The organism is Stenotrophomonas sp. Steno-Z4, from assembly GCF_056393145.1.
Genome location: NZ_JBWJPC010000004.1, coordinates 170,362 through 285,704 on the forward strand (window position 1 = coordinate 170,362; position 115,343 = coordinate 285,704).

At 65.5% G+C, this 115,343-nt stretch carries 96 protein-coding genes and 2 pseudogenes (2 of these 98 only partly in view); 37 read left to right on the forward strand and 61 right to left on the reverse strand.

All coding sequences use genetic code 11. From position 1 onward, the window contains the following. Both AC06E7_RS11580 and AC06E7_RS11585 read left to right on the forward strand, forming a co-directional pair. A protein-coding gene (locus AC06E7_RS11580; protein ID WP_478064798.1) for a sodium/sugar symporter crosses the window boundary here: on the forward strand, window positions 1-1,175 show its 3' portion. Its footprint begins 385 nt before the window's first position; only the last 1,175 of its 1,560 coding nucleotides appear in the window; its start codon lies off the left edge, out of view; its stop codon occupies window positions 1,173-1,175. Between the two features lie 71 nt (window positions 1,176-1,246). Further along, the gene (locus AC06E7_RS11585; protein WP_478064799.1) at window positions 1,247-2,230 is read left to right on the forward strand and encodes a sialidase family protein; all 984 of its coding nucleotides are present in this window, start codon (window positions 1,247-1,249) and stop codon (window positions 2,228-2,230) included. A gap of 58 nt (window positions 2,231-2,288) precedes the next feature. Here the strand turns inward: AC06E7_RS11585 and AC06E7_RS11590 are convergent, their stop codons facing one another. Continuing rightward, the gene (locus AC06E7_RS11590) at window positions 2,289-6,113 is read right to left on the reverse strand and encodes a M48 family metallopeptidase (protein WP_478064800.1); all 3,825 of its coding nucleotides are present in this window, start codon (window positions 6,111-6,113) and stop codon (window positions 2,289-2,291) included. 349 nt (window positions 6,114-6,462) lie between these two features. Further along, the gene (locus tag AC06E7_RS11595; RefSeq protein ID WP_478064801.1) at window positions 6,463-8,400 is read right to left on the reverse strand and encodes a hypothetical protein; all 1,938 of its coding nucleotides are present in this window, start codon (window positions 8,398-8,400) and stop codon (window positions 6,463-6,465) included. 162 nt (window positions 8,401-8,562) lie between these two features. On the opposite strand from AC06E7_RS11595, the gene AC06E7_RS11600 reads away from it, so the two are divergent. Beyond that, a complete protein-coding gene (locus AC06E7_RS11600) occupies window positions 8,563-9,090 on the forward strand; it encodes a DUF6622 family protein (RefSeq protein WP_478064802.1) in 528 nt (175 codons plus the stop codon). 178 nt (window positions 9,091-9,268) lie between these two features. Here the strand turns inward: AC06E7_RS11600 and AC06E7_RS11605 are convergent, their stop codons facing one another. The 7 genes and pseudogenes from AC06E7_RS11605 to AC06E7_RS11635 form a co-directional block, all read right to left on the reverse strand. Beyond that, window positions 9,269-10,099, reverse strand: a complete 831-nt coding sequence (locus AC06E7_RS11605) for an aldose epimerase family protein (protein ID WP_478064803.1) — start codon at window positions 10,097-10,099, stop codon at window positions 9,269-9,271. Beyond that, window positions 10,089-11,105, reverse strand: a complete 1,017-nt coding sequence (locus AC06E7_RS11610; RefSeq protein ID WP_478064946.1) for a glycoside hydrolase family 43 protein — start codon at window positions 11,103-11,105, stop codon at window positions 10,089-10,091. Before AC06E7_RS11610 ends, AC06E7_RS11605 begins: the two co-directional genes overlap by 11 nt. Continuing rightward, window positions 11,091-12,551, reverse strand: a pseudogene (locus AC06E7_RS11615) (MFS transporter); the annotation flags it as partial. The pseudogene AC06E7_RS11615 and the gene AC06E7_RS11610, both read right to left, overlap by 15 nt. Next, the gene (locus AC06E7_RS11620; RefSeq protein ID WP_478064804.1) at window positions 12,538-15,207 is read right to left on the reverse strand and encodes a glycoside hydrolase family 3 protein; all 2,670 of its coding nucleotides are present in this window, start codon (window positions 15,205-15,207) and stop codon (window positions 12,538-12,540) included. The gene AC06E7_RS11620 and the pseudogene AC06E7_RS11615, both read right to left, overlap by 14 nt. Further along, on the reverse strand, window positions 15,207-16,892 hold the full coding sequence (locus AC06E7_RS11625; RefSeq protein WP_478064805.1) for a glycoside hydrolase family 43 protein: 1,686 nt from the start codon (window positions 16,890-16,892) through the stop codon (window positions 15,207-15,209). Before AC06E7_RS11625 ends, AC06E7_RS11620 begins: the two co-directional genes overlap by 1 nt. Further along, window positions 16,892-18,847, reverse strand: coding sequence for a sialate O-acetylesterase (locus AC06E7_RS11630; protein WP_478064806.1), 1,956 nt, complete (start codon window positions 18,845-18,847; stop codon window positions 16,892-16,894). The genes AC06E7_RS11625 and AC06E7_RS11630 overlap by 1 nt, the downstream gene beginning before the upstream one ends. Window positions 18,848-18,870: 23 nt before the next feature. After that, window positions 18,871-20,985, reverse strand: a complete 2,115-nt coding sequence (locus AC06E7_RS11635) for an alpha-glucuronidase family glycosyl hydrolase (protein ID WP_478064807.1) — start codon at window positions 20,983-20,985, stop codon at window positions 18,871-18,873. Between the two features lie 111 nt (window positions 20,986-21,096). Here AC06E7_RS11635 and AC06E7_RS11640 point away from each other — a divergent pair, with 111 nt between their 5' ends. Further along, window positions 21,097-22,152: a LacI family DNA-binding transcriptional regulator gene (locus AC06E7_RS11640; RefSeq protein ID WP_478064808.1), complete on the forward strand. Its 1,056-nt coding sequence runs from the start codon at window positions 21,097-21,099 to the stop codon at window positions 22,150-22,152. Window positions 22,153-22,169: 17 nt separating this feature from the next. Here AC06E7_RS11640 and AC06E7_RS11645 read toward each other — a convergent pair whose 3' ends face one another. From AC06E7_RS11645 to AC06E7_RS11675, 7 genes are all read right to left on the reverse strand, one after another. Continuing rightward, window positions 22,170-24,734 carry a glycoside hydrolase family 3 protein gene (locus AC06E7_RS11645; protein ID WP_478064809.1) on the reverse strand — a complete coding sequence of 855 codons (2,565 nt, stop codon included), beginning with the start codon at window positions 24,732-24,734 and terminating at the stop codon, window positions 22,170-22,172. A 23-nt stretch (window positions 24,735-24,757) separates the two neighbouring features. After that, on the reverse strand, window positions 24,758-26,092 hold the full coding sequence (xylA, locus tag AC06E7_RS11650) for a xylose isomerase (protein ID WP_478064810.1): 1,335 nt from the start codon (window positions 26,090-26,092) through the stop codon (window positions 24,758-24,760). A gap of 41 nt (window positions 26,093-26,133) precedes the next feature. Then, a complete protein-coding gene (xylB, locus tag AC06E7_RS11655; protein ID WP_478064811.1) occupies window positions 26,134-27,627 on the reverse strand; it encodes a xylulokinase in 1,494 nt (497 codons plus the stop codon). Between the two features lie 65 nt (window positions 27,628-27,692). Next, window positions 27,693-29,222: a tryptophan halogenase family protein gene (locus tag AC06E7_RS11660; protein ID WP_478064812.1), complete on the reverse strand. Its 1,530-nt coding sequence runs from the start codon at window positions 29,220-29,222 to the stop codon at window positions 27,693-27,695. A gap of 13 nt (window positions 29,223-29,235) precedes the next feature. Then, the gene (locus AC06E7_RS11665) at window positions 29,236-30,255 is read right to left on the reverse strand and encodes a cupin-like domain-containing protein (protein ID WP_478064813.1); all 1,020 of its coding nucleotides are present in this window, start codon (window positions 30,253-30,255) and stop codon (window positions 29,236-29,238) included. Window positions 30,256-30,258: 3 nt separating this feature from the next. Continuing rightward, window positions 30,259-31,017 carry a SapC family protein gene (locus AC06E7_RS11670; protein ID WP_068852119.1) on the reverse strand — a complete coding sequence of 253 codons (759 nt, stop codon included), beginning with the start codon at window positions 31,015-31,017 and terminating at the stop codon, window positions 30,259-30,261. Window positions 31,018-31,084: 67 nt separating this feature from the next. After that, complete coding sequence (locus AC06E7_RS11675; protein WP_478064814.1) at window positions 31,085-34,222, reverse strand: TonB-dependent receptor; 3,138 nt, start codon at window positions 34,220-34,222, stop codon at window positions 31,085-31,087. A 323-nt stretch (window positions 34,223-34,545) separates the two neighbouring features. Between AC06E7_RS11675 and AC06E7_RS11680 the strand changes: the two genes are divergently transcribed. Further along, window positions 34,546-35,607, forward strand: a complete 1,062-nt coding sequence (locus tag AC06E7_RS11680; RefSeq protein ID WP_478064815.1) for a LacI family DNA-binding transcriptional regulator — start codon at window positions 34,546-34,548, stop codon at window positions 35,605-35,607. Between the two features lie 9 nt (window positions 35,608-35,616). On the opposite strand, the gene AC06E7_RS11685 is transcribed toward AC06E7_RS11680, so the two are convergent. The 12 genes from AC06E7_RS11685 to AC06E7_RS11740 form a co-directional block, all read right to left on the reverse strand. Next, entirely contained in the window at window positions 35,617-36,606 is a 990-nt protein-coding gene (locus tag AC06E7_RS11685; RefSeq protein ID WP_478064816.1) for a M23 family metallopeptidase, read from the reverse strand. Window positions 36,607-36,628: 22 nt separating this feature from the next. Further along, window positions 36,629-36,964, reverse strand: coding sequence for a winged helix-turn-helix domain-containing protein (locus AC06E7_RS11690; protein ID WP_478064817.1), 336 nt, complete (start codon window positions 36,962-36,964; stop codon window positions 36,629-36,631). Continuing rightward, entirely contained in the window at window positions 36,961-37,617 is a 657-nt protein-coding gene (locus AC06E7_RS11695; protein ID WP_478064818.1) for a hypothetical protein, read from the reverse strand. Before AC06E7_RS11695 ends, AC06E7_RS11690 begins: the two co-directional genes overlap by 4 nt. Before the next feature lie 95 nt (window positions 37,618-37,712). After that, a complete protein-coding gene (locus AC06E7_RS11700; RefSeq protein WP_210132808.1) occupies window positions 37,713-38,414 on the reverse strand; it encodes a L,D-transpeptidase in 702 nt (233 codons plus the stop codon). 153 nt (window positions 38,415-38,567) lie between these two features. After that, window positions 38,568-38,828 (reverse strand): hypothetical protein, encoded by a 261-nt coding sequence (locus AC06E7_RS11705; protein WP_184123495.1) that lies wholly within the window; start codon window positions 38,826-38,828, stop codon window positions 38,568-38,570. 126 nt (window positions 38,829-38,954) lie between these two features. Then, complete coding sequence (locus AC06E7_RS11710; protein ID WP_478064819.1) at window positions 38,955-39,989, reverse strand: aldo/keto reductase; 1,035 nt, start codon at window positions 39,987-39,989, stop codon at window positions 38,955-38,957. Window positions 39,990-40,178: 189 nt separating this feature from the next. Next, window positions 40,179-41,672: a DUF1254 domain-containing protein gene (locus AC06E7_RS11715; protein ID WP_478064820.1), complete on the reverse strand. Its 1,494-nt coding sequence runs from the start codon at window positions 41,670-41,672 to the stop codon at window positions 40,179-40,181. A gap of 120 nt (window positions 41,673-41,792) precedes the next feature. Beyond that, entirely contained in the window at window positions 41,793-42,803 is a 1,011-nt protein-coding gene (locus tag AC06E7_RS11720; protein WP_478064821.1) for a L,D-transpeptidase, read from the reverse strand. A 24-nt stretch (window positions 42,804-42,827) separates the two neighbouring features. Continuing rightward, window positions 42,828-43,196, reverse strand: a complete 369-nt coding sequence (locus AC06E7_RS11725) for a nuclear transport factor 2 family protein (protein ID WP_478064822.1) — start codon at window positions 43,194-43,196, stop codon at window positions 42,828-42,830. A gap of 25 nt (window positions 43,197-43,221) precedes the next feature. Then, window positions 43,222-43,908, reverse strand: a complete 687-nt coding sequence (locus AC06E7_RS11730; protein WP_478064823.1) for a hypothetical protein — start codon at window positions 43,906-43,908, stop codon at window positions 43,222-43,224. Next, window positions 43,905-44,759: an MBL fold metallo-hydrolase gene (locus tag AC06E7_RS11735; RefSeq protein WP_478064824.1), complete on the reverse strand. Its 855-nt coding sequence runs from the start codon at window positions 44,757-44,759 to the stop codon at window positions 43,905-43,907. Before AC06E7_RS11735 ends, AC06E7_RS11730 begins: the two co-directional genes overlap by 4 nt. Then, complete coding sequence (locus AC06E7_RS11740; RefSeq protein ID WP_184123490.1) at window positions 44,756-44,905, reverse strand: hypothetical protein; 150 nt, start codon at window positions 44,903-44,905, stop codon at window positions 44,756-44,758. The genes AC06E7_RS11735 and AC06E7_RS11740 overlap by 4 nt, the downstream gene beginning before the upstream one ends. 130 nt (window positions 44,906-45,035) lie before the next feature. Between AC06E7_RS11740 and gcvA the strand changes: the two genes are divergently transcribed. Together gcvA and AC06E7_RS11750 are read left to right on the forward strand one after the other, a co-directional pair. Then, window positions 45,036-45,959, forward strand: a complete 924-nt coding sequence (gene gcvA / locus AC06E7_RS11745) for a transcriptional regulator GcvA (RefSeq protein ID WP_478064825.1) — start codon at window positions 45,036-45,038, stop codon at window positions 45,957-45,959. Next, window positions 45,956-46,288: a hypothetical protein gene (locus AC06E7_RS11750; protein WP_478064826.1), complete on the forward strand. Its 333-nt coding sequence runs from the start codon at window positions 45,956-45,958 to the stop codon at window positions 46,286-46,288. The genes gcvA and AC06E7_RS11750 overlap by 4 nt, the downstream gene beginning before the upstream one ends. 568 nt (window positions 46,289-46,856) lie before the next feature. Here the strand turns inward: AC06E7_RS11750 and AC06E7_RS11755 are convergent. Both AC06E7_RS11755 and AC06E7_RS11760 read right to left on the reverse strand, forming a co-directional pair. After that, complete coding sequence (locus tag AC06E7_RS11755; protein ID WP_447785435.1) at window positions 46,857-47,849, reverse strand: aldo/keto reductase; 993 nt, start codon at window positions 47,847-47,849, stop codon at window positions 46,857-46,859. Between the two features lie 10 nt (window positions 47,850-47,859). Continuing rightward, window positions 47,860-48,453, reverse strand: a complete 594-nt coding sequence (locus AC06E7_RS11760; protein WP_478064827.1) for a flavodoxin — start codon at window positions 48,451-48,453, stop codon at window positions 47,860-47,862. Window positions 48,454-48,527: 74 nt separating this feature from the next. Here AC06E7_RS11760 and AC06E7_RS11765 point away from each other — a divergent pair, with 74 nt between their 5' ends. Further along, window positions 48,528-49,421, forward strand: a complete 894-nt coding sequence (locus AC06E7_RS11765; protein ID WP_478064828.1) for a LysR family transcriptional regulator — start codon at window positions 48,528-48,530, stop codon at window positions 49,419-49,421. Window positions 49,422-49,424: 3 nt separating this feature from the next. Here AC06E7_RS11765 and AC06E7_RS11770 read toward each other — a convergent pair whose 3' ends face one another. The 5 genes and pseudogenes from AC06E7_RS11770 to AC06E7_RS11790 all read right to left on the reverse strand — a co-directional run bounded on the left by AC06E7_RS11770 (window position 49,425) and on the right by AC06E7_RS11790 (window position 54,062). Then, window positions 49,425-50,438, reverse strand: coding sequence for an aldo/keto reductase (locus AC06E7_RS11770; RefSeq protein ID WP_478064829.1), 1,014 nt, complete (start codon window positions 50,436-50,438; stop codon window positions 49,425-49,427). Window positions 50,439-50,623: 185 nt separating this feature from the next. Further along, window positions 50,624-51,115 carry a carboxymuconolactone decarboxylase family protein gene (locus AC06E7_RS11775; protein ID WP_478064947.1) on the reverse strand — a complete coding sequence of 164 codons (492 nt, stop codon included), beginning with the start codon at window positions 51,113-51,115 and terminating at the stop codon, window positions 50,624-50,626. A gap of 174 nt (window positions 51,116-51,289) precedes the next feature. Next, window positions 51,290-51,778: pseudogene (locus AC06E7_RS11780) on the reverse strand ((R)-mandelonitrile lyase); the annotation flags it as partial. Next, window positions 51,775-52,833, reverse strand: coding sequence for an alpha/beta hydrolase (locus AC06E7_RS11785; protein ID WP_478064830.1), 1,059 nt, complete (start codon window positions 52,831-52,833; stop codon window positions 51,775-51,777). The pseudogene AC06E7_RS11780 and the gene AC06E7_RS11785, both read right to left, overlap by 4 nt. Further along, entirely contained in the window at window positions 52,830-54,062 is a 1,233-nt protein-coding gene (locus AC06E7_RS11790) for an alpha/beta hydrolase (protein WP_478064831.1), read from the reverse strand. Before AC06E7_RS11790 ends, AC06E7_RS11785 begins: the two co-directional genes overlap by 4 nt. Window positions 54,063-54,118: 56 nt before the next feature. On the opposite strand from AC06E7_RS11790, the gene AC06E7_RS11795 reads away from it, so the two are divergent. From AC06E7_RS11795 to AC06E7_RS11805, 3 genes are all read left to right on the forward strand, one after another. Then, window positions 54,119-62,830, forward strand: coding sequence for a glycoside hydrolase family 94 protein (locus AC06E7_RS11795; RefSeq protein WP_478064832.1), 8,712 nt, complete (start codon window positions 54,119-54,121; stop codon window positions 62,828-62,830). After that, the gene (locus tag AC06E7_RS11800) at window positions 62,827-63,078 is read left to right on the forward strand and encodes a hypothetical protein (protein ID WP_426803890.1); all 252 of its coding nucleotides are present in this window, start codon (window positions 62,827-62,829) and stop codon (window positions 63,076-63,078) included. Before AC06E7_RS11795 ends, AC06E7_RS11800 begins: the two co-directional genes overlap by 4 nt. Window positions 63,079-63,180: 102 nt before the next feature. Further along, entirely contained in the window at window positions 63,181-63,678 is a 498-nt protein-coding gene (locus AC06E7_RS11805; protein WP_095364086.1) for a YciE/YciF ferroxidase family protein, read from the forward strand. Between the two features lie 206 nt (window positions 63,679-63,884). Here the strand turns inward: AC06E7_RS11805 and AC06E7_RS11810 are convergent, their stop codons facing one another. The 3 genes from AC06E7_RS11810 to AC06E7_RS11820 form a co-directional block, all read right to left on the reverse strand. Further along, the gene (locus AC06E7_RS11810; protein WP_478064833.1) at window positions 63,885-64,298 is read right to left on the reverse strand and encodes a hypothetical protein; all 414 of its coding nucleotides are present in this window, start codon (window positions 64,296-64,298) and stop codon (window positions 63,885-63,887) included. Between the two features lie 45 nt (window positions 64,299-64,343). Further along, entirely contained in the window at window positions 64,344-64,679 is a 336-nt protein-coding gene (locus AC06E7_RS11815; protein ID WP_478064834.1) for a hypothetical protein, read from the reverse strand. A gap of 470 nt (window positions 64,680-65,149) precedes the next feature. Beyond that, window positions 65,150-65,509 (reverse strand): hypothetical protein, encoded by a 360-nt coding sequence (locus AC06E7_RS11820; RefSeq protein ID WP_254622225.1) that lies wholly within the window; start codon window positions 65,507-65,509, stop codon window positions 65,150-65,152. A gap of 216 nt (window positions 65,510-65,725) precedes the next feature. Between AC06E7_RS11820 and AC06E7_RS11825 the strand changes: the two genes are divergently transcribed. Next, entirely contained in the window at window positions 65,726-66,301 is a 576-nt protein-coding gene (locus tag AC06E7_RS11825; protein ID WP_478064835.1) for a metal-dependent hydrolase, read from the forward strand. A gap of 114 nt (window positions 66,302-66,415) precedes the next feature. Further along, window positions 66,416-66,868 carry a helix-turn-helix domain-containing protein gene (locus AC06E7_RS11830; RefSeq protein ID WP_478064836.1) on the forward strand — a complete coding sequence of 151 codons (453 nt, stop codon included), beginning with the start codon at window positions 66,416-66,418 and terminating at the stop codon, window positions 66,866-66,868. Between the two features lie 26 nt (window positions 66,869-66,894). Here the strand turns inward: AC06E7_RS11830 and AC06E7_RS11835 are convergent, their stop codons facing one another. The 8 genes from AC06E7_RS11835 to AC06E7_RS11870 form a co-directional block, all read right to left on the reverse strand. After that, a complete protein-coding gene (locus tag AC06E7_RS11835) occupies window positions 66,895-67,356 on the reverse strand; it encodes a hypothetical protein (protein WP_478064837.1) in 462 nt (153 codons plus the stop codon). A gap of 603 nt (window positions 67,357-67,959) precedes the next feature. Further along, the gene (locus AC06E7_RS11840) at window positions 67,960-68,277 is read right to left on the reverse strand and encodes a SymE family type I addiction module toxin (protein WP_478064838.1); all 318 of its coding nucleotides are present in this window, start codon (window positions 68,275-68,277) and stop codon (window positions 67,960-67,962) included. Between the two features lie 398 nt (window positions 68,278-68,675). Next, complete coding sequence (locus tag AC06E7_RS11845; protein ID WP_447785456.1) at window positions 68,676-68,966, reverse strand: hypothetical protein; 291 nt, start codon at window positions 68,964-68,966, stop codon at window positions 68,676-68,678. Window positions 68,967-69,085: 119 nt separating this feature from the next. Further along, entirely contained in the window at window positions 69,086-69,580 is a 495-nt protein-coding gene (locus AC06E7_RS11850; protein ID WP_157771735.1) for a hypothetical protein, read from the reverse strand. Between the two features lie 246 nt (window positions 69,581-69,826). Continuing rightward, complete coding sequence (locus tag AC06E7_RS11855; protein WP_478064839.1) at window positions 69,827-71,209, reverse strand: aldehyde dehydrogenase family protein; 1,383 nt, start codon at window positions 71,207-71,209, stop codon at window positions 69,827-69,829. A gap of 36 nt (window positions 71,210-71,245) precedes the next feature. Further along, entirely contained in the window at window positions 71,246-72,901 is a 1,656-nt protein-coding gene (locus tag AC06E7_RS11860) for an acetolactate synthase large subunit (protein ID WP_478064840.1), read from the reverse strand. Between the two features lie 216 nt (window positions 72,902-73,117). Beyond that, entirely contained in the window at window positions 73,118-73,792 is a 675-nt protein-coding gene (locus AC06E7_RS11865; RefSeq protein WP_478064841.1) for a nucleotidyl transferase AbiEii/AbiGii toxin family protein, read from the reverse strand. Continuing rightward, a complete protein-coding gene (locus tag AC06E7_RS11870; protein WP_478064842.1) occupies window positions 73,789-74,286 on the reverse strand; it encodes a helix-turn-helix transcriptional regulator in 498 nt (165 codons plus the stop codon). The genes AC06E7_RS11865 and AC06E7_RS11870 overlap by 4 nt, the downstream gene beginning before the upstream one ends. A gap of 282 nt (window positions 74,287-74,568) precedes the next feature. Between AC06E7_RS11870 and AC06E7_RS11875 the strand changes: the two genes are divergently transcribed. Beyond that, window positions 74,569-75,120 (forward strand): hypothetical protein, encoded by a 552-nt coding sequence (locus AC06E7_RS11875; protein WP_478064843.1) that lies wholly within the window; start codon window positions 74,569-74,571, stop codon window positions 75,118-75,120. A gap of 187 nt (window positions 75,121-75,307) precedes the next feature. On the opposite strand, the gene AC06E7_RS11880 is transcribed toward AC06E7_RS11875, so the two are convergent. Beyond that, window positions 75,308-76,249, reverse strand: coding sequence for an alpha/beta hydrolase (locus tag AC06E7_RS11880; RefSeq protein WP_478064844.1), 942 nt, complete (start codon window positions 76,247-76,249; stop codon window positions 75,308-75,310). Between the two features lie 66 nt (window positions 76,250-76,315). Beyond that, window positions 76,316-76,768, reverse strand: a complete 453-nt coding sequence (locus tag AC06E7_RS11885; protein ID WP_478064845.1) for a DUF4275 family protein — start codon at window positions 76,766-76,768, stop codon at window positions 76,316-76,318. Between the two features lie 50 nt (window positions 76,769-76,818). Here AC06E7_RS11885 and AC06E7_RS11890 point away from each other — a divergent pair, with 50 nt between their 5' ends. Then, window positions 76,819-78,240 carry an FAD-containing oxidoreductase gene (locus AC06E7_RS11890; protein WP_478064846.1) on the forward strand — a complete coding sequence of 474 codons (1,422 nt, stop codon included), beginning with the start codon at window positions 76,819-76,821 and terminating at the stop codon, window positions 78,238-78,240. 5 nt (window positions 78,241-78,245) lie between these two features. After that, entirely contained in the window at window positions 78,246-79,373 is a 1,128-nt protein-coding gene (locus tag AC06E7_RS11895) for an alpha/beta hydrolase family protein (RefSeq protein ID WP_478064847.1), read from the forward strand. Here AC06E7_RS11895 and AC06E7_RS11900 read toward each other — a convergent pair. The 4 genes from AC06E7_RS11900 to AC06E7_RS11915 form a co-directional block, all read right to left on the reverse strand. Beyond that, a complete protein-coding gene (locus AC06E7_RS11900; protein ID WP_320458982.1) occupies window positions 79,288-79,620 on the reverse strand; it encodes a hypothetical protein in 333 nt (110 codons plus the stop codon). The two genes, AC06E7_RS11895 and AC06E7_RS11900, sit on opposite strands and share 86 nt — an antisense overlap. 98 nt (window positions 79,621-79,718) lie before the next feature. Further along, window positions 79,719-79,886, reverse strand: coding sequence for a hypothetical protein (locus tag AC06E7_RS11905; protein ID WP_320458983.1), 168 nt, complete (start codon window positions 79,884-79,886; stop codon window positions 79,719-79,721). Between the two features lie 31 nt (window positions 79,887-79,917). Next, complete coding sequence (locus tag AC06E7_RS11910) at window positions 79,918-80,745, reverse strand: transporter (protein WP_478064848.1); 828 nt, start codon at window positions 80,743-80,745, stop codon at window positions 79,918-79,920. A gap of 9 nt (window positions 80,746-80,754) precedes the next feature. Beyond that, window positions 80,755-81,561, reverse strand: coding sequence for a bestrophin-like domain (locus tag AC06E7_RS11915; RefSeq protein WP_478064849.1), 807 nt, complete (start codon window positions 81,559-81,561; stop codon window positions 80,755-80,757). 169 nt (window positions 81,562-81,730) lie between these two features. Here AC06E7_RS11915 and AC06E7_RS11920 point away from each other — a divergent pair, with 169 nt between their 5' ends. Beyond that, window positions 81,731-82,855, forward strand: a complete 1,125-nt coding sequence (locus tag AC06E7_RS11920) for a DUF3667 domain-containing protein (RefSeq protein WP_478064850.1) — start codon at window positions 81,731-81,733, stop codon at window positions 82,853-82,855. 105 nt (window positions 82,856-82,960) lie between these two features. Next, on the forward strand, window positions 82,961-84,472 hold the full coding sequence (locus AC06E7_RS11925) for a DUF1254 domain-containing protein (RefSeq protein ID WP_478064851.1): 1,512 nt from the start codon (window positions 82,961-82,963) through the stop codon (window positions 84,470-84,472). Here the strand turns inward: AC06E7_RS11925 and AC06E7_RS11930 are convergent. Then, window positions 84,469-85,410, reverse strand: a complete 942-nt coding sequence (locus AC06E7_RS11930) for a LysR family transcriptional regulator (RefSeq protein ID WP_478064852.1) — start codon at window positions 85,408-85,410, stop codon at window positions 84,469-84,471. The genes AC06E7_RS11925 and AC06E7_RS11930 overlap by 4 nt on opposite strands. Before the next feature lie 181 nt (window positions 85,411-85,591). Between AC06E7_RS11930 and AC06E7_RS11935 the strand changes: the two genes are divergently transcribed. The 5 genes from AC06E7_RS11935 (at window position 85,592) to AC06E7_RS11955 (ending at window position 93,536) form a co-directional block, all read left to right on the forward strand. Continuing rightward, a complete protein-coding gene (locus AC06E7_RS11935) occupies window positions 85,592-86,320 on the forward strand; it encodes a gluconate 2-dehydrogenase subunit 3 family protein (RefSeq protein ID WP_478064853.1) in 729 nt (242 codons plus the stop codon). 3 nt (window positions 86,321-86,323) lie between these two features. After that, window positions 86,324-88,099 (forward strand): GMC family oxidoreductase, encoded by a 1,776-nt coding sequence (locus AC06E7_RS11940; RefSeq protein WP_093536449.1) that lies wholly within the window; start codon window positions 86,324-86,326, stop codon window positions 88,097-88,099. A 10-nt stretch (window positions 88,100-88,109) separates the two neighbouring features. Then, window positions 88,110-89,495, forward strand: coding sequence for a cytochrome c (locus tag AC06E7_RS11945; RefSeq protein ID WP_478064854.1), 1,386 nt, complete (start codon window positions 88,110-88,112; stop codon window positions 89,493-89,495). 149 nt (window positions 89,496-89,644) lie between these two features. After that, window positions 89,645-91,243 carry an SDR family NAD(P)-dependent oxidoreductase gene (locus AC06E7_RS11950; RefSeq protein WP_478064855.1) on the forward strand — a complete coding sequence of 533 codons (1,599 nt, stop codon included), beginning with the start codon at window positions 89,645-89,647 and terminating at the stop codon, window positions 91,241-91,243. A gap of 244 nt (window positions 91,244-91,487) precedes the next feature. Next, window positions 91,488-93,536 (forward strand): TonB-dependent receptor domain-containing protein, encoded by a 2,049-nt coding sequence (locus AC06E7_RS11955; protein ID WP_478064856.1) that lies wholly within the window; start codon window positions 91,488-91,490, stop codon window positions 93,534-93,536. A gap of 439 nt (window positions 93,537-93,975) precedes the next feature. On the opposite strand, the gene AC06E7_RS11960 is transcribed toward AC06E7_RS11955, so the two are convergent. Further along, window positions 93,976-96,021: a TonB-dependent receptor gene (locus AC06E7_RS11960; RefSeq protein WP_478064857.1), complete on the reverse strand. Its 2,046-nt coding sequence runs from the start codon at window positions 96,019-96,021 to the stop codon at window positions 93,976-93,978. Between the two features lie 156 nt (window positions 96,022-96,177). Here AC06E7_RS11960 and AC06E7_RS11965 point away from each other — a divergent pair, with 156 nt between their 5' ends. Further along, the gene (locus tag AC06E7_RS11965) at window positions 96,178-97,389 is read left to right on the forward strand and encodes a sensor domain-containing diguanylate cyclase (RefSeq protein WP_478064858.1); all 1,212 of its coding nucleotides are present in this window, start codon (window positions 96,178-96,180) and stop codon (window positions 97,387-97,389) included. Here the strand turns inward: AC06E7_RS11965 and AC06E7_RS11970 are convergent. Further along, the gene (locus AC06E7_RS11970) at window positions 97,356-97,670 is read right to left on the reverse strand and encodes a hypothetical protein (protein WP_478064859.1); all 315 of its coding nucleotides are present in this window, start codon (window positions 97,668-97,670) and stop codon (window positions 97,356-97,358) included. The genes AC06E7_RS11965 and AC06E7_RS11970 overlap by 34 nt on opposite strands. Window positions 97,671-97,820: 150 nt before the next feature. Between AC06E7_RS11970 and AC06E7_RS11975 the strand changes: the two genes are divergently transcribed. Further along, the gene (locus AC06E7_RS11975) at window positions 97,821-98,096 is read left to right on the forward strand and encodes a hypothetical protein (RefSeq protein ID WP_478064860.1); all 276 of its coding nucleotides are present in this window, start codon (window positions 97,821-97,823) and stop codon (window positions 98,094-98,096) included. 136 nt (window positions 98,097-98,232) lie between these two features. On the opposite strand, the gene AC06E7_RS11980 is transcribed toward AC06E7_RS11975, so the two are convergent. The 6 genes from AC06E7_RS11980 to AC06E7_RS12005 form a co-directional block, all read right to left on the reverse strand. After that, a complete protein-coding gene (locus AC06E7_RS11980; protein ID WP_141236262.1) occupies window positions 98,233-98,424 on the reverse strand; it encodes a hypothetical protein in 192 nt (63 codons plus the stop codon). An 85-nt stretch (window positions 98,425-98,509) separates the two neighbouring features. Continuing rightward, the gene (locus tag AC06E7_RS11985) at window positions 98,510-99,022 is read right to left on the reverse strand and encodes a hypothetical protein (protein WP_478064861.1); all 513 of its coding nucleotides are present in this window, start codon (window positions 99,020-99,022) and stop codon (window positions 98,510-98,512) included. A 215-nt stretch (window positions 99,023-99,237) separates the two neighbouring features. Then, on the reverse strand, window positions 99,238-99,498 hold the full coding sequence (locus AC06E7_RS11990) for a hypothetical protein (RefSeq protein WP_478064862.1): 261 nt from the start codon (window positions 99,496-99,498) through the stop codon (window positions 99,238-99,240). Between the two features lie 708 nt (window positions 99,499-100,206). Continuing rightward, entirely contained in the window at window positions 100,207-100,620 is a 414-nt protein-coding gene (locus tag AC06E7_RS11995) for a hypothetical protein (protein WP_478064863.1), read from the reverse strand. A gap of 749 nt (window positions 100,621-101,369) precedes the next feature. Next, window positions 101,370-101,720: a hypothetical protein gene (locus AC06E7_RS12000; protein WP_478064864.1), complete on the reverse strand. Its 351-nt coding sequence runs from the start codon at window positions 101,718-101,720 to the stop codon at window positions 101,370-101,372. Between the two features lie 168 nt (window positions 101,721-101,888). Continuing rightward, entirely contained in the window at window positions 101,889-102,470 is a 582-nt protein-coding gene (locus AC06E7_RS12005) for a hypothetical protein (protein WP_478064865.1), read from the reverse strand. A 245-nt stretch (window positions 102,471-102,715) separates the two neighbouring features. On the opposite strand from AC06E7_RS12005, the gene AC06E7_RS12010 reads away from it, so the two are divergent. The 12 genes from AC06E7_RS12010 to moaA all read left to right on the forward strand — a co-directional run. Beyond that, entirely contained in the window at window positions 102,716-103,864 is a 1,149-nt protein-coding gene (locus AC06E7_RS12010; protein WP_478064866.1) for an SPFH domain-containing protein, read from the forward strand. An 18-nt stretch (window positions 103,865-103,882) separates the two neighbouring features. Then, window positions 103,883-105,217, forward strand: a complete 1,335-nt coding sequence (locus AC06E7_RS12015; protein WP_217538479.1) for a TFIIB-type zinc ribbon-containing protein — start codon at window positions 103,883-103,885, stop codon at window positions 105,215-105,217. Continuing rightward, on the forward strand, window positions 105,214-105,465 hold the full coding sequence (locus AC06E7_RS12020; protein ID WP_093535649.1) for a hypothetical protein: 252 nt from the start codon (window positions 105,214-105,216) through the stop codon (window positions 105,463-105,465). The genes AC06E7_RS12015 and AC06E7_RS12020 overlap by 4 nt, the downstream gene beginning before the upstream one ends. A gap of 43 nt (window positions 105,466-105,508) precedes the next feature. Next, window positions 105,509-105,901, forward strand: a complete 393-nt coding sequence (locus AC06E7_RS12025; protein WP_478064867.1) for a hypothetical protein — start codon at window positions 105,509-105,511, stop codon at window positions 105,899-105,901. Window positions 105,902-105,976: 75 nt separating this feature from the next. After that, window positions 105,977-107,089, forward strand: coding sequence for a type 1 glutamine amidotransferase domain-containing protein (locus AC06E7_RS12030; RefSeq protein WP_478064868.1), 1,113 nt, complete (start codon window positions 105,977-105,979; stop codon window positions 107,087-107,089). A gap of 1 nt (window position 107,090) precedes the next feature. After that, window positions 107,091-107,783 (forward strand): response regulator transcription factor, encoded by a 693-nt coding sequence (locus tag AC06E7_RS12035; protein WP_478064869.1) that lies wholly within the window; start codon window positions 107,091-107,093, stop codon window positions 107,781-107,783. 71 nt (window positions 107,784-107,854) lie between these two features. Beyond that, window positions 107,855-109,060, forward strand: a complete 1,206-nt coding sequence (locus tag AC06E7_RS12040; protein ID WP_478064870.1) for a sensor histidine kinase — start codon at window positions 107,855-107,857, stop codon at window positions 109,058-109,060. 162 nt (window positions 109,061-109,222) lie between these two features. Then, a complete protein-coding gene (locus tag AC06E7_RS12045) occupies window positions 109,223-109,807 on the forward strand; it encodes a (2Fe-2S)-binding protein (RefSeq protein WP_478064871.1) in 585 nt (194 codons plus the stop codon). Continuing rightward, on the forward strand, window positions 109,780-110,850 hold the full coding sequence (locus tag AC06E7_RS12050) for an FAD binding domain-containing protein (protein ID WP_478064872.1): 1,071 nt from the start codon (window positions 109,780-109,782) through the stop codon (window positions 110,848-110,850). Before AC06E7_RS12045 ends, AC06E7_RS12050 begins: the two co-directional genes overlap by 28 nt. Beyond that, window positions 110,847-113,123 (forward strand): xanthine dehydrogenase family protein molybdopterin-binding subunit, encoded by a 2,277-nt coding sequence (locus tag AC06E7_RS12055; RefSeq protein ID WP_478064873.1) that lies wholly within the window; start codon window positions 110,847-110,849, stop codon window positions 113,121-113,123. The genes AC06E7_RS12050 and AC06E7_RS12055 overlap by 4 nt, the downstream gene beginning before the upstream one ends. A 63-nt stretch (window positions 113,124-113,186) precedes the next feature. Then, window positions 113,187-114,383, forward strand: a complete 1,197-nt coding sequence (locus tag AC06E7_RS12060; RefSeq protein WP_478064874.1) for a molybdopterin molybdotransferase MoeA — start codon at window positions 113,187-113,189, stop codon at window positions 114,381-114,383. A gap of 1 nt (window position 114,384) precedes the next feature. Beyond that, on the forward strand, window positions 114,385-115,343 hold the 5' portion of the coding sequence (gene moaA / locus AC06E7_RS12065; protein WP_478064875.1) for a GTP 3',8-cyclase MoaA. The gene runs 67 nt beyond the window's last position; only the first 959 of its 1,026 coding nucleotides appear in the window; the start codon lies at window positions 114,385-114,387; its stop codon lies beyond the right edge, outside the window.

Here is a 115,343-nt window from a genome sequence, read left to right on the forward strand (position 1 = left end):
GGCTGGGCCTGTACGTGTTCGTCAACCTCACCTCGATCCTGTGGCTGGGTTCGATCGCCATTGCCGGCGTGGCCGGGCTGAACCAGGATGTGGCGCTGGTGCTGCTGGGCGCCTTCGCGCTGGCCTACCAGCTGTACGGCGGCCTGAAGGCGGTAGCGCTGACCGATATCGTGCAGGTGTGCCTGCTGGTGCTGGGTGGCCTGCTGGTCACCGTGATCACCCTGAGCAAAATCGGCGACGGCAGCGTCAGCGATGGCTTCATGCAGCTCTGGCAGCAGCATCCGGAGCGGTTCGAGATGATCCTCAGCAAGGACAACCCGTTCTACAAGGACCTGCCGGGCCTGTCGGTGCTGCTGGGCGGCATGTGGATCGCCAACCTCAGCTACTGGGGATTCAACCAGTACATCATCCAGCGGGCGCTGGCCGCGAAGAACCTGCGCGAGGCGCAGAAGGGCGTGGTGTTTGCCGCGTTCCTGAAGCTGTTGATTCCGGCCATCGTGGTGCTGCCCGGCATTGCCGCGGTGATGCTGGCGCCGGGCCTGGAGCGGCCGGATGCGGCCTACCCGACCATGCTGGCACTGCTGCCCAGCGGCATCCTGGGGCTGGTGTTCGCGGCGCTGGTGGCGGCGATCGTGGCGTCGCTGGCCTCGAAGATCAATTCGGTGGCGACCATCTTCACCCTGGATTTCTACGCCAAGCGCGCGCCCGATGCATCGCAGGCCCGGCTGGTCCGCGTGGGCCGGATCGCGGCGTCGGTGGCCATCATCGTGGCGGTGCTGACCGCCCGCCCGCTGCTGGGTGGATTCGACCAGGGCTTCCAGTACATCCAGGAGTTCACCGGCTTCTTCACTCCGGGCATCGTGGTGATCTTCCTGCTGGGCCTGTTCTGGAAGCGCTCCAATGAAGCCGGTGCGCTGGCCGCAGCAGTGGGCTCGTTCGTGCTCTCGCTGGCGTTCAAGCTGCTGTGGCCGTCGTTGCCGTTCATGGACCGGATGGGGGTGGTCTTCCTGGCGACGTTGGCGCTGGCGGTGGGGATCTCGCTGGCCACCCGTGCCACCGGAGACCGTGACCGCATCCGTACCGATGATGTGGTGTATGCCACCGCACCGTCGTTCAACGCGGCTTCGCTGGCCGTGGTGGCGATCCTGGTGGCTCTGTACGCAACCTACTGGTGATGACCATGCAGCCGACCCTTTCCCTCCGTGCGGTTACGCTGGCGCTCCTGCTCGCCACTGCGGCTCCCGCCATGGCCACTGACGTCACCTGGACGGGCACCGCCACCGTGGATGCGGCCAAGGCCGGCTGGGGCCGGTTGGCACGCCTGCCAGACGGCCGCTGGCTGGCGGTGACCACGCGCTATCCCGGCGGCGACACCACCACGTTGCAGTTGTCGATGAGCAGCGACAACGCCCGGACCTGGGCGCCGTTGTCGCGCGTGGCAGAGCCCAAGCGCAAACTCGACAACGGCGAACTGTTCGTCCTGCCCGATGGGCGCGTGCTGCTGGCGATGCGCTCTCTCATCGATGGGGTGTCCTACCGGCTGAACGTGTATGCCAGTGACGACCAGGGGGCGAACTGGCGCTTCCTGAGCACCATCACGCGTAACGAAAAGCCGGCCGGGCGCAAGGACCGCGGCATGTGGGAGCCGGTGTTCACCCGTCTGGATGATGGCACGTTGTCGGTGGTGTACGCCGATGAAACCCGGGCCGACGAGACGCCTTCCTTCAACCAGGTGGTATCGCAGCAGCTTTCCAGCGACGGGGGCCAGACGTGGAGCCCTGCGGTGACCATCGCCAGCCAACCCGGTGGGGGGAAGCTGCGCCCGGGCATGCCGGTGATGGCGCGGCGCCCGGATGGCGGCTTCCTGATGGTGCTGGAAACGTGCGGCGAGGATCCGCAGTGTCCTGTCTCCTACAAGACCTCGCCGGATGGACGCACCTGGCCCGAGGGGCTGGGCACGCCGATGGCGGACCAGCGCTGCGGGCCCCACGTGATGACTACCCGCAGCGGCACGATGTTCGCGACGTCCTGCTTCAACGAGGTGAGCGCAAGCGAGGACGGCGGCAACACGTGGACCACCGTCAAGCCGCCCGCGTGGCCGCTCGGCTTCCGCCACTCCTGGCCGGCCGTCGTGGAGTTTGGGCCCAACGAAATCGGCGTGGTCAATGTGGTCGATGGCAGTGTCCAGATACGCTTTGGTGCGTATGGCCAAGGCGCCAATCAACGCTGAGCGGATCGCCCTTGGTCGCTTTGGCACGGCGAGACGCGCTCTCGCCGTGCCAAGTACCTCAGATCAGGTGCGGGCGCTCGCTGCCAAACAGCAACCGCTTGGCCCCCTCGCGCCAAACCGCTGGGCACGACTTGCCGCGTACCACGGCCGCAACCGTATACGCATAGCCACGATTGATCGGGCTGACCCGACCCAGCACTTCCTCGGCTTGCTGCACGCTCGCATTGGCGCGCACGGCGTAGACGAATGCAACCATGCGTGCCGCTTCCTCGGGATCGGTAGACAGCAGCACCGCCTTGCGCCAGGTTGCCTCGTCGCGGCCGTGCCGCAGCGCCAGCGCCCATGTGGCCCATACCGAATCCGGGTCGATCCCCTGGTCTGCCGTCATCGCCAGTGCCTGATCGGCGTACTCGCTCGACGCGCCGTCGGAAGCGGCGACCATGCGAATCATGCGCGGCAGCATGTCGGCGTATGGCTGTGCCAGCTTCAGTGCCACTTCGTACTGGGCCTCGCCGAGCATCAGATAGGCTGCGTAGGGTGAAGACACGGCTTCCTCGCTGTCGATGGCCAGCATGTTGGTCAGCAGTGACGACTGGCCAGCCAGCGCCCTGATCTCCGCATTGCTGGCGCCCAGCATGCGCTTGACGCGTGCCAGTTCCAGCGCCGCGTACTCCGACGTCGCCGGCGCGGTCGCCGCCCTCGACCAGGCTTCGCTGGCACCCGCCCAGTCGCTGCGTCCAGCGAGCACGTAGCCGGCAGCATGGGCGAACCAGGGCTCCTGCGGCCAGCGGCGTTGTCCGGCAAGGAAGGCCTCGTCCTGTTCCGGGCCATCAGCCATGCAACGCACGACAAGATAGGCCAGCGACGACGATTCGGGCTTGCTCGCCGCCATCTGCTTCTGGCGTTCGCACGCCGCGCCAAGGTCCTGGCCGATATGCAGGTCCTGCTCCAGTCGCAGCGCTGCAACGTCTTCGGGGTAGCGCTTCAGCCGCTCTTCGATGAGGCCTGGCAGGGAGTCCGGGCCGTGCGCCGCCATGCCGAGCCATGTGGTCAGATTCCGCGTGTTCGGCGCATCCCAGCGCGCATGTGCCAGAATCATGGCCTTCATCTGTTCGTCGTCGCCCACCATCTCGATCTGCCGGCGCGGCGCGCGGTCGCCCATCGCCGACACTACCGAGCGCGTGCTGCCATTCTCGTAGCTCTGGGTCTGGATGGTACTGGGCGGTTCCTCCAGTACGAAGTCGGCATCGGTGGCTGACCAGCGCTGCGTACCCAGCATGCGTTCCGGGTCGCCCTTTGCGCCGCCATATTCGGCCGTCCACTGGACCAGCGGCGCTGCACCGGCGACGTTGTAGGTGAAGTGGGAGCGACCGGTCATGCGTTCAGTGTCGAAGGACTCGATCAGCTCCCCGTCTGCGGTGTGGGCGGCCACCCTGTGCGCGGAACCGGGCTCCACGTCGATGCTGCCGCTCTGCAGCGGCTCCAGAGCGACGGTGTTGCCGTCGATGGTGACCCGCACTGGAATCGCCAGCCCGTTGTACATCGAGACGGTTGCGGCACCGGTGTGCATGCCGAACAGCAACACGCCCACGACGATCGCCGCCGCCGCAGTGGCGCGCATGGTGCTGGCGACCCAGCCGTCGGCGGTCTGGAATCGATCCCACCAGCCGAGCTGGGTCTGCAGCTTGCGCTCCTGGCCAGGAAGCAGCAGCGGATAGCCCCTGGGTACCTGCGAGGGCGTTGGCGCGGCGGGCGCCACTTCGCCCGACCCCAGTCGCGCTGCGACGGCGTCCTCGTTTGCCAGCAGGGCCTCGAGCGTCGCAGCGCGAAGCTGCGAGAGCGCACCGCAGGTCAGGTTGACCCAGCCGCCTGAATGCTGGATCCAGCTGTCGATGTTGGCCTGTGCAGGGGCGGTCAGGCGCAGGTCTCCCAGCGCCTGCGCCAGCGGTGTGCCACGGTGCTCGATCACCGTTTCGTCAACGACGCAGTTACGGGCGCTGTCGTAGATGAAAACCAGCGCCTGCTGCACCCTGCCGGCGGCACTGATCAGACGGCGCAGCTCGCTCTCGGAAACGCGCTTGTCGGCCGTCACCACGTGCAGCACGTTGACGAAGACCGCGTACGTGTCGCGCAGGTCGGCCTCGGTGTGTTCGCAGAAGTGCAACACGGCGACCTGCGCTTCCAGCAGCGCCTCCCACCCGTCCCCGTACCGCCGGGCGGCCAACCGATGCAGGCTGCGGCATTCCTGGTCGTGCTGGAACACGGCCTGCCGCAGGGGTGCGATTTCCGCATCCAGGGTGGCGATGGCCGGGCCGAGGCGCTTGACGTCCAGCACCTGGTCACGCCAATGCACGCACTTGCCGGACGCGCGCAGGTGCCCGGCGCGGGCGGCGTCCAGGGTGGCGCGCTCTTCCTCCAGCGCCCGAAGCTGCTGCAAAGCGGTGCCATGGGCCGGCGCGTACAGGGCGGCGATACGCTCGCGCAGCTGCTCGTCGTCCAGCGACGTGAGTGCAGGCAGGAACAGCTCGGCCGGCGTGGCGACACTGCGTACGAAGGAGCGGCGCAGGTAAGTGCCTTGGTAGCGCTGCTGCATGGAACGGATGTCGAACTCGGCGTCGAGGCGGCGCAGTGACTCCTCACCGTCCGCGAACGCCTCGGGCGTTTCGCGCAGCATGCTGCGGGACAGCTGGTGCTTCAGCGCGTCTGCGTCACGGAACAGCAGGATGGCCGGCCGCTCGTCAATGGCCGCTTCCACATAGCGGCGCTTGAGGTTGTTCTCGCGATCGGCATTGGCCGGGTGCGTGGACCACATCTGCGGCACGCGCACCATGGCGTTGCGGAACACGCGATGCAGCTCGCGCTCACGCTCGGGCAGTTGCGGTGGCTCGGCATACAGGGGGTCGGGCGATACTCGCCGCAGGTTGGCGAGCATGCGCGTCTGCACAGCGAACAGGTCAGCTACCGCATGGCCGGCTTCGAACTCATGCGAGGCAAAGGCGAGCGTCCTGTCCCAGGCATCGTCGGCCGCGCCCAGGCGATGCAAAGCGTGCACCAGGGCATGGCTGCCAGCCAGCGAGGCGGCCACCAGGTCGGCCTGGTATTCCATCTCACGCGACAAGGCGCGCTCGGACAGGGCGACCACGCTGAAGGCGGTATCCACCAGCGAACGGATGGCCCAGACAATGATCGACAGGGTCCAGCCAACCCAGGCGATACGGAAGTCCATGCGCGAGAGTCCGGCCAGGAGGCTGTCCAGCGCGTCGCGCCGCGCGACCAGCTGGCTGGCGATCTGGTGGGCCACGTACACCCAACGGCCGACGGCCATGGTGCGCTGCGCGAAGTGGCCGAATTCGTGGGCCAGTACGGCCTTGAACTCGCCCAGGTTTAGTGCGTTGATCAGCGGCAGGCCGATGTCCAGGTTCTTGCGCGAGGGAAACAGCAGGTTGAACAGCGACAGGTCGTAGAAGACGCTGGCATTGACCCGCGCCGACAGGTAGACCCGCTTGGGGCGCGGCGCGCCGGCTTCGTCAGCCAGGCGGTGCAGGAAGGCGAACAGCTCGGGCTGCTCGGCCTGCTTGAGCTCCAGCTCCCTGGAAGCCTGCCCACGCTTGAGGAACACCAGCCCCTTGGCCATGAAGACGGCCAGGAACAGCGCGAAGGTGCCGACGATGATGTTGAGCAGGGTGTTGCCGCCCTCCCCTGCCAGCAGGGTGCGGAATACGCGGTAGGCGGTCCAGCCGAACCAGCCCATCAGGGCGAAGTAGGCAGTGGCGAAACCGAGCAGGCCGGCCACGGCCAGCCATGCATGGCGGCGGTAGGCGGAACTGGGTGCGGTGAGCTGCGCGGGCACGGCCGAAGGCCCCGCCGGATAGAGCGAATCCATTATGTATATCCCCCTGTTGTCCTGCTCCGTGCCGTCCCCCCGGACGTGGCACGGAGCTTACCTGGCGTCATGCCCGGTCCCGGGGGGATTGTGCACATTATTGGGCGGGTGTGCATCTGCCGCTGCAAACGGTCCAGACCGCACTTCGGTAGGGTTGCATCCCAATCAACCGCCGGGGTGGTGATTACCCATTAGGGCATTATCTGGAACGCAGGCAGCGCGCTTCGATTTTGGGTCATGCGTTACCATGCCGATTATTGTTATCGACGGTCGTTTGGGAACCGACCCTACGGTGTCTCAGACGTTTCGGGGAAGCGCGATTCCATCGAGTTCCCTGTCATTCCGTTGGTCAATCGTTGGCGGTCGGCCTCATTGCAGCCCGGATGTCATCCGGGATCGTGCAATCAGTGCCCTGGCGTCGCGCTGACCCTGTGAGTGGTTCAATCACACCGCCATCGATCTCCCTTGAGCCGCGTTGGCAGTGGAGTGACAGGAACAGGGTACGGCCGTTGCGGTCTACCCATTGTTGACCGAGGTACTCCCCGTCCGCCCTTTCGAAGGTTGGGCCTATCAGCTCCGTAAGCGATCCTTGATTGGGTAGGCTTCGGAGGATGGGGCTGTCGTTCATCGAGGCATTGAGCCAGCTGGCGACGACCGGGCCGTCCATGCGATGCAGGGTCGTGATCCTGCCCGGCGCGTCATTGTCGAGGTAGCGCGACGTCCACAAGCGATCTTCGCCCCAAGGGGTGATCGCGGTGTAGCGTGCCGGCAGCCGCTCGACCCCATCAGCATCCATGAATCCGTAGTAGCCATCGCGCAGGACCACGACGCCGCCCGGCAGCAGCGCATGTGCAGATTCGATGGTGCCGCCCACGAAGCGGCCTTGCTTTACGTGATACATGCGGGACCCCTCCGCGTCGCTGCGTACGAGGAGCAATGCCCCATCAGCACTGACCTGGTCGATCCAGGTGCCGTTGGGCAGCAGGTGCTGGCCAAGCGCGGCGTCGAGCCACAGCCGGGGCTGGGATTCGCCGTCCAGCGTGCCGAAAAAGCCTGTGGCCTCTGCGCTAAGTTGGCTAAGCGGCGGTGTCTGGACCAGTAGCTTTCCCCTGCAGTCCACCAAGGTTTCCTGCCCGTCTTCCGCTACTGCCTGGCGAAGCTCGGGACGCCCCTCAACCTCCTTCCACGCGTAGGCGTTGAATGGCCCCAGAATCTGGCCATTCGCATCAACCAACTTGTCACCGGCGTCGCCCATGCGCGCGCGCCATATGCCTGGGCAGACCTCCTCGCCGGAAGTCGCCCCTGCGATCGCGAGAAAGCGTCCATCCGGGTACATGAGACCGCCCACGGCGTCGGCTTCGTTCGCGAAAATGCCTTCTGCGTCTTCGCGGATGACATGGTATTCGGTTGCCCAGCGCGGCCAGGTGCCCACGTCTTCAGAGGCGGGGCTACGCGACCGCGCCGATGAGTAGCCCACCACGTAGATGAGCGCGCGATCTCCGGTCAGTTGGCCGCCCGCATCCAGCCGGCGCCATGCCCTGCCCTGCAGTCCCAGCCAGCCGCCGTTGTTGAGCGGAATCAGGTTGTCGATGTGCTCGGTCCACAGCGTCTTTCCTGCCTCATCGCGCAGCGCGCAGGGTGTGCCCGGGTTGAGGTCGCAGACCAGATATTGAGTGCGTTCCGGGAACGGACCGGCAGCCCGGAGTTCACCCTTGGCCAGCTGCATGCGCAGCTGCCCACGTGCATCGAAGATGCGCTCGCCCGCTTCCCGCGAGCGCCAGCTGTAGCGTTGCGGGTGCGCCGTGATGGCCCACTCGCCGCTGCCGGGCTGCCAGTCGACGAAGGTGCTTCCATCGGCGCGCAACAGGGCGGTCCCTGCCCTGGACCATGTGCTGAACAGTGGGGTTGGATCCGGATCGTCCGGGTGACGATCGAATGCCGCATCGGACCGGAGCTCAACATACGGGCCCTTCAAGGAGACCCGGCCAGCGTCGTCGAACCACACGCTGCTGCTTCTCTCGAAATCCACGACGAGCCAGCGATCTGGGGCGATCTGCTGCGGCCGCCCTGGCCACTCTTGGATAAGGCGGCCCTGATCGTTGGCGACCAAGCCGCTTTCGAACCCGCTGGCCTGCAGGACGAATGTCTGGGGCGCCTCGGCCCATGCCGGCGCGATGCCCAGAGCGAGTGCCAGGAACGCCGGCTGGGCAATGCTCTGGATGCGTCTGGTGGGGCCGATGCCAGTGGCATCGAGTGGATCCGTGGCGTCCGTGTCGTGCTTTGTCATCCGTCCATCTTGAGCGTACTGGAAGGCGCCTATGGTAGCCGCCAACCTGTACTCCCCGATGGCTGACAGCTGTCACTTGTTCCGTTTCAGCCCAAAGCGAGAATTACCCCATTCCCGCACGGCGTTGCACGGCCGGCACCAACCCCAAGCCAAGGACCCTCCATGAACATCCTGCAGCAATTCGCTTCCCACACCCCGATCTGGGTCTGGGCGCTTCTGATCTTCCTGATCACGCGCGGTGTCGCCGCGATGAAGCCGGGGGAGATCACGCTGGGGCGGCTGGCGGTGGTGCCTGCCCTGTTCACCGCGTGGGGCCTGTGGTCGATCAGTGCGCGCTATGGCACGTCCTGGCAGGCGTGGGCGCTGTGGCTGGTCGGCATCGGCGCGGGGATGAGTATCGGCTGGATGATGCTTCGCCGTGCAGTGCTGACCGCGAACCGGGCAACCGGGAAGCTGTGGCGCAGCGCGGATTACAGCCTGCTGCCGCTGCTGCTGGTGACATTCGTGGTGAAGTACGGGTTTGAATCCGCGCTGGCGATGTCGCCGACGCTTGCGGGGGATGTTGGTTTCCGCGCTGCGTATCTGCTGCTGTCGGGCGGCTTCACTGGCATTTTCATCGGCAAGTACATCCGGTACGTGGCCGCCTGGCGCCGCGCCACGCCGGGCGATGACCTGCAGGTGACCGGCTGAGGCACCTGTCCGCCGGGATCTTGGATGCCGGCTGCCGGTAGGGTTGCATCCCAATCAACCGCCGGGGTGGTGATTACTCCTCTAGGGCATGACCTCGAACGCAGGCGGCGCGTTTTCGATGTTGGGTCATGCGTTACCGTGCCGATCACCGCTATCGGCGGTCGTTTGGGAAGCGACCCTACCAGCTCAGCTCAAAGCGTAGCTCGAGTTGCTGGCCTGGCTCCAGTGTCTTGGGTGCGAGGGTGAATGCGTCTGGTGGGCCGGTTTGGGGTTCTACGCAGGTGGCGTGCGGCGCGGCGTCGTAGACCACCCAGTGTTCGGTGTTGGCACGCAGCGTCAGGCGCTGGCCGCTGTACACCAGTGTTATGTCCTTCTGGTTGATGAAGCAGTCGTCCCATGGGCCGGAGGATGCGCTTGCCAGTGGCAACCTGGCGATGCCCTCCTCGTCGCGTGGGTACATGGCGTCGGGCGCGAACAGCAACGCATCCGGCTTGCGGAACCACGGGTGCCAGCCGATTACGGCCGGCATCGGTTGGGTGCCGGCCTGCACTGCCAGGCGCAGTTCCAAGCTGTTTGGCGTCAGGTGGATGACCTGCGTTGCGGTGCCACCGAAGGGCCAGTAGTCGTCCTCCGGAAGCTCCAGCGACAGCGTGGCGCTGTCCGCCGCGATACTGTCGATGCGCCAGGGAAGTGCGAACCCTACCCCGTGGATGGCGTGTTCGCCGAAGTTTGTTGGCAATGCATACGCCCTGCCATCGAAGTTGAAGCGCCCGTGCCGGATCCGGCCGGCCCACGGCACCATCGGGTAGCAGCCCCAGGCGATGGTGGCGGCCCCACTCTCCCGTTCGTCCACCAGCCACTCGACGCCTTCATGGCGGATGCGGGCGATACGTCCGCCGGCCTCAGGGGCAAGTGCCACCTCCAGCCTGCCCGCCCGCAACCAGTGCAGGTGCCCAGCAGGCAGTGGCGCCTGCGCGTCGTCGATGGGCAACGGGCTTTCAGTTGCCATAGGGATCAATGGTCCGGATGCTGCCGTCCGCTTCCATGTGCAGCCGGGTGCACTTGACCGAGCGCAGGTGGGTGACCCCGCCCGATAACAGGGAGTCGTGATAGAACAGGTACCACTGCCCTTCGACCTGGCAAATAGAGTGATGCGTAGTCCAGCCCACTACCGGCTTGAGGATCACGCCGCCATAGGTGAACGGGCCGTACGGGCTGTCGCCGATGGCGTAGCAGAGTAGATGGGTGTTGCCGGTGGAGTACGACAGGTAATACCTGCCTTGGTACTTGTGCAGCCACGGCCCCTCGAAGAACCGCCGCTCATGGTCGTCGGCGCGCAGTGGCTGGCCGTGCTCATCCAGGATGATGACTTCCCGCGTGGGCTCGGCCAGCTGGGTCATGCCTGCGTCCAGTCGGCCGACGCGCGGGCCCAGTGCCGGCGCATCACCGGTGGGCTCTTCGTGCGTGGCGTCGTAGCGGTTGTCGCGGTACTTCTGCAGCTGGCCGCCCCAGATGCCGCCGAAGTAGAGGTAGTGCGCGCCGTCCTCGTCCTCGTATACGGCGGGGTCGATGGAGTACGTGCCGGCCATCGGCTCCGGGTCGGCGGTGAACGGACCCTCCGGGCGATCGGCCACGGCGACGCCGATGCGGAACCGCCCCTCCCCGTCCTTGGCCGGGAAGTACAGGTAGTAGCGGCCGTCACGGTGGGCCGCGTCTGGAGCCCACATCTGCTTTGCGGCCCAGGGCACGTCACGCACATGCAGGGCCATGCCGCAGTCGGTGGCCTTGCCGGCGGGGCTGTCCATCCGCAGCACGTGGTAGTCCTCCATGCCGAAGTGCCCGCCGTCATCGTCGAACGGCGCGCCGGCGTCGATGTCGTGCGAGGGATAGATGTACAGCCGCCCCTCGAACACATGGGCCGACGGATCGGCCGTGTAGATGTGGGTCACCAGCGGCTGGGAGATGGCGTGTGCCGCCAGGTGCACAAGGTTGTTGCCGTCGCGGCGCTGCTGCAGGTCCTGCTCGATGCGGGTTTCCATGCGCTTGTCGATCTTGTAGAGGAACAGCATCGCCACGGCGATCAGGAACGGGAGGGAGCAGTACACGCTCACCGTCAGGCGGATGCCGTTGACCACGCCTTCCGGCTGCTGGTCTGCGCCGGCCTGGTAGCCGTAGTACGCCAGGATGCCCGCGACCAGTGCGCCACCAATGCTGAGGCCGATCTTCAGGCCGCACAGCATCGCCGAGAAGATGATCGCGGTGGCACGGCGGTTGTTCTTCCATTCGGAGTAGTCGGCGACGTCGGCGATCATCGCCCACAGCAACGGAATGGTGATGCCGTAGAAGAAGCCGTGCAGCATGAAGGAGACGAACGCCACGGCCACGGCGGTGGGCGGGAAGAAGTAGAACACCAGCAGGAACACGGTGGAGACCAGCAGCGCGCCACCGAATACATCGCGCTTGCCGAAACGATCGGCCAACCGGCGCGAGACCCCGATGCCCAGGATCATGCAGATGATGCCGCAGGCATTGAACAGGCTGAACGCCGAGGTTGCCGGATCCTCCGGCCACGCGAAGCCGGACAGCCCCATGCCATTGAGCGTGGCGTTCAATCCGCAGATGAAGCGGTTGAAGCCGGTGTTGTCGAGAAAGCCTGCGAGAGCGGGCTCGCTCATGTAGTACTGGAAGTAGTAGATGTAGGTGCCGCCCTTCAGGGCCAGGTTGATGAAGACCAGGATCGTCAGGGCCAGCATCACCTGCCACGGGCGGTTGCGCAGCAGGTCGGCCAGGTCCTGCAGCACGCCGCCGGTCTGTTCCTTGGCCGGCACGATGCGCTCGCGGGTGGTGGCGAAGGTGATCAGGAAGAACACGGTGCCCACCACCGCGAACACGGTCATGACCCGCTCGAAGCCCAGCACGCGGTCACCGTCACCGAGGATCAGCACCAGCGGCAACAGCAGCACCTGGATGATGAACTGGGCGATCATTACCGCCACGAAGCGGTAGGCCGAGAGGCTGTTGCGCTGGGCCATGCTGCCGGTGAGCACACCACTGAGCGCGGAATACGGCAGGTTGTTGGCTGCGTAGACCAGCATCAGCAGGCCGTAGGTGCCCAGGGCGTAGATGATCTTGCCCTGCGCTCCCAGCTGCGGGGTGCTGAAGGCCAGCAGCGAGAGCACGCCGAACGGTACCGCCGTCCACAGGATCCACGGCCGGAACTTGCCCCAGCGTGTTGCGGTGCGGTCCGCGGCGATGCCGATCAGCGGGGTGAACACGAAGGCGCCCAGCAGGCCGATCACGAAGATGATCGTCGCCGCCGTGGCAGGGGGCAGCCGGTACACATCGGTATAGAAGAACGCGAGGTAGGTGATCAGCGTCTGGAAGATCAGGTTCGCAGCAAGGTCGCCCAGGCTGTAGCCCAGCTTTTCCCGTACCGACAGGACGTGCTCAGTCACGGGCAGCCTCCACGGTGAAGCGGGCCTGCACGCGGGCGTCGGCACTGGAGCTGCCTACCCTGACCTCGTACGCGCCCGGCGGCACGACATAAGCCGCCCGCGCTTCGTCGTACTGGCGCAGGGCCTGCGTTGCATCCAGATCGAACGCCACGGTACGCCGCTCGCCCGGAGCCAGCTGCACGCGCTGGAAGCCGCGCAGCGCCTGCTGCGCATCACCCGGCGCGGCATCCACCCGGCGCACATACAGCTGCACCACTTCATCGCCTGCGCGCTTGCCGGTGTTGACCACGTCCACCTGCACCTTGAGTTGCCCGTCTGCGGGAATGCGGGGCGCATCCAGGCGCAGTTTTCCGTAGTCGAAGGTTGTGTAAGACAGGCCGTGCCCGAACGGGTACAGCGGCGTGCTCCGGAAGTAGCGGTAGGTGCGGCCTTCCATGGTGTAGTCGTCAAAGGCCGGCATCGCCTGGTCTGCCTTGTAGACCGTCACCGGCAGCCGCCCGCCGGGGTTGGTATCGCCGAACAGCGCCTGGCCCACGGCGGTGCCGCCGCGTTGCCCGGGGTACCAGCTCATCAGGATCGCCGGCAGGTTCGCCTGCGCCCATTCCACCGCCATGGCCGAGCCGCCGGTGAGCACCATCACCACCGGCTTGCCGGTGGCGTGCAGGGCTTCCAGCAGCGCACGCTGCGGCGCGGGCAGGCGCAGGTCGGTACGGTCGCCGCCGGCGAAGCCCGGGTAGTTCACCTTCATCTCCTCGCCTTCGACGTCGCCGGTCAAGCCGCCGACGAACACCACCACATCGGCATTGCGCGCGGCATCCAGAGCCTCCTCAAACGGCGGCTTGGCACCAGGCATGCGCCAGCCCAGCCGCACGCCGGCGTCGCGCTCGGCATCGAAGTATTCCAGCTTCACTTCGTACGCGCGCCCGGCCTCCAGGTCCAGGTCCACGCCATCTCCATGCAGGCGGTCGCTGCTGGTCCAATGGTCCAGGACGCGCTTGCCGTCCACGTACAGGCGATAGCCGTCGTCGGCGGCGGCCTCGATGCGGTAGCGACCCGACACCGGCGGGAGCAGCTGACCGCTCCAGCGGATGCTGAACCCGTCGTTGGGGATGCCCTGCCCCGGGGCGGCTTCGCCGCGGGCCAGCAGGTTGTCGGTTGGCGAGCCGCGGTCCCAGCGGAAGCCGATCTGGGCATCGGTGCGCACCAGGGCCGGCGTTCCGGAAAGATCGGCGGTGCGGAAATACTCACCACGCAGGCCGCGCTCGGGGGAATCCACGGAAGGCCGCAGGTAAGTGGCTTCGAGCAGGGGCGTAGCGCTGGGATCATCGCGCCCTTCCACCAGGTCCACACCGCGTGCGTAGCGCACCTCGACACCCTTCGCGGCATCGCGGATGCCCTGCAGGATCGTTACCGGTGCGGCCGGGGTACCGAAGTAGTTGCCCAGCAGCGCCATGGTGTCATCGGCGGTGGGGCCCACCACGGCGATACGCTTGAGATTGCGTGACAGCGGCAGCACGCCATCGTTCTTCAACAGCACCAGCGATTCCTGTGCCGCCTTGAGGGCCAGCGCGTCGTGTGCGGGGGCCTGGTTCACCGATGCCGGGATCTGTGCCCACTTCACGCGTTCCGGCGGATCGAACATGCCCAGCCGCATCCGCGCGGTGAACAGGTGGGTGACTGCGTCGTCGATCTCGGCTTCGCTGATCAGGCCCTGCTTCACTGCTGCGGGCAGCGTGGCGTATTCCTGGCCGCACTCGAGCTCGGTGCCGTTCTTCACCGCCAGCGCGGCGGCGGCTTCGCGGGTCGGCACGATTTTGTGATGCTTCCAGATATCGACGATGGCCCAGCAGTCCGAGACCACGTAGCCCTTGAAACCCCAGTCGCGCCGCAGCACGTCGCGCAGCAGGAAGTGGCTGGCGCTGGCGGATTCGCCGTAGACCCGGTTGTAGGCGCCCATCACGGCATCCACCTGGCCTTCCTTCACCAGCGCCTCGAACGCCGGCAGGTAGGTGTCGTACAGGTCGCGCTTGCTGGGCCGGGCGTCGAAGTGGTGGCGGTCGGCCTCGGGGCCGCTGTGCACGGCCAGGTGCTTGGCGGTGGCATCCAGCTTGCGGTACACCGGGTCATCGCCCTGCAGGCCGTGCACGAAGGCCACACCCATGCGCGCGGTGAGGTACGGGTCTTCGCCGTAGGTTTCCTGGCCGCGCCCCCAGCGCGGGTCGCGGAAGATGTTGATGTTGGGCGACCAGAAGGTCAGCCCCTGGTAGCGGCCATGCGAGCCCTCGCGGATGAACTGGTGGTGCTTGGCGCGCGCTTCATCGCTGATGGTGGTGGCCACCTGTCCCATCAGCGGTACGTCGAACGTGGCGGCCAGGCCGATGGCCTGTGGGAACACGGTGGCCTGCCCTGCCCGGGCCACGCCGTGCAGGCCTTCGTTCCACCAGTCGTACGCGGGAACGCCCAGCCGTTCAATGGCGGGCGCGGCGTTCTGCATCTGGGCGGCCTTTTCCTCCAGGGTCATCTGCGCGACCAGCGCGGCGGCGCGGGTCTCGAAGCTGGCCGAGGTATCGAGCCATGGCTGCGGCGCGGCGGCGTGGCCGACGGTGGCCAGGCTGATGGCGGCGCAGAGCGCCAGCGTGCGGAACAGGGGCCTTCGCGTCATCATTTGCTCCTCAGGGCGCGCTCGTCGCGCGCGAATGGTCCCAGCAGGGCGCCGACGAAGCCGCCTGCACGATCCGTACTCAATACCGTTCCGTCCACGTCATCGGCGAGGGTCTGCCAGCCTTGGCCGTCGCGTGTGTCGAAGGCGAAGGCATAACGTCCTCCGTCCCCTTTTATCTGCAGGCCCAGCGGGGCTGCCGCTGCGACCTCGCGCGATGCGAGTGTTTTTGTTGCGCCGCCGCCGTCGCGCGCTTCAAGGAAGATCACCGCGCGATCTTCGCCAACGCTGCGGACGCCGAGGAAGTACCAGTAGGCTTCGCTCTGGAAGGCGGCCAATCCTGCCGCGACGCCTTCCGCTGGCTGCGTCATCTGGGTGCTGGCCTCGAAGCGCAGATGCTGCTGGCGGCGGCCCAGGAACGCGGGGTTGCGCAGCGTGTCGAGGTCTTCCGGCAGCGGGTGCAACGCGAGAGAGCCGGGGCGCTCGCTCAGGTTCGCCCAGGCTTGTTTGGGTACCCGCACGCGCAGCCAATCGTTGCCGAGCGTGGGGGTGTCGAACTCGTTGCGCTCCATGAAATTACCGGTGGAAGGGGCTTGTGTTGCTTCGCCCTGCATCCACGATGGCGCTTCGACGACGTACGGGATGGTCTGGCCCGCCGGCAGGATCACCGGCCAGCCGTCACGCCATTCCACCGGCAGCAGGTAGGTTTCGCGCCCGGTGTTGTAGTGGCGTGTGTCGTAGTTGCGGCTGGCAAGGAATACCGCCCACCAGGAGCCATCAGGGCCTTCCACCAGGTCCGCGTGGCCGGCGTTGGTGATCGGCAGCGGCCTGTCCTGCGGCAGGTCGCGCTGGGTGAGAATGGGGTTGCCGGTGTACGGCACGTACGGCCCCCACACCTCGCGGCTGCGCAGGACCACCTGCGAATGCTGCGGGCCGGTGCCGCCTTCGGCGTCGGAGAGGTAGTACCAGCCATCGCGCTTGTAGAGGTGCGGCCCCTCGATCCAGATCGGGTTTTGGGCCGGCTCCACGCCACCGTCGATGAGCACCTTGCGCGGCCCCACCGGTTTGAACGCGGCCAGATCGAGCTGCTGCATCCAGATGGCGCGGTGGCCTTCGTAACGCGGCGGGCCGGGCGGCACGTCGTTGTTGAGCAGGTAGACCTTGCCGTCGTCGAAGAACAGCGATGGGTCGATGCCCTCGATGCCCGGCAGCCAGTGCGGGTCGGACCAGGGGCCGGCCGGATCGCGGGCGGTGGCGATGAAGTTGCCGCCACTGTCCACCGCCGTGGTGACCACGTAGAAGACGCCGTCGTGGTATGAGATGGCTGGCGCGAAGATGCCGCGTGACACGCTGAGGCCATCGAAGTCCAACTGCGACGGGCGGTCGATCACGTTGCCGATCTGCTTCCAGTGCACCAGGTCCACGCTCTCGAATACCGGGATCCCCGGGAAGTAGGTGAAGCTGGAATTGACCAGGTAGAACTTCCCGTTGGCGCGGGTGATGCTGGGGTCAGCGTGGAAACCGGCCAGGATCGGATTGCGGTAATGCCCGGCGGGCAGCGGCGGTTCAAACGCCACGTCATTGCCGGCGTATTCGAACCAGTCGAAGTAGACCGGGGCTGCGGGTGTGGCCGCCTGCACCCGAAACACAGCGGACAGCAGCAGTACCGTGGCAATCAGCAGGCGCATCAGGGCGTCCCTGAAGAGGTGAGGGAGAGCTCGAACGGACCGGCGGGCGCGCCGCTGCTGTCGCGCAGCGTGCAGACCGGGCCGTCTGCCCAGCAGTAGCGGACGCTGGCGGCGGTTCCTGCCTGCAGGCTGTTCAGCACTACGGTGTTGCCGTCCAGCGTGGCGTCGGCGTAGGTGCAGTGCTTGGCTTCGGCATCGCACAGTTCGAAGCCGATGGGGCCGTTCGCACCGGTCGCGACCAGCGTTCCGGTGACATCATCGAAACTGATGCGGACCTCAACCCGTGTGCGGGAAGCCCTGCTTGCCGTCGGGCCGGAGGCTGCCAGCGCCTGTTCGCCATGGACCACATGACGCGCCACGCGGGCCAGGCGCCGGCCCAGTTCCTGCTTGTTCGGCGGATGGATGTCGTAGGCATCGCCGATGTCGATGGCGAGTGCCAGCCCGGAATGCGGGTCCTCTGCGGCAACGCGCCGCTGCGCCTCGCGCACCTGCGCCCAGCCGCTTTCCACCGGGGCCACGGGCGGCTGCCCGTAGCCGGCCAGCTGCACCACCAGCAGCGGCATTTCCGCGCCGAACTGCCGGCGCCAGTCATCGCGCAACACGCGCAGCCTGTCCGCGTAGCCAGCGCCATCGCCGGTGTTGGATTCGCCCTGGTACCAGAGCATGCCGCGCAGGCCATAGCTGCCCAGCGGCGCGATCATGCCGTTGTACAGCGTCGAAAGGCCGCTGGCGGCATGCCAGGGGGCCAGTGGCGGTGTCGGGTCGCCGGGCGCTGCGCGGTACCACCAGGGAGCATCCAGAACGATCCGGGTGCCATCGTCCAGCTGCAGGGCGTGGGCCTCTGCGGGGCCCGCCAGCCCGCCGTCGCCCCAGGTGTCCAGCACGTTGACGACCACGCTGTTGGTGCCGGCTTTCAGCAGGCCGGGCGGTAGCGGATAGGATCGCGGTTCCCCCGGCGCGTTCTGGCTGCCCACGGCCACGCCATTGACCCAGGTCACGTCGGTTTCGTCGGCAGGCGCCAGCTCAAGGCGTGCGCCCTGCCCGGCCTGTGCGGCGCTCAGCTTCACCTGGGTGCGGTACCAGACCATGCCGTTGTACGCGGCAAGCGCCGGGACGCCCCAGCGCTCCCATGCGCCGAGCTGGGCCGGGGCCTGGCGCCATCCGGTGCGGTCGGCATCGGGCTGCCAGGGGGCATCGCCGGGTGTGGCGCCCTCGCGCTGCTCCCACCACTGCTGCCAGTGCTTGCCCCAGGCTGCGTTTGCCGCCACGGGGTCGCTGGCATACAACGCGAACACACCCAGGGCATCCTCCATGCCACCCTGCGCGCGCAGCGCATCGGCGCTGGTCCAGGCCTCTATCCGCGAACCGCCCCAGGCCGACTGGATCAGTCCCATCGGCACGTTGACGGTCTTCCGCAGCTCACGCGCGAAGAAGTAGCAGGCGGCGGAAAAGTCGCGCACGCTTTCCGGTGATGCAGGTTGCCATGACACGGGCCCGGAGAAGCCCTCCCGAGGCGTCACGGCCGGGGCCTTGGGCACGGTGAACAGGCGGATGTCCGGCTGCGCCGCCGAGGCGATTTCACTGTCGGCGTTGAGTGCGCGCCGCACCGGCAGCTCCATGTTCGATTGGCCGGAACACAGCCAGACGTCGCCCATCTGCACGTCGCTCACGGTCTGGACGTCCCGCCCTGCCCGTACGCGCATTTCGTAGGGGCCGCCAGCGGCAAGGGGCTTGAATGTGACGCGCCAGCGCCCCTCTGCATCCGCCTGTGCCGTGGCGGTCTGGCGTGCAAACGTCACCGATACGGTGGTGTCCGGCGCGGCATGGCCCCACACGGTAATCGGCTGGTCGCGCTGCAGGACGGCATGGTCCTGGAAGAGCGGGTGCAACAGTGGCGTCACGGATTCCTGCGCCATGGCCGGTGCGGCGAAGCACGCCAGAACGCTGCCCAACATCCATCCCATCCTCGGTTTACCGCTCATCGCCCATCTCCCGGTGCCGACGGAAACTGCAGCGCTTGGTAGTACGCCAGCGGGTGCAGTGGTGGCGCTTCACCCGCTGGTAATGGCCTGCCGCTGATCGACTGGAAGTAGGCAACGCTGGCATCGCGCCACCATTGCGCTTCGCGCCGCTGGATCTGGAGGAAGGCGGCGACCTGTTCGTGCCGGTCTGCATCCACCCTTCCACGCAGGCCCGCCCAGGTGTCCTGCAGGGCCTGGACCTGGCGTACACCCAACGAATAGCGACCCACCAGCTCGTCCCACAGCGGCCGCCCGGAGACCATGCGGTGGTCCCACGGCACATGGTGGAACCACAGCAGCAGCGCCTCTGGAACCTGGGTCAGGTCCGCATAGGTCGCGGCCACTTCCGGGGCGTACTGGGCCACGGCGTTGCTGCCCGTCGCGGTGCGGTCGAAGCCGATGCCGTTGCGGTCGGCACGGTGGTAATAGACCGAGGTCCAGTCCGCACGCGGGCCGCCGTCCACCCAGGGTCCGGGTCCGTAGTGGTGCCCGCGCGCCATCAGGTGGTGCAGGCCCAGCGGGGTCATGTAGTTCACTGCGGCCTCGCGTGAGGCCATCATCATGCCGACGATCGGCTGCACCACTGCGGGGTCTGGCGAGAAGGTCATCGCCGCCCAGTCCGCGGCGATGTCACGGGAGGACTGATCGGGATTCCAGGCAAGGCGACCGAACGCATACCAGTTGGCCTGATCGAAGTGCGAGCCACTCCAGGTGCGATCGGTACCAATGTTGGCAACGCCGGCGATGCCGCTCAGTGACTGCGCCACAGTGAAGCGCTTGCCGCCTGCGCGCGTGTCGGCATGCAGCACTTCTTCGAACAACGGCCCCAGGTACACCAGGTGCGTGGCGAAGCCCAGGTACTCCTTGGTGATCTGGAACTCCATCATCAGCGGCGTGCGCGGCATGGCACCGAACAGTGGATGGAAGGGTTCGCGCGGTTGGAAGTCGATGGGGCCGTTCTTCACCTGCAGCACCACGTTCGGGCGGAACGCACCGTCCAGCCCCGCGAACTCGGTGTAGGCCTGGGTGGCCCGGTCGGCGGGTACGTCGTGTGCATAGACGAAGGCACGCCACATCACCACGCCGCCGTGCGGTGCCAATGCATCGGCAAGCAGGTTGGCGCCGTCGGCATGGCTGCGGCCGTAGTCCTGTGGGCCGGGCTGTCCTTCGGAGTTGGCCTTGACCAGGAAGCCGCCGAAATCGGGAATGCGCTGGTTGATCTCGTCGGCCTTGTCGCGCCACCACCGCTGCACCGCCGGGTCAAGCGGATCGGCGGTCTTGAGCCCGCCCAGTTCGATGGGGGCGCTGAAGCGCGCGCTCAGGTACACGCGGATGCCGTAGGGCCGGAATACCTCCGCCAGCGCGGCCGCCTTGTCCAGGTACTGCGGCGCGAGGCTCTGTGCGTTGGCGTTGACGTTGTTCAGCACCGTGCCGTTGATGCCCAGCGAGGCATTGGCCCGTGCGTAATCGGTGTAGCGCGGGTCGCGCCATTCCGGCAGCGTCTGCCACTCCCACAGCGAGCGGCCGGCATAGCCGCGTTCGACATACCCGTCCAGGTTGTCCCAGTGGTCAAGCACCCGCAGCCGCACCCTGGGCGCCTCGTGCACCGCAAGTTCATCCAGAGCCGCGCCCGTCTGCAGCAACCTGAGCAGATGGAACGTGCCGTACAGCACGCCGATATCACTGCGCGATGCCACCAGCAGCATGTCGCGCCCATCACGCCGCGTGCGCTTCAGCAGGTAGCCCTCTTCCCCGAGCGATTCGAGCTCTTCGCGGAAAGGCGCGATCAACGCCGACGACTGGGGCGTACCAAGCGCAAGTACGTGACCAGCGGAACTTTCGTTTTGGATCCGCGGTGCGGTGCCCAACAGACCCATGAGCCCACGGGCCAGCTCGTCGCGCGCGGCACGCTGCGTGGGCGTCCTGTCAGGGGCGGCAACCTCGCCCAGTTGTGTGCGGTAGTGCGCTGCAAGCACGGGTTCCAGCGGTACGTAGCGCAGCCAGAGGTCGTAGCCATCCTCCGCGCGCGCACCCGCGCTGCAGGCCATCAATGCCAGCGCAGCAAGCAGCATCCGATGACACCGCTCGACACGCGTGCGGTGTGCCAGTGCGGCCGGCAAACCTTGTAAGCTCAGCCGGTGCTTTGTACGCCACAGCGTCACGAAGAAGAACGGGAGTGCGCATTGGACAAACCGAAGAAATCGGTCCGCCGCAAAGCCAGTGGCGTGACGATCGACGAGGTGGCGGCGCTGGCCGGGGTGTCGCCGATGACGGTGTCGCGGGCGATCAACCAGGGCAAGGTGCGCGATGACACCCGCGAGCGCGTGATGCGCGCGGTGCAGGCCCTGGGCTACACGCCCAACCTGGCCGCCAGTACGCTGGCCGCGGCGCAGCACACGCGCATTGCGCTGATCTACACCAACCCCAGCGGCGCCTACCTGCGCGAACTGCTGGTGGGCCTGCTGCGGGGCGCGTCCAACGCCGCCATCCAGCTGGTCATCCACTACTGGGACAACCTGGACCCCGTTGCCGAGCGCAGGGCCGCGCGCGCCCTGGCCGGCCGCGTGGACGGCGTGATTCTGCCGCCTCCGCTGTGCGAATCGCCGGTGGCCGTGACCGAGCTGGTCCAGGCGGGCATTCCGGTGGTTGCCATCGCATCGGGACACCTGCGTGACGATGTTTCCTGCGTGCGCATCGATGACTTCCACGCCGGCAAGGAAATGGCCGAACACCTGATCCAGCACGGCCACACCCGCATCGGCTTCATCCGCGGCCGCAGCGACCTGAGCGCGAGCGCGCGGCGCTACGACGGCTTCGCCACCGCCCTGCACGAGGCCGGGCTGGAGGTCGAGCCCCGCCTGGTCCAGGAGGGCGACTACACCTACCGCTCGGGGCTGGATGCCGCCGAAAAGCTGTTGTCCCAGTCCCAGCCGCCCACCGCGATCTTCGCCAGCAACGACGACATGGCGGCTGCCGCCATTTCCGTGGCGCACCGGCAGGGGCTCGAGGTTCCGCGTGACCTGTCGGTGGTGGGTTTCGATGACACCTCCGCCGCCACCACGGTGTGGCCCGAACTCACCACGCTGCACCAACCCATCGCCGCGATGGCCGACGCGGCCATCGACATCCTGCTGCGCACCATCCGCCAGCGCACCGATGACAGCCGCGTGCTGACCGACCACGTGCTGCCGCACCGCCTGGTGATGCGCGATTCGGTCGCGCACCCGCCCAAGCGGTGATGGCACCGAGCGCACAGTTATGCGCCTGGGCATGCGACGGTGGCGTCCGCTTCGTTCAGGGCGCCCAGCGCGACGCGTGACACCGAGAGCGTCATTGCGCCGGCGGTGCCGATCGACCAGGGCCGATCCAGCTTGCCCACGTCCGCCCCCGCGCCTGCAAGGCACTTCAACGGCACACCCACGCGCTTCCATTCGCCCACCGGCAACTTGGCCAGCGCAGGTGCGAGCGGCACGCGGGCGGTGCACCCGGCGCCACAACCAACCGACAGCCAGGCGTCGCCCTTGGGCGCAGCATCCACCCGCAGCGTAGTGATCAGCATCAGGTCGCCATTGCTCTCGCGCTGCAGGTCCAGCGGAACGTGCGACTGCACGGCAACCGTTGCCTCACCCTTGCCCGACCATGCCAGGCGGCGGCCATCTTCCTGCACCAGGTGGTCCACGCCGGTAACCTTGAGCAGGTCGCCATCGAGTGATTCCGGCACCTTGGTGACGGTGACGCCCTGCCCCGTGCTGCCTTCCAGGCGCAGCGCCATGCCGGAGCCGGCGTCCCCGCGTGCGAAGAACACACCGGCCGCCCCTTCGTTGCCGGTCACGCCGGAGACTTCCGGCAGCGGGGCCAGGTCGCCCTTGTCGGCGTAGGTCAGGCCGAAGCCGAAGGCGAACTGCGGGTCGTAGTCTTTCTGTCCCACGTTGTTGGCGTACTGGATCGCGGTGCGCGGCCAGCTGAAACTGAGCTTGCCCTTGAAGTCGTGCTGCACGCTGCCATCGGGCTTGCGCAGCAGCACATCGGCAATGCCGCCGCCTTCCGAACCGGGCAGCCACGCCGCCACGAACGCGTCGGACGCATTGATCTCGCGGTTCACCCACAGCGGGCGTCCGCTCAGGAACACCGCCACCACCGGGATGCCATCGGCCTTCAGCTTCCGGATCAGCTCAAGATCCGCGTCGTCGCCCGGCTTGTAGGCCAGGGTCGCCAGGTCGCCCTGGAACTCGGCATAGGGGTTTTCGCCGAACACCACCACGGCCACGTCCGGCTTGGCGGTGTACTTGCCATCCACCGCCAACAGCGCTTCGCCGCCTGCGGCCTTTGCCTGCTGGGCGATGCCTTCGAAGATGCTGTCCGCGTTCGGGAAGTCCTTGCGGGTGGTACCGGTGCCCTGCCAGTTCAGCGTCCAGCCGCCGGCCTGTTTGCCGACATCGTTGGCCCCATCACCGGCTACCAGGATGCGCTGCTTGGGCGCCAGCGGCAGCACGCCGCCCTGGTTCTTCAGCAGCACCAGCGATTCGCGCACGGCCTGGCGTGCCACCGCACGATGCTCCGGTGCGCCGATCAGCGCGAACTGGCCGCCGACCGCGCGCGATGACGGCTTGCCGGCTTCGAACAGGCCCAGCCGCATCTTCACCCGCAGGATCCGGCGCACCGCATCATCCAGGCGTTCCTGGGTGATGGTGCCGGCCTTCGCCGCCGCCAGCGTGGTCTCGTAGAACCCCTTCCAGCTGTCCGAGGCCATGGCCATGTCCAGGCCGGCATTGATGGTGGCCGGGCAATCGGTGGTGGTGCAGCCCTTGACCTGGCCGTGGCCGTTCCAGTCGCCCACCACGAAGCCGCCGAAGTTCATGCGGCCCTTCAGCGCGTCGGTGAGGTAGGCCTTGTGGCCATGCATCTTCTCGCCGTTGACGCTGTTGAACGATGCCATGACGGTCTGCGCGCCCGCCGCGATCGCGGTCGGGTAGCCGGCGGCGTGGATGCGCACCAGCTCGGCTTCGCTGATCCGGGTATCGCCCTGGTCCTTGCCATCGGTGGTGCCGCCGTCGCCGAGGAAGTGCTTGACCGAGGCGATCACGTGGCGGCCATCCAGGAAGTTGGGCGAACCCACCTTGCCCTGCAGGCCCTCGACCACGGCGCCGGCGTAGCTGGCCACGACTTCAGGCGATTCGGAATAGCCTTCGTAGGTGCGTCCCCAGCGGTCGTCCTGCGGGACCGCGACGGTGGGTGCGAACGCCCACTCCATGCCGGTGGCGCGGGTTTCCAGCGCAGTGATCTCGCCAATCCGCCGCACCAGGTCCGGGTTGCGTGCCGCGCCCAAGCCGATGTTGTGCGGGAACAACGTGGCGCCGACGATGTTGCTCTGGCCGTGCACCGCGTCGATGCCGAACAGCACCGGAATCGCCTTGCCGCCCTGCGCGGTGTCCATCGAGGCTTCGTAGAAGGCATCGGCCAGCGCCAGCCATTCGGCGGGCTTGGCGTCGTAGCGGCCGCCCGGATCGGAGTTGCCGCCAGCAAGGATGGAGCCCAATTGATACCTGCGCACGTCATCCGGCGTGATGCTGGCGATGTCGCCCTGCACCAGCTGGCCGACCTTTTCCTCGACCGTCATGCCGGCCATCAGCTCGGTGATCCGCTTTTCCATCGCGGGGTCGTCGGGCAACGGCCAGGTTACCTGGGGCCAGGGGTTGGCGTCGGTCTTTGCCTCGGCCTGCACGGGCGCTGCCGCCTTGTCGTCGCCCTTGCAGGCAGCGAGTGAAAGCAGCAGCGCGGCCAGCAGGAAGCCGGTGCGGCGGGTGGCGTGGTAGTGGGTCATGGTGCTCATCCTTGCCGGTGGGCTCAACGCAGGAGGTACTGGTTGATCAGGTTTTCGTAACGTTCCTGCTTGCCGCTGATCTGCTTCGGCTCGCCACCCTTCGCGCCCAAGGCCGCCAGCTCGGTGAGGCTGAGCGCGCCGCGCTCGAAGTCCTTGCCGGCGCCGCTGTCGAAGCTGGCGTAACGCTCCTTGCGCCACTGTTCCCACGGCGAATCGTTCAACAGCCCATGGGCCACTTCCAGCCCGCGCGCGAACGCGTCCATGCCGCCGATATGGGCAATGAACAGATCGTCCAGATCGGTGGATTCACGGCGCACCTTGGCGTCGAAATTGAGGCCGCCTTCCAGGCCGCCCTGGCGCAGCACCACCAGCATCGCGCCTACGGTGTCGTACAGGTCGCTCGGGAACTGGTCGGTATCCCAGCCGTTCTGGGCATTGCCGCGGTTGGCGTCGATGCTGCCCAGCAGGCCGTGGTCGGAGGCGACCTGCAGGTCGTGTTCGAAGGTGTGGCCGGACAGCGTGGCGTGGTTGGCTTCGATGTTGAGCTTGAAGTCCTTCTCCAGGCCGTGTTCCTTGAGGAAGCCGGCCACGGTGGCGCTGTCGAAGTCGTACTGGTGCTTCATCGGCTCCATCGGTTTGGGCTCGATCAGGAAGTTGCCCTTCAGGCCGATGCTGCGGCCGTAGTCGCGCGCCATGGTGAGGAAGCGCGCGAAGTGGTCCACCTCGCGCTTCATCTGGGTGTTCACCAGCGAGGCGTAGCCTTCGCGGCCGCCCCAGAACACGTAATGTTCGCCGCCCAGTTCAACGGTGGCTTCCAGCGCGGCCTTCACCTGCACGGCGGCGCGCGCCACCACGGCGAAATCCGGATTGGTCGATGCACCATTCATGTAACGCGGGTGCGAGAACAGGTTGGCGGTGCCCCACAGCAGCTTGATCCCGGTGGCGTCCTGGCGCGCCTTGGCCAGGCCGACCATGTGCTTGAGGTTCTTTTCGTACTCGTCCACATCGTCGGCATCCGGCGACAGGTCGATATCGTGGAAGCACCAGTACGGCACGCCCAGCTTGGTGAAGAATTCGAACGCGGCATCCACCTTCGCTTCGGCGCTGGCCAGCGGCGAGCCTGCTTCCCAGGGGAAATGGCGGGTGCCCGGGCCGAACGGGTCGTGCCCGGCGTTGCAGAAGGTGTGCCAGTAACAGACCGCGAAGCGCAGGTGCTCCTGCATGGTCTTGCCGCCGATCACCTTGTTGGCGTCATAGACCTTGAACGCAAGCGGGTTGTCCGAACCGCGGCCTTCGAAGGGGATACGGCCGATCCCGGGGAAGTATTCCCTGGCGCCAATGTAGGGTTGGGTGCTCATGGTGCAGTTCCTTTCGTTGTGCGAGGTGTCGCTTAGAGGAATCAGCCGCGCTGCAGCGGCGTGACGGCGTCGAGATAGCGCAGGAAGCGCGCATAGGCGGTGGCATAGGCAGGTGCGCGCGCCGGCTCCGGGCGCGCCGACAACTGCGGGTCGAGCGCCACGTGGCGCTCGGCGATATCGGCAATGCTGGCCTCATCGCCGCGTGCGTGGCGCAGCGCCCACAGCGCCTGCAGGGCCGCGCCGAACGCCGCGCCTTCGGACTGGGTCGGCACGTCCACCGGCAGGCCGAACACATCGGCCACCAGCTGCCGCCAGGCGGCGCTGTTGCTGCCGCCGCCGGTGAGCACGATGCGGTCGAACCGCATGCCGGCGCGGACGAAGGCGTCGTAGCCGTATTTCAGGCTGTAGGTCGCCCCTTCCATCGCCGCGCGGTACAGGTGGGCCGGGGTCATGTTGGTGGTGTCCAGGCCCGCCAGCACGCCTTTGCCGTGTGGGAGGTCGGGCGTGCGCTCGCCATTGAGGAACGGCAGCATCACCAGGCCATCGGCACCGGGTGGCGTGGTCCGCAGGTGGCCATCGCCAAAGCGGGTGCTGAAATCGAACGCGTCAGCGACCTGCTCGGTCACCACGGTGCAGTTCATGGTGCAGATCAACGGCAACCAGCCGCCGGTGGACGAGCAGAACGCGGCCCAGGCCCCGTCGGGGTCGACCACGGGGCTGTCGGAGTAGGCAAACAGCGTGCCCGAGGTGCCCAGGCTCATCGCCAGGCGACCGGGCACTACGCAGCCGGTACCGATGGCCGCCATCATGTTGTCGCCACCGCCGACGGCCACCTTCACGGTGGCAGGCAGGCCGAACGATTTCGCGGCTGCCGGTGCGATATCGAACAGCGCTTCCGGTGGCGCGATGGGCGGCAGGCAATCGGCCAGATCGCGTTCCGGATCGGTCGCGCGCAGCAGCTCGGGCGACCAGGTGCGGGTGCGCACGTCCAGCCAGCCGGTGCCCGAGGCATCGCCGTATTCGCAGAAACGCTCGCCGGTCAGCACGAAGTTGAGGTAGTCGTGCGGCAGCAGGATGGTGGCCAGGCGCGCGTACGCGTCGGGACGGTGCGTTCTGGTCCAAGGCAGCTTCGAGGCGGTGTAGCCGGTCAGGATGGGGTTGCCGGCCAGCGCAATGGTCTGCGCTGTTCCGCCGGCCGCGTCCATGATCTGCGTGCACTCGGCGGCGGTGCTGGTATCGCACCACAGCTTGGCCGGTGCCAGCACCTCCCCGGCTGCATCGAGCGGCACGAAGCCGTGCTGCTGGCCGGACACCGCCAGCGCAGCAATGCGCGAGCGCACCGACGGCGCGATCGCAGCGAAGCAGCTGTGCAATGCGGCCACCCAATCGGCCGGGCGCTGTTCGCGGCTGCCATCGGCGGCGCTGTCCAGTTCAAGCGCCGCGCTGGCGCTGGCCACCACGCTGCGCTTGGCGGGGTCGTAGACCAGCACCTTCAGGCTCTGCGTACCTGCATCGATTCCCGCAACCAGATCCATCCCATGTACCCCGAGTGTTCTTGAAAGGTAGCGCTACCAATTTCGTGCGGCAAAGCGTGGCCCCGCTAGGCGGTGACCAGGCTCCGCGGCCAGACTTCTGCCGGCGCCCTGCAGTAGCGCTCAATGAACTCTGCCTGCGAAGGCATGCTTGCCGCGGCCTGCTGTATCGGCTGCTGGATCCGCGCCAGCAGCGTGCGCAGGTCGGCATCGCTGAGCGCCCGCGCCAGCGGGTGCGGCGGCCCCGGCAGGATGCCCTGCCCCATCAGCACGCTGGTCCAGGAGTCCACGCGGAACAGTTCCCCGGGGTCCTGCCAGGCGTGTGCGCGTTCGCGCCAGGCGCGCAGCCGCACCGCCAACGATTCGGGCAACTCCATCTCGCGGCACGCCTTCCACATCGGCTCGTCGCGCTGGGTGGCGTGGTAATGCAGGATGATGAAGTCACGCACGTGCTCCATTTCCTGCCGGCTGACATCGTTGTACAGCGCAGTGAGCGTCGGGGTGATGCCATCGAACGGGAACAGCTGGATCAGCCGCACCACGGCGCTGATGGTGAGGTGGATGCTGGTCGATTCCAGCGGTTCTATGAAGCCGCTGGCCAGGCCCAGCGCCACCACATTCCTGTTCCAGGCTTTCAAGCGGCGCCCACTTCGGAACGGCACCAGCCAGGGATCACGCAGCGGCTGGCCTTCGATGTCACGCAGCAGCTTGGCCTGCGCCTCGTCATCGGACATATGGCGGCTGGAGAACACCAGCCCACACCCTACCCGGTGCTGCAGCGCGATGTGCCAGCGCCAGCCGGCCTCGTGCGCGATGGCGCGGGTATACGGCACCGGCGGCTTGACCGACTCGGTCTGCACGGCCACGGCGCGGTCACTGGGCAACCACTGGTTCCAGTCTTCGTAGCCGCTGTGCAGGGTCTGCTCGGTGAGCAGGCCGCGGAAACCGGTGCAATCGATGAACAGGTCACCTTCGATCACCTGCCCGTCTTCCAGTACCAGCGCCGCCACGGAGCCGTCGTGGGCGTGCTGCCGCACTTCGCGGATCTTGCCTTCCACCCGGCGCAGGCCCTGCGCTTCGGCCCGGCGGCGCAGGAATTTCGCGTACAGCCCGGCGTCGAAGTGATAGGCGTAGTTGACCTGCGGCTGGCTCTGCAGCGAGAACCGGTCACCGCGCGAGGCCACGCTCTCCAGGCAGAAGTCGCCCAGGTCCGAGGGCATGCCGCGGCGCTGGCTGTCCAGCCAGAAATGATGGAACGGGGTGGCCCAGGTGCTTTGCCCGATGCTGCCGAACGGGTGGATGAAGCGCTCACCCGGGCGGCGCCAGTTCTCGAACGAAATCGAAAGCTTGAAGGTACCGGCCACCGCCTTCAGGAACTCCTGCTCATCGATCTGCAGGTAGCGGTGGAAGGTGCGGATCGGCGGCACGGTGGATTCGCCCACGCCCACGGTGCCGATCTGCTCGGATTCCACCAGGGTGATGTCCAGCTGCTCGCGGAACTGGTGCGATAGTGCGCAGCCGGCCAGCCAGCCTGCGGTACCGCCGCCGGCGATGACCACCTTGCGGATTCGCCCTTCTGTTGTGTTCGCAGCGTTCAAAGGGATGCTCCCATCAGCGGTTCAGTCGACCGAGCAGCTGCGCGCGGGTGCGGCGCGCCTGCATCTCGTCGAACGGTGCAAGCTCTCCCCGGGCGGCGTCAGGCAGGTGCTGCCCTGCGCGCTCACCGGGACCGAACACGTAGTACTCGAAGATCTTTGCCCAGGCCTTCTTTTCGCGCGCCGGCAGGTCGCGCAGCGCCCACATCGCATGCTGCAGTGCCGGCAGCGGCGAGGACAGGAAGCTGGGCACGCTGCGCCACCAGTAGTTCACCAGCACGTTGAACGGTTCCAGGCTGCGCACGTGGTGCCACCACATGCTGGGAATGAAGATGGCATCGCCCGGTTCCAGCTCCGCGGTCTGCGCGCTGGCCAGCGCGTCACGGAAACGGGGATGCCGGTCGAAATCCGGGCGGTCGAAATCGACCACGCTGACCACCTGCCCACCCGGGGTGGGCTCCAGCGGGCCCGGGTAGAGGTTGTCGATCTGCTCCGGCGGGAACAGGGTGAACCGGCGCCGGCCCACGGCGCAGCAGGCCAGGTTGTCCGGCGTGTCGTAATGGCACGAGGCGGTAACGCGGTTGCCGATCCAGATGCTGGCCGAGGCCTCGATGCCCTGCCCGGCCAGGCCGGCATCATTGGCCTGCGCGAACCCGGGCAGCGCACGCTCGATCAGCAGCGAGGCCACGTAATAGGTAGGCGGCTTGGGGGCATCGAGGGTGTCGGCGATCTCGTCCAGCACCTGGGTCAGCAGTCCGCGCCGGACCTCGAAGTTCAACTGGGTGAAATCGTCGTTGTAGAACGGGCGCCCTTCGATCTCGGGGCCGCCAAAGGAGTACTGCACCGGCAGCCCGGCATCGAAACCGCGAAGGTAGGCCAGCGCCTGCTGGGGGGAACGTAACCCGGCCTGCACCAGTGCCCAGTCGCGCGCGATGCCGCGCAGCACCACCGGCTCGCCGGCGGCCACCAGCGCCGCCAACGGCAGCGCATCGGGCTGCAGGCCTTCCAGGGTGCGCATGGCAACGCCATCCGGCATCGGTCAGTTCCTGCCCGTCGCGGTGGCGGCATCCTGCGCGCGCAGGCGCCGCTGCTTTTCAGCGATCAGCCGGCGCATGTTGTGCAATGAAGCCAGCATCAGGTACGCGCCTTCCAGGTAACCGGCGCGGTTGAGTTCGGCCAGCGCGGCGCCGTCCAGCTGGGCCAGGCGGTCGCGGTCGATCGCGTGCAGACCGTTCACGCCCACCCGGTTCTGCGGGTCGATCTGCACGTCGAGCGTGATCGGTTGAATCAGGCCTTTCGTATCGAGCATGGCAAACATCTCGGCGCCAAAGGCATGGCCGTCGTGGATGCCGCGCAGCACGTTGGCAATGTGGTCCAGATAGGGGCTGTTGCCACCCTGTGGCAGGAACACCGGCTCGCCGGCGCTGCTGCTCACGCGCGGGTGGTCCAGGTCCACGTGCAGCACCGGTTCCCGGGTGAGCGCTCCGTCGATGCGGTTTTCCTGGAACCCGATCAGGAACGGCCCCTTGGCCGCAGCCCCCGGAAGGTAGGACGCATTCCAACGGCCGTCGTCCAGGTACAGATTCTCGTGCTGTTCAAAGCCCAGCAGAACCACCGACTGCCACTCCCCGGTGGCGGCGTCTTTGCGCAGGAAAATCGGGTATTCCCGCTGCAGTTCGGCGTACTCGCTCGGGTAGGCCGGCACCATGCCTACCGCGTCGCCAAATTCGGGCCCGAAACCGGTCGCGACACGCAGCTCCCGGTGGGCGATGTTGTTGAGCATTTCGTAACGCGGCATGTGTAGTCCAATCCCTGCAGGAGCCTGCACGGGTGCCGCTGCCGGAACAGCGGCACCCGTGGCCTGTTCAGAACCTGTAACGAACGCCAAGCATGTAACGCGGATCCTGGTCAGCCAGCTTCACCATCATCTGCGAGGTGCGCGAACGCCAACGCACGTCCTCACCGGTCAGGTTGATGGCTTCAAGGCTGAACGACCAGTTGTCATTCAGCGTGTAGCCCACGCTGAGATCCCACTGGTCGTACTCTTCCACATAGTACGGGTTTCGGCTGGAACCCTGGTTGGCCAGGATCAGGTACTGGTCGCGCCAGTTCCAGGCCAGGCGCACCGACCAGCCGTACTTTTCGTACATCAGCATGGCATTGGCGGTATCGCTGAGGCCAGTGAGCGAGAACTGGTCGACGTTCGGGTCGCCCGCGTCGTTGTAGCCCACGTCGCCGTTGACGATGGTGTAGTTGGCCAGCACGCCGAAGCCGGTGTCGCCGAAGAAGTACTGCCCGCCCAGCTCCCAGCCATGCAGCTTGGACTCGTTCTGGTTGATGGGGCGGTTGACGTTGAACTGGTACAGCGGGTCGGCCGCGGTGCCATACAGGTCGTAAGCCGCTTCCGTGGCCAGTACCTGCGCGCCGGTGCCGTCGTAGGCGCCAAGCCCGGCCGGATTGTTGCGCAGCAGCGCCAACGCGGTGAACAGCGAGGTGTCATTGGCCGAGCAGGCCGCCGCGTTGGCCGGGCCAACCTGGGCGATACAGGCCCCACTGGTCAGGAAGCCAAGCGCCGCCTGCGCGTCCGGTCCGGAGGTGGGGTCGCGCAGGCCGTACAGGTTTTCCTGCACGATGGTGTTGCCGATGAAGTTGGCGACCTGCTTGTTCCAGTACGTAACCGACACATAGCTGGCATCAGCGAAGTACCACTCCAGCGCCAGGTCCAGGTTGTCCGATTCCAGGGGCTTCAGGGCAGGGTTCTGGGCGGTGCCGCTGGCCCGCGAGGACGGGTCGATCAGCACCGAGCCGAACGGCTGCTGCGCGGTCGGGCCGGCGTACAGATTGCCGATCGGCGCGCGGGCAATGCTCTTGCCGAACGAGATGCGGCCCTTCAGGTCGTCCAACAGGTCGATGCTGAAGTCCAGGTTCGGCAGGATGTAGCTGTAGCTGGTCTTCTCGGTGAAGGGCTGCTGCTCGTCGGACAACAGCACGCGGAAGTCATTGTTCGCCTGCCACTGGATGCCTTCGGGAATGGCGATGATCGAGGTGGACACCACATCGGTGGTTTCGTAGCGGACGCCCAGTCGCGTATTGGTGCGGTGGCCGCCCAGGTCACCGTCCAGCTCGATCTGCATGTACGCCGAGTTCGTCTTCTCTTCCACCCGGTTGTCGGCGGCATTCTGCGGGCTCACGCCCAGGTTGGCGCCGTAGTACTGCCCCGCCCACTGCGCCAGCCGGCCGGCGTCGCCGCGCCAGGCGCTGAAGCTGTTGATGTTGAAATCGTCGAACATGCCGACGATGTTCACCGGCTGCAGCAGGTCCATCAGGCCGTTGGCCACATCGCCGTTGACATTGGCCACGCCCCAGTCGCCCAGGGTGTTGTAGTTTTCCGCGGCCTGGATGCGGTGGGTGGTCTGCTTGCTGGTGTCCACGCCGAACTGGAAGCGGCCTGCGTCAAAGGCCCACTCACCGTCGACACGGCCCTGCTTGATCTCGCTGATCTGGGTCTGCGAATTGATGCGCAGTACCTGCGAGCCGATCTCGCCCGGCACGAACCCGCCGTTGACCACGCCATTGGTCTTGGCGATGGCATCGGCAGCGGTCGGGTACCAGACCTGGGTGCCCACCGGCAGGCCGTTGTTCCAGACCATTTCCTGCACGTAGGTGCCACCGCACTGCGGCCCGGTGGTGCAGTTGTTGGTGCCGGCGATACTGGAGAAGATCGAGCCGCCGCCGGTGAGCGGATCATTCGGCCGGCTTTCGTTCTTCGAATCGTGGCCGTCGAAGCTCAGCTTGAAGCGGTCGGTGATGTTCCAGGTGGCATTGAAGCCCAGCGAACCCAGCTTGTACTTCTGCATGCTGCGCTGCTGTTCAAGCCCGAAGTCCTTGGTGCCGGCGATTTCGCGGATGTAGATCGGCGTGGCCACCGCACCGCTGGTGTCGAAGACCACATCGGTGTAGTTGCTGTTCTGCAGCCACATGCCCTGCTCGCCACGATTCTCTTCGATCTCGTTGGTCGAATAGGTGTAGTCCAGGGTCAGGGTCACCGCGTCGGTCGGGGCGAACTGCAGCACCGCCTGGCCATTGATGCGCTCGCGTTCGAAATCGGCGAAGGCATAGCGCAGGTCGTTCGGGCGCCCGTACAGCGCGCCGATCGCCGGTGCGTTGGTCACGGTCGGGTTGCCGGGCATGGTCCCGGTCCACGGCTGGATGTTCCAGTAGTTGTTGGTGGCCTGCACCGAGCCACCCTTGCGCTTCTGGTAGCTCGCGCTGACACCCACACCCCAGGTTTTTTCCGGGTTGGTGTAGCTGAAGATGCCGGAAAGCTCCGGGGTGATGTCGTTGTCGAACGGCTGGCTCTGGTCGGAGACGATCTTCGCCCCGGCACTGGCCACCGTGCCCTCATGGTCGAACGGACGCCCGGTGAGGATGTTGATGGTGGCGCCGATACCGCCGCTGGGCACGTTGGCCTGGCTGGTCTTGAAGACCTCGATGCCATTGACGGCTTCGGCCGCCAGCTGCGCGAAGTTGAACGCGCGGGTACCGCCGTCCACACCGCCGATGGCGACCTGCCCCGCCGCGCCGAACGCGTCGGCACCGGGCATCTGGCGGCCGTTGAGGGTCACCATGTTGAACTGCGGGCCAAAGCCACGCGCGGTGACCTGCGCGCCTTCACCATCACGGCGCTCGATCGAGATGCCGGTGATGCGCTGCAGGGATTCGGCCAGGTTGGTATCCGGGAACTTGCCGATGTCCTCGGCACTGATCGCATCCACCACGCCAGCCGAGTCGCGCTTGATGTCCATTGCCTGGCTGAGGCTGTTGCGGATACCCGTTACCTGCACGGTGTCGAGCTGGGTCGGGGTGGACTGGGACTGCGACTGCTGCTGCGCGGCAGGCGCCGGCGACGCGGCGTCCTGTGCGAATGCGGGATTGATGACCAGGACGCCGCCCACGAAGGTGAACATGGCCCGGGATGTAAGTTTCGCCAGCTTCCGGCTCATGCGTGAGCCCTCAGGTCTGGGGTACGACGGAAAGCACAAGCGCTCATGACTCTCCCCTCTGACATACGATCGAATGGATGTACCGCCCCTCCAAGGAGCACGCACGGGCGATGCCCGTCTTCCACACCGAACATCGCAGTGCGTTTTCGCTGCACTGCGACTCAAACTCGCTTTCAGGCTTGCCAGAACACGCGTTTGGTATATGGGGGGTCCCCGCTGAGCCTTACCTTGGCCTAGTGGTAGCGCTACCATCGCGTCAGGGCGCAGACTAATCACCCGGTCACACGGTTGTCATCATGCAGCGCAGCAAAGGAACCGCTTCCTTGAAAAACAGCCAGAAAGTGGTGCGTCGCAAAGGCAATGCCATCACCATCGATGTGGTCGCCGCGCATGCCGGCGTATCGGCCATGACGGTTTCGCGCGTAATCAATGGCCATTCCAGCGTGCGCGAGGAAAACCGCGAACGGGTCATGCGCAGCGTGCTTGAACTGGACTACCGGCCCAACCTGGCGGCAAGCGCCCTGGCGGCGGCGCAGCACACCTGCATCGCGCTGATCTACACCAACCCCAGCTCCAGCTACCTGCGTGAGCTGCTGGTCGGCGCGCTGCGCGGGTCTACCCGGTCTGCGGCGCAGTTGGCGATCTCCACCTGGGATGGGTTGAGCGCCACGGCACGGCGCGAGGCGGCACGGCAGCTGTGCGACAGCGTGGCCGGGGTGATTCTTCCGCCGCCGCTGTGCGAATCCAAGGCGATCGTCGACATCTTCGTCAATGCCGGGGTCCCGGTCGTCTCCATCGCATCCAGCCAGTTCAGCGACCGGGTTTCCTGCGTGCGCATCGATGACCGCCATGCAAGCCAGCAGATGGTCGCGCATCTGATCGGCCACGGGCACACACGCATCGGCTACATCACCGGTGATCCGAACCAGACCGCCAGCGCGCAACGCTGGCAGGGATATCGGGATGCGCTGGCAGAGGCCGGCATCGGGTACGACGAGGCGCTGGTGCAGCCCGGGCTCTTTACGTATCGATCCGGACTGGAGGCTGCCGAGCATCTTCTGGCCCTGCCCCACCCGCCGAGTGCCATCTTCGCCAGCAACGATGACATGGCGTCTGCGGTGGTTTCAGTGGCACATCGGCGCGGGCTGGACGTGCCGCGCGATCTTTCGGTGGTGGGCTTCGACGATACGTCAGCGTCGACCATGGTGTGGCCGGAACTGACCACCATCCACCAGCCCGTGGCGGACATGGCCGACACCGCCATCGACATCCTGCTGCGGGAGATCCGGCGCGCGCCTGCTTCGGCGCGCGCCACCGTCAACCAGGTGCTCGCGCATCAGCTGATCACGCGCGATTCCGTATCAGGGCCGGTGCAGCGCCCCTAGCCTCACGCACTACGGCGCGGGGGTGGCCTGGCGGATGCGTTGGCCTTTCACTGGCTCACCCAGCGCGACCGGCTTGTCATCGGCCAGGTAGTTGGAGAACTGTGCGGGCAATGCGGTGGCCTTGCCGAACTCGGGTCCGGCCTGCAACTGATAATGCAGGTGGGCTTCGGAAGAGTTTCCACTGTTGCCGCAGTCTGCCAGCTGCGTGCCAGTGCGCACGGCCTGCCCTTTGGTTACCCGCACACTGCCCTGGCGCAGGTGGGCCAGGACCGAATATTCGTCGTTGCCATGATCGATGACGACGCGGTTGCCGGTGGGCTGGCTGGGATTCATCTCACCCGGCACGTTGTCGGCCACGCCGTCGATCACCTCCACCACCCTGCCGTCTGCCGGAGCCAGGATGGGCTTGCCGAAGCAGAAGTAATCCTCGTTGCGGCTGCCTTCCCCGCGATGCGAACTGCCATCCTGCAGGACCAGCAGGTCCATGGCGAAACGCTGGCCTGCATGCGCGGCATGGTAGTTCTGTTCGACGCTACGCCCGCCCCAGAACACGTAGAACTCGTCGGAGAATGGCAGCTGCAGCGGCGTGCGGTTCTTGTAGTCAAGGCGCTCGCTGGCAGCGGGCTGCGGCGAGGTCTGTTGCGGGCGGATGGTGAACGCCACTACCTTGCCCTGGCCGTCGAATGTCCAGGTGATGGCAATGATGTCCGGAGTGTTCTTGAATCGTACCTGCCGCAGGTAGATGTCATGCCCGCCATGGGTGCTGACCGTTTCGCTGAGCACCTCCGTTTCCTCGCCCCATGCGAGGATCTGTTCTCTCACCGCCACCAGGCGCTGTTTCGATCCCAACGCTTCCTGCGTCTTCGGCGCCATACGCTCCCACAGCGCATCGACCTGACCCTGGTAGAACTGCGAGGTCAAGCTGGCGCCTTCCTGGCGCGTGTCCTGGGTAGCCGCAAGGCCGCCGAACGCCAGCAGCGATAGAACCAAGGGTGCCATCATTTTCGCGAACACTGTCATGTCAGGAGTCCGTGCTGTTTGGATCGGGAATGCCTGCGACGACTGCCGCAAGCTGCTTGCGGTACTGGGCCAGCCCTTGGCGTCCTGCAGGCGTCAGCTGCAGGGTGGTCAGCGGGCGCTTGCCCCGGAACGATTTATCGATGGCGACCAACCCAGCGGCTTCGAGCTTGCTGAGATGGCTGGACAGGTTGCCCTTGCTCAGGCCACTGAGATGTTCGACGAATGCGAATTCGGCTGATTCGGCGCCGGCCAGGATCGACAGGATCAACAGGCGCGCCGGCTCGTGGATCAGGCGATCCAGCTGCAGCAGGCTGCGGGGGTCGGGAAGCTGGGTCACGGCATCGGCTTCCGCGCAGCCACGAACGCGCGCATTTCCGACTGCAGGCGCAGGAACCGCAGGTGGTCGCGCCACCCGACCACCACCAAGGCAATGGCTGCCAGCGGAAACACCACGGTGGTGGGGCCGAACGCATAGGTCTGGCCGGTGAATGCCACCGCGGCCTGGCACAGCAGGAACACGCCCACAATGAATTCCAGCGGCGTTCGCAACCACCGCCAGACAATCAGCGGCAGAAGCGCTACCACCATCAGGTACCCGATCGCGCGCAGGTCCCACGGCAATCTGCCCATCGGTGCCATGCGGGTCAGCACGAACCCGACGATCAGCGCGCTGATCAGGGCAGTGAAAGCGATGAAAAGGCGTTGGAAGTTGCGCTCGGTCGCGGTGATCTGTTCCTCGACCTGGCCGAAACGCTGGTAGTAGCGATGCGCCAGCCATTGCTTGGCGGCTAGCCACAGCACCGGCACAGCGATGAGCAACGCGCGCAGCTCAAAGGTGGCGGGCAACAGGGCGCCGGCAAGAAAGGAGACCAGGCAGGCAGCGCCACCGGCGATGGCGGAAAGGCCGCCCGCGCTTCGTGAGTACCGTGAGTACTCGCGGGTCATGGCCTGGAAGCGGCTGTAGGGATCGGTGACAGACGGCAGCTGCATGACGCACTCCAAGGGAATCGCCTTGCAGTGAGTTTGCAGTGCAAACCAGTTTGCGTCAAGCGTCAGGCCGAATGGCCTGAGAGTTTCCGAAACCCTTACCTGGCGGCGCCTTTGCCGCCACCTTCGCCGTGCTGCGCAGTGGCCTCCTGGCTCCGCGCGAAGTCAGGGAATGTTTCAGCAAGCGACTGCTGGTCCGGGAGGATGTAGAACAAGCCGCCCTTCTGGAACGTCGGCTTGATGATCTTCGCGTAGAAATCCGGGTTGACGTTGATGCAGCCATGGGTAACACGGTTGTCGTCCGGCGAAGGCGACGCCAGGCGCTCGACGCGCCGTTCGGCAGGTACGCCGGTTGCCGTGGGATGGATGGAAATCGCGGTGTCGTAGTCCACCCAGAGCACGCGCCCGGCGTCGAGTGAGTCGCCGTAACCGCCGATGAAGCGGCCAGCAGGCGTCGTGCGGTCGCGACCCGGAATTTCCTTGAGCGCGAGACCTGCTATGCCCGGGGCGGAATGGTCACCCACCGCAGAGCCAAACAGGCCCGGCGCAGCGCCGATGAGTTTGCCACTACCGTCGAACACGAGGATCTGCGCCGCTGCTTTATCCATCACAGCGAACGGATAACCTTCTGCATCCCTGCTTGCCTTGACCCACCCGGCCAGCTGAAGGACCGTGTCGGATACCGGCTGCTCCGGCGGCAATAGATCGTTGGACGATGTCGGCTGTTCAGCAGGCTGCTGCTCGGCCGGGTCCTGTGCACGGGCCAAAGCGGGGCCGGCGAACGCCAGCGTCAGCGCCAGTGCGCCACACGTGGCTCGGATAGCGGGATGCATGTGCATGGTGTAGGGGGAATTCCTTGAAGCTACGACAGACTAAAACAAAGAAACCGGTGGCCATCAAAGGCCACCGGGTCCTGGTTTACGCACTTCGATACTGCATGTGCGACGAAACAATCAGCCGCGCGGCTGACGCTTCGGCGGGACCGTTTCCAGACGCTGCACACGGCTTTCAATCTGATCCAGGCGCTGGTTTGCCTGCTGGGCCGACTGATTGGCCGATTCAGCACTCTGCGCTGCGCTGTTCACCTTGGTATCAAGCGAATCGAGGCGCGAGTTGATGGTGGCAAACTCGTCCTTATAGGTGGCGCAACCGCCAAGGCCCAAGGTGGCAACGAGCGCCACGCCCAACACCACATTCTTCTTGGTCATCATCATTTCCAGTACTCCTTCTTGGGTCTTCAGGTAAATAGAGCCCCCTCTGCCGGACCAATCATGACGCTGCGATACGTACATGGATTGTGAAGACCTGAACCGGCGTTCGGACTCTGTTCTGCCAAGCCGCTATTTGACCATCCAGCCCGGAAAGTCAACCCTTTCCAGCATTCCGCCGGCGAGGGATCCCGCACTTCCTGCAACGACATCGTGCGGGACACCCAGCGGGAACGCGCTTGCGTCATCCAGCCCACGGACCTGCTCGGGCGTCAGCTGCACCTGTGCAGCGCCAAGGTTGTCCTCCAATTGCGCGGGCGTCCTCGGGCCGATGATGGGCAGCGTGCCCTTGGCCAGCACCCAGGCCAACGCGATCTGGCCGGGAGGCAGCCCGGTGGTTTCAGCGAGCGCAAGCACCTCGTCCACCACGCGCGTCTTACGCTCGTCGCTTTCACTGTGAATGACCGCGCCCAGCCCTTCTGCGCGACCGGTTTCGCCCTTGCGGTACTTCCCGGTCAGCAGCCCGCCACCCAGCGGCGACCAGCTCACCACGCCAAGCTGGAAGGCGGCCGCCATGGGCAACAGCTCACGTTCGGCCGTGCGTTCCACCAGGCTGTATTCGAGCTGCACGGCCGACACCGGCGCCCATCCCTGCAGCTCTGCCAGGGTTGCTGCGGTGGCAATTCGCCACGCTGGAAAATCCGAAAGACCTGAATACAGGATCTTTCCAGAGCGGACGAGGTCATCAAGCCCGCGGGCAATTTCATCGATGGGCGTGACGCCGTCCGGCATGTGCACCCACAGCAGGTCGATCCGATCGGTCCCCAGCCGTTTGAGGCTTGCTTCCACGCTCTGGATCATCGCCTTGCGGCTGTTTCCAGTTCGCTGCAGGCCAGCAGTGGGGCTGGCGCCCAGCGAGAACTTGGTCGTCAGGATCAGATCGTCGCGGTCGCCGCCAATGAACCCGCCCAGCATTTCTTCCGATTGGCCGAACTGGTACTGGTCCGCCGTATCGATGAAGTTGCCACCTGCCTCCCGGTACCGGGAGTAGATCTGCTGCGCTTCATCGCGATCCGAGCCATAACCCCAGCCTTTGCCGAAGTTGCCCGTGCCCAGCGCAAGCGTGGAGACGCGAAGGCCGGTCCGGCCAAATAATCTATACCGCATGGGGCACCTCATAGGGTCATTGCGAGGGGGCGACAGCGTCCGCTGCTCTGCTGCCATGCCGTGATCGTCCACCCGGCCGCCCGTTGCCGCATCCAGAATCAGGGCTCGCAATGCCTCCCCCATCTGGGGGTGCCTGCCGTGCCAGCCTGTCCGCCTGCGGCTTCCCCGCTGCATGCGCCCTCTCGCGGGCTATGGGGTGGCGTCCCCTGCCTTCTCCACCGGCGGGGTTTGCCAACGGTTTTCGAGCAACTCAGGCTTGGGGCGGTAGTAGCGCATGAACATTACGAACGGGCCCTCGGGCGCCGGCAGCCAGTTGGCCTGTTTGTCCTTGCCAGGGGACTGGTTCTGGATGTAGATCGTCAACCCGCCATCGGCATCCTTCTTGAGCTCCGGCAACATCGGTGAATTGATCAGATAGCGATTGATCGGATTCTTGACCAGCAACTGCTGGGGGAGTCCGTACATGGTGACAGACCAGAATGCATCGACTGGCGGCAGCTCGCCCTTCGCGAAGTGCAGCGTGTATCGGCCTTTGCTGCCATCGAGCGGCTGGCCGCTGGCATCCTTGTCAAGAATGGGGTACATCGCTTCTTCACGCGAGTTGGCGCCAATACCCACCTGGGTTCCGGTGGCGCGCGCGACATAATCGTTCTTGAGAAACTCCCGGTTGCCAAACAGCGTATCGGTCTTACCACCCAATGATGCGCGCTTGGCGTCGATCTGCTTCTGCCCCTCGGCCATCCCCTCTTTGAGTGCTGCCTGCATCTCCGGCGACAGGCTGCCAGCGTCGAACGGCTGTCCGGGTTTGATGCCCAGCATGGCGAAGCGCTCGCGCAGTGCGGTCTCGCTTGGGTGCGCCGGTTGTGCAAACTGCAGGAGAAATGCCAGCTGGTTGAAGAACTCGAGGGAGGTGCGGTCCTGCGCCGGGGGCGTCGGCTTGATCCATTGGATTTCCGGGGCAGCCGGTGGCGCAGCGCCCCCGGCAAATGCAGACAGCGGCTGAACCCTGTAGCCGGCCTGTATCTTCTTTACGTTGTCGAGATCGCCGGGATTGAACAGCTGCGTGCGCCCGACCACGCTGACCAGGTCGGTCTCGGACCGGATCACTTTGGTGATAGCCGCCGGTGCTTCGCCCTTCCAGCCGGGCCCGGCAATAAGGAAGCTTCCGCCATCGTTGCCGGTTGCACGGCTCCCGATGTAGTCGAAGTTGAAGGTGTACAGATCCATCAGTTGGAAGACGAAGTATCTGTCCTTTTCCATCTTGGGCACGGTAATGACCACCGGTTCCGCACGCAGGTCCAGCATGGCAAACGAGTAAGGCGTGTCCGAGTTCGGCGTTACGAACGCGGTGTCTTCGGGCGTGAACACACGGGCGATGTTCAGAATGGAGTTGAACGGACCCTTGTACTGGGGATTGCCCTTGTCGACATTGAACGCGTACACCGTTTTGTAGGTGTCCACCATGGGTACCCCATACACGTAGGCGTCACGGGCAATCTTTCTTGCCTCATCGGCCGAAGGGGCCGCAGAGGGCGTGGTTGACGGTTGCGCCGGGGATGGCGTAACCGTTGCACCTGTCTCCTTTTCGGGCGATTTTCCGCCGCCGCACGCGGTGAGGGACAGGCAGCAGGCCAGGGCCATGCCGAGCAGTGTTGCAGCGGAGTGAGTTTGACGGAGGTACATGGGATCCAGCTCAGCCTCAGGCACAGGGGAACAGTCCCACTGTCGTCGTCAGGATCTTTGCCGGCAAGAGGAGTTTCACGCAGGCTGGCTCGGTATTTCTACCGAGCGACGCCGCTGCCATTAAAGCGCCGGCTGCTCGGCATTCAGCACCTGCAATGCCGGCCCCGTGGTGTCGGGCAGCACATGCTGGTCGGTTACCAGCAGTACCACCCCCGGGCTCATCAGCGGCCGCAGCGCGGCACGGAACCCCTCGGGCAGCAGCACGCGCTGCTCGTCGGCCTGGCTCACCACGGTGCCACGGGCCGCTTCCTCGCCCGGGATGCCAACCTCTACCCATGAGGGTTCGGTTGCCGGCGCGTTGCTGCTGGCAACCATGTACGCGCGCGTTCCTTCAGGCGCTGCGCCACCGCGGAAACCCACGCGCGAACGGCCGATCTCCTTGCCGTCACGGTATGCGAACAGTCGGCGGTCGCTGGTGCTGAGCAACAGCGACACCACGCCGGTGGGTGCAACGTCCGGCTGCCAGCGGAACGCCTCCTGCGTGCCCAGCGGTACGGACAGCACTTCTTTGCCGGTGCCCGGGTCGATCGGGCTGGCCACGCGGGGGTGCACCAGCGTCGGATCGGATACGCCCTCCTTGGCGATCACCACCACCATGCCCATGTTGGTCGCCCCGAACAGCCGCCGGGCAAACTCGGTGGGCAGGTGCACGCAGCCATGGGATTCCGGGTACCCCGGCAATCCGCCGGCATGCAGGGCAATACCATCCCAGGTAAGACGTTCCTGGTACGGCATGGCGGCGTCGTTGTACTTGCTGGAATGGTGGTCCTTGTCCTTCTGCAGGATGGTGAACACACCCGTGGGCGTTTCGTGACCAGGCTTGCCGGTGCTCACCGTGGACACGGCTTCCAGCAGGCCGTTGCGGTACACGTAGGCGCGCTGCTCGGTGATGCTCACCACCACCGCCATCGGGCCCATCGCTTTGGAATCCCCGCCCCATACCCACTCGCCCGGCTTGAGTTCGGCCGGCGAGGTGTTGGCCGGGCTGGAACTGGGCGCGCCCCATGACGGCGTGGCCAAGGCCTGCCCGGCAGACATCATCAGCGCAATCAGCAACAGGCCAGATTTCATCATGAGGTGCGTCCAGCAGTGGGTTCAGGCCGATGGTAACGCGATAACCGAACCTCCCAGCACCTGCCAGCCGCTCGCCGTTTTCACCCAGAAGCGGCAGTACCTGAAGTGCCCTGCGAACGCAGCGCCGTCGAACGTGCCTGCCAGTTCGGCTGTTACCGAGGTTACAGCGGCCTGCCCTTGTGCGGAGATCTCTACAGATCGCCACTCTGCCAAGGTGAGCTTCTGGCGTCCGGAACGGTGCAGCGCCAGATCATCCTGCTTGTGAAAAACATCGCCTGACGGCCCCACAAAGATCAGGTCGTCTGCAATCAGGGATTCCAGGGCCTCCACGTCGCTGGTGAGCATCGCAACGCGCAGGGCTTCCTCGTGCTGCCGGATTTCAGTATCCATGCGGACTCCATGAAAGTGGTTGGCGTTACTGTTGTGCTGCTTCTGGTGCCAGCGTATGGATTACTTTGCCCTGCGCATCCAGGAACTCGATGGCGCCGTAGCCTTCCGGGGTGACGGTCAAGCGCAGCCTGGCCCGGTCCTGCTTGTCGTTGAGCGCGATGGCCGGCGTGCCGTCGGCACCCACCACCATCTGGATCCGTGTGGGTGTCTGCACCCCCGGAATCAGGCGGTTGTCCAGGCGGGGTTCGCGAATCAACGGCGGTGCCTGGTTGATCGAAAAGCGCACCTCGCCATCCGGTGAGACGCGCCAGCCGATGGCATCCATGGCGGGGTGGTCCAAGGCGAGCACGGCCATGCCACCATCCACGTCCGCGGTACCGAAGCCGCCGCGCTCACTGCCCTTGTCGTCGTACAGCACCATGCCCGCCACATTGAAGGCGCGCTTGTACTGGATGCCGTCGATGATCGGCGCGGGCGTCTGGCCCGAAAGGGTCATGCGGATCACGCCCTGTTCGTCAACGATGTCGATGCGGCGTGCGGTGATGCGGTCGCTGTCCGCTGCTTCCACACGGGTCTGCGGCGACCTGCTGACGATGACCTTCTGCAGCTGCTCGACGGAGGGGCGCTTGGGGCTGGCAGGCTCCGCCGCTTGTGCATGCAGGGCCGGGGACGATACGGCGAAGGCAATGATGATGCAGTTCAGCGCTTTCATAGGCTCCCTTCCGGCCACGGCAACCACGTGCCCGGCTCCATGATCTGCAAAGGGATATCCCGCTCGCGTGCGGCCTGGCGAACCCTGCCAAGCGGATCATCCACTTCGACATACTTGTCCATTCCGCTGACACCGTAGTGAATCGGCACCAGCACCCGAGCGCCGAGGATAACCGCAGCGGCCACCGCCTGCTCGGGCGCGAGCACGCCCGGCTGGCCACTCTCCGGCTCGCGCCAGCCGAAGCGCGCGCCATTGATCGGGAGAAACGCTGCATCGAACGGGCCAAACTGGCGGCCGATGCGCCACCAGTTGCCATGCCACTGGGTATCGCCGCCGTGGAAGATGCGCCGCCCGCCGGCCGAGACAACCCATGAGACCTGCGTATCCCCGTAACCATCCGATGCAGGCACCGGCGTGGCGGTGAAGTCGCCCAGCAGCTGCGGCTCCCACAGCGCACTGGGGCGGGCACGCGCGCCCTGCGGCCACGGTGAGGGTTGCAAGCCTGCCGGATACGCCAACACCCCGCCGTTCTTGAGCGCGGTCGCTACTGCGGTGCCATCGAAGTGGTCCGAATGGGTGTGGGTGACCAGTACGTGGGTTTCGCCCGCGGTGTCGTCCACCGGCACCAACCGGTCGGGTAGCGCCCTGCCCCATGCCTCCGGACTGACCAGCGGATCTATCAACAGCGTGCTGTCGGGCAATTGCAGGCGCACTCCTGCCCATGCCAGTCGCTGGGCGCGCAGTGTTCTGGGTACTGCCGCTGCTGCCAGCGCTCCGAACGGAAGCAGCGTCGCCGCTGCCGCGCCCGCGCATCCCACAAGGAAGCGCCGACGGTGATTGAGGTCATTCATGCTTCTTGCTCCCGGGCGGCATCGGCCTCGCTGCCCAGTGAGTCGACCAGCAGCGCCCGCTCGCCATCCATGAATGCGGTGGCGACCGATTCCACATCGTCACCGAAGAACATCACGACATCCGTAGCCAGCTCCTGGATTCGCATTACGTACACCCCGTTGACAGGATGGGCATCGTGGCCAACCCACCGGGGCGTGACAAACGAGTATTTTCGCCCTTCGCCTTAGAAAATCTAATGCGATACGATGCGGACGACTCCGCTCTGCCAGGCGCCTGTGAAAACCCGACCCGCCGCCCCGCTCAACGCCTTGCGCACGTTTGAAGCGGCGGCGCGCCACCTGAGCTTCAACGGCGCGGCCAGTGAGTTGTTCGTCACCCCGGCGGCCGTCAGCCACCAGGTAAAGCATCTCGAGGAGCACCTTGGCGTAAGCCTGTTCCAGCGCAACCACCGCTCGGTGGCGCTGACGCCGGAAGGCGCCGAACTGGCTGCAACGGTGGGTGAGCTGTTGGGACAGCTGGACCTGGCGTTGGACCGTGCCCGGAACCGGGCGCCGGCCGTACTCCGGGTGACCACCATGGAATCGTTCGCGGCCAAGTGGCTGGTGCCACGGCTGCACCGGTTCCAGCAGGCATTTCCGGACGTACGGGTGCGGATCGACACCAGCGACGAGCACGCGGACTTCCTGCGCGGGGGATTTGATGTGGGCATCCGCTATGGAGCGGGCAAGTACGCTGGCGTCCGTGCAGATTTACTGATGCAGGCACCTGCGTTCCCCGTTTGCTCGCCCGCGCTGCTGGGCGCCAACCCGCACGTATTGGAACAGCCCGACGACCTGCGCCACTACACACTGCTGCACGATGAGGGCGCGACAGGCCGCCCAGGAATTCCTGCGTGGTCGGATTGGTTGGCGGCAGCAGGTGCCACAGAGGTAAACCCCGCGTCGGGGCCTGTCTTCGCCAGCATCTACCTTGCCCAGGAAGCTGCAGTTTCAGGCCACGGTGTTGCGTTGGGCCTCGCTCCCCTCGTGGACGACGACCTTCGGCAAGGCCGGTTGGTGAAGCCGCTTGGCGTGGGCCTGGAGAATGCGTACGCGTTCTGGCTGATACGCCGTGACGTCTCCCAACAGCGACCCGAGGTGGAAGCATTCTGCCACTGGCTGCGGCAGGAGCAGCGGCAGCTCTCCGGTGCCCCATGGTGAACCTGCGGCTGGCGCAGCGGTGGGAACGGCTGAGGAACAGGGATGCAGAGCTGGGCGTGATGTTGCTGTTCGCCCTGTTGGCCGGCCTGTTCGTCTGGGGCGCCTACGACGTTGCCTATCCGGAACACGGCTGTGTCCGGATGGGCAAGGGCAATAGCGGACCGCTGGAGTGCGACCCGCAGCGGCTGTTCAACTACGGCGTTGTGCTGCTGTCGATCGGGGTTCTCACCACCAGCCCCATTTTTTACATCCTCTGGGGCTGGATGAGAGACATGGCGCGGCCGTTGTCGCTGAAAGAGGACCAGCCCCCTGCGCCAGTCAGCGAGTGAGCCGGGCTGACACCCTGCAGGCAGGCACGACGGCTGGCGCCGGGGACATGTACGTGACACTACCCGCGCATACATGGTAAGCGAAGGAGACGCTGGCAAGGCCAGCATCCGGTACTCGAGCCGTGTGCATTACCTCTCCCTTGGACGACAGCAGCCTGATGCGGGCCCCATCTGGACTGGCGGAGTTGCCGGGGGTAGCCAGCTCCAGGGTGAAGCCGCTGGAGAGTTGAACGGTTGCTGCCTGCTGGGATGGCAGTTGCAGATCCAGTGCAACAGGCGGCAAGGCGTCCTGCTGCACTACGCCTGTGAACTGCACTGATACCGGGGTGGCTGCTGATGCGGAAATTGCCACGCAGAAAAGCGAGAGGAAACCGGCTGCTGCCTTCATCATTCACCTCCAATGTGTGGAATTTCCAGATCCGGGCCCAGACTACGCAGTGATCATAGGGCTGCCCGGTTCCGGCAACAAGCGGGACAGCCTTCCCCTTCAGGACTCGAGAAGAAGCCTGCATTCTGCGAGTCCACTCTCTGATCCTGACTTCCGGCATCATGACAGCGAAGTACCCGCCTACCTACCCGTCATCTTCAACGCAGCTTCGGGCAAGCGCTCGCCGCTGATGCGTATATGGGCCAGTTCGCCATCGATCCGTTGCAGGTCGCCCGGCTCCAGAATCAGGTCCAACGCGCCCAGATTCTCATCAAGGCGGTGCAGCTTTGTCGTGCCGGGAATGGGTGATATCCACGGCTTCTGTGCCAGCAGCCAAGCCAAGGCAACCTGCGCAGGCGTGGCACCCTTCTCGACGGCCAGTGCCTTGACCACATCCACCAATGCCATGTTGGCCTTGCGGGCTTCTGCAGAGAAGCGCGGCACCACGTTACGGAAATCGCTGGCGTCGAACTGGGTGTTCTCATCGATCTTGCCGGTGAGGAACCCGGCGCCCAATGGGCTGAAGGGCACGAAGCCGATGTCCAGTTCTTCCAGCAGGGGCAGCAGCTCGTTTTCCGGCTCGCGCCAGAACAGCGAGTACTCACTCTGCACGGCCGTCAGCGGCTGCACCGCATGTGCCCGGCGGATGGTCTGCAACCCTGCTTCGGAGAGCCCGAAGTGCCCTACCTTCCCTTCCGCAATCAGTTCCTTCACTGCACCGGCCACGTCCTCAATCGGCACCGCCGGGTCTACCCGGTGCTGGTACAGCAGGTCGATGCGCTCGGTACGCAACCGCTTCAGGCTCGCCTCGACGGCCGCCTTGATGTGCGCCGGCTGGCTGTTGGTGCCCGGTCCACGCGCACCGGTTACCGGGTCGATATCGAAACCGAACTTGGTGGCGATCACCACCTGGTCGCGTACCGGCGCCAGCGCCTCGCCCACCAGTTCTTCATTGGCGAACGGGCCATAGGCCTCCGCCGTATCGAAGTGGGTGACGCCCCGCTCCACCGCCGTGCGGATCAGCGCGATCATCTCCTGCTTGTCTGCCGCCGGGCCGTAGCCCGAACTCATCCCCATGCAGCCCAGGCCGAGGGCGGAAACTTCAAGGCCTTGTCCAAGAATGCGGGTTTTCATCGTGGCGTCCTCATCGAACAGTGGGGGGAGTGGCCAACCAGGCGTTGACCGTCTCCATGGTCCTGCGCTCCTGATCGGCTTCCATCGTGAAGGCCTCCAGGATGCGGGCATCGGGCGCATGGCGGGCGAGTACGCGAAGGCTGCTGCCTACGCCATATCCGCCATGGGTAATGAAGGGCACGATGGTCTTGCCGCTCATGTCGTGCCGTGACAGGAAGGAGCGGATCACCGGAGGCGCGGTTTCACCCCAGATCGGGAATCCCAGGTACACGGTGTCGTAGCGGCTCATGTCGTCGATGGACGCGCGCAATGCAGGCTCAACGCCGTCGTCCCTTTCCTGTCTGGCCTTCGCTACCGTTTCCAGATAGTCGGCCGGGTATTCTTCTGCCGGCTGGATCTCGAACAGATCGCTTGGCAGGCTGCGATGGATCAACCCGGCGATCACACGCGTGTTTCCCGAACGCGAGAAGTACGCCACCAGCGTCCGGGTCGAGGACGCCGATGCTGCCTGCTGTTGGGGGTCTGCCGCAGTGCAGCCCAGGGGGAGCGATGCCAGTGCAGCCACCACCGCGCGGCGGCCAGGGTTTGGAGATGAAATGCTCATGGGAGAAATCTACGCCTCCCAAACGCATACTTGCATGGGCATAATCGGATATCGCTTATATCCGGAGCGCATCAATGGCCATCGAGAATTACGACCAGTTGGCGATGTTTGCCCTGGTGGCGCGTGAGCGCAGCTTTACCCGGGCCGCTGCCCAGCTGGGCATGTCCCAGCCGGCGCTCAGCCGGTCCATGCGCCAGCTGGAGGAGCGGCTGGGCGTGCGCCTGCTCGCCCGGACGACTCGAAGCGTTTCGCCGACCGAAGCGGGCGAACAGCTGCTGCAGGTGATCGCCCCGCGCTTCGAGGAGATCGATGCCGAGCTGGCCCAACTCAATGCCTTCCGTGACAAGCCTGCAGGACGCCTGCGCATCACCGCCGGCGAGCATGCAGCGCTTACGGTCATGCAGCCGGTGCTGGGCAAACTGCTGCCCCAGCATCCCGACCTCAATATCGAAGTAATCGTCGACTACGGCCTCACCGACATCGTGGCCGAAGGCTTCGATGCCGGCATCCGCATGGGCGAGCAGCTGGCCAAGGACATGATCGCCGTGCGCGTCGGGCCGGACCTTCGGATGGCGGTGGTCGGCTCGCCGGCCTACTTCCAGCGCAACCCGAAGCCAAAGTCGCCGCACGATCTCACCCAGCACAACTGCATCACCATCCGCCTGCCCACCCACGGCGGCATCTACGCCTGGGAGTTCGAGAAAAAGGGCCAGGAGCTCAAGGTCCGGGTGGAAGGCCAGCTGGTGTTCAACAACGTCGCCCTGCGCCTGGGCGCAGCGCTGGAAGGGCTGGGTCTGGCCTACATGCCCGAAGACCTGGTGCGCCCGCACGTGCAGGCCGGCACGCTGGTGCACGTACTGCAGGACTGGTGCCCGTCGTTCCCGGGTTACCACCTGTACTACCCCAGCCGCCGGCAGTCCTCACCGGCGTTCACGGTGTTGCGTGATGCGCTTCGCTACCGGGAGTGATCGTCAACGCAGCGGCGCTTCCACGTCGCTGTAGGCCTGCACCGCGGGCGGAAGCCGTTCGCCCTGCACGGCTACTGCAGCGACGGCTCCATTCAGCTCCCGCAGCTCGCTGGCGCTGAAGTGCACCTTGGCTGCCCCTATGTTGTCCAGCAGATGTGCCATCTGCGTGGTGCCGGGAATGGGAACGATCCATGGCTTCTGGGCCATCAGCCAAGCCAGGGCAATGCGCGCAGGCGTTGCCTGCTTCCGCTCAGCCCAGGCGATGAGGATCTTTACCAAGGCCAGGTTGTGTTCGATGTTGGCAGGGCTGAAGCGCGTTTCATTGGCCCGGATGTCGCCCTCGGCAAACCGTGTGCGTCCATCAATGCCACCGGTGAGGAACCCGACGCCAAGCGGGCTCCAAGGGACAAAGCCGATTCCAAGCTCGTCGCACGCCGAAAGCACCTCCCGCTCCGGTCCGCGCCACAGCATCGAGTACTCGCTCTGCACGGCGGCAAGGGGCAGCGTGGCATGCGCACGTCGCAGGGTCTTCAGGCCCATCTCGCACAGGCCCCAGTGCAGGACCTTGCCTTGGGTCATCAGATCCTTGATCGCCCCGGCCACATCCTCGATCGGCACCTGCGGATCCACCCGGTGTTGGTACAGCAGGTCGATGCGGTCGGTGCGCAGGCGCTTGAGCATGCCTTCCACCACTGCCTTGATGTGCGCCGGCCGGCTGATCAGGCCCGGGCCACGCGCCCCGGTCTCAAGGTCGATGTTCCAGCCGAATTTGGTAGCAATGACAACATCATTGCGGAAGGGCGCCACACCCTCGCCCAGAATTCTTTCCACCTCATGCGGCCCGTAGGCTTCTGCCGCGTCGTAGAAGGTAAGGCCCTGATCGAACGCGGTACGGATGATGCGCAGCATCTCGGGGCGCGAGGGAATGGTGGTCTGGTAGGTGCGGCTCATGTTCTGCACGCCCAGGCCGACGCTGGATACTTCCAGCGTGCCCAGCATGCGGCGGCTGGTCAGCATGGGTGCTGCCGCACCGTGCGCTGAAGCGTCAGCCCCGCGAACGGTAGCAGCCTCCGCCGATGGCGCGGCGATTGTTCCGGTCAGCGGCATCGCCGCCAGCGTAGCGGCGCCAATCAACATGGAGCGGCGTTGTGGACTTGCAGGCAGTGTGCTCATGACGGTCTCCGGGATGATTGGCGTGGGTATCAGGGCGACGGCGCAGGTGTTTGTTCGAGCGCCTGCGCAGCTCGCGCAGCTGCGGCCGGGTCGCCGCTATCGGCCAGCAGCCGGGCCACGTGCTCCAGCTGTGCGCGGCTCAGTCCCACCCGCTGGCTGGCCGCCATGTGTGAACGCAGTTGGGCTTCCACGCCCGGCATGGCTGCCAACGCGCCCACCGTGGCCAGTTCGCGGCCTTGCCAGTCCAGGTTGTCGCGCTCGAAGATGTCGCCAAACAGGTGCGATTGCAGGAACTGGTTGATCACCGGGGCGAACTCCATCACCGGGCCCGTGACCGGCGCGCCGGAAATGCGGGTCTGGTTGGCTGTGCCCACGGCACGCAGCGCCGCCCCCACCGGAATCTCGCCGCTGGGTGGCTGGCCGGGCGCATCGGCAATACCCTGCCCTTTGCGCGCTTCCACCACCGCCATCAACTCGCCGAGGGCGTTGAGGCTTTTCGGGAAGCCGGTGTAGGCATACATCTGCACCAGGATTTCCTTGGCTTCGCTGATGCTGAGCCCTGCATCCAGCCCGCGGTTCAGGGCCGCATTGAGCTGCGGGAGGTTGCTGGTAGCCGCAGCAGCGGCGATCAGCGGAATCGCCTGCTGCCGCGCCGACAACGCACCCGTAACCGGCACATCGAAGATCGCGGCGGCCTCGCTGTATTGCGCGTCACTTACCTGTTCCATCCACGTGACCGTCTTGCCCTCGGCCACGCCTGTGACCGCAAGATGGGTCATCGCGCTGTGCGGCGCCGCACCGTGCCAGTGCTTCACGCCGGCCGGGCACACCACCACGTCACCAGGGTGGATCCGCTGTGCCGGTTTGCCCCATTCCTGCGTGAGCCCAACGCCCGACGTCACCACCAGGCGCTGCCCGGCCGGATGGGTGTGCCAGGCCGAATGCGCGCCTGGCTCGAAGCTTACGTAGGCGGACGACGCTTGAACCTCTGCGTCGGCGGCAAACAGCGGGTCCACGCGGACCTTGCCGATGAAGTTTTCCGCTGGGCCTGCGAACGAAGCCTGCGTGCCGGCACGGGCAATCTGCTGCGTCGCCGATTCGGCCGCACCGGCGAACGGAGCGGCCACGCTCAGTGCCAGGCCAAGTACCGCGTTGCGGCCAGTGGAAGTGCGTTGATCGGTCATTGGGTCAGTGTCCGGGCATAGAAGGTATTGAGCTTGCCCACTGCGGCATCCACGTAGCGCGGTACCCAGTAGGTTTCGATATGGGTGGCGCCATCGAGCAGCACCAGCTCCTTGTCGGTGGTGCCGTTTGCCCTGGCGAAGGCATCCTGGGACATGTACAGGCTGTCGGCCTTGCTGCCGGCGATCATCAGCAACGGCTGGTTGATCAGTTCGATCTGGTTGGTCGCGTCCCAGCGCATCAGGTCGAGCAGGCTGCTGGTGGTATAGCGGAACGTGGAATTGGGGTGCGCGTGGGTCTTCCAGTAGTACTCGTAGCCTTGCCGGTACAGGTCGAAGGGGAGCTTGGCGATCTGTTCGTCGGTCAGGTTGGCGTCACCGGAGTAAAGTACTTCGCCGCCAGCGGCCTCCTGTGCGCGCGCGTCGGAGGCCTGTTGCAGGCGTTGCTCGAGGGTGTCCAGCTGCGAATCGACATAGCCGTTGCGGCGCACGCGACCGGAATTGAACATGCTGATCGTTGCCACCGCCTTGAAACGCTTGTCGGTCTGGGCAGCCGCCAGCGAGTAGCCACCGCCGCCACAGATGCCCAGCAGGCCCAGGCGTCTGGTGTCCACCCAAGGGAATCGGCTGATGAAATCGGCCATGCCGTGGATGTCTTCGATGCGGTGCGCAGGTTTGTCCACGCTCCGGGGCTGGCCGCCACTTGCCCCCTGATAAGCGGCATCGGCGGTAATGGTGATGTAGCCCTGCTCGGCCAGACGCTGTGCATACAGACCAGCCACCTGCTCCTTGACCCCGCCATTGGGGTGTGCGATTACGATGGTGGGGTATTTCCGGGCGGCGTCGAAGTTGGGTGGCGTGTAGAAATTGGCCGCGATCTCGATTCCATTCAGCGGATAGGTCACCGGATGGACATTGACCTCGCCGGGCACGTTCTGCGTGATCGCACCTTCGTAGGCCAGTTTGAACGGATTGAGCCGGTAGTCCGCAGCGGAGGCGGTGCCTGCTGCCAGGCCGAGGGATATTGCCAGCAGCGAGGCGCGCATCAGGTGCTTCATTCGTGGTGCTCCTTGGTCGTACCGTCCAGATGTTGCTTCTGCAGGAAATCGCTCACCAGGTCGGCGATCTGCACGTTGTTGAGGTCCGAGAACGGGAAATGGCTGTTGCCACGGATGCCGATCTCCGGCAGGTGGATCAGGGTGACATTGCCCCCCTGACGGTTGACGGCGTCGCGCCAGGCGCGTGCCATTTCCAGGCGCGCCCGCCAGCTGTCCTGCGCGGGCATGCGCATCGGCTTTTTGGGAATGTTGTCGCCGTACAGCACCAGGATGGGGATGCGCGTCAGCGCCTTGAACTCCTCGGGCGACACCACCACGGGTGCGACGGTATCGAACGCACTGGGAATCGGCGCCGGTGCATCGTCCTTGGCGAAGACGAAGCTGCTGCCCGGCTCGAAGGCAACGATGGCGCGCACATTCGGGCTCTTGATTGCCGTCATCCAGCCCGGGCCGCCGGCCTGCGAATGGGTGAACAGGATCGCCGGCCCGGTCTTCTCCAGCAGAGCGACCACCCCATCGGAGACGACGCCTATGTCATAGGGGCCGGTGTTGGGCGTGACCGAGCGGAAGAACTGCTCAAGCGCGGCCTCGCCCTTCGGGAACTGGCTGTCACGAAAGTACTCGGGCCACAGGCCAATGCGGAACTGGTTGAACCACATCTGCTCGTCCGCCACGGGCTTCAGTGTGGACTCGACCATGCTTCGGCCAGCTTTTCCGCGCCGCGGCTGATCGATCAGATAGGTGGTGAAGCGGCGACGCAGAAACAGGTTCTGGAAGCCCTCGCGACCGTCGGCCGTGGTTTCCCAGCTCTTGGACGACTGGCCCGCGCCGTGCCACATCACGATGGGCAACGGCCGCGCCTTCACCGGCACCTGGTAGAAGGCGTAGACATGATCACCGTGGTAACTCTGGCCATCCGGCTTGGTCGGCGCCAGCGGATCGAACGTGCCCGGCTGCTGCTGTACCGTGCCGCCGGCGATCACGCTGCCCTGTGATTGGATCTGCAGTGGCTCGCTGGCCATGGCGGTCGCGGCAAAGAGCACGGCCGCAACACAGGTGAATGCAGTCCTCAGGCCCGCCACCGCAGTGGGGGGAATCGTGCGTGTCTGCATGTTCCACTCCGTGACAAAGGGGTCAGGAGAATCTACGTGCAGGGGATTGATGGAAAAAGCGCAGGAGTGGCATATGACTAATGCATGGGAGGTATATATGACCTTCACAGCGTGCACGTCCCCCCAAGTGCAACGATGCAAGGCGCAACCTGCCTCCCCCTCCCCGGTATCCTATGCCCCACCTTCGCCGTCTTTTTGGCCGTTGGCTTCGCCTGCGGCGGCTTGTTCGTTGGCGCTGGCGTGAGCGCCAGGCCTCGGCTCCGGCCATTGAAGCCACCGAGGGCCCGCTGCGGGCCGCGCTCTACAGCGTTGAACAGATGGAGGTCTACGGCCGCGCGCTTGCGCGCCAGCACCGCGTGCGGATGCGGCCCAGCCCGGAGCGCCTGCTGGAACGTCTGCAGGCCAACGAACGCGTCCTGCAGGATGCCAACACCCTGCTCAGCAGCGTGGTGCGCGAACAGCGCCCGGTCACCCCGGCCGGGGAATGGCTGCTCGACAACTATTACCTGGTCGAAGAACAGATCCAGACTGCGCGGCGCCACCTGCCGCGCGGCTACAGCCGGCAGTTGCCGTCGCTTGCCACCGGCCCCTCGGCCGGGTTGCCGCGGGTGTATGAACTGTCGATGCAGGCGATCGCACACGGTGATGGCCGGATAGACGGCGATACGCTGGGCCGCTTCATCGCTTCCTACCAGTCGCTCGCGCCGCTGAGCCTGGGCGAATTGTGGGCGGTTCCGATCATGCTGCGCCTGGCCCTGCTCGAGAACCTGCGGCGCATGGCCGCGCGGGTGATGCGCGACGGGGAAGACCGGCGCCTGGCCTCGCAATGGGCGGATGACCTCAATCGCGCGGCCTCCGACACCCCCACCGACGTGGTGCTGGTGGTGGCCGACATGGCGCGCTCCGAGCCGCCGTTGACCGGCGCGTTCATCGCCGAGCTTACCCGTTCCCTGCAGGGCCGCGGCGGCGCGTGGGCCATGCCCATCGCCTGGCTGGAACAGTGGGCAGCGGCATCCGGGCAGCGCATCGAGGAGCTGGTAGCCGCCGAGGGGCAGCAGCAGGCCTCCGACCAGGTGTCCATCAGCAACAGCATCGGCAGCCTGCGATTCCTGTCCACCATGGATTGGCGCACCTTTGTCGAAGACATGAGCGTGGTCGAGCAGCGGCTGCGCGAAGACCCCATGGCGGTCTATGCGCAGATGGACTTCGGTACCCGCGACGCCTACCGCCACGTGGTTGAGAAGATCGCGCGCGGCAGCCGCATCGCCGAAGAACGCGTTGCGACCATCGCGCTGGACTTGGCGCGGGCCGCTACCCCGCCCGACGGGCCACGCACGCATGTGGGCTACTGGCTGGTCGGCGAAGGCCTGCATGCCACCGTTGACGCGGTGGCCGACGCCGCGCCACGCCACCGCAAGGCGCGGCGACTGGCACGCCGCGTGCCACTTGCGCTGTACCTGCTGCCGATCACCCTGCTGGCAATGCTGGCCACCTGGGGCCTGCTGGACACCGGCAGTGGCGAGGTTCCCACCTGGCTGGCTGCCCTGCTCGGGCTGCTGGTGTTCAGCGAGCTGGGCATCGTACTGGTGAACTGGACCGCGACCGTGCTGGTTGCTCCCAAGCCGTTGCCCAAGCTGGATTTCAGCGAGGGCATTCCTGCGGCCTGCGCCACCGTGGTCGCGGTACCGTCGATGCTGTCCAGCACCGACGGCATCGACGTCCTGGTCGAAGCGCTGGAGGTCCGCTTCCTGGCCAACCGCGATCCCCAGCTGCGCTTCGTGCTGCTGACCGACTTCCTCGACGCTGCAGAAGCGCACTTACCGACCGACGACGCCCTGCTTGCGCACGCGGTGCTGCGCATCGAGGGGTTGAACCAGCGTTACGCGTCCGAACGTGGCGATCGCTTCTACCTGCTGCACCGCCCCAGGCAATGGAACCCCAGTGAAGGGGTGTGGATGGGGCACGAGCGCAAGCGCGGCAAGCTGGCCGCACTCAATGCCCTGCTCCGCCATGGCGATGGAAACGCGTTCATGTGCATCGTCGGTGACGCGGAGGTCCTTCGCGGCGTCCGCTATGTCATCACCCTGGACTCGGATACGCAGCTGCCGCGCGATGCGGCGCGTGCGTTCGTCGCCACCCTGGCCCACCCGCTCAACCGGCCGCGCTTCGATCCAGCGCTGCAACGCGTGGTGGAGGGTTACGGCATCCTGCAGCCCAGCGTGGGCACCAGCCTGGGCCGGCGCCGCACCTCGCGGTTTGCGCGGATGTTCGGCAGCGAACCCGGCATCGATCCGTATACGCGCATGGTCTCGGACGTCTACCAGGACCTGTTCGACGAAGGCTCGTTCGTGGGCAAGGGCATCTATGACGTCGACGCCTTCGAGCATGCGCTGGAGGGCCGCCTGCCCGAGAACCGCATCCTCAGCCACGACCTGCTGGAAGGCTGCTATGCCCGTGCAGGCCTGGTCAGCGACGTGCGCCTGTACGAGGACTACCCCGAACGCTACGCCGCCGACGCCAAGCGCCGTGCGCGCTGGATCCGCGGCGACTGGCAGCTGTTGCCCTGGCTGATGCCGTGGACCCCGCGCCCGGGATCAGGCTGGGAACGCAACCGGCTCAGCCTGCTGTCGCGCGGCAAGTTGCTGGACAACCTGCGCCGGAGCCTGGTGCCCCCCGCCGCGCTGGTCCTGCTGGTGGCGGGTTGGCTGTACGCCGAAAACCCGGCCGCGTGGACCGCGTGGGTACTGGCCCTGTGGTTCGCGCCGCCGCTGATCGGCATGCTGCGCGATGCCCTGAGCGTGCCGGACGACACACCGCTGGAAGCGCATTACATCAAGGTCGGGCGCGGCACGCTGCAGTCGTTGCTGCGCGCTGCCACGCAGATTGCCTGCCTGCCCTTCGAGGCACTGCTGGCCGGCGGCGCGGTGCTGCGCACGCTGTGGCGCATGGCCATCACACGCCGCCACCTGCTGCAGTGGAATCCCTCCAGCGAAGTCGAGCGCCGCCTGGGCGGCGACCGTGGCGCGGAATGGCGGGTGATGGCGCCCGGATCGTTGCTGGCGCTTGCGCTGGTGGCGGTAGTAGCCGTCCTGCGTCCGCAGGCGCTGCCACTCGCCCTGCCCTTCCTGCTGGCGTGGACCTTCGCGCCCGCGTTGATGGCGTGGCTGGGCCGGCCGCCGGCCGAGATCGTCGCCGAACTGTCCGGCACGCAGCGGGCGTTCCTTGGCCGGCTGGCACGGCGCACCTGGTCTTTCTTCCAGGCCTGGGTACGCGAACAGGATCACTGGCTGCCGCCGGACAACATCCAGGAGCATCCGGCGCTGGTGGTGGCGCGCCGCACCTCGCCGACCAACATCGGCCTGTCCCTGCTGGCCAACCTGTCGGCGTGGGACTTCGGTTACCTGCAGCAGGGCGCGGTCGCTGAACGCACGGCGCTCACGTTTGGCACGCTGGACCAGCTGCCGCGTCATCGCGGCCACTTCCTGAACTGGTACGACACCGAAACCTTGGCGCCGCTGCCGCCGCGTTACGTCTCCACCGTGGACAGCGGCAACCTGGCCGGGCACCTGCTTACCCTGCGCCAGGGGCTGCTCGCGCTGGTGGACGCGCCGGTACTGGCGCCGCACACGTTCGATGGCCTGGCCGATACGCTCGGCGTGCTGGACGAGGAGCGGCAGCGCCTTCGCCCCGGTGACGCACCGCTGGCCGAAGCGCTCAATCATCTGCGCCAGCGCCTGGTGGCAACACGGGCCGACCTGCCGCGCGGTGCTGCCGAAGCGCTCGCCCGCCTGCAGGAGCTGGCCGGTTTGGCCGACACCGTGCTGGCGCAGTGGCCGGCACCGGTGTCGCCGCAGGACGGTGACCTGCACTGGCCGGCACTGTTCGCTGCCGAATGCCATGCCGCCTGTGCGGCGCTCGCTGATATCCCGGTCGATGCCAGCGCGGATGCCGATGCGCCCGTACCCAGTCTGCGCCAGCTGGCCGCCCTGCCCGGTCCGGCCGGTGCGGACGCACGCGCACGCATCGAGCAGCTGCAGGATCTGGCCCACCGCGCCGGGCAGTTCTCGCTGATGGAATACGGGTTCCTGTTCTACCGCTCCCGCAAACTGCTCTCCATTGGCTACAACGTAGACGACCACCGCCTCGACAACAGCTTCTACGACCTTCTCGCTTCCGAAGCGCGGCTGTGCGCCTTCGTGGCCATCGCCCAGGGGGAGCTGACGCAGGAGAGCTGGTTCGCCCTTGGCCGCCTGCTTACCGAGGTCAACGGCACGCCGACCCTGCTGTCGTGGAGTGGCTCGATGTTCGAGTACCTCATGCCGCAGCTGGTGATGCCCAGCTACCCGGACACCCTGCTCGACCAGACCGCGCGGCATGCGGTGGAAGCGCAGATCGTCTACGGGCGCAGCCTGAACCTGCCATGGGGCGTGTCCGAGTCCGGCTACAACGCCGTCGATGCGCGCCTGAACTACCAGTACCGCGCGTTCGGCGTGCCGGGGTTGGGGCTCAAGCGCGGCCTGGGCCAGGATCGGGTCATCGCGCCCTACGCCAGCATGATGGCGCTGATGGTGGCGCCGGAAGCAGCCTGCCAGAACCTGCAGGCGCTGGAAGGATTGGGCTTCGCCGGGCGCTTCGGCATGTACGAAGCGATCGACTACACCCCCGCCCGGGTGCCGCCGGGGCACGACCACGTGCTGCTGCGGTCGTTCATGGCCCACCACCAGGGCATGGGCCTGCTGTCGCTGGATTACCTGTTGCGCGACCAGCCGATGCAGCGCCGCTTCGTGGCCGATGTCGAGTTCCAGGCCACGCTGCTGTTGCTGCAGGAGCGCATTCCGCGCGTCGGCGTGTTCCATCCGCATGAAGTCGAATCGCTGGGTGAGCACGCCGCTACGGGCCAGGACGAAACGTCGCTGCGCGTGCTGCGCAAGCCCGGGGGCCCGCGCCCGGAGGTGCAGCTGCTCTCCAACGGCCGCTACCACGGCATGCTCACCCACGCCGGCGGCGGTTACAGCCGCCACGGCGACCTGTCGCTCACGCGCTGGCGCGAGGACGGCACCACCGATGCCTGGGGTACCTTCTGCTATCTGCGCGACGTGGACAGCGGTCAGTTCTGGTCGGCCGCCTACCAGCCCACCTGCGTGCCGATGGACAACTACGAGGCCATCTTCACCGACGCCAAGGCCGAATTCCGTGGCGCGCTGCATGGCTGCGAGAGCCACCTGCAGGTGGCCATCTCCGCCGAGGACGACATCGAACTCCGGCGCCTGCGCCTGACCAACCGCAGCCGTCGCACGCGCACCGTGGAAATCACCACCTATGCCGAAGTGGTGCTGGCACCGGCGGCGGCTGACGATGCGCACCCGGCCTTCAGCAACCTGTTCGTGCAGAGCGAGATCGTGGCCGCCAAGCAGGCCGTGCTGTGCACCCGGCGGCCGCGCTCGCACGACGAAGTGCCACCGTGGATGTTCCATCTGGTCGCCGTGCATGACGCCGACGTGGCGTCGATCTCCTACGAAACCGACCGGGCGCGCTTCCTCGGGCGCGGCAACACGCCGCGCACGCCGCAGGCATTGACCACCGACACCGACCTCTCCGGTTCGGACGGCTCGGTGCTCGACCCGATCGTGGCCATCCGTGTGCGCGTGGTGCTGGAGCCCGAGCAGACCGTGCAGCTGGACATGGTCTATGGCATCGGTGCCGACCGCCCCGGTTGCGAGGCCTTGCTGGACAAGTACCGTGACCGCCGCCTGGCCGACCGCGTATTCGACCTGGCCTGGACGCACAGCCAGGTGGTACGCCGGCAGATCAATGCCACCCAGGCCGAGGCACAGCTCTACGAGCGCCTGGCCAGCCACGTGCTGTATGCCAATCCGCTGCTGCGCGCGGGCGCAAGCGTGCTCCAGCAGAACCAGCGCGGACAATCCGGGCTGTGGGGCCATGCCATCTCGGGCGACCTGCCCATCGTGCTGCTCAAGGTCACCGACGCAGAGAACGTGGAGCTGGTCCGGCAGCTGGTGCAGGCGCATGCCTATTGGCGCCAGAAGGGCCTCAACACCGACCTGGTGATCTGGAACGACAGCAAGGCCGGCTACCGGCAGGAGCTGCAGGACCAGATCCTGGGCATGGTGGCCGCCAGTTCGGAGACGGGCCTGCTCGACCGCCCCGGCGGCATTTTCGTGCGGCCGGTGCAGAACATGACCCACGAAGACCGCATCCTGTTGCAGGCCGTAGCGCGTGCGGTGATCAGTGACGAGGATGGCACCCTGGTGGCGCAGGTGGGGCGCCAAGCCACTCCCGCGAAACGGATTCCGGCGTTGGTGCCGCAGGCGGTGCAGGAGGAACTGGAACTCTCGATGGAGGAGACGACGGGGTTGCCCATCATCGCCGAGCCGGGCCCGGAGCCTGGCCTGCCCCCGCCCCCGGCGCACGACGAAGACATGGACGACCCGTGGCCGTTCCTGCCCTACCGTGGCGCCGGCCAGTTCGACAACGGCACCGGCAGCTTCAGCGAGGATGGCCGCGAATACGTGGTGGTGCTGCGCGAAGGCGCGCCGACCCCGGCACCTTGGGCCAACGTGATCGCCAATGCCCGCCTGGGCACGGTGGTCAGCGAGAGCGCGCCGGGCTACACCTGGTTCGAGAACGCGCACGAATTCCGTTTGACGCCTTGGCTCAATGACCCGGTGTCCGACACCGGCGGCGAAGCCTTCTACGTGCGCGACGAGGATACCGGCCGCGTCTGGTCGCCGATGCCGCTGCCACGCCGGGGTACCGGGGCGTACCGTACGCGTCACGGATTCGGCTACACGGTGTACGAACACTTCGAGGACGGCATCGTCAGCGAGCTGTGGGTGTTCGTCGACGTCGCCGCGCCGCTGAAGTACTCAGTGCTGCGGCTGCACAACCTGTCGGGCAGGCCGAGGCGGCTGTCGGCCATCGGTTATGTGGAATGGGTGATGGGTGACCTGCGCGCGAAGTCGCGCATGCACGTGGTCACCGAACGCGACCCGCAGACCGGCGCGCTGCTGGCGCGCAACACCTACAGCACCGATTTCGGCGGCCGCATGGCCTTCTTCGACACCGATGCGGAGGGCTGCGGCTGGACCTGCGACCGCCTGGAGTTCATCGGCCGCAACGGCGGCCTGCATGCACCGGCGGCGTTGCGCCGCGAGCGCCTGGGTGGGCGTTCCGGCGCCGGCCTGGACCCCTGCGCGGCGCTGCAGGTGCCGCTGGAACTGGCGCCGGGTGAGCGCAGTGAAACCACGTTCCGCCTGGGCGCCGGCCGCGACCGCGACGAAACGCTTGCGCTGGTGCGTGGCCGCCAGGGCGCCCACGAGGCCAACGATGCGCTGGACGCCGTGCGCATCCACTGGCGCCACGTGCTGGCCAGCGTGCAGGTGCGCACCCCGGACCCGGCACTGGACGCGCTGGCCAATGGCTGGCTGGTCTACCAGACCCTGGGCAGCCGCTACCTGGCGCGCAGTGGCTACTACCAGTCCGGCGGCGCGTTTGGTTTCCGTGACCAGCTGCAGGATGTGCTCGCACTCATCCACGCCCGGCCGGATCTGGCCCGCGAACACCTGTTGCTGTGCGCTGCCCACCAGTTCGCCGAAGGCGATGTTATGCACTGGTGGCACCCGCCGCAGGGGCGTGGCGTGCGCACCCGGTGCTCGGACGACTATCTCTGGCTACCCCAGGGCGCATGCCGCTACCTGGAGGTCACCGGCGACGCCACCGTGCTGGACGAAATGGTCGGCTTCATCGAAGGCCGCGCAGTCACGCTGGAAGAGGAAAGCTATTACGACATGCCGACCCCTTCGGCTCTGCGTGGCACGATGTATGCGCACTGCGTGCTCGCGCTGGAGCGCGGTTGCCGGTTGCTCGGCGAACGCGGCATTCCGTTGATGGGCAGCGGAGACTGGAATGACGGCATGAACCGCGTCGGCGACCAGCAGCGCGGCGAGAGCGTGTGGTTGGGCTTCTTCCTGCATGACACGCTTCGCCGCTTCATCGCCCTGGCAAATGCGCGTGGCGATGAACACCGTGCGCACTGGTGCCAGGAGCAGGCTGACACCCTGCGCCAGAACCTCGAACAGCATGCCTGGGACGGGGAATGGTATCGCCGCGCGTGGTTCGACAACGGCACGCCGTTGGGCTCGAAACAGAGCGAGGAATGCCGCATCGATTCGATCTCCCAAAGCTGGTCGGTGCTCTCCGGCGTTGCCGCGCCCGAGCGTGCCCAGCAGGCGCTGGATTCGCTGTATACGCACCTGGTGCGAAAGGACGCCCAGCTGATCCAGCTGCTGGATCCGCCCTTCGACAAGACGACGGAAGACCCGGGATACATTCGGGGTTACGTACCTGGCGTGCGCGAGAACGGCGGCCAGTACACCCACGCAGCCGTGTGGGCAGCGATGGCCTTTGCACACCAGGGCGATGCGGCCCGCGCCTGGGAGTTGGCCGGCATGATCAACCCCTTGAACCACGCGCTTGACCCGGAGGCGGTCCAGACCTACCGCGTTGAACCCTATGTGTTGGCCGCCGATGTGTACGCGGTATCGCCGCACGTCGGCCGAGGCGGATGGACCTGGTACACCGGTTCGGCCGGTTGGATGTATCGCCTGCTGGTCGAATCCCTGCTCGGCATCCGGCGCCAGGGCGACCGGCTGTCGCTGGCGCCATGCCTCCCCGACCACTGGTCGTCGTTCGAGCTGAGCTACCGGTTCGGTCGCAGCCGCTACGAGTTCGTGGTGACCCGCACTGCGCGGGGGCAGCCCACCCTGCATGTGGATGACGTGCTGCAGCCGGACCTGACCGTCCAGCTCAGCGACGATGGTCACCACTACCGTGTGGCGCTTGATCTGGAGGCGCCGCCGGGATGAGCCTGCGACCCGAGATCCAGGAACGGCTGGATGCGCTGGATGAGATGCTGGCGCAGTGGTTGGCGCACACGCGCCATCCGGCGCAGTTCTGGCCGCAGTTTGAACAGCTTGCAGCGGAGATTCTCGACCAGTGTGCGGACACGGAAAGAAGCCAGATGTACGCGCGCATCAAAGCCATGCTCAAGGGCCACGCGTTGGAGCTTCCGCCGTGGTATGAACGGGGCGACGGCCCGCCGCCCGAACAGTGACGCGCAGAGGGCTGTGTAGAACACTTCACAGTCCTGCGCGCGGAGCTCACGGGAAGGGGCATAGGTTCGGTGCTCCACTCAGCACCCACCCGGAGAACCCTAATGGCGATCAAGACCGCAGAAGACCTGTTCATCCACGAGCTGTCGGACATCTACAGCGCCGAAAAGCAGCTCACCAAGGCATTGCCTCGCCTGGCCCGTGCCGCGACGAATCCGGACCTGGCGGCCGCGTTCGAAACCCACCTGGAGGAAACCCAGGGCCAGATCGAGCGCATCGACAAGGTGGTGGAACTGCTCGGCATCCGGCTCAAGCGCATCAAGTGTGCTGCCATGGAAGGGCTGGTGGAGGAAGGCAAGGAGGCCATCGACAGCATCGAGGAAGGCCCCGTGCGCGATGCCGCCCTGATCGGCGGCGCCCAGAAGGTTGAGCACTACGAGATCGCGTCCTACGGCACGATCGCCGCGCTCGCCAAGCAGCTTGGGTACAAGGACGCGCTGCCGCTTCTGCTGGAAACCCTTGCGGAAGAAAAGGCAACCGACGAGAAGCTGACGATGATCGCCAAGTCCGGGGGCAACGCCAAGGCCGCGCAGGCGGCCTGAAGCGGTAGCACATCACCAGGGAGCGGCCTGACTGGCCGCTCCGCGATGCCGTTCACTTCATTGACTGCGGGCGCGGCGCAAACCCACATTCCCGCTGGCCACAGCAGCAGGTGTGCAGCGGCGGAGATGGAGAGCAGCACGCCCAGGAGCACCGCGCCTGCGGCCGACTCGCTGCGAGTCTTGCCTTTAGATGCTTGGCGAAAACTCTAGGGCAATAACGAAACGGCGGGTTCGCTAGATAGTATTTCCCGCAGATCAGCATCCAGTCGCCGCATGGACGATGCGGCGTCAACCCGCCCAAACAAGCGAGCCAGCCATCGCCTCTCAGCAGCTAGGAAGCAGTGCCAGATGGGCGATTCCGTTTGCGGCGGAAAGGCCCCAGGCTCGGCTTCATCAGCGTCCAGGTTTCCGCAACCCACCCACAACAGGAAGGGCTTGGTCTGGCAGATGACGCACCAGCCCCAATCTTCTGCGACAACCTTTTCAATCACATAGCCGCGCTTCTCAAGCCGTGACTGGAGCCAGAGCGCGAGTTCCCGTCCGTTTCTCTGCGGGCTCGACGCATCCTGCACGTCAGGCTCGATATCGAACAACGAGGAGCTGAACCAATATCCGTTCACGTGGGTGCGCTCCTTGTTCCGGACGACCAGCAACGGCTGCCTGCCTCAGTTGTCAGGGGTCACACTCAGCTCTGCCCTGCTCTGGCGCAGCTTCTGGACACGAAGTTGATGCGCCTTGTCTGTCCTGAACTTGAAGAAGAAGTAAGTAGCAACCAAGGCGATAATGAGCGGTGGCGTGATGTTGCGACCGAGGGCGTATCCCATCTGGAATGAATCGAGAGCGGAGTTCCACGACAGGTAGATGTTCCAGATTGCAAAGGCTGCAAACAGTGCAAGGTAGAGGCCTGCGCCGTTGAACACCAATCGGCGCGCCATGATGTTGATGACCTTGCCAATACCCAGGCATACGAAAAGGACGATAGCGAAACCGATCAATTCCATTGACTTCCCCTGCGCGGTCAAGTTACTGAAACAGGACGAGCCGCGACGCGGCTTCGACTCTCATGAACTACCAAGGAAACACGCTGCGGCAGGATCCCCCCCGGCCGATGCCCGATCTTAGAGCAGGCGCGGCCGGCCAACAAGCGAGCGCAGATCGCCCGCTCCAAGCGACAATCTCAAGCCGTTAATTAGGCGACATCAACGTAACAACCCCGGTCCCAATAGGGCTCAGGCCCAATACGCTTCACCAGCCAGTCGATGAAGACCCGCACCTTGGGCGCCAGTTCGCGTGCGCTAGTGTAGCGCACGCTCGCTTCATGGCATCACTGGATGCCGTTCCTGGCTGCCGAGCCGTTCGTCATCCCTGTCCCAAACTGCAGCAGATCTGGCTGACCCAGTTCCGCGTAGCTGCATCAGCTTGAACGCATTCCCGGACCTATCCTCCGGTTCAACGCCCGTTGGGCCGGTTCCTACTTCAACATATCCAACAATTCCTTGTCTTCATGAGGATGCTCCCACGTAGAGAGCCAGCAGAAGCTAACCCCACTGCGCATGGCGGCAGTTTGGAACGCAGCGAGCCCTTCCTTAGTGATCGGGTACTCGACCGGATCAAAGTGGAGAAGCGCCCACGGCCTGACGAATGAGAAGCCGGTCTTGAGCTCCGAGAAAATTGCTTTGAGCTCAACCCGGATGGCGGAGAATTCCTTGGTCGGACCCGCTCGATTGCCAAGGGCGTAGCACTGGCGATGAATAGCTCTGTCCCCACCGACGGCGCGGGCAGTGAAGTGGTCTTGGTGCACCTGGACATAGAACAACTGACGGCGAAACATCCTCATCCCCTGACCAACCCCGGATTCAAGCCGAGCCGCAAAGCTCATCTGCTGCGAGCCTAGTTCAGCTGCCGGTGTCCCACAACTGGCCCCGCCAACAGGCGCTCCTGATCCCCTGCCCCGCTCGGCTCAGGCTTCACCTTCGCCACACACAGGCACCATCAGTCGCCCACGCGGGAGGCTCAAGCTCGCTGCTGATCACCAACAACTGAATCGATGTCTTCCATCGTGGCCCATGCTTCGGCAGGACTCACAATGTACCTGTGCTGCAACGCGCGGCAACGCGGTTCGTCGCGCTGGGCGGCGGTTCCTTCCGTTGCCTTGGCTGTGGGGCCAGATCTGGACTACTTCGCTGTCTGGTTTTTCGACTACGCGGCAGATCCCCGGTTCAGTCACAGCCTGCTCTGGGCGGTAGGTGCCGCGCTTTTCGTCAAACTCACCCTGTCGCGATCTGTCACCGCGAACCTCAAGCTCAGGTGGTTGCTGGTCGCCGGGATGTCCCACCCGCTGCTCGACCTGCTGGTGGGTGCGCATCCTGTTCCGCTGTTCTGGCCTCTCGCTGGTGGAGTCAGCATCCCGGCCGGCGTTCTTCCAAGTGCAGGATCGCTGGCGTTCGACAACTTCTATCTCTGGCGGAACCTGCTGATCGAGATCGGCGTGCTGGGTCCAGCATTCGCGCTCCTGATCGCTGCGTCCGGCCGCCACAGGTTCCGCGAGCTTGCTTGTTGGACGCTGCTCATTCTCCCGATCTGGGCCGTTTTTCTGACCAGGTCGATCGCGCTGGAGAGATAGGTGGGCCAGCTCCGACATCGGGATGGGAGTTTCGAACATTTCGAATACTGCCCATGTCGAATACTATCGCTACTAAGCCGCGCCCTTGCGCTACGCGTGACACGGAGAAGCGCCATGACCCCACAGGTAACTCTTCCCCGGACCCAAGATATCGAAGCGGCGACGATCGCTCATCGTGCGCTGGCCGCTTACCTAGCCACAGGTCTTGAGATCAAGCTGGTTCAGCTGGTCGATTCCGATGACCGGCTACACCGGATCCGACTACCGATGGCAGCCTTGCAACCGCTCAGCGATATCCTGTCAGAGCTGGCGGATGGCAATGCCGTGAAAATCGTGCCCGTACATGCGGAGCTGACTACCCAGGAAGCGGCTGATCTTCTTAATGTATCGCGCCCCTATGTGGTCAAGTTGCTGGAGACCGGCAAGCTTGCCTTCCACAAGACAGGCAAGCACCGCCGTATCCGCTTCGACGACCTGATGACGTATAAGCGGGCGCGCGATGAGGCAAGTCAGTCGGCCTTGGACAACCTGGCTGCCGAAGCGCAGGAACTGCGAATGGGCTACTAGGTGGCGTGGACCTGATCCGGAACCCATCAATGCGCATTGATCCACACTTGCGCCAGGCCCAGGAAGTCGGGATAGCTCAGTCCGTCGTACTCCAAGCCTCGGGACGCGCAGATGGACGGCAGCTCCGTCGCGAACTTTTCATAGGCACCGAACACCCTCTGGTCACCGGGGATGTCGTTCCGTCTTGATTCCTGGGCCAGCCATGTCCGGATGATGCGTGAGATGCGACGGGGCGCGCCATTGTGGGCCGACAGATCCTGCCCAGCTATATCGGACAGGCACTTTTGTGAAGCGTACCGCGTATCTTCCATGATCAACGCCGAGCGACCTGCAAACCGCTTCCCGCCGAAGCGCTTCGAGCCTATGACCATTCCCAGCTCAAAGGGCATGTTGAAGCGCGGCAGCTCGTTGAAGGCATCCAGCTGGACTGCGGATAGATCATGAATACTGTATTGCGACTCTCTGATCAGGCGGGTGATCTTATCCATTCGAACTTCAGAGCCATCCCCAGCCTCCAGCGCCGATCGAGGCAAGAACCCACATAAAAGCACCGTAAAGATCGCGCATTGGAACAGGGGCCGGAAGTCGTCTGTGAATGGGCAGTTGATGAAGACGTGGTTCGCGCAGTTCGCGTCAATCCCTGACGTAATCATAATTCCGACTATTTCTTTTTCATGACTGAGAAGACAGCACTGATTCGCTGCGCTTTGGTCAGGCTGCATCCATAGACGCGGAATTTTCTCAGAGGGAACGTGCTGGTGTGTCCTCGCACTGGCCCGGCCAGTTCAAGAGAGGATTTGGGCGCCGAGGCCTTTCGCCTTGACGCCGGCGCTTCCGCGCGCGCCTTGGCACCTGACGTAGAAGGCGCTGCAGTCGCTTCGCGTGCAGCGTGCTTTGCTCTGCGGGCAGTTGCACTCGCAGATGACGATTGGGTGGTCGGACTACCTGATGTCTTTGTCATTGTTCGCCCTGCTTCGGCGTGTAAGCCGAGGTTCTTCGTTCCGAGAATTGTACGTTCACCTGTAGCAATTCGGATCGCGAGATCGCTGTAATGTGCGGCTAGTCTCAGCTATGAACGATGCTGGTAGTGTTCATTGCTTATCAAGATGGACTGGAGTGCGCACAGCCTTTCGATACGCCACCGAAGGCATGTCGGTTACTCCAGCTTGATCAACCGAGAGGATGATGACGCCCGGCTTTGTCTCAACATACAACCGGGTACCCGGTTCGATGCCGAGAGCGTGAATCCATAGGCCGCGCAGCTTCAGGCAAGGAATGGGTGGACAGCCGGGAAACGTAACAAGGCCGTCGTGATGGAGCGCGTTGGTCATGACGCTCTTGGGCTTGCGCCACCAGAGCTTTTGACTGGCGACTGCGCTAGAGGATGCGTCGGTGGAATGGCTGGACATGGTGGTACCTCCGTTAGGGAACTTCCCTCGCCGGGATGGCGAGGGAGTCAGGAGGTTAAGAACCGCGTAAGCCGGCGCGACGTATTTCCGCGAAGGTGTTGTATTTCGTCACCCTCCCGACATGGCACGTCCAAATTGCATCGTCTTACGGGAGTTCTTACGCTCCGAGGTTCAACCATGTCGCGGACGTGAGCATAGCGGAAGATGTTTTGATCTTTCGATTGGCCGCGTTCGATCGGCGCCATCTATGCGTGGCGTGAAACGGGCCGTTGGTACGCAATTCCGTGCGCTGTCGCGTGTTTTTATTGGCACCCGGTCACGGGTGAGGCGTTCGCCGCGCTAGAAGTGTTCGACTCGGCGAATCCGAACGCGTGACGCATTCGACGCACGGTGCGCGATCAAGCGCGCGTCAGCGCAATCCAACGGTAGCCCACGTAGACGCCGACCGCGACGACCGGCCCAAAGCTCATCCACAGCGGCAGCTTGAGCACGAAGACCATGATGCTGCCGGCAGCCAGGGCCAGGATCGACAGGCCGATCACCCAGGCATTGAACACAGCCGTATCCGCCGCATCCTCACTCCACGAGTTCGCCGCCCGGCCGTTCGCGGCGCGCTGGCGACGAAGCACCCAGATGTCGGTCACGAAATCGACAATGCCTTCCAACAGGTCACCGATGAAGCCAGACATGGTCAATCCTTGAACGGCAGGCTGAATACGCCGATCTTCAAGGCTGCCCCACTGGCCCGTCAAGTGCCCCACCGGGGCAGGCGTACACCCACCTGCCCCGGGCCTCCCCCGCCGTTGTGTCAGGGGCTGTCGCGGCGGATGCCCAGCGCGACGGCTTCGGTATAGGAAATCTTGAGCAGGTCGCCGCGCTTTACGCTGGGGAGCTTGGCCCGCAGGTCCTCGCGCTCCACCGCAATGATCTGGGTGTTGCCGCGCGGCCCTCGCAGCGCAATGGTGTTGGCCACAGGGTCCACGGCCGCCACCTCGGTGACAATCTCGATGGTGTTCGAACGCGCCCCACCCGGCGTGGCGCCCCGGATCGGCACGGTACCGGCCTGCGATCTGGTCACGCCGACCGGCGCGCTGCCTGCCGGCTGCAGGTCCAGGGCGACGGCGGCCTGGTAATCCAGGGTGACCTTGTCGCCCACCTTCAGCTGGTTGAAGTTGCGCACGTCGGCGCCGGCGATGAAGTCCAGGCTGCCTCCGTCGGCACCGGTGACCGTCACCGCGCGGGTGCGGGTATCGATGGCGGTGATCTGCCCCTGCAACGTCACCCCGGCAGAAGCCGCTGTCATGGGGCCCGGCAACGCCCGGGGCGCAGGCGCTGAAGGTTCAGCAGGCGGCGGAGTGCTTTGGCACCCGCTGGTGGCGAGCGCTGCAACGATGAGCGTGACGGAAGACGAAAGTGCCAGGAAGCGCATGTGACTCTCCAGAACAGGGCGGGCGGCGGATGCAGTGCTATTGCATCAGCTGCCCTACCCCTGCGCCCCCGTACAACTACTGTGCCCCACCCAGAAAACATACCGTTTCCGGGCGCGGGCTCAGCTCCTGCGCATCAGGATCATCTTCTCCTGCGACATGTCCCGCATGGTGTACGGAATGCCGCCGGTGCCATAGCCCGATTCCCGGCGGCCGGCAAACGGCATCCAGTCGGTACGGAACGCGGTGGGGTCGTTGATCATCACGGCCGAGGCATCCAGGCGGTTGGCCGCGCGCATGGCCACGTCGATATCCTGGGCGAAGATGCTGGCCTGGAACGCGGTGGGCAGCGAGTTGGCGCGTGCGATGGCCTCGTCCAGCTCGCTGTAGCGATACACCGCCACCACCGGCCCGAAGATCTCCTGCGTGGTGACTCGGGCGTCATCGGCGGGATTGAGCAGCACGGTGGGCTGCAGCGTGGTTTCGGAAAGGCGCTTTCCACCGGTGGCGAGCGTGGCCCCACCCTTTACCGCCTCGTCGATCCATTCGGCCACACGGTCGGCTTCGCGCGGCTGGATCAGCGGGCCTACTTCGGTGTCCTTCAGGGTGGGGTCGCCGGTGCGCAGCTTCTCCACACGTGCGATGAGGGCTTCGGTGAAGTCTTCGGCAATGTCGTTGTGCACGAAGATGCGCTGGGTGGACACGCACACCTGGCCGGCGTGGTAGTAGCCGCCCTTGACGATGGGCTCGATGATCCTGGCCAGGTCCGCGCTGCGGTCCACGATGGCCGGTGCCACGCCGCCATGTTCCAGCGCCGAGCGTGCACCATGGGCCAGCTTGGCGTGCAGCGACCAGCCCACCCGCGCCGAGCCGATGAAGCTGAGGAAGGCCACGCGCTTGTCGGTGGCCAGTGCTTCGGCCAGTTCGTTGCCTTCCGGAATGAAGCTCTGGCACCACGGCTCGGGCAGGCCGGCCTCGTGGACCATCGCCACGAACTCCAGGCAGGACAGTGGCGTGGTCGAGGCCGGCTTGATGATGACCGGGCACCCCACCGCGATGGCAGGGGCAACCTGGTGGACGATGAGGTTCAGCGGGTGGTTGAACGCCGAGATGGCGGCGACGATGCCGAGCGGTTCTTTGGTCGTGAACGCCCAGCGGTTCTCCGCCGCTGCCGACAGGCCCATCGGGATTTCGCGGCCGGCGAAGTTGCGCAGTTCATCGGCGGCGTTGTGCACGCCATCGATGGCGCGGTTGGTTTCGACAATGGCATCGGGCAGCGGCTTGCCGCCTTCGCGCGCGATCTGCATGGCCAGGTGGTCACGCTTGGCCTCCATCAGCGCTGCCAGCCTGCGCAGGATGGCAATGCGCTGGTGCGGCTTGAGCCAGCCGTCGCGGTCCTTGAACACGCGTTCGGCATTGCCGAGCTTGCGCTCCAGTGCGGCGGCGTCATCGAACGGTACGTCCTGGATGGGGGCGCGGTCGAAGGCTTGTACTACGGTCAACATGTGGGGTTCCTTGTATTCAGTGGTCAACGGTGGTGCTTATGCACAGCCCACATCGGGGGTGCGGTTGCGCAGCTCGTCAACCAGTACGCGGGTGTTTTCGGAATAGTCGATCGGCACGTCCAGCAGGTGCACGCCACCGCCGGCAAAGGCGGCTTCGATCGTGGGCACGAGCTCTTCCACGGACGTGACCCGACTGCCCTTGGCCCCGTAGGCTTCTGCGTAGCGCACGAAATCCGGGTTGCCAAAGCGCATGCCGAAATCTTCAAAGCCATCCACCGCCTGCTTCCAGCGGATCATGCCGTAGGCGCTGTCATTGAGGATGATCACCACCAGGTTAAGGCCCAGCCGCACGGCGGTTTCCATCTCCTGCGAGTTCATCATGAAGCCGCCATCGCCGCACACGGCCAGCACGCGCCGGTTGGGGTACAGCATCGAGGCCATCATCGCCGACGGCAGGCCCGCGCCCATGGTGGCCAGGGCGTTATCCAGCAGCAGCGTGTTGGCCACGTGGGTGCGGTAATTGCGGGCGAACCAGATCTTGTACATGCCGTTGTCGAGACAGACGATGCCGTCTTCTGGCATGGCTTCACGCACGTCGTGCACCAGCCGCTGCGGGGTGACCGGGAAGCGGTCCTCCTCGGCACGGTCGTTGAGGCGCGTCAGGATCTTCTGGCGCAGGTCGACCATGCCCTGGTCTTCGGACACCTTGCCTTCCAGCCGCTCGGCGAGGCCACCCACGGTGGCGCCGATATCCCCGATCACCTCGATATCAGGGTGGTAGACCTGTTCGACCGTGGCGGACTGGAAGCCGATATGGATCACCTTGGGCCCGCCCTTGCCCTTCATCAGGAACGGCGGCTTCTCAACGGTGTCGTGGCCGATCGCGATGATCAGGTCGGCGCGCGCCACGGCCTCGTGGACGTAGTCGCCTTCGGAAAGCGCAGCGGTACCCATGTACAGGTTGGAGCCGCCGGTCACCGCGCCCTTGCCCATCTGGGTGTTGAAGAACGGCAGGCGGGTGCGCGCCACGAACGTGGAGAGCGATTCGGTCAGCCACGGGCGACTGCAGGCCGCGCCGATCATCACCAGCGGACGCTTGGCGGCCAAGATCGCTTCTGCTGCGCGGTCGAGCGCGGCGGCGTGGGCGATGGGGCGCTCCAGCGGGTGGACCGGAATGACTGGGACGTCCTCCACTTCCTCGCCGGCAATATCCTCCGGCAGCTCAAGGTGCACCGGGCCCGGCCGCTCTTCCATGGCCACGCGGAAGGCATCCCGCACGGTGGCAGGGATGGCCGCTGCGCTGACAATCTGCCGGGTCATTTTCGTGAGCGGCTTCATCGAGGCCACGATATCCACGATCTGGAACCGGGCCTGCTTGGCGCTCATCACTGCCTTCTGGCCGGTGATCAGGATCATCGGCCAGGCGCCCAGGTGGGCATAGGCCGCGCCCGTGGAGAAGTTCAGGGCGCCGGGGCCGAGGGTGGCCAGGCAGACGCCCGGCCTGCCGGTGAGGCGGCCGTGGGTGGCGGCCATGAAGGCGGCCGCCTGCTCGTGGCGGGTGAGGATCAGCTCGATGCTGGAGTTGCGAAGGGATTCCAGGAAGTCGAGGTTTTCCTCGCCCGGAACGCCGAAGATGCGGTCCACGCCTTCGTTTTCGAGTGCGGCGACCAGCAGGTCTGAGCCCTTGGGCATTGCGTCGATCCTTGCGGTGATGAACTCCGGAGAGCTCGGTGCCATGGGGAAACGTAGTGTGGATCGACTATACGCCCGGGGGCGTGTACGGCCGTCTGAATAACGGCCTCAGCTGGCAGGACGGTGCGGTCCATGACTGGGGGCTTGTTTTGGCGCGAACGGCAGCTGGCTCACGGCCCGCTCACGGTTTATGCAGATGTACCAGTGGGCAGGGCTTTATAGCGACCGGAGAAACGCAGTGGCCGTTCTGATGCAATGCTGCAGCGTAGGTCTGTAGCCGCGCATATCGATGCCCTCGAAGGTAGCTTCAAGAACCGTTGATCGCGCGTTTATGCGCTCAATGAACTCTGCTCGATATCTCAAGAGGAATGGTGCCGCCGCGCTGAGACCCTCTGCATCACGTTCAATCACGGTGCAAAGATCGAATAAGTCACGTGCTGTAGCTCGTTGCCCCCGGTGATACATCTTTTTGGCGATGATCTCCGCAGGCCGCTCAACTCGAACCGCGTGGCCACCGATATTCCACCACTCCCAAGCATCGCCCATCAAGTTGGGCGATGCCACGAAGTCAATCTCGCCCTCTGCGAACTCAAGCTTCACGTAGGAGCTCGCATCCTCGACGTAGTTGGCTGTCATCGCGGCGGCGGTGTCATTCAGCCGGGGTGTTACGTATCCGAGGTACTGAGGGTCCGGGACAAAAATATCGATGTCTTTGCTGGCCCGATGGTCGTATCGGAACATCAGGACGGTGCCCCCTCCAAAAGTCCAGAAAGGACCATCGCCTCCCCCTACCGCCTGAATCTCCTGGATCAGCACCATGGCGTTCGCGAAGAGCGCCTTCCATGGCCCATCAGGCAGTGTCTTTTCCGGAAGATCGTGCGGTGGAATCATTTGAATAGGCCGTTGCGAACCAGGTCGAGACTATCCGCCATCGATGCCACGTTCTTCCAGATTGTTTGCGGAGCAACGCGCTCTTTGGCCGCGGCCTCTTCCACCGCCATTACCAGTAACGGGATCGGGGCTTCCTCGAGCAACGTGGCAACATGGGCAATGAACTCGCGCTTCAGATCGCCGGTGGCAAGTATTTGTGCAAGCTGCTCAGGAGTGATTTCGCGTTTGTAGCTCACATTGGCGGTGTTGGCCGCCATCCAGAGGGCTTCCTTGGCGCTTCTGGGGCCAATTGAAGGCATGCCCGGGCTGAGCCCAATCACGTTCATCACCTGGCATACCCGGTTGAAACCCAGGTCCTTCAGCTTGCCACTCTCCAGGCCATTGATTGTCTGCCTGGTCAGCCCGGACAGCTTTGCAAGCAGCGCCTGGGAAAGCCCAAGCTCCGACCGCCGCTCCTTGATGGAATCGCCCACTTGAGCAAGATGACTGATCATGCCGCACCCGCTTTTGTCAAATATTTCGGACAATATACACCTAACCCACCAAGGCTGTGGATGGGGCCCGTAGACCCGCCCTGACTCTGCCCGGCCCAGCCTGAGCGGCCGGTCCAACCTTAGCAGCCCGTCTCACCCCTACCCAACGGCTGCAGGCGCGGCGAGCGAATTGCCTTGCAGCCCATGGGGAAGATTGACCGGAACGCCAGGCAGCATCGGCTTCGATGAGGCGATCTGGTATCGTCCTGCCCCAATCGGAAAGCAACAGGGAACACCACGTTCATGGATCGAACCAAACGAGCATTATTTGCCCTTGCTCTGGCCACGGCCTCAGGGCCTGCCGCCGCCTCCGACTTCACCGGCTTTTTCTCCATGTTCATGGCCACGCCTTTCCTGATCTTCGCAGGACTGGTCTCGGGCTTCATTCTGCTGCGCCGCCATACCGCCCCGAGAAACGCCGTGGCGCGCCATGCACCGTTCCTGCTGCTGGTGCCAGCGTGGGCACAACTGGCATTCCTCTGCGTTTTCATGCAGCAGCTGGTGTGGGTTGGCATCCCGGTGGTGACGCTCCTGTTCGTGCTGGCTGCCCGCCGCATCTGGCAGGAGCCGCGCGGTGGGTTGGCGGTGTGGATCCCGCGCGTGCTGTTGGTGCTGAGCGTGGTCGTTGCCGGTCTGATGGCGTGGGACATGAGCATCGTGGTGGGCTACCGCGGCAGCGATTACGCACTGGGCCCGATCGTCCTGCTGGCCACACTGTGGGGCGTGTGCGCCGGGCTGTGCCTGTTCGCTGCCCGGAGCCGGAGTCAGCATCTTGATGCGAGCCGCTCACCGTAGATTTACTGAACCCGGCTACGCATCGACACGCGTGTAACACCGGCGACTTCGAGCTGTAGCTGATCTCTGAAACGGCACGCGACGTGGGCATCAAGCTTCACCGCGAGTGAGCGGCCAAGCGCGGACGTCGGTTTAAGAATGGACACCCGCCGGCGCATGCAACACATTCGCACAGGCCGTAATCCCGTCAGCCGCCCGGCTGCTTGCCAAGCAGGTACTTGAGCCCGTGCGTCAACCCGCGCGGGGCCACGCTCAAGTGGTCCTCGTCGTTGAGCACGTCCAGCTTCAGGCGCAGTGACGGGTAGTTGTGCGCGCGCAACGCGGCCTGCATGTTCTTCGCATCGGCCACCATGTCCGCGTCGCTGCCGAAGGCCGGCGTTTCACGCTCGCCGACATACATGTACACCGATGCCTTCAGATCGTTGTGGCTGCCTGCGTAGTCCTTCTCGAACCGCGACATGACATTGCGGTCGTACCAGAACGATGGGCTGCCCATGATGTAGCCCGCAAACATGCCCGGGTCGGTAAACAGGATCTGGCTGCCCAGCAACGCGCCGTAGGAATGGCCCAGCAGCAGGCGCCGGCTTTCGTCGGTGCGGTAGCGGCCAGCCACGAACGGCAGCGCCTGCTCGCGCAGGTAGGCGATGTAAGGCGCGGCGCCCCCATGCACCGCGTTGGCCGGTGCGCTGCTGGGGCCGTTGGGTGTCGGGGTGTAGTCGCGGCGGCGGCTGGGCATGCCTTCGTCACCCACCGAATAGGATAGGCCCACCAGGATGAACTCTTCCAGCTTGGGGCCTTCCACGTTCAATCGCCGGCCGATCTGCCGCGCCAGCGGAAACGCGTAGTCGGCATCGGTGACATACAGGACCGGGTATCTGCGCGCCGGGCTGTCGGCATAGGACGCCGGCAGCGCAACGAACACCTGGTACGTCCGCCCGGAAACTGGGTCGGGAACATTCCAGACTTCGCTTCCCACCACTTCATAAGGCGCGCCTTCGCCACGCTGGCCGCCCAGGGCCGAAGCCTTGGCCGGTATCGGTGGGGCCGCCAACGGCGCTTCGGCGAGCGGCTTGGAATCCGGGGTCTCAGGCGTCTTGGCACACCCGGTGAGAATCAGTGCAAGCAGCACGCCTGTAACCAGTTTTTTCAACGCTACCTCTCCGTGGTGATCGAACGAAAATCATACAACGTGCACCTAATCGCACCATCCCTTCGCGCGCGCCGCCGTGCGTTCCTGCGCCTTGCGCAGCATGGCCTGGTTGTCCGCTTCCAGCCTCACGAAATCGTGGTGGCGGGCAAAGTACGGACCCAGCCAACCCGCTTCGTGGGTGAATGCCATGGTCCAGGCAAGATTGGGTGGGAACACGTAACAGTCCGACCAGGCTGGCTTCACCGGAAGATCGCCGGTCAGGTAGGCGGCATTGCGGTCGTTGGACAGCACGACGAACGCCACCCCGGTCTGTTGCTGGTACTCCGCCTCGGCCTCCGCATCAGCGAGGCTGGGATAGCGCCCCGAACTGAAGACATGCCACATGAAGGCCTTCGTGTTGATCCCCTGGCGGTCGCGTCCGAAGACGGCAAGCCAGTCCCGGGCCAGTTCCTTGGCCTCTGCTTCGGTGTACTGGCGGATGATCTGCGTGGCGCTCACGCCAACGAGTGTATTGAATGGCCATTGGTACACACAACAAGGGTCTTTCCATGTCGAACTCCTCTTCCGCGCAGGACCCCGCTGCTGCCGCCCGCGCTTTCGATGCCATCATCATCGGCACCGGCCAGGCGGGGCCATCACTGGCCGGGCGGCTGGACGCGGCCGGTATGCGCGTGGCCATCATCGAGCGTCATCTGGTGGGCGGCACCTGCGTCAACACTGGCTGCAAACCGACCAAGACGCTGGTGGCCAGCGCCTATGCCGCACAGATGGCGCGGCGTGGTGCTGAGTACGGCTTCAGCGCCGGCCCGGTCAGCGTGGATATGACCGTGGTCGAGGCCCGCGCCCGCAAAGTAATCATGGATTCGCGCAAGGGCAATGAAGACTGGCTTGCCGGGATGGCCAACGTGGAGCTGATCCGCGGCCATGCCCGCTTCGATGGGCCCGGCGCCATCGTGGTCAACGGCGAGCGGCTCACCGCGCCGCGGATCTTCATCAACGTGGGCGGGCGTGCAGCGGTGCCAGAAATGCCCGGCCTGCAGAACGTACCCTACCTGACCAACAGCAGCATCGTGGCGCTGGATGCCCTGCCCGCCCATCTGGTGGTGGTGGGCGGCAGCTACATCGGGCTGGAGTTCGCACAGATGTACCGGCGCTTCGGCACGCAGGTGACGATCCTCGAGCGGGGTGAGCGCTTGATCGCGCGTGAGGACGCCGATGTATCGGAGGCGGTACGCGGCATCCTGGAGGATGAGGGCATCGAAGTTCACACCGGCGCGGACAGGGTCGCGTTCGAGCGCGTGGAAGAAGACATCGCCGTTTCCTTCCAGGCCGGCGGCAAGGACGCGCGCGTGGTTGGCAGCCACCTCCTGATGGCGATCGGGCGCCGCCCCAATACGGACGACCTGGGCCTGGACACCGCCGGCATCGAGCGCGACGAACGTGGATACATCACGGTGGATGACCACCTGCAGACCTCGGCGCCCGGTGTCTGGGCGCTGGGTGACTGCAACGGCCGTGGGGCGTTCACCCATACCGCCTACAACGACTTCGAGATCGTCGCCGCCAACCTGCTGGATGGCGAGGACCGCCGGGTCAGCAGCCGGGTGCCCGGCTACGCGCTGTACATCGACCCGCCGCTGGGCCGGGCGGGCATGTCCGAGGCCGAGGCGATGAAGTCCGGCCGCCCCCTGCTGTTCTCCAAGCGGCCCATGACCCGCGTCGGTCGTGCGGTGGAAAAAGGGGAGTCCAAGGGCTTCATGAAGGTGGTGGCCGATGCCGAAACCCGGCGGATCCTGGGCGCGGCGATCCTTGGCACTGGCGGCGATGAGGCCATCCACGGCATCCTCGACATGATCAGTGCCGACCGGCCGCTGGATGAGCTGCGCTGGGCGGTGCCGATCCACCCCACGGTTTCCGAATTGATTCCCACGCTGCTGGTCGATCTTGCGCCGGCACCTGACCGAGGATGATCTGGATGCGTACTGCTGCGACCGTATCGCTGTGCCTGGGGCTGTGCACTGCCCTGCTCCTTCCGTCGAGCTGGGCCAAGGCCCCGGTAACGCCGGAAACCCACAGCGAAACGGGCACGCTGCAGGGCGCCCCCTGGCGCATCGACGTGCCGGCCCACTGGAACGGCGAACTGGTGATGTACGCCCATGGCTTCGAGCCGGTCGGAACGCCGCGCCCGGACCCCTGGCCGGGCAACCCGTGGAGCGAGGCGCTGGTCAACGCCGGCTATGCAGTGGCGCAGAGTGGGTACGCCGACCAGGGCTGGGCCGTGCGCGGGGCCATTGACGATCTTGAGCGGCTGCGCGCACAGTTCGTGGCCCGCCATCCAGACACGAAACGCAGCTGGATCCTGGGCTTCTCAATGGGCGGCGCGGTGGCGATCAGAACGCTGGAACGGATGCCGGAGCACTACAGCGGTGGCATCTCGATGTGCGGCGCCAACCTGCCCGGCGATGTGCTGGCCGCCGAAGTGCTCACCTCGCTGGTCGCGTTCGAGTACTTCTTCCCTGGCGCCAACGGCCTGCCCGAGGGTGGGTTGAGTTCGCCTGCCGCTGCGACGTTGCCGCAGGGGGAGATGGTCGACGCCATCACCGCTGCCGTGCGGTCCCGCCCGGAGGCAGCCGCAGTACTGGCAAAACGCTTGGAGCTGAAGGTGGATGAGCTGGCTGGCACCCTCAGTCTGCATGCCCTGGTGTTCCAGCAGCTGGTCAAGATCAGCCGCGGCATTCCGGTCAGCAACAAGGACACGGTGTATGCCGGCTTTGGCGATGACACGGCGTTCAACGCCGGCGTCCGGCGCATTGCCGCGGATCCCGCGGCAAAGGCGAAGCTTGACCGCGACCTGCGCCTGACCGGTGCGCTGCGCCGGCCGCTGCTGCTGCAGTACAACCTCAACGACCCTTCCGTGACGCCCCGCTTCGAGCCGGTCTACCCGGCTCTCGCCGCCAAGGCTGGCGCGACGCCCCAGCCGAGGACGCTACCGCCCACCGGCGAAGGGCATTGCGCGTTTACGCCCGAACAGATTGTGGAAGCGGTGTCGATCCAAAGCCGCTCGTTGCCGGCGCGCCCCACTGACGAAGCGCGGCGCCCCTGAGCGACTGCTGGCCGCAACCGGACGGGCAGCGCAGCACGCGTGCGGCCGAGGTGCTGACGAAGCCCTCGCCTTCCTGCGCCTTGAACACCACCTCGCACGACAGGCAGCGCGCCACCATCGAGTACAGGTGCACGATGCGACCACTGCACGGGTCCTGCAGCGCGTTCACATCCAGTAGTTCGAACTGGCAGCTGTCCGGCAGCGGGCGGCGCGGGAGCGGAAGGGGCATGGAGGTCTGCAGGTTCACGCTGTGGGCGCCGTCGGGGGAATGGCAGCCACTGTAGGCAGCGCGGTGTGGAGCGCGCGTGCAGCCGGCATGCAGTGCGCGCGAAAGGCGTGCCGGTACTACGCCTCGCCCAATGCGCCCTTGCCAGCAGGGGTCAGGTCGATATCGCTGTCTTCGGCCTGCACCGCCAGACCTTCGGCGACGGCCCAGGTGGCATCGTCGGCTGACACAGGGTCGGTCGCCTCGATGGCCCGAAGAATGGCAAGTTGCTTGTCGGTCAGTGGCATGGTCGGCGTTCCGTAAGGGGGTGAGCCGACTCTACTTCGGGTAGAGCAACGTGACCGTGAACCGGACCCCCCAGTCCGGCCCGCCACGTGGGCCATCCAGGTAGGTGCGCACGCCGCCCTGGTAGCTGATCATCTGGCTGCCCAGCTTGCTCACCTTGGAGTACTGGATGTTGAGTGGCACGGTCCACTGGCTGGCCTTCCAGTCGTAGGTGGACTCGATGTTGAAGGCCAGCGTGCGGCCGCCCGGGAAGGCCTTGGCCAGGAACGGCTGGACAAAGGTGTTGCTGATGTCGCGCCGGCGCGAGCCGCTGCCGGCGATGTCCGAGATGTGGTTAACCAGCGCGCCCACGGTCCAGCTCTTGTCCTGCTTGAGCAGCACGAAGGTGGGACCGGCACCCCAGGTATCGGCGCCCAGGTCATCGGTACCGGTTGGCAGCAGCAGCGCTGGCCCGATGCCCCAGACCACGCCGGACGGGCCGGTTTCCTTCGGCGAGAAGAAGAAGCTTTGGGTCACGTCGCCCAGCCCGGCCTGGTCGGTGCCGGGAATCACGTCCTTCTGGTAGGCCACCGGCAGGATGGTGCGGGAAATGACATTCCATTCTTCGGAGATGGCAAACGGTGCCACCGGCTGGATGTTTAGCGTATGCCGATAACCGCCATTGGCGTAGCCGTCGTCGTAGTTGTACTGAAACGGGACGCTGATCAGTGCCGCGACGGGGTTGGACAGTTTCTTGGCCAGGGCATCGGCATCCTGCGCCGACACCGGCTGCGCCACTCCTGCCAGCGCTGCGAGCATGAACAGCGCAACCGGCGGCGAAGGCCGGCGCAGCGAGCGGCGGAATTGTAGTGCGTCACGCATGGCATTCCCCTAGGAAGGCGTGGGCAGCCCCACGGAACGCTGCAGATCCAGCATCGGATCCTGCGGCACGTTGATCCCGCCGGTGCTGGGCAGGTCCAGGTCCAGGACCAGCCCCACGGCCAGCGAAAACAACAACAGCAACAAGGTGGTGGAAGTGCGCTGGCGCACCCGCTCGTAACCGAGCAACCCCGCCGCGAACAGGGCGAACAGGAACAGCATCCGCAGGATGCGGTGCGGGATATGGTCCTGCCGGGCCGCGAAGCGTTCGCCCGCCAGGTCGATGGATTCGTTGGTGGTGGTGACCATCAGGCTGGCACGCGGCGTGTCCCGGAAGGACGCGGTAGCCGCCATCACCGCAGCCCAGAGCTCGGCCTGCAGCGCGGTGGTCCGGGCGTACTCGTCGATCTCCTGCTGTGCGGTCTTCGCATTGGCAAAGTCCACGCGAGCGTTGATGTACCGGCGCAGCACGCTGCGCACCCGCTCGGCATCGGCGGTGTCCAGCAGGTCCGTGCGCAGCCACGTGGTGCCCAGCGCGTTGGCCTCATGCAGCACCAGCGACCGGCGCTCGTCGTAGCGGCCCAGCGCGAGTGAGAAGGTGAAGCCGATCAGCAGGGCCAGCAGGCCCAACACCGTGTTGGTCGAGAACGAGTCGCCGGCATCGGCATCGGCGTCAGCGGCGACCTGCTTCTGCGCCTTGTGCCGGTTCTGGCGGGTGCGCAGGAAGGCACCCAGTTCACGCGCCGCGATCAGCGCGACAAAGAAGATCACGGTGAGCAGCCACAGTGGAACATAGGGGAAGCTGCCTGGCAGATGCATGTGCCGTCACCAGCAGTGCGCGAGGGTGCGTTCGAGGATGGCCGATCGCCCCCGGATCTGCTTCGGTAGTTCTACCGACCCCCGCCCAGTGATTGATGCATGCCGGCACTGGCACCGGCACCCCGCCCCCACTATCGTAGGCGCCTTTCCTGCCCGGCTCCGCGCACTGATGCACTCCGCCCTTGCCCACCCTGCCGCCTGCGAGAACTGCAGCACCCCGCTGCATGGCGATTTCTGCCATGAATGCGGCCAGTCCGCCCACAGCCCGGTGCGCAGTTTCGGGCACGCGGTGGAAGAGGTGTTCGAATCGTTCTGGCACCTGGACGGGCGCATCTTCCGCACCCTGCACCAGCTGCTGCTGCCCGGCCGCCTGGCGGCCGCCTACCTGGCCGGGCACCGTACCCGCTACATCCCGCCGATCCGCCTGTTCGTGATCCTGAGCGTGCTGACTTTCTTCGTGGCACGGCTGGCAGTGCACGTGGACGCAGGTGCCCTGGTAAGCCAGACGCCCCGCCCGCCGGAAGTGCCGGGTGCGTTCCGTGATGCCACCACCCACGACGAGGTCCAGCAGGTCCGCCGCGCGCTGCTGGCGCCGTTGCAGCAATCGCGTGCGGCGATGCCCGAGTCCCTTCGCGCGCCGATCGACAGTGCCATTGCCAAGGTAGACAGGCAGGCCGCAAAACGCGAGCGCGAACTAAAGGAGCATCCACCGGTCGCGTCCGCGCGCAAGCCCGCTGCCGCCAAACCGTTCACCGTGCAGGACATGGCGACACAGAAGTCAGACCCGGTCGAGATCGGTTTCCTGCCCGGGTTCGCCAACCGCTGGCTGACCGGCCAGGCCGAGATCATCCGCAAGAACCTGCCCCGCATCAGCGAACGGCCGCAGCTGCTGGTCAACGCGTTCTTCGGCTCGGTGCCTTCGGCGTTGTTCGTGCTGGTGCCGTTGTTTGCCGTTCTGCTGAAGGTGTTCTACCTCGGTAGTGGAAGGCTGTATCTGGAGCACCTGGTGGTGGCGTTGTACAGCCATGCGTTCCTGTGCGTGGCGCTGCTGGGCATCCTGCTGCTGTCGATGCTGGGTGGGCAGCTTGCCGCCGTGCCTGGGGTTGTCATCGGCCTGCTGATCACGGCACTGCTGCTGTGGATGCCGCTGTATCTCTGGCTGATGCAACGGCGGGTGTACGCACAATCCCGGCTGGTGACCACGCTCAAGTTCGTCGCGCTGGGATGGCTGTACTTCACCGTGGTCACCACCGCGACCGTCATTCTCGCCATTGCCAGCCTTGCCCGGGTCTGATCCGGGCTAAGTAGTTTTACCCAGCCGGCCTGCACCTATTTCGGTGGAGTGCGGATGAGCGCGCCGTCATGCTCTCCGCATCCCTTGCCGCAGGAGGCGAACAATATGGCCATGCCCCGTAACCAGGCTCGCTCACCGTTCATTGCCGGCCTCCGGCTGGCCGCCCTGTTGATCAGCGTGTTCGCGCTGGTCGCCTGCGGCAAGCGCGAACCGGAAAGCGCCGCCCCAGCGCCCGACCCTGCCTCGGCAGCGCAGCCCGCCGCCCCGGCCGCGGCTGATGCCACCCGCGTCAGCGAGCTGCGCGCGACCGCCAAGGATGCCTACATCTGGGGCTACCCGATCGTGGAAGGCTACAAATCCATGTACCAGCAGGCCGTGGATGCCAAGGGTGCGAACTTCCACGCCGGCTTCAACCAGATCGGCAACGTCGCGCAGGTGGCCACCCCGAAGGACACCTCGATCATCACGCCCAACTCGGACACGCCGTATTCGTTCCTGTGGATGGACCTGCGCGCCGAACCGCTGGTCATCAGCGTGCCGGCGATCGATGCCAAGCGCTACTTCTCCGTGCAGCTGATCGACCTGTATACCTACAACTTCGCCTACATCAACCGCGCCGCGACCGACGGCAAGGCCAGCGTGTTCATGGTCGCCGGGCCGGACTGGAAGGGCGAAACACCCAAGGGCGTGCGCGAGGTGTTCCGCGCCGAAACCCAGCTGGCCTATGGCCTGTTCCGCACCCAGTTGTTTTCGCCGTCGGACCTGGACAACGTCAAGCGCCTGCAGGCGCAGTACAAGGTGCAGCCGCTGAGCGCGTTCCTGGGCACGCCGGCACCGCCGCCGGCCCCGCCGATCACCTTCCCGCCGTATGACCCGGAACAGGCCAATGGCCTGGGCTTCTTCTCCTACCTCAACTTCCTGCTGCAGTTCGCGCCCACCGTGGAAAGCGAAGCCGCGCTTCGCCAACGGTTCGCGGGCATCGGCATCGAGGCAGGCAAGCCCTTCGATGCAGCCGCGCTGCCGCCGGCCGACCGCGAGGCCATCACCGCAGGCATCGCAGATGCCAACCAGGCACTGGAACAGTTCATCGCCACTGAAATAAACACCGAGAAGGTCTCGAGTGCGGATATGTTCGGCACCCGAGCGGCGCTGAAGGACAACTACCTGTACCGTTTTGCCGGCGCCAAGCTGGGCATCTACGGCAACTCCGCTTCAGAGGCCGACTACCAGAGTTACTTCGTGGATGCGCAGGGCAGGCCCGCCGATGGAAGCCAGCACGACTACGTGCTGCGCTTCGCCAAGGACCAGCTGCCGCCGACCAACGCGTTCTGGTCGGTCACCCTGTACGACGGCAAGAGCAAGCTGCTGGTGGACAACCCGCTGGACCGCTACCTGATCAACTCGGCCATGCTGCCCACGCTCAAGCGCGATGCCGATGGCGGCCTGACCCTGTACATCCAGCAGGCGTCGCCCGGCAAGGACAAGGAATCCAACTGGCTGCCGGCGCCGGCCGGACCGTTCTACGTGATTTTGCGCAACTACAGCCCTGGCCAGGCCGTGCTGGACCGCAGCTGGCAGAAACCGGCATTGACGCCGGTTGAGCGCAAGGCCGATTAAGTCCCGGTCAGTGCAATGGCGGGCATCGTCCGGTTGGCATGCCGCCAGCCGGCCGACTGCTGCAGCTGCTGCACCATGTGGCCAAGGAACGCACGGACCCGGGGTGCGACCTGCTTCCCGGGGGCGTACACGGCACTCAACGGTGAAGTCGCCAGCGCGCAGTTGGGCAGCACTTCTTTCAGGCGCCCTGCGTCGAGGTCATCGGCCACGTCCCAGATCGACTTGCGGGCGATGCCGGCGCCCTGCACCGCCAGGATCTGCGCCGCCTCGCCATCGTCGCAGAGCGTACTGGCGTCCAATGGAAACGCGATGGTGCCGCCGGGCTGCGCGAACACCCATTGCGATACCGGCGGGCTGCCCGAGGCGATCAGATCGTGGCCGTGCAGGTCGTCGATGCTCGATGGCGTGCCACGCCGTTGCAGGTAGTCCGGTGAGGCGCAGAGGATGCGCCGGTTCGGCGCAAGTTCGCGCGCCACCAGACGGGAATCGTCCAGCGCGCCATAGCGCAGCGCCAGCTCCACGCCTTCGCCGACCAGGTCCACCAGCTCATCGCGCAGCGACAGGTGCACGCGCACCCCGGGATGCGCCTGCTGGAAGCTGCGCACCGCCGGCACCACATGACGGCGTCCGAATCCATTGGGCGCGGTGAGCTTGAGCACGCCGGCCACCACGTCCTGGCGCTGCTCCAGCGCCGCCTCGGCCGCTTCCACCGCCTCCAGCACGCGGCGGCAGTGCAGGTGGAACAGGCTGCCCTCATCGGTGAGCGAGGCGCGTCGCGTGCTGCGGTTCAACAGCCGCACCTGCACGCGCCGCTCCAGTGCGGTGAGCCGCTTGCTGACCACGGCGAGCGAGATGCCCAGGTCGCGCGCGGCAGCGGACAGGCTGCCGCCATGCACGATGCGGTCGAAGGTGCGCAGCTCGTTGAGGTCGTCGATCACGCCGATGTTTCCAGTTTGGCAAGAGTTCCTTTCCCATATTGCCATTACGGAAACAGTCGCACATCCACACAATGGTCGCATTCATGCCAGCCGCGGAAGGGCCGGCCGCATTCGGCGAGCACGCTGCCGCGACAGGACCCGCGCCATGCTCAGCCCCAGCCACCCGCCAGGTAGCCACACAATGAAAGATGATGCCGACCAGAACCGGCCGACGCTGACCCGTCGCCGCTTCTTCCAGGGCCTTACCCTGCTCCCCGTCGCCGCCGCCCTGCCCGGCTGCGCCCCCGGCACCCCGACCGGGAGCGGCACCCCGGCTACCCCGGCCGCCAAGGACTACACCCCCGAATTCTTCAACGCGGCCGAGTGGGCGTTCATCACCGCCGCCTGCGACCGCTTGATCCCCTCCGATGAAACCGGCCCCGGCGCGGTGGAATCGGGCGTGCCCGAGTTCCTCGACCGCCACATGCAGACCCCCTACGCGGCCGGCGCCATCTGGTACATGCAAGGTCCCTTCCTGGAAGCACCCAGCGAGTTCGGCTACCAGGGCAAGCTGGCCCTGCGTGACATCCTGAAGGTCGGCATCGATGCCTTCGATGCGCACTGCCGCAACCAGTTCGATGGCAAGACCTTCGCCCAGCTGAGCCACGAACAGCAGGAAACCCTGCTCAAGGCGGCCGAGGGCGGCAAGCTGGAGTTGGAGGCGATCTCCAGCAAGCTGTTCTTCTCCAACCTGCTGGGCGAAGTGAAGAACGGCTACTTCGCCGATCCCAAGTACGGCGCCAACAAGGATATGGCCGCCTGGAAGATGATCGGTTACCCAGGCATGCGCGCGGACTACATAGACTGGATCAGCGTCCGCGACAAGGCCTACCCCCTGCCGCCGGTGGATCTGTCCGGGCGGAGGGGATGAGGCATGGCAATCACGAAACCGAAAGTGGATGCGGTCATCGTCGGCATGGGCTGGACCGGAGCGATCCTGGCCAAGGAACTCACCGATGCCGGCCTGCACGTGGTGGCGCTGGAACGTGGCGGCGACCGCGATACCCAGCCTGATTTCGCCTACCCGAAGGTGGTGGACGAACTGGAAGGCTCGGTACACCGCAAGTACCTGCAGAGCCTGAACCAGGAAACGGTGACGGTGCGGCACACCCTGGCCGATACCGCCGTGCCCTACCGGCAGATGGGCTCGTTCAAGCCGGGCACCGGCGTGGGCGGCGCGGGCAGCCACTGGTCCGGCGCGCACTTCCGGCCGCTGCCGGAAGACCTGATCCTGCGCACCAATGTGGAAGAGCGCTACGGCAAGAACTTCATCCCGGCGGACATGACCATCCAGGATTTCCCGGTCACCTATGCCGAACTGGAGCCGCATCTGAACATGTTCGAGCTGGTGTGCGGCACCTCCGGCAAGGCCGGCGTGATCAACGGCGTGGTGCAGGAAGGCGGCAATCCGTTCGAAGGCTCACGCTCGGGCGAGTATCCGCTCGGGCCGAACCCGAACTACCTGGGCGGCGAGCAGTTCTACAAGGCGGCCAAGGAAATGGGCTGGCACCCTTACCCGATTCCGGCCTCCAATGCCTCCGGCCCGTATGTGAACCCGTACGGCTGCCAGCTGGGCCCGTGCAATGCGTGTGGTTTCTGCAGCGACTACGGCTGCCTCAACTACTCCAAGGCCAGCCCGAACGCCTGCATCCTGCCGGTGCTGCGCCAGCGGCCGAAGTTCGAGCTGCGCACGCATTCGCAGGTGCTGCGGGTGAACCTGGACAGCACCAAGGCCAAGGCCACCGGCGTGACCTACCTGGATGCGCAGGGACGTGAAGTGGAGCAGCCGGCCGATATGGTGCTGCTGTGCGCCTTCCAGCTCTACAACGTGCACCTGATGCTGGTCTCCGGCATCGGTGAAGCCTACGACCCGCAGACCAACACTGGCACCGTGGGGCGCAACTACTCCTACCAGAACCTCAACCGGGTGGTGCTGTTCTTCGACAAGGACGTGCAGGCCAACGGTTTCATCGGCATCGGGGGCGCGGGCACCACCATGGACGACCTCAACGGCAACCAGCTGGACAACGCCAAGGCCGGTTTCGTCGGTGGCGGCCTGGTCTGGGCGCGGCAGCCCGGCGCCGGCCCGGTGCGCGGCATCAACGTGCCCTCCGGCACCCCGAACTGGGGCGCGGCATGGAAGAAGGCCGCGGCCGACAACTTCCGCCACAACTTCTATTACGAGGTGCAGGGTGCATGCATGTCCTACCGGCAGCACTACCTGAGCCTGGACCCGAACTACAAGGACTCCTTCGGGCGCCCGCTGCTGCGCATGACCTTCGATTGGCACCCCAACGAGATCAAGGCATCGCAGTTCTTCGTGGACCAGGCCATGCAGATGAGCCGCACGCTCAATCCGCTGTCGATGAGTGGTGACGCCAAGAAGAACGGCGAGCACTACAACATCACCAAGTACCAGAGCACGCACACCTGTGGCGGCGCGATCATGGGCGCAGACCCGAAGACCTCGGCGTTGAACCGCTACCTGCAGAGCTGGGACGTGCCGAATGTGTTCGTGATCGGCGCCAACGCCTTCCCGCAGAACAACGGCTACAACCCCACCGGACTGGTGGGCGGGCTGGCGTACTGGGCGGCCAAGGCCATCCGCGAGAAGTACCTGCCCGATCCGGGCCCCCTGGTCCAGGCTTGAGGAGGCACGCATGAAAAAGCTTCTTCTCTGGATCGTGGTGATCGGCCTGGTCGTGCTGCTGGCCGCGCTGGCCTATGCCTACATTCCCACCAAAACCCGGGTACTGGCAGACGGGCCGACCGCCAATGCGGCGCTGATCGAGCGCGGGCGCTACCTGGCCGCGGCCGGTGACTGCACCGCCTGCCACACCAAGCCGGGCGGCAAGTCCTTTGCCGGCGGGCTGCCGGTGGCCTCGCCGCTGGGCAACATCTACAGCACCAACATCACCCCGGACAAGGAAACCGGCATCGGCGCGTACTCGCTGGACGACTTCGACCGCGCGGTGCGGCACGGCATCGCCCCCGACGGCCGCACGCTGTACCCGGCCATGCCGTACCCCTCCTACGCGCGCATTACCGATGACGATGTACGGGCGCTGCACGCCTACTTCCTGCACGGCGATATCGCGCCGGTACATCAGGAAAACCGGGGCGTGGACATCACCTGGCCGCTGTCGATGCGCTGGCCGCTGGCGATCTGGCGCAAGACCTTCGCCCCCGACGCGGAAGCGGTGGCATTTGATCCGAGCCACTACAGCGACCCGCAGCTGGCACGCGGTGCCTACCTGGTACAGGGCCTGGGCCACTGCGGCAGCTGCCACACGCCGCGTGGCTTCGCTTTGCAGGAAAAGGCACTGGACGAATCGGGCACGGCGTATCTCTCCGGCGGCCAGGTGATTGACGGCTGGAACGCGGTGAACCTGCGCGGCAACGCGGCCGATGGCCTGGGCCGCTGGTCCGAGCAGGACATCGTGGACACCCTGCGCACCGCCCGCAATGCGCACAGCGCGGTGGTGGGCACGCCGATGGCCGACGTGGTCCGGCACAGCACGCAGAAGCTCACCGACGAGGACCTGAAGGCGATCGCCGTGTACCTCAAGCAGCTGCCGGCCAGTGCGCATGATCCTTCTGCGTACACCGCCAGCGATGCCACCGCGCGCAAGCTGCAGACCGGCATCAACGACAGCCGCGGCGCCGAGCTTTTCGTCGACAACTGCGCGGCGTGCCACCGGACCGATGCCAAGGGCTACACGGATGTGTTCCCGGCCATCGCCGGCAACCCGACCGTGCTGGCCGATGACCCGACCTCGGTGATCCGCCTGCTGCTGGCCGGCAGCGAACTGCCCTCCACCGCCGTGCGTCCGTCCAACCTGGGCATGCCCGGGTTCGCCGAGCGCCTGTCGGACACCGAGATCGCGCAGCTGGCGACCTTCATCCGCCAGGACTTCGGCAATAAGGCCGGCGCGGTGACCGCTGACCAGGCCAAAAAGGTCCGCCAGCACCTGCTGGACGAAGCCAAGGCGGCCAAGGACGCGCACGATCCCACTGCGGCCCGTGGCGGCGAAGACGCGGAATAACCCGGCGGTTCAGGCCCCGCCTGCACGAAACCCGCGGATCGGGGAGAATAGCGGCCCTCCGAGCGCCCCTGCCCTGCAACGGCAGGGGCCGCTCCCCCGCGGTTGACGGCCTTGCCGGCCGCCCTCCCGCCGCTACCTCCGGATCCAACGTGAACGCCATCGCTTCTTCTCCCGCCGACGCCCTGCCCCAGGACGAGCTGCCCCTGACCGACCGCCTGCGCGCCGCGCTGGACCTGCTGGAGGCGATCGAGGCCGACCGCGCCGTGCTGGACACGCTGCCGGAAGACGACCGCGTGCGTTTCCACCAGGTCGTGGCCAAGGTCTACCACCCCGAGCCCAAGGCACGCCGGGCGATGCTCAAGCAGCAGGCCAAGGTTCGCCACCAGGAAAAGGTGCGCAAGGCCGAGGCGCTGCTGGAACAGACCGGCATCCGCACCCTGCGCCGCAAGCCGGTGTTCAGCACGCCGAACTACTTCCCGCCGCACAAAGCCGGCCTGCACGACGCGCACAACGGTGAGAACGCAGAAGCCACGCCCGAGCCGGTGCATTCGCCGGAACTGCGCCACTGCTATGTGTGCAAGCAGAAGTTCACCCAGCTGCACCACTTCTATGACCAGATGTGCCCGGCCTGCGCCGAGCTGAACTTCATCAAGCGCACCGAAACCGCCGACCTGCGCGGCCGCGTTGCGCTGCTCACTGGCGGCCGGGTCAAGATCGGCTACCAGGCGGGCCTCAAGCTGCTGCGCGCCGGCGCCGAGTTGATCGTGACCACGCGCTTCCCGCGCGATTCGGCGGCACGTTATGCCGAAGAGCCCGACTTCGCCGAATGGGGCCACCGCCTGCAGGTCTACGGCCTGGACCTGCGCCACACGCCCAGCGTGGAAGCGTTCTGCAACGAACTGCTGGCCACCCGTACGCGGCTGGACTTCATCATCAACAACGCCTGCCAGACCGTGCGCCGCCCGCCGCAGTTCTACGCGCACATGATGGCCGGCGAAACCGCCGCCCTGCACGACCTGCCGGAAACGATCCGCAAGCTGGTGGGCCAGTACGAAGGGCTGCGCAGCCCCGAGATGCTGGGCCTGGGTTCGGATGCCAACGTGCCGTCGCTGCAGGAGCAGGCGCTGGTGGGGGCCGATGGCCTGACCCGCGCCGCCGAACTCTCGCAGGTGCCGTTGCTGGCCGACGAACTGCTGGGCCAGCAGCACCTGTTCCCCGAAGGCCGGCTGGACCAGGACCTGCAGCAGGTGGACCTGCGCGGGCGCAATTCGTGGCGCCTGCTGATGGCCGAAGTGCCGTCGGTGGAACTGCTGGAAACGCAGCTGGTCAACGCCATCGCCCCCTTCATCATCAACGCGCGCCTGAAGCCGCTGATGCTGCGTTCGCCGGAGCGCGACAAGCACATCGTCAACGTGTCGGCGATGGAGGGGCAGTTCTACCGCAACTTCAAGACCACCCGCCACCCGCACACCAACATGGCCAAGGCCGCGTTGAACATGATGACGCGCACCTCGGCGGCCGATTACCAGAACGACGGCATCCACATGAATTCCGTGGATACCGGCTGGGTCACCGACGAGGATCCGGCAGAGATCGCCGCGCGCAAGGTGGAGGAAGAACGCTTCCACCCGCCGCTGGACATCGTTGATGGCGCCGCGCGCATCGTCGACCCGATCATCCACGGCTTCAACACGGGTGAGCACGTGTGGGGCCAGTTCCTGAAGGACTACGCGCCCACCGATTGGTGAGGCAGTACCCCGTGGGGACCGCGGAAAGTCCGCGAGCACGGTAGCGCCGGCCGTTGGCCGGCCCAGGACGAACTTCATCGCCCGATGCAGATCCCCCGCAGGCCGGCCAACGGCCGGCGCTACCCGTAAGTGTCCGAATGTGTCACATGCGAATGATTCGTGATAGCATTGTGAACGTTTTCAGAATCACCACACGGATGTCCCAGCCATCGCCAGCGGACCCTCTTTTCCAGGAGTTTGCTCGATGCACGCTGCACCCCCCACGCTTGCCCCTTCGCTGGCCGCCCTGACCGCGGCCATTGCCTTGGCCCTGTCCGCACAGGTCCACGCCCACGGCGACGCCGCGACCGACGCCAGAGACCTCGACACCGTCGTGGTCACCGCCACCGGTGCCCAGCAGTGGATCAAGGACGCCCCGGCCAGCATCAGCGTGATCACCCGCCAGGAGATCGAGCGCAAGCCGGTGACCAGCATCGGCCAACTGCTCAGCACGGTGCCGGGCGTGACCGGTGGTTATGCGCTGTCTGGTGCACAGTCGAAGATCCGACTGCGTGGCCTGCCCGAGCAGTACACGCTGATCCTCATCGACGGCCGCCGCCAGGGCAATTCCTCCGGCGTGAACTACCGCGATGACCTGGGCCCGCAGGATCTGAACTGGCTGTCGCCGGACATGATCGAACGCATCGAAGTGGTGCGTGGCCCGATGTCGTCGCTGTACGGCTCCGACGCCATGGGTGGGGTGATCAACATCATCACCCGCAAGATCGCCCCGGAATGGGGTGGCTCGGTCACCTTCAACTACAGCAAGCCCGATTCGTCCACGCGCGGCAACACCACCCAGATGGGCGCGCTCTTCAGCGGCCCGCTCACGGAAAACCTGGGCCTGCGCATCGGCGCCAACGTGACCGATCGCGAATCCGATCGTGGCCGTGGCCAGACCCCCGGCACCAAAGCCGAGAACGCCAACGCGCTGCTCAACTGGACGATCAACGGCGACCACACCATGGGCTTCGAAGCCATCCATGGCGTGCAGCGCAACAGTGGGGGCGGCGATGTCGGCGCATGGGGCCTGTCCAAGCTGGTGCACACCGGTTACGTGGTAACCCATGACGGCCGCTATGGCGATGCGAGCACCTCGAAATCCACCCTGACCCAGAACGATTACGAGGACAAGGGCAGCCAGGTCGGCAACCACGCGAAGGAAACCGTGTTCGATACCGCCTTCGCCACCGGCTTCCACCTGGGCTTCGAGCACCGCTTGAACGTGGGTGGCCAGTGGAAGCGCGAAGAACTGCAGAACACCGACACCATCGGCACCGTGCCGGTGACCTGGAGCGGCAGCGGCCGGATCAGCCCGACCAACGAGGCCGATTCGTGGGCGCTGTTCGCCGAAGACCACATCACCCTGCATGAGCGCTTTACCCTCACCCTGGGCCTGCGTTGGGACAACACCGAAAACTACGACGACAACCTGAGCCCGCGCATCTACGGCGTGTGGCACCCGTCCGATGACTGGACCGTGCGCGGTGGCGTATCGCAGGGCTTCCGTGCGCCGAACCTGAAGCAGGGCAGCGCGGGTGCCGCCACCCAGTCCGGCGGCAACGGCTGCCGCAGCCTCACCGTGGAAGGCTGGACCAACCGCTCGGTCAGCGCCGATGGCACCACCGGCTGCTACATGGCTGGCAACCCGAACCTGGAACCGGAAACCAGCACGAACTACGAGCTGGGCGTCGGCTTCGACCGCGGCGGCTGGTCGGCCTCGGCCACTTACTTCCTCACCGATTTCGACGACAAGATCGAGCAGGTGCCGCTGCGTGAGATTGCCGGCTACGACTCCAGCTTCGTCAACGGTTTCTGGTGGACCGTTGCGCAGAACATCCAGAAGGCGCGCACCCGCGGCGTGGAAGCCAGCGTCACCGTGCCCCTGCACGAGCGCCTGAGCTGGACCACCAACGCCACCCGAATGCTGGAATCCAAGAACCGCACCACCGGCGCGAACCTGCTGGTGGTGCCGAAGATCACCGCCAACACCTCACTGGACTGGCAGGTGACCGAGGCGTGGTCGTTGAACCTGAGCGCGCAGCACATCGGCGAACAGCTGGTCTCCAGCACCAGCTCCACGTTCGCCAAGGCGTACACCACGTGGGACCTGGTGACCGGGTTCAACGTCAACGAGAACCTGACCCTGCGCGCAGGCGTGCTGAACGCCGGCGACGTCTCCACCATCGACGAAGGCAACAACTACGACGGTGGTGCGCGTACCTTCTTCGTCGGCGCCACGGCGCGGTTCTGACGCTCGCTGGGGCGCGCATGGCGCGTCCTGGTTTCGGTATGGGTTCCGTGGGACACGCATGCCGTGTCGCTACGCGGGGTGTGCCCCGCCCTTTGGGTTATGCGTGGCTGTCGGGGCGACGTGGGTTCGTGGGACACGCATGGCGCGTCGCTACGCGGGGTGTGCCCCGCCCTTTGGGTTATGCGTGGCTGTCGGGGCGACGTGGGTTCCGTGGGACACGCATGGCGTGTCGCTACGCGGGGTGTGCCCCGCCCTTTGGGTTATGCGTGGCTGCCGGGGCGACGTGGGTTGCGTGGGACACGCATGGCGTGTCGCTACGCGGGGTGTGCCCCGCCCTTTGGGTTATGCGTGGCTGTCGGGGCGACGTGGGTTGCGTAGCGACACGCCATGCGTGTCCCACGGAATGCCTGCGACATACGACCCACACCACTTCACGCAATCAAAGCTTCATGTTCAGACCGAGGTAAAACCCACGCCCCGCAGCCGGTGAGAACATCGGCTGCGGTTGCTCCCAGAAGAAGCTGTCGTACCACGCATAGTCGTACTTCCGGTCGGTGGCGTTCTTCATCTGCACATCCACGCTCCAGCGTGGGTTGATGTCATAGCGCGCGCTAAGGTCCAGCACCGCGAAGCCGCCGTACTTGCCGGCCACGTTGCGCTCTTCGAGGTAGTAATCGCCCTGCGCCCTGCCCTGCAGCCCAAACTGCAGTGCTTCGGTAGCCTGGTAATCCAGGCCGATGTTGCTGATGTAACGCGGGGTGGCGGCCACTTCGCGGCCCTCCAGCGACACGCTGGCATCGCGACCATCGCGCTCGATCTTCGCCTCCTGGTACGCGTGGGACGCCCATGCAGTCCACTTCTCGCCCACCTGCGCGCTGATCTGCGCATCCACGCCACGGCGGCGGGTCTTGCCCAGGGTCACGGTGGTGCCGGTGGCGGGCATGTTGGAGACCTCGTTGGCCGCATCCTGCTGCCATACCGCGATGCGCGCCTGGCTGCCGGCGAACGGGCTGAACTTCATGCCCAGCTCCATGCCGGTGTTGGTGGACGGGTTCATGGCGCCCTGCCCCGGCGTGAGGTAAGCCGGGGCGGTGGAGCCGGTCAGCACCTGGAAGGTCCGGCCCCAGTTGGCGTAGACGTTGGTGCTGTCAGTGAAGGCATAGACCACGCTCAGCTTGGGCTGGTCGATGGTGCCGTAGCGCTGCAGGGGGCCGGTGATGCCGCCCGGCAACCGGGTATCTCCGTCAAAACGGTCCACCCGGTAGGCCGGCACGATCTTCAGCGCCTCGATGGGCTGGTAGATCCCCTGCACATATGCGCCGTAGTTGTCGAAGGTGTGGCGGTCGTTGTTCTGCACGCGTGCCGGGGTGGCGCTGAAGTCGGTGGGCTCGGCGTAGCTGAAACGCTCGCGGATGTAGCCGTTGTCCTGGTGCTCGACATTTACCCCGCCTTCCAGCGTAAGCGTGGCGCCGGTCTGCCAGGTCAGCGTGGTGAGCATGCCGGTCTGCTTTTCGTCCCACACACGGCGCTGGCGCGGCGCATTGCCGGTGCGCAGGTCGCTGAAGGTCACCCGGCGGTCATCTTCGTAGCGGTTGTAGTACAGCTTACTGCCCAGGAACAGGGTGTCGGCCAGCTTGAGGTCCATGTGCACGCCGATCTGGCGCATGTCGCGGTCGTCGCCATCGCTGGCGTTGCGCAGCTGCGAGCCACGGCGGTCGGTACGGAGTTCTTCAGCCGTCATGAAGCCCGGCTCCTCGGCTTCGTGGTGGTAGGCGCGTGCGGTGAGGCCAATGCGCATGCCGTCGTCCAGGTTTCCGTAGAACCATTTGCCACCGATGGCGTACTTGCGTGAGCTGTCATGGTCACGGTACCCGTCCGACGCCTGGGTGCCGATGAAGTAGTTCTGCGCCAACCCGTTGCTCTCACGGCCGATGGCCAACTGCGCATCGCGGGTGTTGTAGCTGCCGTAGCCGAACCGTCCGTCGATGTAGTTGCCACCTTGGCGCGTGCCGAAGTTCACGTTGCCGCCAATGTTGTGCAGGCCATAACGCGGGTCGTTGGTGCCACGCACCACTTCGATGAAACTGATTTCCAAAGGGAACAGCATGTCGATGAAGCGCTGGTTGCCGCTGTTGACGTTGCTGGGCACGCCGTCGATCAGCGTCTTGATCGCATTGAGGTAGCCCTCGCCATTGAAGGCGCGGAAGCTGACCTTGCCTGATTCGGCGCCCTGACGGGTTTCGGTGAGCTGGATGCCGGGCATCTGGCCGAGCAGTTCCCAGCTGTGCGACACGTTCTTGTCTTCGATCTGGTCGGCGCCAAGCACGTCCACGGAGGTCAGCACCTGGTGGGCGGTGAGCTGGCCCTCGGTGTGCTGGTGCACATCGACCTTGCCGAGGGTGAGTGCGGAGTCGGACGACTGGGCGCGGGATTCGGGGGCAAAAACGACGGCGGCGACGGCCGTCACCAAGGCAAGGCGTTTCATTTAGAGGAAGGCGTCACAAATCTGGAGGGGAGGCCTGATGCCGGCCTGGGCGTGCAATGTGACACTATAACATTACATCCACGTAATTCCGCAGCAGCTTCACCAACCGCTTCCGGCCCGGTGCCTACGATGGCGGCAGATGCTGCGGAGGAACCCATGACCGAACGTGCACGCCTGCACCAGGAGTTGCTGAGAAGCCAAGCCTTCCTGGAGCAGACCAATACACTGGCCAAGGTGGGCGGCTGGGAGCTGGCGCTGGACACCAACACGCTGTCCTGGACCCGTGAGACCCATTTGATCCATGGCGTACCCGAGGACTTCGATCCGAATGTGGGTGCCGCCCTGTCTTTCTACCCGCAACCGGGCCAAGAGCAGCTGGAGGCGGCGATCGCCGCATGCGCCGCCGACGGATCGCCCATCGACCTGACGCTTCGCGCCATCACCGCTGCTGGCGAACGCAGCTGGTTGCATATCGTCGGAAAGCGCGTTGAGGACGCGACCAGCGCACGCTTGATCGGCGCCATCCAGGACGTCACGGAACAACGCTCCGCCGTCGATGCACTGGCGCAGAGCGAAGCGCGTTACCGCCGCCTGTTCCAGCACAGCCTGGGCCTGATCTGCACCCACACGCTGTCCGGGGAGATCACGTCCGTGAATCCTGCAGCCTCGCTGTCACTGGGCCGCCCCGAAGCCGAGCTGTTGGGTCGTTCGCTGGCAGAGATCATTCCGCTGGAACGCCAGGATCAGCTCCAGTACTACCTGCAACGCGTCGCGGAGAACCAGAGCGACTCCGGCCTGATGGAGCTGGTGGCCGACGATGGCTCACGCCGCTACTGGGCGTATCACAACGTGCTCGACACCGAAGCTGACCCGCCGTACGTGCTGGGCCACGCACAGGACATCACCACCCAGCACCTGCAGGAGCGCCAGCTGCTGGAAATGGCGATCCGCGATCCGCTGACCCGCTCGTTCAACCGGCGCTACCTGGCCGAACTCGCGCAGCAGCAACTGGAAGCGTGGGGCTGCCTGGTGTTCGACCTGGACCACTTCAAGGAAATCAACGACACCCAGGGGCATGCGCACGGAGACTCGGTGCTGGTCGAGTTCGTGGCGTTCCTTTCCAGCCCGCTGGAAGAAAACGAGGTGGTGGTGCGCCTGGGCGGCGATGAGTTCCTGGTGTTCGTACCCGGCGCCAGGATGGAGCGGCTGCAGGTACTGGAAGAGACCTACCAGGCGCGCGCCCACCTCGCACCGGTCCGCTTCTCAGGCGGCTGCGCCATCAGCCGCCCCTCCGAGACCGTCGCCGACACCATCAACCGCGCCGACATGAAGCTTTACGAGCGCCGCCGCCGCGAGCGACCGGACTGAAACAGCCCCACAACCAGGACTGCAACCCACAGCGCCAGCCATGCAGGCAATCCCCACCCATCAAAGATTTCTTCGCGCGGGATGACCGAGATACGGAAGCCGATCCACGCCAGGGCGACGACCAGCAGCGGCGCCACCACCGTTCCGCGCCATGCAAGGAACGCGGCCGCCGGCAACGAGATGATCGGGAAGAACGCGCCGCCACCGAACGGCGCAGCTCCAACCATCGCGAAGAATGCCGCCGCCAGCACCAGCAACCACGCCATCACTTTGATAAGCATCCTGCATCACTCCTTCCGTCCCGTACCGACCACGAAGCCTTAACCTGCCTTGCTTATCCTAGCAGCGCGCTGCAGGAACAACGCCCGGCTCATCAATCGTTCCGCTCGGCTTGATCGAGGGAAGCAATCGAACACTGCAAAGGAGTCGCAATGACGAAGCTGCACGCTGCCATTCTTGCCGGATGCCTGCTGGGCATGAGTTCCCTCGCCTTCGCGGAGGTCGCCAACCTGACCAACAGCGCCGACGGCGCCAATCGCGACACGGGCATCGCCGCGGTCAAGAAGAAGCTGCAGGACGCCTGCACCGAGCGCAAGGGCACGCCGGATGCGGCTTCCTTTGAGGTGGTGTTCGAGAAGACCAGCGAGAATCCGAACGTACCGAAGCCGTATTACGTCGACGGTAAGATGAAGTGCGATTTGCCGTAAGCCATTCAGCACTGCGACAACGCCATTTTTAGTCCCGCCAGCGCCGCGCGCCTGACCTTCCAGGCAGCGGCTGACGGCCATTCCCGCAGTTCATGAATTGCGTCGGCAGCAACCCCTAGCCACCTTTTGGATTACCTCAAAGTCCGCGCAAGGTATCGTTGTAGGCACCGCAACTGCATCTCATGAACATTGCGGACTGATTCGGCGCAGTGATCTCAATCAACGCATCGCATCGCTCGCAACGGACGGTAGAAACAGAGCCATCCTTCATAAATTCAGCGAGCGCCGATTCAAACGTCTGGAACGCAGGAACGACCACGTCAGTCATCTTATTGATTCTCCATCCTGTCCATCACGCGCCCAGAGAGTGGGCTTCCAAGGCCGTCATGTCAGCCGAGGGCATCGTTACGCTTTCAATCGCAAATTCCGGAGCGACTGGCTTTTAGCACTTGAGCGTGCGAGCCGAATGCCTCCTGGTCCTGCAGCGTGTCCAGCCGCTCCTGGTAGCGCTCGCTCGCCTGCCCCCTCAGGATGGCCCGCAACCCGTTGAACACAGAGCCGCGCACTCGCGCCATGGCATAGGCCTGGAACGCTATGCCACGGCCGGGGTCATAGCGGTCGATGGCTCCAGCAACCCCATGTTGGCGTTCTGGTCGATGGCTCCAGCAACCCCATGTTGGCGTTCTGGATGAAGTCATCGCGGTCAGCCGCCAGACGCGGAAAGCGGCGGTCTCGGCCCGCGCGGCGGCGATCGCCATACCCAGCTGGGCGTGTTGGGCTGCCAACAGATAGATGGCGTACGTGTTCGTCGCGTCGCGCGCCAGCAATGACTTGAGGAGTACCACTGCGTCAGCTTGGAGACCCTTCGCAATTGTATCAACCGAGAGCACCAGCAGTTCATCCACATCAGGAAGTTGGTAGTCCATCTCAGCATTCCTTTGAGTGTTTATCGCTGCAGGGAATGGTGCAACCCAGTTTGAATCGCACGCATCCTGTCCGCGCAGGCGGCAAAAATGAGTCACTTCCAGTTGCTTGCAAAAGATAGACCTACTCCGTACTGCATGGGAAGCGAGGCACTGTTAAGGCAGGCGCCGGAAGCATTTACAAATCACGATCCAGGCGCAGGAACTGCAACTACCACTTATGCGACTGCACCCTTTACGCGTACCGGCTTCAACACCTCCTCAAGCGCCTGAAGCTTGTGGCAAGCCGGATTTATCTCACCTAGATCAAAAAGCGCACGGGACTCCCGCGCCAGCTCTCGCATGTGCACCAGCGCCTCTATAAGCGCCGGGCGACCGTCACCCTGCTCCAAGAGTTGAAACCCGTCCTCAAGATCACCGAACGCAATATCAAGCGTCATGGCAGCGTCATCACGGAAGTCCGGGGCGTACACAATCATGTAGGAAAGCAAACGTAGGACGTCGCGCTTACCCTTACACTTGTAACTCATAAGTGATCTCGGTATAGCAGGATTGGAATTTTGTTGGGTTGCAGAATGATAATTGCATTACCGTTCGGGTAACAGATGAAGTCGCTAATCTGGGGCGTGCTCACTGTCTTGCCCCCTCTCGCCCCATTGATAATAATCCTCCCTGAACGAATCTCAATGTCAGTCCGGCGGTCCTTACCACTGACAGACGGATCTCTCAAACGGCGATTGAGCCTGACATCGGCGGCCAGCCCCCTCCTGCTCCACTCACTTCACCAAGCTACGGGTTGCAATGCTGTCCGCGCGGTTGCCGATGGCTGCGTCCACATTTAACTTGGGTGAAACGGTGAATCGACCTGCGTCGTAAGCGGCCTTTGTGTCATTGCATGCGTTGTCGTAGAACCCGCCGAAGCCCTCATCACTCGGCCGGTCACCGAATTGTTGCCGTGCCTGGGCAATACGCTCACACCGACCCTTAAGACAGGCTTGAAGAGGGGCGCAGCCCGCCATTCGAGTGGAATCGCACCCAGCATCAGCTCGCCGATGCCTTCGTACAGCCTGGTCATTTCCTCGCAGCCAGCATTGCGCCACGCTGCCTCGGACGCGACGTAGTCCGCCAATCTCCTTGACCCCAAGGTCAGATGACTTCAGTGCAACCCCAACGCGTTGCGCAATACGCTACGGGATCCGCGCGTCGATTTCACCTGAAAACTCCCTAAACGGCTCCTTATCGATTATCGTTTCAAATCTAAGCGGGAAGAGGGAAGAGGCTTCAGGAAGACCGAGCTCTGGATTATCAGAAGAAAGTCTCGCCATACTTTCGATCGAGAACTTTGGGAAATTTGCGTTAACGGCATACATCTTCCCATTCGCGAAAATCCCCATTCCAACTCGACCTAGCCCCGAAACATATCCGTCGAAAGAAAAGCCTTGAGGTGTTGTTACCTTAACTCTGAAGACAAGATCATCGATACTCTCGATCTGTTCATTCAGGTGGATAATAGGCGAAAACTGTTCCGTATCTGGGTCCTGCATCCAGACGGGGAACGCCAGAAAATCGCCATGCTCAATAATTGACTTTGACACTTTCATCGTTCATCTCACCTGATCAATCCAGCGTCTCGCAGCCGCGCTAGAACGCCATTTCGTTCCGCCTTCGTCGCAATCTCAATCGTTCGGCGTTATCCACCGATCGGATTCATTCGTCCATCTTTTGCCAGCATCTGCATAACCAACGCGTCAGCTCGGTCTACAATCCCTACCGGGACATCGTTGAGGTTGGCTTGCTGGAGTGCGTAAAGACGCCGGTTATCCAAGGTGAAATACTTGTCATCAAGATATACTAGGCGGATGGGCTTGCCAATGGAGTCGGGTGACTTCCCGCCCACCAGTTCGGCAATGGTTTGCCGCAAAGTCTGTCCAGTAGAGAAGTTTGGACTGATCGTCGGCTGCCCGAAGCGGATATGCCTGGAGTTTCCCCGATACAGGTCCGGAGCAAAGCCCGGGGCGACGCTCAGGTCTACGTACGAACCAGCGATAAGCGGACGGCGAGTCCTCTCCAGGTCTCCAACGCCTCCTCGAGCTGGAGGCGCCTGCTTTGAAACCACCGGACGAGCTAACAGGCATTACGCTACTGAGCTTCGTCACACCCTTCGGAAAAGAGAGGATAGCCGAGCCACCGTATCGGAGCCGATCTTCATAGGACAGTGCGCTCAACTGATCACACGCTGCGCCCGTGGTGGTCAAGGGGTTGGTGGTTAGAAGCGTGTCCGCATCAGTCAGGCTATTCACTGCATAGATACCAGAAGCGAATCCGGCCTCAAAGCCTGAGCTAGAGTTCGCTACTGCGTCTCGAGAACTTTCCGCATGGAGTTCATACCGTTCTTGACCGCCACCAAGGCGAAGTCTTGAACCTGCATATTGAAGCCGATGATGCTGGTGAGCGGTCGGAAGTAGCCAGAGATCGCCTCTCGAGCAACGCCGCCAATTTTGGATGCGATCGAGGGCTCGATCGGCCCAGAAACTACGCGGCTGGGTCCTTGGCTGGGACTTTGGGCGTACGTCGCATGGTGACTTGGCATGTCGCCGCCAACATCAAATGCGCTCACATCAATCTCGTTCCCGCGCCCGCGATCCTGTGCGGCCATCGCATGGCTGGCGATTGCCCATCTCAGCTCTGCAATCTGCTGCATGGTCAGGCACTGCGCCATCCACTCCGCGTCGGACACGCCCACTTGAACTGCGGGAAGGTTGGTGATGTGGTCGGTTGACCGAACGTCCGGACTGCCGCGCCACCGCCGATCCGATCATCGCCAACCCCGCCTATTACCGGATCGTTGCCTTCCCCGCCGTAGACCTGGTCATCTCCTTCGCCACCATCCCCAACGTCGTCGCCGGTCCATCCATCGATAGTCATCACCGCCACCTCCATTAATGGCATCCGCTCCCGTGCTGCCGGCCAGGTACTGGCCCTGGTCCGTGGGCTGGTTCATCTGGTCGATCATGGCCATCCGACCCCAGAAGGTGCCATCTCCGAATCTTATTCCCGCGAGCTCGCCATCGAAGTTCCAGCGCTGCCAGTTTTCAACCCGAATTGAGTTGCCGGGCATGCCTTCAATGGTGATGATCAAGTCCCAACCGCTCTTCTCCATCCGCACATCGGATTTCGAGATGCTGCCATCGAACTCGATGATGTCACCCGCGACCACGCCTTCGTCGTAGCCATAGATACTGTCATTCCCAAAGCCTGCGCTGAAGCGATACACATCGGCACCGCTACTTCCATTCAGCACATCATTGCCAGCGCCGCCAATCAGGATTTCGTTGCCGCCACCTGCGTTGATCGAGTCATCGCCGTCACCGTCGTAGATGATGTCCTCACCGAGAGAGCCGTACAGGGTTTCATTCTGTTCTGTGCCGTAGACGACGTTTGGATCGGGCATAGCGCTTGTCCTTGGAGAAATCCAGTGGTGGGTAGCGGGCATGCCGGCAGCAGTTGAGCCGTGGACAGTCCCCTTTGCGGGATATCCCCGGTTCCGGCTGAAGGTTTAGGCCTTGCCAAGCTGAGGCGAGACCTGCCGTAAAGTCGCCACTGCCGGAAACGCCCATCCCCGGACCATGCCCCGCTGCTATAGTCCCTCCATCGTGACGGGCACCCCGCCCGTCCTTGGAACTCAGGGAGCGGGTCATGGGTCTCATCCAGGCAGTGAAAGGTGCAGTAGGCGGCGTGCTGGCCGACCAGTGGAAGGACTTCTACACCGTGCCGGCGGGCCTGCCGGCCACCGCGGCGCTGTTCGCCGCCGTGCCGCAGGGCACCAATGCCGGGCGCGGCTCCAATACCAGTGGCTCGTCCAACATCATCACCAACGGCTCGAAGATCGTGGTGCCGGAAGGCTACGGCCTGCTGCTGTTCCAGGACGGGACCATCACCGGCTTCGTCGCCGAACCGGGTGGCTATGAGTGGCGGTCGGATGACCTCAACTCGCAGTCGATCTTCGCCGGCGACGGCATCGTCACCCCGCTGATCAAGCAGAGCTGGGAGCGCTTCAAGTTCGGCGGCCAGCCGGGCGGCCAGCAGGCGGCATTCTTCGTCTCGCTCAAGGAACTGCCCGACAACCGCTTCGGCACCCAGTCGGAGATCTACTGGGACGACGGCTTCCTCAACACCCAGGTCGGCGCGGTCACCCGTGGCTCGTACACGCTGAAGATCGTCGACCCGATCCTGTTCGTGAAGAATTTCGTGCCGGCCAGCTACCTGCAGCCGGGCAAGGTGTTCGACTTCACCGACCTGGACAACGCCGCGGCCAGCCAGCTGTTCAATGAAGTCGTTGGCTCGCTCGCGCCGGCTTTCAGCCTGTACACCAACGATCCCGGCAAGGGCAACCGCATCACCAAGCTGCAGCAGGATTCGCTGGGCTTTGCCCAGAGCCTGTCGGCGGCGGTTGAGCAGGGCTACCAGTGGAAGTCCGACCGTGGCCTGGCCATCGTCAAGACCGCCATCGTTTCCATCGAATACGACGCCAACACCCGCGAACTGCTCAAGACGGTGCAGCGCGCCGATGCGCTCTCGGGTGGGCGTGGCAATTCCAATCTGCAGGCCAGCGTGGCCCAGGGCATCCAGTCGGCCGGTGAGAATGGCGGCGCGGCAGGCCTGGTCGGTGTGGGCATGGCGACCGGCATGTTCGGCGCCGGCGCGATGCAGCAGCCGGTCGCCCCGGCAGCCCCGGCGGCCGATGACCCGGTGGCCAAGCTGCAGAAGGCCAAGGAAATGCTGGACCTCGGCCTGATCACCCAGGACGACTACAACGCGCTCAAGGCCAAGGCACTGGGTCTGTAAGGCGGACACACGATTACCATGTCCGACCCCCGAACCCCGCCCCCGCTACCCGGGGGCCCGCCGCCGTTGCCGAACGCCGTGACCGGCCCCGGCTCGCCGCGCGATGTGCCGCCGCTGCCGGGCAGCTTCCCGCTTGACCCGGCCACCCTGCCCGACCCGATCCGCGCCGAGATCGAGGCGCCTGATCCGGTCGCGCTCGATACCCGTGCCGAAGAGCTCAAGGACGGCCTGAACCGCTGTCCCAAGTGCGGCTCCACCGATGTGCGCCTGAAGCTGGGCACCGATGTGCTGGTCTGCCAGTTCTGCCGGAACGAATGGCATGGCGCGCTGGTCGAGCAGGAGTTCGGGCTGGGCGAAGGCCTGGACCAGCTGCGCGGCACCATCATCGCGTCAGGCGCGCGCGACATCGAGGCCGGCACCGCCAGCCTGATGAGCTTCAAGTGCACCGGCTGCGGCGCCGAAGTGACCATCAACACCGAAACCACCATGACCGCGCGCTGCCACTGGTGCCGCCATGTGTTCGGGGTCAATGAGCAGGTCGCCAACGGTGCGGTGCCCGATGCAGTGCTGCCGTTCCGCATCACGAAAGACGATGCAGTGGCGCGCATCCGCCAGTTCGTGGACAAGCGCCGGCTGTTCGCGCTGAAGGCCTTCAAGGACCAGTTCACGCCCGAGAACGTGGTGGGCGTGTACATGCCCTACATGATCGTGGACAGCAACGTCAGCGCCAGCGTGTCCGGCAAGGGTGAAATCAAGACCCGCCAGTACACCCGCGGCGAAGGTGACAAGAAGAAGACCTACTACGACGCCGATGTATACCAGGTGGACCGTGCGGTGGACTTCACCGTGGATGACCTGCCGCTGGAATCGTCGGCCGAGCGCGGCAACCTGGATACCAAGGCCAACACCAACAACATCATCAATGCGATCCTGCCGTTCGATACCAAGAATGCGCTGAAGTGGAACGCGTCGTACCTGCTGGGCTTCTCGTCCGAGAAGCGCAACCTGGACGTGGAAAAGATGAAGCCACGGCTGGAAGACCAGCTGCTCTCCATCGCCCGCGCGCAGGTGGAAGGTTCGGTGCGCCGCTACGACCGTGGCGTGCGCTGGGAGCAGGAACGCGTGGACCTGCACGGCTCGCGCTGGGTCTCCATGTACCTGCCGGTGTGGCTGTATTCGTACCACCAGCCTGGCCGCAACGGCGGCATGCTGCATTACATCGCGGTCAACGGCCGTACCGGTGAAACCATGGGCAGCGTGCCGGTGCAGCAGTGGAAGCTGCTGCTGGCCGCGCTCACCACCGGCACCATCGTTGAAGCCATCACCCTCTGGTTCCTGGTAGCTGCCTCATGAGCGATGACAGTGGTCTCTGGTTGCTGTTGGCGGGTCCCGCCAGCGCAACCGCCTTGTACTGGGGCCTGTACCGGTACTACCGCAACACCGACAAGTCGCATGCGTTCGAGCGTGAGACCACGGTGGAGGCCAAGCCGGTGACCGGCTCGGACCGGCAGGTGGATACCATCACTGGCACGCAGGAAACGCGGATCCGTGGCGACAACGTGCGCGAGTACCGCAAGCGGGTCGTGCGCAACAGCGGGTGAGGTAGAATGCCGCCACCTTCTACCCTTCAGATTATGGATAGCCATGAAGAAGCTTGCCTTGCTTGCCCTGCTGCTCACCTCGCTGAGCCTTCTCACCGCTTGCGCCCGTGGCGGCGACAAGGCCGCTGAGACGAACGACCCGAAGGTCGGTGACCTGTATGCAGCGGTGCTTTCGGAGTTTGCCGAGTTCCAGCAGCCGGGCGAAAAGGCCTACGGCCTGCTGAAGGTCATCAAGGTCGAGCCGGACACCGTCACCGTGGTCACCGACAGCAGCGCCTGGGATGACGAAATGTCGGCCAAGCGCGAGCTGCGTGGCGACCTCAAGGAGGTCGTGTGGGATATGGACGACGAGATCGTGGTGGCCCGCTCGGAGCTGGCGGAGATGCACCGCAAGGAGATCATCTTTGCCGTGCGCCATGGCGACAGCGCCAACTGACGCGACAAGCGTGACTTGAAGTCTGCTTGAAGGGCGGGGTGCATGCTCCAGATCACCATCCGATCTGGAGTTGCCATGCACCGCTTCCTTCCTGCCCTGCTGCTGGGCGCTGCCCTGCTGTTCCCGCCCGCCGCACTGGCGGCCGACAAGGTCCTGATCGTCCTCAGTGGCGAGGGCCGCGATGCCGGCAAGACCCGGCCCGGGTATGAATTCGACGAGCTCTCGCAGGCCTGGTTGGTCTTCAAGGCCAACGGGCTGGCGGTCGAGGTGGCCAGCCCCCAGGGTGGCCCGGTCGAGCCCGACAAATACAATCCCGACGAACCGTTCAACGCACAGCTGCTGGCCGATGGCGCTGCCATGGCGCAGCTTGCCGCCACCCGGCCCATCGCCGGGCTGCGTGCCAGCGATTACCGCGCGGTCTATGTGGTGGGCGGCAAAGGGGCCATGTTCGACCTGCCCCGCTCGCAGCCACTGCAGCAGTTGATCGGCGCCGCATGGGCCAACGGCGCGGTGATCGCGGCGGTGTGCCACGGGCCTGCCGCACTGGCCGAGGTGCGGCTTGCGGACGGCAGCCCGTTGGTCGCAGGCCGGCAGCTGACCGGCTTCACCAACGAGGAGGAAGCTCTGTTCGGCAAGAAATGGGCGAAGGAATTCCCGTGGCTGCTGGAGGACGCGCTTCGCCAACGCGGCGGTGAGTGGAGCGAAGCGCCGCTGATGATGCCGCACGTGGTCGTCGATGGGCGCCTGGTCACGGGCCAGAACCCCTACTCCACCGTCGGCGTGGCCGAGGCGATCGTACGCGGCCTGGGGCGGAACCCGGTGGCACGTACGCCCGGGCGCGACGAGCGTTCCATGGCGCTGGTCGAGCGCCTGCGCGGCGGTGATGCGGCCGGTGCGGCCCGCACGCTGAAGCAGGATCCTGCGTCCTACCACGTCGAGCTGATCGGCATGCTGGGCTTCTACCAGGCGAAGGCGGCGGATGTGGACCTCGCGGCACTGCGCCCTGCATTGCAGACCATGGAGCTGGCCATGCCTTACATGGCCGAGCCGCAGCTGAAACTGGGCATCGCCGAGGCGCACCTGCGGTTGGGCGACCGCAGCCGGGCACGGACACTGGTGCTGGAGGTACTGGACGCCTCGCCCGGCATGCAACAGGCTGGTGACCTGCTGAAACGGATCGACAGCTGACATGACAACCTGCCCTGCCCTGCGCGTACTGGTGATCGAGGACAACCCGGCGCTGCGCGCCAACCTCGAGCTGCTGTTCGCCGGCCAGGGCATCGACAGCCGCTTCGCCGCCGATGGCCTTTCCGGGCTGCAGGAGGCACTGGCCGAGCCGCCCGATGTGCTGGTGCTGGACCTGGGCCTTCCCGGCCTGGATGGCATGCGCGTGTGCGAGCAGCTGCGCGCGCGCAGCGACCGGCACGTGCCGGTGTTGATGCTGACCGCGCGTGATGCGTTGGAGGACAAGCTGGCCGGGTTCCGAAGTGGTGCCGATGACTACCTGGTCAAGCCGTTTGCCGGTGCCGAACTGGTGGCGCGGTGTGTGGCCCTGTCGCAGCGCCACCGCGCAGGCACCCCGCACCTGCTGACGGTTGGCAGCCTCAGCATTGACCGGCGCAGCAACCTGGTGCAGCGACACGGGCAGACACTGGTGCTCCACCACACCGCCCTGCAGCTCCTGCTGCTCCTGGCCGAAGCATGGCCACGGACGCTGACCCGAAGCGAGCTTGTCGAGCGGTTGTGGGGCGCCAGCCCACCCGAGTCCGATCCGCTGCGCACGCACCTGTACACCCTGCGGCAGGTGCTCGACAAACCGTTCCCGGTGCCCCTGCTCAAGACCGTGCATGGCGTGGGCTTCCGCCTGGAGGCGGACACGTGAGCGTCGCACCGCGTCCGCGTCGTCGCCTGCGCCGCCGCCTGATGCTGGCCTTCTCAGGCTTCGCGCTGCTGGTGGCGGTGCTGTACGGTTTCTACGTGGTGCTGTTCGTCTATCTGGTCGAGGACGAGATGTTCAAAGGGCTTCTGGAGCAGGAAGCCAAGGTGCAGCTGCATCATCACGCCAGCCAGGGGGGATGGGCGCGACCGGCATTGCCGGGCATGTCGGTGCATGAGACTGCTGCAAGCCTGCCCGACGGGCTCGGCGCGCGGTTGGTTGAGGAACCCTGGCGCCGGGAGTTCGCCGGCGACCAGGGTCGCCACTACCATCTGCGGCGGCTGGAGCCAACGGATGCCTGGCTGGTGGCCGAGGTCAGCCAGCAGTTGGTGGTGCGGCCGATGCGGGGTGGCATCCTGCAATGGTTGGGCTGGTCGAGCCTTGGCGTGCTTGGGATCGCCCTGCTGCTGGGCGCATGGCTGGCGCGACGGATGACCGCGCCATTGTCACGGCTTTCCGACGTGGTCGCCGGCGCCAGTCCCACGCATCTGCCGACGGGGTTCGCCGAGAGCCTTCCCGACGATGAAGTCGGCGCACTGGCCCGCACGCTGCAGGGGCTGCTGGTACGCATAGAGGCCTTCGTGGACCGCGAACGCGAGTTCACGCGGGATGCCAGTCATGAACTGCGCACGCCGCTGGCTGTCATCCGCAGTGCGTGCGAGCGCATGCAGGCCCGTGCCGATCTGGACCCCGCGCTTCGCCAGCAGCTCGGCCACATGAACCAATCGGTCCTGCAACTGGAACACACCATCAGCGCGCTGCTGATGCTGGCCCGCGAACAGCATCTGCAGGAACCCGCGGAATCGATCACCCTGCTGCCACTGATCGAGCGGGTGATCGTGGACCAGACCGGCCTTCTTGGCGATCGCCCGGTGCACCTGGCGCTGGACGTGGCGGGCGATGCAAAGGCCTGCCTGCCGCCCACCGCACTTCGTGTCATCCTGTCCAACCTGATCGGTAATGCCTTCGCGCACACGCTGAAGGGAGAGGTAAGCATTACGGTGGAAGCGGGCTGGTTGCAGATCACCAACCCGGGTGCCGGCATCGATGCGGACGCCCTGCAGCCCTTCACCAAAGGCGCGGCAAGCAGCGGTTACGGCCTTGGGCTGTCGATTGTCCATCGCCTGTGCGAACGCCACCAGATCGACCTTCGATTCAATCCCGACAGGACCCGTACCATCGTGTCCATCCTGCTCGATCCGGCTGCACGCACGTGCACTTGAGAACGCTTGTTTGCCCAATGCCGATCGTTCAGCCCAGTGGAAGGCTCAGTAAATCTACGTGAGGGCAGCCAACTGCATCTTCGCGTGTACTGCACTGCGCCTCCACCCCCGTTGGACGCGGCATGGCGCACGGTGGGACGCATCGCCCCAGCCGGAACTGCCATGAGCGAGTCTGTCGCCCCCCTGCTTGCCGCCACTCCCCCACGCCCTGCCCCCCGACCGCGCGTGCTGTACCCGCTCAGCCTGACCATCAATGGGGCCCCGCATGCGCTTCAGGTCGAATCCTCGGTAAGCCTGCTTGACCTGTTGCGTGAACGCCTTCAGCTGACCGGCACCAAGAAGGGCTGCGACCACGGGCAGTGTGGCGCGTGCACCGTGCTGGTGGATGGGCGGCGAATCAACAGCTGCCTGACCCTGGCGGTGATGCAGGATGGCGCACAGGTGCAGACCATCGAAGGTCTCGCCGACGGCGACGACCTGCATCCGCTGCAACAGGCCTTCATCGCCTGCGACGCGCTGCAATGCGGGTACTGCACGCCGGGGCAGATCTGCTCGGCGCAGGGCTTGATAAACGAAGGCAAGGCGTGCAGCCGCGACCAGGTGCGCGAGCTGATGAGCGGCAACGTCTGCCGCTGCGGCGCCTACCCGCAGATCACCGACGCGGTGATGTCCGTCCTGGAAAGCGAACAACCACTGGCGGCCGGATCCCCGGCGTCTGAATGGGTTCCGGGCACGGTGCCCGCATGATTCCCGCCACCTACCAGCGACCCGATTCGATCGCATACGCCCTGCAGGCCTTGGCCGGCTCCCTCGGTAGCAACGATACCCGGCCCATCGCAGGCGGCACCAACCTGCTGGATCTGATGAAGCTGCAGCTGGTCACCCCGGGCGCACTGGTCGACGTGAACCGGCTGCCGCTGGATCGAATCGAAGCACGCGATGACGGCGGCCTGCGCCTGGGCGCGACGGCGCGCAACGCCGACACGGCCTGGCACCCGCTGGTCGAGCGCGACTACCCGTTGCTGTCGGCCGCCATGCTTGCAGCGGCATCGCCGCAGATCCGCAACATGGCCAGCAACGGTGGCAACCTGCTGCAGCGCACGCGCTGCACGTACTTCTATGACCGGGCCACGCCCTGCAACAAGCGCGAGCCGGGCAGCGGCTGCTCCGCCATCGGCGGATTGACCCGCCACCACGCCATCCTGGGCGCGAGCGAGCACTGCATCGCCACCCATCCGTCTGACATGTGCGTGGCGCTGGCCGCTCTGGACGCAGTGGTGCACGTAGCCAGCGTGCGCGGCGAGCGCGAGATTCCGTTCGCCGATTTCCATCGCCTGCCGGGGGACACGCCCGACGTCGACACCTCGCTCGCCGCGGATGAACTGATCCTGCGCATCGAGCTGCCACCGGCTACGCGCTTCGCCGCCCACAGCGCGTATCTGAAGGTTCGCGAGCGCCTGTCCTACGCCTTCGCGCTGGTCTCGGTCGCGGCCGCACTGGATATCGCGCCGGATGGCACCATCAGCGCGGCGCGCCTGGTACTGGGCAGCGTGGCGCACAAACCGTGGCGGGTGGCTGCCGCCGAAGCGGTACTGGAAGGCGCAAGACCTGGACCCGAAGCCTTCGCTGCCGCCGCCGAGGCACTTGTGCAGGGCGCGGTGTCGCAGGGCCAGAACGCCTTCAAGATCCCGCTGGCCCGGCGCACGGTGATCCGCGCGCTCGAAACCGCCGCACACGGCACCGTCGACAACCAGGGCAGCTCGCGCCCCCAACCGGAGACGCCGGCATGAATCTTCCCAACCCGCTCCATCCGCCGGTGGCCCCGGCGGGCACCGGACACGTGCCGACCGGCACCGGTACGCCGCGCATCGACGGGCGTGCGAAGGTCACCGGCCAGGCGCGCTATGCCGCCGAGTGGCCTGCACCGGACCTGGTATACGGAGTGGCGGTCAACAGCACCATCGCGAAGGGGCGCATCCTGGGCTTCAGCCTGGATGCCGCCGAGGCGGTCCCCGGCGTGCTGCGCATCCTCACCCACGACAACCGCCCGCGGATGCGCAGCGCAGGTCTGTTCTACAAGGACATGACCGCACCGGCTGGCAGCCCGTTCCGCCCGCTGTACGACGCCACCGTGCTGTACAGCGGCCAGCCGGTCGCGCTGGTACTGGCAGAGACGTTTGAAGCCGCCCGCGAGGCTGCCGAACGCGTGGAAGTGCACTACGAGGTCGACGAGCACGACACCAACCTGTTGGCCGCCATGGCCAGGGCACGCCCGCCGAAGAAGCTGAAGGCAGGCTTTTCGGCCCCGCCCAAGGACAAGGGCCAGCCCGACGACGCATTCACGCAGGCGCCCTTCCAGGTCACCGCCGATTTCTACCATGGCGTGGAACACCACAACCCGATGGAGCTTTTCGCCAGCACGGTGATCCGCGGCGACGACGGGCACTTGACCATCTACGACAAGACCCAGGGGTCGCAGAACAGCCGGTGGTACGTATCGCATGTGTTCGGCCTGCCCAAGCGGAAAGTGACAGTGCGCAACCCGTATGTGGGTGGCGCTTTCGGGGCGGGGCTACGCCCGCAGTATCAGCTGCCGCTGGCCGTGATGGGCTCGCTGGCGCTGGAGAGATCGGTGCGGGTGGTGCTGACCCGGCAGCAGATGTTCACCTTCGGCCACCGCGCCGAGACCGTGCAACGGGTGAAGCTGGGCGCGGACGCCGACGGCACCCTGCACTCGATCTGGCACGAAGCCGTGGGCGAAACCTCGCGCATCGAGGATTACGTGGAAGTCGTGGTGAACTGGAGCGGCCAGTTGTACACCTGCGACAACGTGCACCTGGGCTACAAAGTGGTGGACCTGGACCAGTACACCCCGATCGACATGCGCGCACCCGGTGCCGCACACGGCGTACATGCACTGGAAGTGGCGATGGACGAGCTTGCTGCAGGCCTCGGCATGGACCCGCTGGCACTGCGCCTGAAGAACTATGCCGAGGTCAACCCGGCCGACGGCAAGCCCTATTCGAGCAAGGCGCTGCGTGAATGCTATGAGCAGGGTGCAGCCCGCTTCGGCTGGGCCGACCGCCCGCAGCAGCCGCGTTCGCGCCGCGAAGGCAATGAGTGGGTCGGCTGGGGCATGGCCACCGGCCAATGGGATGCCATGCAGATGTTCGCCCGCGCGCGCGCCGTGCTGCACGCCGACGGACGGCTGGTGGTAAGCAGCGCCGCCAGCGACATCGGCACCGGTACTTACACCGTGATGAGCATGATCGCCGCCGAAGCGCTCGGACTTCCGCTGGAACAGGTCAGTTTCCAGCTGGGCGATTCGACGCTGCCGGTGGCCCCAATCGAAGGGGGCTCGTCGCACGTAAGCACCGTCGGCTCGGCGGTGGAAGGCGCGTGCACCAAACTACGCCGCCGGTTGCTGGCCCTGGCGCGGCTGGCGCCGGGAACCGCGTTCGCGCGCGCCCGCCTGGAGGATGTGGTGTTCCGCGATGGCAGCCTGGCGCTGCGCGACGACCCGGCCAGCGCGGTGCCGCTGACCACCCTGCTGGCCGGCGCTGGGCGCGCCAGCATCGAGGCCAGCTACCTGCTGCTGCCCAACCTGCTGGAACAACGTAAGTTTACCCGCGCCACCCACAGTGCGGTGTTCGTGGAAGTGCGGGTCGACGAAGACCTGGGCACCGTACGGGTGATGCGGGTGGTCAGTGCCATTGCCGCCGGGCGCATCCTCAACCCGACCACGGCTCGCAGCCAGATCATCGGCGGCGTGGTCTGGGGCATCGGCGCGGCCCTTCACGAGCACACCGAGGCCGACCATCGGTTCGGCCGCTTCATGAACCGCGATTTCGCCCAGTACCACGTGTCGGTCAACGCCGACATCCACGAAGTGGACGTGCTGTTCGTCGAGGAGGATGACCGCGTGGTCAGCAGCCTGGGGGCAAAGGGCGTTGGCGAAATCGGCCTGGTGGGGGTATCGGCCGCGATCAGCAATGCGATTTTCCACGCCACCGGCAAGCGCATCCGCAGCACCCCGATCACCCCGGACAAGGTGATGCGCTGACGTGAAATGGCGATCACGCCGGAATCGCCAGACTGGGCCATCCCAAGCCACCCGCACGCACTGATGAGGCCGTTGATCAGCGTAGAGGAAGCCGATGCCGTGCTTCGTTCCAGCACCCCCGACGTTGTCACGGAACAGATCGCCCTGCCCGATGCGGTCGGCCGCGTGCTGGCACAGCCGGTGGTAGCTGAAGGCGCGCAGCCGCCGTTCGACCGGGTCATGATGGATGGCGTGGCCACGCGCTGGCAGCCGGTGATGCCCGCCATGCTCCGGGTTGCCGGTGCGCAGATGGCCGGCATGCACGGCCAGGTACTGGAAGACGCCGGCAGCTGCATCGAGGTTTCCACCGGCGCCGTCCTGCCCGAGGGGTGCGACTGCATCGTGCCGATCGAACAGCTGGAGCGCACCGCTGGCGGCTATGCGCTGCGCGCCACTGCCGTGCCGGTCGCCGGCCAGTTCATCCACCGCCGTGGCAGCGATTGCGCTGCCGGCACGCCGGTGCTGGCGCCGGGCATCCCCATAGGACCGCCACAGGTGGCACTGCTGGCGGCCAACGGCGTGGCCCGGGTCACCGTGGCGCGGTTGCCGAAGGTGGCCATCGTCGCGACCGGCGATGAACTGGTGGACGTGGACGCAGCGCTGCCGCCCGGACGCATCCGTCGTTCCAACGACCTGGCCTTGATGGCCGCGCTGCAGGCGGCCGGCCTGGGCCGCGCCTCCCTGCACCACCTCGCAGACGATCCCGACCTGCTTGCCGAGGCGCTGGGCCGGCTGCTGGCGTCGCACGACACGCTGGTGCTGTCTGGCGGCGTTTCCATGGGACAGCGCGACTACCTGCCCGGCACGCTGGAGGCGCTGGGCGTGCGTTGCCACTTCCACGGCATCGCACAACGGCCGGGCAAGCCCATGTGGTTCGGCGTGGGGCCGCAAGGACAGCGGGTCTTCGCGCTGCCGGGCAATCCGGTTTCGTCGCTGGTCTGCCTGATCCGCTACGTGCGCCCGGCGTTGCTGGCGGGCATGGGCGCTGCGCCCGCTGCACCGGAGCAGGTGTCCCTGGCCACTGCCCTGCCCGCCTTTGCCCTGGCCCAGTTCATTCCGGTCCATCTGCGTGACGATGGCGCCGGCAATGCGGTGGCCGAGCCCGTGGCCTCGCGCAACTCCGGTGACTTCACGGCGTTGGCCGGCACCGCCGGCGTGCTGGAGCTGATTGCCGGCAGCGCGGGCCAGGCAGGCCAGCCATTGCGGCTGCACCGGTGGTGAGATGAGCATCCACGCACCCCTCCTGGATCGCCGCAACCGCCCCCTGCGCGACCTGCGCATCTCGGTCATGGACCGCTGCAATTTCCGCTGCACTTACTGCATGCCGGCGGCGACCTATGGCGAGGACTATGCCTTCCTGCCGCCGGAGGCGCGGCTGAGCTTCGACGAGATCGAGCGGGTGTGCCGCCAGGCCGCTTCGCTGGGGGTGAGCAAGCTGCGCCTGACCGGCGGCGAACCGCTGCTTCGCCCGCAGTTGCCCGACCTGATCTGGCGCCTGCGCCGCATCGACGGCATCGACGATATCGCCCTGACCACCAACGGCGTGCTGCTCGACCGGCAATCGCAGGCATTGGCGGATGCGGGCCTGGACCGGGTCACGGTCAGCCTGGACACGCTGGATCCCGCGCTGTTCCGCCAGATCAGCGGCGGGCGTGGCGACGTGGACGCCGTGCTGCGCGGGATCGACGCGGCCTGCGCCGCTGGCTTCCGTGACGGGGTCAAGATCAACGCCGTGCTGCAGCGCGGGCTCAACGACGCCGGCGCGCTGGCGCTGGTCGAACGCTTCCGCGGCAGCAGCGTGGTGCTGCGCTTCATCGAGTTCATGGACGTGGGCAACCGCACCGCCTGGTCAGTGGACAGCGTGGTCAGCTCGCAGGAACTGCACGCGCGCATCCACGCCCGCTGGCCACTGCTGGCGTTGCCGCCCCGCCATCCGGGCGAAGTCGCCACCCGCTACCGTTTCGTTGATGGGGGCGGTGAAATCGGCCTGATCTCGTCCATCTCCACGCCCTTCTGTGGCGACTGCACGCGGGCGCGCCTTTCCTCCGAAGGCCAGCTCTACACCTGCCTGTTTGCCACCCGTGGCACCGACCTGCGCGGCCTGCTGCGCGCCAGCGCGGACGACGCCGCCCTGCGCGCGGTGCTGGCGGGGGTGTGGTCGGCCCGCAACGACCGCTACAG

Excerpts from the sequence above, each read along its gene's own strand:
- AC06E7_RS11585 (WP_478064799.1), top strand. The coding sequence starts at position 1,247 with ATGGCCACTGACGTCACCTGGACGGGCACCGCCACCGTGGATGCGGCC.
- AC06E7_RS11590 (WP_478064800.1), bottom strand. The coding sequence starts at position 6,113 with ATGGATTCGCTCTATCCGGCGGGGCCTTCGGCCGTGCCCGCGCAGCTC.
- AC06E7_RS11595 (WP_478064801.1), bottom strand. The coding sequence starts at position 8,400 with ATGACAAAGCACGACACGGACGCCACGGATCCACTCGATGCCACTGGC.
- AC06E7_RS11600 (WP_478064802.1), top strand. The coding sequence starts at position 8,563 with ATGAACATCCTGCAGCAATTCGCTTCCCACACCCCGATCTGGGTCTGG.
- AC06E7_RS11605 (WP_478064803.1), bottom strand. The coding sequence starts at position 10,099 with ATGGCAACTGAAAGCCCGTTGCCCATCGACGACGCGCAGGCGCCACTG.
- AC06E7_RS11620 (WP_478064804.1), bottom strand. The coding sequence starts at position 15,207 with ATGACGCGAAGGCCCCTGTTCCGCACGCTGGCGCTCTGCGCCGCCATC.
- AC06E7_RS11625 (WP_478064805.1), bottom strand. The coding sequence starts at position 16,892 with ATGCGCCTGCTGATTGCCACGGTACTGCTGCTGTCCGCTGTGTTTCGG.
- AC06E7_RS11630 (WP_478064806.1), bottom strand. The coding sequence starts at position 18,847 with ATGTTGGGCAGCGTTCTGGCGTGCTTCGCCGCACCGGCCATGGCGCAG.
- AC06E7_RS11635 (WP_478064807.1), bottom strand. The coding sequence starts at position 20,985 with ATGCTGCTTGCTGCGCTGGCATTGATGGCCTGCAGCGCGGGTGCGCGC.
- AC06E7_RS11645 (WP_478064809.1), bottom strand. The coding sequence starts at position 24,734 with ATGACCCACTACCACGCCACCCGCCGCACCGGCTTCCTGCTGGCCGCG.
- xylA (WP_478064810.1), bottom strand. The coding sequence starts at position 26,092 with ATGAGCACCCAACCCTACATTGGCGCCAGGGAATACTTCCCCGGGATC.
- xylB (WP_478064811.1), bottom strand. The coding sequence starts at position 27,627 with ATGGATCTGGTTGCGGGAATCGATGCAGGTACGCAGAGCCTGAAGGTG.
- AC06E7_RS11665 (WP_478064813.1), bottom strand. The coding sequence starts at position 30,255 with ATGCCGGATGGCGTTGCCATGCGCACCCTGGAAGGCCTGCAGCCCGAT.
- AC06E7_RS11670 (WP_068852119.1), bottom strand. The coding sequence starts at position 31,017 with ATGCCGCGTTACGAAATGCTCAACAACATCGCCCACCGGGAGCTGCGT.
- AC06E7_RS11675 (WP_478064814.1), bottom strand. The coding sequence starts at position 34,222 with ATGAGCCGGAAGCTGGCGAAACTTACATCCCGGGCCATGTTCACCTTC.
- AC06E7_RS11685 (WP_478064816.1), bottom strand. The coding sequence starts at position 36,606 with ATGGCACCCTTGGTTCTATCGCTGCTGGCGTTCGGCGGCCTTGCGGCT.
- AC06E7_RS11695 (WP_478064818.1), bottom strand. The coding sequence starts at position 37,617 with ATGCAGCTGCCGTCTGTCACCGATCCCTACAGCCGCTTCCAGGCCATG.
- AC06E7_RS11705 (WP_184123495.1), bottom strand. The coding sequence starts at position 38,828 with ATGATGATGACCAAGAAGAATGTGGTGTTGGGCGTGGCGCTCGTTGCC.
- AC06E7_RS11710 (WP_478064819.1), bottom strand. The coding sequence starts at position 39,989 with ATGCGGTATAGATTATTTGGCCGGACCGGCCTTCGCGTCTCCACGCTT.
- AC06E7_RS11715 (WP_478064820.1), bottom strand. The coding sequence starts at position 41,672 with ATGTACCTCCGTCAAACTCACTCCGCTGCAACACTGCTCGGCATGGCC.
- AC06E7_RS11720 (WP_478064821.1), bottom strand. The coding sequence starts at position 42,803 with ATGAAATCTGGCCTGTTGCTGATTGCGCTGATGATGTCTGCCGGGCAG.
- AC06E7_RS11725 (WP_478064822.1), bottom strand. The coding sequence starts at position 43,196 with ATGGATACTGAAATCCGGCAGCACGAGGAAGCCCTGCGCGTTGCGATG.
- AC06E7_RS11730 (WP_478064823.1), bottom strand. The coding sequence starts at position 43,908 with ATGAAAGCGCTGAACTGCATCATCATTGCCTTCGCCGTATCGTCCCCG.
- AC06E7_RS11735 (WP_478064824.1), bottom strand. The coding sequence starts at position 44,759 with ATGAATGACCTCAATCACCGTCGGCGCTTCCTTGTGGGATGCGCGGGC.
- AC06E7_RS11740 (WP_184123490.1), bottom strand. The coding sequence starts at position 44,905 with ATGCGAATCCAGGAGCTGGCTACGGATGTCGTGATGTTCTTCGGTGAC.
- AC06E7_RS11755 (WP_447785435.1), bottom strand. The coding sequence starts at position 47,849 with ATGAAAACCCGCATTCTTGGACAAGGCCTTGAAGTTTCCGCCCTCGGC.
- AC06E7_RS11760 (WP_478064827.1), bottom strand. The coding sequence starts at position 48,453 with ATGAGCATTTCATCTCCAAACCCTGGCCGCCGCGCGGTGGTGGCTGCA.
- AC06E7_RS11765 (WP_478064828.1), top strand. The coding sequence starts at position 48,528 with ATGGCCATCGAGAATTACGACCAGTTGGCGATGTTTGCCCTGGTGGCG.
- AC06E7_RS11770 (WP_478064829.1), bottom strand. The coding sequence starts at position 50,438 with ATGCTGACCAGCCGCCGCATGCTGGGCACGCTGGAAGTATCCAGCGTC.
- AC06E7_RS11775 (WP_478064947.1), bottom strand. The coding sequence starts at position 51,115 with ATGTATGCCTACACCGGCTTCCCGAAAAGCCTCAACGCCCTCGGCGAG.
- AC06E7_RS11785 (WP_478064830.1), bottom strand. The coding sequence starts at position 52,833 with ATGAAGCACCTGATGCGCGCCTCGCTGCTGGCAATATCCCTCGGCCTG.
- AC06E7_RS11795 (WP_478064832.1), top strand. The coding sequence starts at position 54,119 with ATGCCCCACCTTCGCCGTCTTTTTGGCCGTTGGCTTCGCCTGCGGCGG.
- AC06E7_RS11800 (WP_426803890.1), top strand. The coding sequence starts at position 62,827 with ATGAGCCTGCGACCCGAGATCCAGGAACGGCTGGATGCGCTGGATGAG.
- AC06E7_RS11805 (WP_095364086.1), top strand. The coding sequence starts at position 63,181 with ATGGCGATCAAGACCGCAGAAGACCTGTTCATCCACGAGCTGTCGGAC.
- AC06E7_RS11815 (WP_478064834.1), bottom strand. The coding sequence starts at position 64,679 with ATGGAATTGATCGGTTTCGCTATCGTCCTTTTCGTATGCCTGGGTATT.
- AC06E7_RS11820 (WP_254622225.1), bottom strand. The coding sequence starts at position 65,509 with ATGTTTCGCCGTCAGTTGTTCTATGTCCAGGTGCACCAAGACCACTTC.
- AC06E7_RS11825 (WP_478064835.1), top strand. The coding sequence starts at position 65,726 with ATGTCTTCCATCGTGGCCCATGCTTCGGCAGGACTCACAATGTACCTG.
- AC06E7_RS11830 (WP_478064836.1), top strand. The coding sequence starts at position 66,416 with ATGACCCCACAGGTAACTCTTCCCCGGACCCAAGATATCGAAGCGGCG.
- AC06E7_RS11835 (WP_478064837.1), bottom strand. The coding sequence starts at position 67,356 with ATGGATAAGATCACCCGCCTGATCAGAGAGTCGCAATACAGTATTCAT.
- AC06E7_RS11840 (WP_478064838.1), bottom strand. The coding sequence starts at position 68,277 with ATGTCCAGCCATTCCACCGACGCATCCTCTAGCGCAGTCGCCAGTCAA.
- AC06E7_RS11845 (WP_447785456.1), bottom strand. The coding sequence starts at position 68,966 with ATGTCTGGCTTCATCGGTGACCTGTTGGAAGGCATTGTCGATTTCGTG.
- AC06E7_RS11850 (WP_157771735.1), bottom strand. The coding sequence starts at position 69,580 with ATGACAGCGGCTTCTGCCGGGGTGACGTTGCAGGGGCAGATCACCGCC.
- AC06E7_RS11855 (WP_478064839.1), bottom strand. The coding sequence starts at position 71,209 with ATGTTGACCGTAGTACAAGCCTTCGACCGCGCCCCCATCCAGGACGTA.
- AC06E7_RS11860 (WP_478064840.1), bottom strand. The coding sequence starts at position 72,901 with ATGCCCAAGGGCTCAGACCTGCTGGTCGCCGCACTCGAAAACGAAGGC.
- AC06E7_RS11865 (WP_478064841.1), bottom strand. The coding sequence starts at position 73,792 with ATGATTCCACCGCACGATCTTCCGGAAAAGACACTGCCTGATGGGCCA.
- AC06E7_RS11870 (WP_478064842.1), bottom strand. The coding sequence starts at position 74,286 with ATGATCAGTCATCTTGCTCAAGTGGGCGATTCCATCAAGGAGCGGCGG.
- AC06E7_RS11875 (WP_478064843.1), top strand. The coding sequence starts at position 74,569 with ATGGATCGAACCAAACGAGCATTATTTGCCCTTGCTCTGGCCACGGCC.
- AC06E7_RS11890 (WP_478064846.1), top strand. The coding sequence starts at position 76,819 with ATGTCGAACTCCTCTTCCGCGCAGGACCCCGCTGCTGCCGCCCGCGCT.
- AC06E7_RS11895 (WP_478064847.1), top strand. The coding sequence starts at position 78,246 with ATGCGTACTGCTGCGACCGTATCGCTGTGCCTGGGGCTGTGCACTGCC.
- AC06E7_RS11905 (WP_320458983.1), bottom strand. The coding sequence starts at position 79,886 with ATGCCACTGACCGACAAGCAACTTGCCATTCTTCGGGCCATCGAGGCG.
- AC06E7_RS11910 (WP_478064848.1), bottom strand. The coding sequence starts at position 80,745 with ATGCGTGACGCACTACAATTCCGCCGCTCGCTGCGCCGGCCTTCGCCG.
- AC06E7_RS11915 (WP_478064849.1), bottom strand. The coding sequence starts at position 81,561 with ATGCATCTGCCAGGCAGCTTCCCCTATGTTCCACTGTGGCTGCTCACC.
- AC06E7_RS11920 (WP_478064850.1), top strand. The coding sequence starts at position 81,731 with ATGCACTCCGCCCTTGCCCACCCTGCCGCCTGCGAGAACTGCAGCACC.
- AC06E7_RS11925 (WP_478064851.1), top strand. The coding sequence starts at position 82,961 with ATGGCCATGCCCCGTAACCAGGCTCGCTCACCGTTCATTGCCGGCCTC.
- AC06E7_RS11935 (WP_478064853.1), top strand. The coding sequence starts at position 85,592 with ATGAAAGATGATGCCGACCAGAACCGGCCGACGCTGACCCGTCGCCGC.
- AC06E7_RS11940 (WP_093536449.1), top strand. The coding sequence starts at position 86,324 with ATGGCAATCACGAAACCGAAAGTGGATGCGGTCATCGTCGGCATGGGC.
- AC06E7_RS11945 (WP_478064854.1), top strand. The coding sequence starts at position 88,110 with ATGAAAAAGCTTCTTCTCTGGATCGTGGTGATCGGCCTGGTCGTGCTG.
- AC06E7_RS11955 (WP_478064856.1), top strand. The coding sequence starts at position 91,488 with ATGCACGCTGCACCCCCCACGCTTGCCCCTTCGCTGGCCGCCCTGACC.
- AC06E7_RS11960 (WP_478064857.1), bottom strand. The coding sequence starts at position 96,021 with ATGAAACGCCTTGCCTTGGTGACGGCCGTCGCCGCCGTCGTTTTTGCC.
- AC06E7_RS11965 (WP_478064858.1), top strand. The coding sequence starts at position 96,178 with ATGACCGAACGTGCACGCCTGCACCAGGAGTTGCTGAGAAGCCAAGCC.
- AC06E7_RS11970 (WP_478064859.1), bottom strand. The coding sequence starts at position 97,670 with ATGCTTATCAAAGTGATGGCGTGGTTGCTGGTGCTGGCGGCGGCATTC.
- AC06E7_RS11975 (WP_478064860.1), top strand. The coding sequence starts at position 97,821 with ATGACGAAGCTGCACGCTGCCATTCTTGCCGGATGCCTGCTGGGCATG.
- AC06E7_RS11980 (WP_141236262.1), bottom strand. The coding sequence starts at position 98,424 with ATGACTGACGTGGTCGTTCCTGCGTTCCAGACGTTTGAATCGGCGCTC.
- AC06E7_RS11985 (WP_478064861.1), bottom strand. The coding sequence starts at position 99,022 with ATGGACTACCAACTTCCTGATGTGGATGAACTGCTGGTGCTCTCGGTT.
- AC06E7_RS11990 (WP_478064862.1), bottom strand. The coding sequence starts at position 99,498 with ATGATTGTGTACGCCCCGGACTTCCGTGATGACGCTGCCATGACGCTT.
- AC06E7_RS11995 (WP_478064863.1), bottom strand. The coding sequence starts at position 100,620 with ATGAAAGTGTCAAAGTCAATTATTGAGCATGGCGATTTTCTGGCGTTC.
- AC06E7_RS12000 (WP_478064864.1), bottom strand. The coding sequence starts at position 101,720 with ATGCAGCAGATTGCAGAGCTGAGATGGGCAATCGCCAGCCATGCGATG.
- AC06E7_RS12005 (WP_478064865.1), bottom strand. The coding sequence starts at position 102,470 with ATGCCCGATCCAAACGTCGTCTACGGCACAGAACAGAATGAAACCCTG.
- AC06E7_RS12010 (WP_478064866.1), top strand. The coding sequence starts at position 102,716 with ATGGGTCTCATCCAGGCAGTGAAAGGTGCAGTAGGCGGCGTGCTGGCC.
- AC06E7_RS12015 (WP_217538479.1), top strand. The coding sequence starts at position 103,883 with ATGTCCGACCCCCGAACCCCGCCCCCGCTACCCGGGGGCCCGCCGCCG.
- AC06E7_RS12020 (WP_093535649.1), top strand. The coding sequence starts at position 105,214 with ATGAGCGATGACAGTGGTCTCTGGTTGCTGTTGGCGGGTCCCGCCAGC.
- AC06E7_RS12025 (WP_478064867.1), top strand. The coding sequence starts at position 105,509 with ATGAAGAAGCTTGCCTTGCTTGCCCTGCTGCTCACCTCGCTGAGCCTT.
- AC06E7_RS12030 (WP_478064868.1), top strand. The coding sequence starts at position 105,977 with ATGCACCGCTTCCTTCCTGCCCTGCTGCTGGGCGCTGCCCTGCTGTTC.
- AC06E7_RS12035 (WP_478064869.1), top strand. The coding sequence starts at position 107,091 with ATGACAACCTGCCCTGCCCTGCGCGTACTGGTGATCGAGGACAACCCG.
- AC06E7_RS12045 (WP_478064871.1), top strand. The coding sequence starts at position 109,223 with ATGAGCGAGTCTGTCGCCCCCCTGCTTGCCGCCACTCCCCCACGCCCT.
- AC06E7_RS12050 (WP_478064872.1), top strand. The coding sequence starts at position 109,780 with ATGGGTTCCGGGCACGGTGCCCGCATGATTCCCGCCACCTACCAGCGA.
- AC06E7_RS12055 (WP_478064873.1), top strand. The coding sequence starts at position 110,847 with ATGAATCTTCCCAACCCGCTCCATCCGCCGGTGGCCCCGGCGGGCACC.
- AC06E7_RS12060 (WP_478064874.1), top strand. The coding sequence starts at position 113,187 with ATGAGGCCGTTGATCAGCGTAGAGGAAGCCGATGCCGTGCTTCGTTCC.